This is a genomic window from Achromobacter anxifer (genome assembly GCF_903652925.1).
GTDB classification, from domain to species: Bacteria; Pseudomonadota; Gammaproteobacteria; order Burkholderiales; family Burkholderiaceae_B; genus Achromobacter; species Achromobacter anxifer.
In genome coordinates, this window is sequence record NZ_CAHLAR010000017.1 from 1 (window position 1) to 112,275 (window position 112,275).

General features: G+C 68.1%; 102 protein-coding genes, 6 tRNA genes and 1 pseudogene (1 of these 109 only partly in view). 35 read left to right on the plus strand and 74 right to left on the minus strand.

Translation table 11 applies throughout. The annotated features are described in order from the left end of the window. From HWY37_RS31945 to urtA, 8 genes are all read right to left on the minus strand, one after another. Nucleotides 1-1,024, minus strand: a 1,024-nt coding sequence (locus HWY37_RS31945; protein ID WP_176090666.1) for a PepSY domain-containing protein, incomplete at its 3' end; no start/stop codon positions are given. 11 nt (nt 1,025-1,035) lie between these two features. Then, nucleotides 1,036-3,237 (minus strand): TonB-dependent receptor, encoded by a 2,202-nt coding sequence (locus HWY37_RS31950; protein WP_176090667.1) that lies wholly within the window; start codon nt 3,235-3,237, stop codon nt 1,036-1,038. 188 nt (nt 3,238-3,425) lie between these two features. Continuing rightward, on the minus strand, nt 3,426-3,839 hold the full coding sequence (locus tag HWY37_RS31955) for a DUF2946 domain-containing protein (RefSeq protein ID WP_176090668.1): 414 nt from the start codon (nt 3,837-3,839) through the stop codon (nt 3,426-3,428). A gap of 36 nt (nt 3,840-3,875) precedes the next feature. Continuing rightward, nucleotides 3,876-4,574: an urea ABC transporter ATP-binding subunit UrtE gene (urtE, locus tag HWY37_RS31960; RefSeq protein WP_175209845.1), complete on the minus strand. Its 699-nt coding sequence runs from the start codon at nt 4,572-4,574 to the stop codon at nt 3,876-3,878. A gap of 1 nt (nt 4,575) precedes the next feature. Then, nucleotides 4,576-5,415 carry an urea ABC transporter ATP-binding protein UrtD gene (gene urtD / locus HWY37_RS31965; RefSeq protein WP_175209844.1) on the minus strand — a complete coding sequence of 280 codons (840 nt, stop codon included), beginning with the start codon at nt 5,413-5,415 and terminating at the stop codon, nt 4,576-4,578. Then, nucleotides 5,412-6,539 (minus strand): urea ABC transporter permease subunit UrtC, encoded by a 1,128-nt coding sequence (gene urtC / locus HWY37_RS31970; RefSeq protein WP_176090669.1) that lies wholly within the window; start codon nt 6,537-6,539, stop codon nt 5,412-5,414. The genes urtD and urtC overlap by 4 nt, the downstream gene beginning before the upstream one ends. After that, nucleotides 6,536-8,167: an urea ABC transporter permease subunit UrtB gene (gene urtB, locus HWY37_RS31975; RefSeq protein ID WP_176090670.1), complete on the minus strand. Its 1,632-nt coding sequence runs from the start codon at nt 8,165-8,167 to the stop codon at nt 6,536-6,538. Before urtB ends, urtC begins: the two co-directional genes overlap by 4 nt. 20 nt (nt 8,168-8,187) lie before the next feature. Continuing rightward, on the minus strand, nt 8,188-9,441 hold the full coding sequence (gene urtA / locus HWY37_RS31980; RefSeq protein ID WP_175209841.1) for an urea ABC transporter substrate-binding protein: 1,254 nt from the start codon (nt 9,439-9,441) through the stop codon (nt 8,188-8,190). A 358-nt stretch (nt 9,442-9,799) separates the two neighbouring features. Between urtA and atzF the strand changes: the two genes are divergently transcribed. From atzF to HWY37_RS31995, 3 genes are read left to right on the plus strand one after another with little or no spacing between them, the layout of a single operon-like run. Continuing rightward, nucleotides 9,800-11,629: an allophanate hydrolase gene (atzF, locus tag HWY37_RS31985; protein ID WP_176090671.1), complete on the plus strand. Its 1,830-nt coding sequence runs from the start codon at nt 9,800-9,802 to the stop codon at nt 11,627-11,629. 44 nt (nt 11,630-11,673) lie between these two features. Beyond that, on the plus strand, nt 11,674-15,324 hold the full coding sequence (uca, locus tag HWY37_RS31990) for an urea carboxylase (protein WP_176090672.1): 3,651 nt from the start codon (nt 11,674-11,676) through the stop codon (nt 15,322-15,324). A gap of 10 nt (nt 15,325-15,334) precedes the next feature. Further along, on the plus strand, nt 15,335-16,078 hold the full coding sequence (locus HWY37_RS31995; RefSeq protein WP_175209838.1) for a GntR family transcriptional regulator: 744 nt from the start codon (nt 15,335-15,337) through the stop codon (nt 16,076-16,078). A gap of 72 nt (nt 16,079-16,150) precedes the next feature. Here the strand turns inward: HWY37_RS31995 and HWY37_RS32000 are convergent, their stop codons facing one another. The 17 genes from HWY37_RS32000 to HWY37_RS32080 form a co-directional block, all read right to left on the minus strand. Next, nucleotides 16,151-16,966, minus strand: coding sequence for an anti-sigma factor family protein (locus tag HWY37_RS32000; RefSeq protein ID WP_176090673.1), 816 nt, complete (start codon nt 16,964-16,966; stop codon nt 16,151-16,153). A gap of 1 nt (nt 16,967) precedes the next feature. Further along, the gene (locus HWY37_RS32005; RefSeq protein ID WP_176090674.1) at nt 16,968-17,480 is read right to left on the minus strand and encodes an RNA polymerase sigma factor; all 513 of its coding nucleotides are present in this window, start codon (nt 17,478-17,480) and stop codon (nt 16,968-16,970) included. Nucleotides 17,481-17,509: 29 nt separating this feature from the next. Beyond that, nucleotides 17,510-17,878, minus strand: a complete 369-nt coding sequence (locus HWY37_RS32010; protein ID WP_176090675.1) for a COG4315 family predicted lipoprotein — start codon at nt 17,876-17,878, stop codon at nt 17,510-17,512. Nucleotides 17,879-17,977: 99 nt separating this feature from the next. After that, nucleotides 17,978-18,442 (minus strand): GNAT family N-acetyltransferase, encoded by a 465-nt coding sequence (locus tag HWY37_RS32015; RefSeq protein ID WP_176090676.1) that lies wholly within the window; start codon nt 18,440-18,442, stop codon nt 17,978-17,980. A 105-nt stretch (nt 18,443-18,547) separates the two neighbouring features. After that, nucleotides 18,548-19,582: a phosphotransferase gene (locus HWY37_RS32020; protein WP_175209828.1), complete on the minus strand. Its 1,035-nt coding sequence runs from the start codon at nt 19,580-19,582 to the stop codon at nt 18,548-18,550. Beyond that, on the minus strand, nt 19,579-20,802 hold the full coding sequence (locus tag HWY37_RS32025; protein WP_176090677.1) for an acyl-CoA dehydrogenase family protein: 1,224 nt from the start codon (nt 20,800-20,802) through the stop codon (nt 19,579-19,581). Before HWY37_RS32025 ends, HWY37_RS32020 begins: the two co-directional genes overlap by 4 nt. Before the next feature lie 14 nt (nt 20,803-20,816). Next, nucleotides 20,817-21,578, minus strand: a complete 762-nt coding sequence (locus tag HWY37_RS32030; RefSeq protein WP_176090678.1) for an SDR family NAD(P)-dependent oxidoreductase — start codon at nt 21,576-21,578, stop codon at nt 20,817-20,819. Between the two features lie 34 nt (nt 21,579-21,612). Then, nucleotides 21,613-22,005 (minus strand): RidA family protein, encoded by a 393-nt coding sequence (locus HWY37_RS32035; protein WP_176090679.1) that lies wholly within the window; start codon nt 22,003-22,005, stop codon nt 21,613-21,615. A 19-nt stretch (nt 22,006-22,024) separates the two neighbouring features. Continuing rightward, complete coding sequence (locus tag HWY37_RS32040; protein WP_175209820.1) at nt 22,025-22,897, minus strand: alpha/beta hydrolase; 873 nt, start codon at nt 22,895-22,897, stop codon at nt 22,025-22,027. 18 nt (nt 22,898-22,915) lie between these two features. Further along, the gene (locus HWY37_RS32045; RefSeq protein WP_175209818.1) at nt 22,916-23,629 is read right to left on the minus strand and encodes an ABC transporter ATP-binding protein; all 714 of its coding nucleotides are present in this window, start codon (nt 23,627-23,629) and stop codon (nt 22,916-22,918) included. After that, complete coding sequence (locus HWY37_RS32050; protein WP_176090680.1) at nt 23,622-24,401, minus strand: ABC transporter ATP-binding protein; 780 nt, start codon at nt 24,399-24,401, stop codon at nt 23,622-23,624. Before HWY37_RS32050 ends, HWY37_RS32045 begins: the two co-directional genes overlap by 8 nt. Next, nucleotides 24,394-25,410 carry a branched-chain amino acid ABC transporter permease gene (locus HWY37_RS32055; RefSeq protein ID WP_176090681.1) on the minus strand — a complete coding sequence of 339 codons (1,017 nt, stop codon included), beginning with the start codon at nt 25,408-25,410 and terminating at the stop codon, nt 24,394-24,396. Before HWY37_RS32055 ends, HWY37_RS32050 begins: the two co-directional genes overlap by 8 nt. A gap of 11 nt (nt 25,411-25,421) precedes the next feature. Next, on the minus strand, nt 25,422-26,306 hold the full coding sequence (locus HWY37_RS32060) for a branched-chain amino acid ABC transporter permease (RefSeq protein WP_175209812.1): 885 nt from the start codon (nt 26,304-26,306) through the stop codon (nt 25,422-25,424). Between the two features lie 20 nt (nt 26,307-26,326). Then, nucleotides 26,327-27,232: a hypothetical protein gene (locus HWY37_RS32065; protein WP_175209810.1), complete on the minus strand. Its 906-nt coding sequence runs from the start codon at nt 27,230-27,232 to the stop codon at nt 26,327-26,329. 15 nt (nt 27,233-27,247) lie between these two features. Next, nucleotides 27,248-28,177 carry a ferritin-like domain-containing protein gene (locus tag HWY37_RS32070; RefSeq protein ID WP_175209808.1) on the minus strand — a complete coding sequence of 310 codons (930 nt, stop codon included), beginning with the start codon at nt 28,175-28,177 and terminating at the stop codon, nt 27,248-27,250. Nucleotides 28,178-28,240: 63 nt separating this feature from the next. Then, on the minus strand, nt 28,241-29,422 hold the full coding sequence (locus HWY37_RS32075; protein WP_175209806.1) for an ABC transporter substrate-binding protein: 1,182 nt from the start codon (nt 29,420-29,422) through the stop codon (nt 28,241-28,243). A gap of 99 nt (nt 29,423-29,521) precedes the next feature. Further along, on the minus strand, nt 29,522-30,367 hold the full coding sequence (locus HWY37_RS32080) for a GntR family transcriptional regulator (protein ID WP_176090682.1): 846 nt from the start codon (nt 30,365-30,367) through the stop codon (nt 29,522-29,524). Nucleotides 30,368-30,468: 101 nt separating this feature from the next. Between HWY37_RS32080 and HWY37_RS32085 the strand changes: the two genes are divergently transcribed. After that, the gene (locus HWY37_RS32085) at nt 30,469-31,758 is read left to right on the plus strand and encodes a hypothetical protein (protein WP_176090683.1); all 1,290 of its coding nucleotides are present in this window, start codon (nt 30,469-30,471) and stop codon (nt 31,756-31,758) included. A gap of 36 nt (nt 31,759-31,794) precedes the next feature. After that, the gene (locus tag HWY37_RS32090) at nt 31,795-33,432 is read left to right on the plus strand and encodes an acyl-CoA synthetase (protein ID WP_175209800.1); all 1,638 of its coding nucleotides are present in this window, start codon (nt 31,795-31,797) and stop codon (nt 33,430-33,432) included. A 41-nt stretch (nt 33,433-33,473) separates the two neighbouring features. On the opposite strand, the gene HWY37_RS32095 is transcribed toward HWY37_RS32090, so the two are convergent. The 6 genes from HWY37_RS32095 to HWY37_RS32120 form a co-directional block, all read right to left on the minus strand. After that, on the minus strand, nt 33,474-34,859 hold the full coding sequence (locus tag HWY37_RS32095; protein ID WP_176090684.1) for a DUF1501 domain-containing protein: 1,386 nt from the start codon (nt 34,857-34,859) through the stop codon (nt 33,474-33,476). Continuing rightward, on the minus strand, nt 34,856-36,421 hold the full coding sequence (locus HWY37_RS32100; protein ID WP_176090685.1) for a DUF1800 domain-containing protein: 1,566 nt from the start codon (nt 36,419-36,421) through the stop codon (nt 34,856-34,858). Before HWY37_RS32100 ends, HWY37_RS32095 begins: the two co-directional genes overlap by 4 nt. Nucleotides 36,422-36,520: 99 nt before the next feature. Beyond that, nucleotides 36,521-37,225, minus strand: coding sequence for an SDR family oxidoreductase (locus tag HWY37_RS32105; protein WP_175209794.1), 705 nt, complete (start codon nt 37,223-37,225; stop codon nt 36,521-36,523). A 19-nt stretch (nt 37,226-37,244) separates the two neighbouring features. Then, nucleotides 37,245-38,579, minus strand: a complete 1,335-nt coding sequence (locus HWY37_RS32110; protein WP_175209792.1) for a PQQ-dependent sugar dehydrogenase — start codon at nt 38,577-38,579, stop codon at nt 37,245-37,247. A 63-nt stretch (nt 38,580-38,642) separates the two neighbouring features. Continuing rightward, nucleotides 38,643-39,986 (minus strand): ferredoxin reductase family protein, encoded by a 1,344-nt coding sequence (locus HWY37_RS32115; RefSeq protein ID WP_176090686.1) that lies wholly within the window; start codon nt 39,984-39,986, stop codon nt 38,643-38,645. A 77-nt stretch (nt 39,987-40,063) separates the two neighbouring features. Next, complete coding sequence (locus HWY37_RS32120; RefSeq protein ID WP_176090687.1) at nt 40,064-40,375, minus strand: PepSY domain-containing protein; 312 nt, start codon at nt 40,373-40,375, stop codon at nt 40,064-40,066. A gap of 217 nt (nt 40,376-40,592) precedes the next feature. On the opposite strand from HWY37_RS32120, the gene HWY37_RS32125 reads away from it, so the two are divergent. From HWY37_RS32125 to HWY37_RS32135, 3 genes are read left to right on the plus strand one after another with little or no spacing between them, the layout of a single operon-like run. Then, nucleotides 40,593-40,892: a PepSY domain-containing protein gene (locus tag HWY37_RS32125; RefSeq protein ID WP_420872205.1), complete on the plus strand. Its 300-nt coding sequence runs from the start codon at nt 40,593-40,595 to the stop codon at nt 40,890-40,892. Then, nucleotides 40,892-41,554, plus strand: a complete 663-nt coding sequence (locus HWY37_RS32130; RefSeq protein WP_176090689.1) for a response regulator transcription factor — start codon at nt 40,892-40,894, stop codon at nt 41,552-41,554. The genes HWY37_RS32125 and HWY37_RS32130 overlap by 1 nt, the downstream gene beginning before the upstream one ends. Continuing rightward, on the plus strand, nt 41,551-42,921 hold the full coding sequence (locus HWY37_RS32135) for an ATP-binding protein (protein WP_176090690.1): 1,371 nt from the start codon (nt 41,551-41,553) through the stop codon (nt 42,919-42,921). Before HWY37_RS32130 ends, HWY37_RS32135 begins: the two co-directional genes overlap by 4 nt. A 15-nt stretch (nt 42,922-42,936) precedes the next feature. Here HWY37_RS32135 and HWY37_RS32140 read toward each other — a convergent pair whose 3' ends face one another. From HWY37_RS32140 to HWY37_RS32155, 4 genes are all read right to left on the minus strand, one after another. Then, complete coding sequence (locus HWY37_RS32140; protein ID WP_175210790.1) at nt 42,937-43,365, minus strand: universal stress protein; 429 nt, start codon at nt 43,363-43,365, stop codon at nt 42,937-42,939. A 17-nt stretch (nt 43,366-43,382) separates the two neighbouring features. Continuing rightward, nucleotides 43,383-43,808 (minus strand): universal stress protein, encoded by a 426-nt coding sequence (locus HWY37_RS32145; RefSeq protein WP_175210788.1) that lies wholly within the window; start codon nt 43,806-43,808, stop codon nt 43,383-43,385. A gap of 188 nt (nt 43,809-43,996) precedes the next feature. Then, nucleotides 43,997-44,800, minus strand: a complete 804-nt coding sequence (gene murI, locus HWY37_RS32150; RefSeq protein ID WP_176090691.1) for a glutamate racemase — start codon at nt 44,798-44,800, stop codon at nt 43,997-43,999. A gap of 46 nt (nt 44,801-44,846) precedes the next feature. Beyond that, nucleotides 44,847-45,767: a LysR family transcriptional regulator gene (locus HWY37_RS32155; RefSeq protein ID WP_175210784.1), complete on the minus strand. Its 921-nt coding sequence runs from the start codon at nt 45,765-45,767 to the stop codon at nt 44,847-44,849. A gap of 128 nt (nt 45,768-45,895) precedes the next feature. Here HWY37_RS32155 and HWY37_RS32160 point away from each other — a divergent pair, with 128 nt between their 5' ends. From HWY37_RS32160 to HWY37_RS32170, 3 genes are read left to right on the plus strand one after another with little or no spacing between them, the layout of a single operon-like run. Then, complete coding sequence (locus tag HWY37_RS32160) at nt 45,896-46,471, plus strand: chromate transporter (protein WP_175210798.1); 576 nt, start codon at nt 45,896-45,898, stop codon at nt 46,469-46,471. Further along, on the plus strand, nt 46,468-46,992 hold the full coding sequence (locus HWY37_RS32165) for a chromate transporter (protein WP_175210782.1): 525 nt from the start codon (nt 46,468-46,470) through the stop codon (nt 46,990-46,992). Before HWY37_RS32160 ends, HWY37_RS32165 begins: the two co-directional genes overlap by 4 nt. Nucleotides 46,993-47,024: 32 nt before the next feature. Then, the gene (locus HWY37_RS32170) at nt 47,025-47,717 is read left to right on the plus strand and encodes a DUF1345 domain-containing protein (protein WP_176090692.1); all 693 of its coding nucleotides are present in this window, start codon (nt 47,025-47,027) and stop codon (nt 47,715-47,717) included. 15 nt (nt 47,718-47,732) lie between these two features. On the opposite strand, the gene HWY37_RS32175 is transcribed toward HWY37_RS32170, so the two are convergent. From HWY37_RS32175 to HWY37_RS32205, 7 genes are all read right to left on the minus strand, one after another. Further along, complete coding sequence (locus HWY37_RS32175) at nt 47,733-48,851, minus strand: methyltransferase (RefSeq protein WP_176090693.1); 1,119 nt, start codon at nt 48,849-48,851, stop codon at nt 47,733-47,735. A 151-nt stretch (nt 48,852-49,002) separates the two neighbouring features. Then, nucleotides 49,003-50,670, minus strand: a complete 1,668-nt coding sequence (locus HWY37_RS32180) for an OFA family MFS transporter (protein ID WP_176090694.1) — start codon at nt 50,668-50,670, stop codon at nt 49,003-49,005. Nucleotides 50,671-50,777: 107 nt separating this feature from the next. After that, nucleotides 50,778-51,035 (minus strand): formate dehydrogenase subunit delta, encoded by a 258-nt coding sequence (locus HWY37_RS32185; protein WP_176090695.1) that lies wholly within the window; start codon nt 51,033-51,035, stop codon nt 50,778-50,780. Nucleotides 51,036-51,053: 18 nt separating this feature from the next. Then, the gene (fdhD, locus tag HWY37_RS32190; protein WP_176090696.1) at nt 51,054-51,875 is read right to left on the minus strand and encodes a formate dehydrogenase accessory sulfurtransferase FdhD; all 822 of its coding nucleotides are present in this window, start codon (nt 51,873-51,875) and stop codon (nt 51,054-51,056) included. Nucleotides 51,876-51,904: 29 nt separating this feature from the next. Continuing rightward, nucleotides 51,905-54,781, minus strand: a complete 2,877-nt coding sequence (gene fdhF, locus HWY37_RS32195; protein WP_176090697.1) for a formate dehydrogenase subunit alpha — start codon at nt 54,779-54,781, stop codon at nt 51,905-51,907. 13 nt (nt 54,782-54,794) lie between these two features. After that, complete coding sequence (locus tag HWY37_RS32200) at nt 54,795-56,366, minus strand: formate dehydrogenase beta subunit (protein ID WP_176090698.1); 1,572 nt, start codon at nt 56,364-56,366, stop codon at nt 54,795-54,797. Then, complete coding sequence (locus HWY37_RS32205; protein WP_175210767.1) at nt 56,363-56,920, minus strand: formate dehydrogenase subunit gamma; 558 nt, start codon at nt 56,918-56,920, stop codon at nt 56,363-56,365. The genes HWY37_RS32200 and HWY37_RS32205 overlap by 4 nt, the downstream gene beginning before the upstream one ends. A 139-nt stretch (nt 56,921-57,059) precedes the next feature. On the opposite strand from HWY37_RS32205, the gene HWY37_RS32210 reads away from it, so the two are divergent. From HWY37_RS32210 to mobA, 3 genes are read left to right on the plus strand one after another with little or no spacing between them, the layout of a single operon-like run. Continuing rightward, nucleotides 57,060-58,139, plus strand: coding sequence for a substrate-binding domain-containing protein (locus HWY37_RS32210; protein WP_176090699.1), 1,080 nt, complete (start codon nt 57,060-57,062; stop codon nt 58,137-58,139). A 35-nt stretch (nt 58,140-58,174) separates the two neighbouring features. Beyond that, entirely contained in the window at nt 58,175-59,278 is a 1,104-nt protein-coding gene (moaA, locus tag HWY37_RS32215; protein ID WP_175210765.1) for a GTP 3',8-cyclase MoaA, read from the plus strand. Next, on the plus strand, nt 59,271-59,885 hold the full coding sequence (gene mobA, locus HWY37_RS32220; protein ID WP_175210764.1) for a molybdenum cofactor guanylyltransferase MobA: 615 nt from the start codon (nt 59,271-59,273) through the stop codon (nt 59,883-59,885). The genes moaA and mobA overlap by 8 nt, the downstream gene beginning before the upstream one ends. Here mobA and HWY37_RS32225 read toward each other — a convergent pair. Genes HWY37_RS32225 through moaC form a run of 5 tightly spaced genes read right to left on the minus strand, consistent with a single transcriptional unit; the run spans nt 59,870 to nt 62,807 of the window. Beyond that, nucleotides 59,870-61,075, minus strand: coding sequence for a molybdopterin molybdotransferase MoeA (locus tag HWY37_RS32225; RefSeq protein ID WP_175210763.1), 1,206 nt, complete (start codon nt 61,073-61,075; stop codon nt 59,870-59,872). The genes mobA and HWY37_RS32225 overlap by 16 nt on opposite strands. Before the next feature lie 3 nt (nt 61,076-61,078). Then, a complete protein-coding gene (gene moaB, locus HWY37_RS32230; RefSeq protein ID WP_175210762.1) occupies nt 61,079-61,600 on the minus strand; it encodes a molybdenum cofactor biosynthesis protein B in 522 nt (173 codons plus the stop codon). 13 nt (nt 61,601-61,613) lie between these two features. After that, nucleotides 61,614-62,081 carry a molybdenum cofactor biosynthesis protein MoaE gene (locus tag HWY37_RS32235; RefSeq protein WP_176090700.1) on the minus strand — a complete coding sequence of 156 codons (468 nt, stop codon included), beginning with the start codon at nt 62,079-62,081 and terminating at the stop codon, nt 61,614-61,616. Nucleotides 62,082-62,086: 5 nt separating this feature from the next. Continuing rightward, a complete protein-coding gene (locus HWY37_RS32240; RefSeq protein ID WP_054451574.1) occupies nt 62,087-62,338 on the minus strand; it encodes a MoaD/ThiS family protein in 252 nt (83 codons plus the stop codon). Continuing rightward, entirely contained in the window at nt 62,319-62,807 is a 489-nt protein-coding gene (gene moaC, locus HWY37_RS32245; protein WP_175210760.1) for a cyclic pyranopterin monophosphate synthase MoaC, read from the minus strand. Before moaC ends, HWY37_RS32240 begins: the two co-directional genes overlap by 20 nt. A 171-nt stretch (nt 62,808-62,978) precedes the next feature. On the opposite strand from moaC, the gene HWY37_RS32250 reads away from it, so the two are divergent. Both HWY37_RS32250 and HWY37_RS32255 read left to right on the plus strand, forming a co-directional pair. After that, nucleotides 62,979-66,809: a DUF748 domain-containing protein gene (locus HWY37_RS32250; RefSeq protein ID WP_176090701.1), complete on the plus strand. Its 3,831-nt coding sequence runs from the start codon at nt 62,979-62,981 to the stop codon at nt 66,807-66,809. 67 nt (nt 66,810-66,876) lie between these two features. Next, complete coding sequence (locus HWY37_RS32255; protein ID WP_176090702.1) at nt 66,877-67,755, plus strand: dienelactone hydrolase family protein; 879 nt, start codon at nt 66,877-66,879, stop codon at nt 67,753-67,755. Nucleotides 67,756-68,884: 1,129 nt separating this feature from the next. On the opposite strand, the gene HWY37_RS32260 is transcribed toward HWY37_RS32255, so the two are convergent. Further along, nucleotides 68,885-69,307, minus strand: a complete 423-nt coding sequence (locus tag HWY37_RS32260; RefSeq protein ID WP_175209616.1) for a hypothetical protein — start codon at nt 69,305-69,307, stop codon at nt 68,885-68,887. Between the two features lie 246 nt (nt 69,308-69,553). On the opposite strand from HWY37_RS32260, the gene HWY37_RS32265 reads away from it, so the two are divergent. Further along, a complete protein-coding gene (locus tag HWY37_RS32265) occupies nt 69,554-70,057 on the plus strand; it encodes a peroxiredoxin (protein WP_042797286.1) in 504 nt (167 codons plus the stop codon). Between the two features lie 85 nt (nt 70,058-70,142). Then, the gene (locus HWY37_RS32270; protein ID WP_176090703.1) at nt 70,143-71,621 is read left to right on the plus strand and encodes an MFS transporter; all 1,479 of its coding nucleotides are present in this window, start codon (nt 70,143-70,145) and stop codon (nt 71,619-71,621) included. Between the two features lie 16 nt (nt 71,622-71,637). Here HWY37_RS32270 and HWY37_RS32275 read toward each other — a convergent pair whose 3' ends face one another. The 9 genes from HWY37_RS32275 to HWY37_RS32315 form a co-directional block, all read right to left on the minus strand. Beyond that, entirely contained in the window at nt 71,638-72,504 is an 867-nt protein-coding gene (locus HWY37_RS32275; RefSeq protein WP_176090721.1) for an EamA family transporter, read from the minus strand. After that, nucleotides 72,501-73,520: a biotin synthase BioB gene (bioB, locus tag HWY37_RS32280; protein ID WP_175209618.1), complete on the minus strand. Its 1,020-nt coding sequence runs from the start codon at nt 73,518-73,520 to the stop codon at nt 72,501-72,503. Before bioB ends, HWY37_RS32275 begins: the two co-directional genes overlap by 4 nt. 243 nt (nt 73,521-73,763) lie before the next feature. Then, nucleotides 73,764-74,921, minus strand: a complete 1,158-nt coding sequence (locus HWY37_RS32285) for a LuxR C-terminal-related transcriptional regulator (protein ID WP_175209619.1) — start codon at nt 74,919-74,921, stop codon at nt 73,764-73,766. Between the two features lie 208 nt (nt 74,922-75,129). Further along, a tRNA-Asp gene (locus HWY37_RS32290) sits at nt 75,130-75,206 on the minus strand. 70 nt (nt 75,207-75,276) lie between these two features. Continuing rightward, nucleotides 75,277-75,352: transfer RNA gene (locus tag HWY37_RS32295), tRNA-Glu, on the minus strand. Between the two features lie 39 nt (nt 75,353-75,391). Further along, a tRNA-Ala gene (locus HWY37_RS32300) sits at nt 75,392-75,467 on the minus strand. Between the two features lie 103 nt (nt 75,468-75,570). Further along, a tRNA-Asp gene (locus tag HWY37_RS32305) sits at nt 75,571-75,647 on the minus strand. 63 nt (nt 75,648-75,710) lie between these two features. After that, nucleotides 75,711-75,786: transfer RNA gene (locus tag HWY37_RS32310), tRNA-Glu, on the minus strand. A gap of 42 nt (nt 75,787-75,828) precedes the next feature. Beyond that, nucleotides 75,829-75,904: transfer RNA gene (locus HWY37_RS32315), tRNA-Ala, on the minus strand. 358 nt (nt 75,905-76,262) lie between these two features. Between HWY37_RS32315 and HWY37_RS32320 the strand changes: the two genes are divergently transcribed. Beyond that, nucleotides 76,263-77,321 (plus strand): aldo/keto reductase, encoded by a 1,059-nt coding sequence (locus tag HWY37_RS32320; protein ID WP_176090704.1) that lies wholly within the window; start codon nt 76,263-76,265, stop codon nt 77,319-77,321. A 7-nt stretch (nt 77,322-77,328) separates the two neighbouring features. Here the strand turns inward: HWY37_RS32320 and lnt are convergent, their stop codons facing one another. From lnt to miaB, 5 genes are all read right to left on the minus strand, one after another. Then, nucleotides 77,329-78,957, minus strand: a complete 1,629-nt coding sequence (gene lnt / locus HWY37_RS32325; RefSeq protein WP_176090705.1) for an apolipoprotein N-acyltransferase — start codon at nt 78,955-78,957, stop codon at nt 77,329-77,331. Further along, nucleotides 78,954-79,844 (minus strand): CorC family transporter, encoded by an 891-nt coding sequence (locus tag HWY37_RS32330; RefSeq protein WP_175209622.1) that lies wholly within the window; start codon nt 79,842-79,844, stop codon nt 78,954-78,956. The genes lnt and HWY37_RS32330 overlap by 4 nt, the downstream gene beginning before the upstream one ends. Nucleotides 79,845-80,088: 244 nt before the next feature. After that, on the minus strand, nt 80,089-80,562 hold the full coding sequence (gene ybeY / locus HWY37_RS32335) for an rRNA maturation RNase YbeY (RefSeq protein WP_176090706.1): 474 nt from the start codon (nt 80,560-80,562) through the stop codon (nt 80,089-80,091). After that, nucleotides 80,552-81,577, minus strand: coding sequence for a PhoH family protein (locus tag HWY37_RS32340; protein ID WP_175209624.1), 1,026 nt, complete (start codon nt 81,575-81,577; stop codon nt 80,552-80,554). Before HWY37_RS32340 ends, ybeY begins: the two co-directional genes overlap by 11 nt. Then, on the minus strand, nt 81,574-83,004 hold the full coding sequence (gene miaB / locus HWY37_RS32345) for a tRNA (N6-isopentenyl adenosine(37)-C2)-methylthiotransferase MiaB (RefSeq protein ID WP_176090707.1): 1,431 nt from the start codon (nt 83,002-83,004) through the stop codon (nt 81,574-81,576). Before miaB ends, HWY37_RS32340 begins: the two co-directional genes overlap by 4 nt. Nucleotides 83,005-83,173: 169 nt before the next feature. On the opposite strand from miaB, the gene HWY37_RS32350 reads away from it, so the two are divergent. Further along, nucleotides 83,174-83,938: a phosphatase PAP2 family protein gene (locus HWY37_RS32350; RefSeq protein WP_176090708.1), complete on the plus strand. Its 765-nt coding sequence runs from the start codon at nt 83,174-83,176 to the stop codon at nt 83,936-83,938. Nucleotides 83,939-83,994: 56 nt separating this feature from the next. Here HWY37_RS32350 and HWY37_RS32355 read toward each other — a convergent pair whose 3' ends face one another. Together HWY37_RS32355 and HWY37_RS32360 are read right to left on the minus strand one after the other, a co-directional pair. Continuing rightward, the gene (locus tag HWY37_RS32355; protein ID WP_176090709.1) at nt 83,995-84,705 is read right to left on the minus strand and encodes an alanyl-tRNA editing protein; all 711 of its coding nucleotides are present in this window, start codon (nt 84,703-84,705) and stop codon (nt 83,995-83,997) included. Nucleotides 84,706-84,810: 105 nt separating this feature from the next. Continuing rightward, on the minus strand, nt 84,811-85,488 hold the full coding sequence (locus tag HWY37_RS32360) for a VOC family protein (protein WP_176090710.1): 678 nt from the start codon (nt 85,486-85,488) through the stop codon (nt 84,811-84,813). Nucleotides 85,489-85,621: 133 nt separating this feature from the next. On the opposite strand from HWY37_RS32360, the gene HWY37_RS32365 reads away from it, so the two are divergent. Together HWY37_RS32365 and HWY37_RS32370 are read left to right on the plus strand one after the other, a co-directional pair. After that, nucleotides 85,622-85,969 carry a hypothetical protein gene (locus HWY37_RS32365; protein ID WP_176090711.1) on the plus strand — a complete coding sequence of 116 codons (348 nt, stop codon included), beginning with the start codon at nt 85,622-85,624 and terminating at the stop codon, nt 85,967-85,969. A gap of 242 nt (nt 85,970-86,211) precedes the next feature. Then, entirely contained in the window at nt 86,212-86,709 is a 498-nt protein-coding gene (locus HWY37_RS32370; protein ID WP_176090712.1) for a hypothetical protein, read from the plus strand. Nucleotides 86,710-86,776: 67 nt separating this feature from the next. Here the strand turns inward: HWY37_RS32370 and secF are convergent, their stop codons facing one another. The 6 genes from secF to HWY37_RS32400 form a co-directional block, all read right to left on the minus strand. Then, complete coding sequence (gene secF, locus HWY37_RS32375) at nt 86,777-87,712, minus strand: protein translocase subunit SecF (RefSeq protein WP_175209631.1); 936 nt, start codon at nt 87,710-87,712, stop codon at nt 86,777-86,779. 53 nt (nt 87,713-87,765) lie between these two features. Next, nucleotides 87,766-89,646 (minus strand): protein translocase subunit SecD, encoded by a 1,881-nt coding sequence (gene secD / locus HWY37_RS32380; protein ID WP_175209632.1) that lies wholly within the window; start codon nt 89,644-89,646, stop codon nt 87,766-87,768. Between the two features lie 109 nt (nt 89,647-89,755). After that, nucleotides 89,756-90,097 carry a preprotein translocase subunit YajC gene (yajC, locus tag HWY37_RS32385; protein ID WP_013395762.1) on the minus strand — a complete coding sequence of 114 codons (342 nt, stop codon included), beginning with the start codon at nt 90,095-90,097 and terminating at the stop codon, nt 89,756-89,758. Between the two features lie 120 nt (nt 90,098-90,217). Then, nucleotides 90,218-91,354, minus strand: coding sequence for a tRNA guanosine(34) transglycosylase Tgt (gene tgt, locus HWY37_RS32390; RefSeq protein WP_175209633.1), 1,137 nt, complete (start codon nt 91,352-91,354; stop codon nt 90,218-90,220). Then, nucleotides 91,351-92,409, minus strand: a complete 1,059-nt coding sequence (gene queA, locus HWY37_RS32395) for a tRNA preQ1(34) S-adenosylmethionine ribosyltransferase-isomerase QueA (protein WP_175209634.1) — start codon at nt 92,407-92,409, stop codon at nt 91,351-91,353. The genes tgt and queA overlap by 4 nt, the downstream gene beginning before the upstream one ends. A 206-nt stretch (nt 92,410-92,615) precedes the next feature. After that, complete coding sequence (locus HWY37_RS32400; protein ID WP_175209635.1) at nt 92,616-93,431, minus strand: IclR family transcriptional regulator; 816 nt, start codon at nt 93,429-93,431, stop codon at nt 92,616-92,618. Nucleotides 93,432-93,666: 235 nt separating this feature from the next. On the opposite strand from HWY37_RS32400, the gene HWY37_RS32405 reads away from it, so the two are divergent. The 3 genes from HWY37_RS32405 to upp all read left to right on the plus strand — a co-directional run bounded on the left by HWY37_RS32405 (nt 93,667) and on the right by upp (nt 97,337). Then, complete coding sequence (locus tag HWY37_RS32405; RefSeq protein ID WP_175209636.1) at nt 93,667-94,824, plus strand: ABC transporter substrate-binding protein; 1,158 nt, start codon at nt 93,667-93,669, stop codon at nt 94,822-94,824. Nucleotides 94,825-95,084: 260 nt separating this feature from the next. Further along, the gene (dacB, locus tag HWY37_RS32410; RefSeq protein ID WP_176090722.1) at nt 95,085-96,515 is read left to right on the plus strand and encodes a D-alanyl-D-alanine carboxypeptidase/D-alanyl-D-alanine endopeptidase; all 1,431 of its coding nucleotides are present in this window, start codon (nt 95,085-95,087) and stop codon (nt 96,513-96,515) included. 183 nt (nt 96,516-96,698) lie between these two features. After that, nucleotides 96,699-97,337, plus strand: a complete 639-nt coding sequence (gene upp, locus HWY37_RS32415; protein WP_175209637.1) for a uracil phosphoribosyltransferase — start codon at nt 96,699-96,701, stop codon at nt 97,335-97,337. A gap of 89 nt (nt 97,338-97,426) precedes the next feature. Here upp and cysG read toward each other — a convergent pair whose 3' ends face one another. Further along, a complete protein-coding gene (cysG, locus tag HWY37_RS32420; RefSeq protein ID WP_175209638.1) occupies nt 97,427-98,842 on the minus strand; it encodes a siroheme synthase CysG in 1,416 nt (471 codons plus the stop codon). Nucleotides 98,843-98,945: 103 nt separating this feature from the next. Next, nucleotides 98,946-99,530 carry an ANTAR domain-containing response regulator gene (locus HWY37_RS32425; RefSeq protein WP_175209639.1) on the minus strand — a complete coding sequence of 195 codons (585 nt, stop codon included), beginning with the start codon at nt 99,528-99,530 and terminating at the stop codon, nt 98,946-98,948. 395 nt (nt 99,531-99,925) lie between these two features. On the opposite strand from HWY37_RS32425, the gene HWY37_RS32430 reads away from it, so the two are divergent. From HWY37_RS32430 to HWY37_RS32470, 9 genes and pseudogenes are all read left to right on the plus strand, one after another. Beyond that, entirely contained in the window at nt 99,926-101,227 is a 1,302-nt protein-coding gene (locus HWY37_RS32430; protein ID WP_175209640.1) for a CmpA/NrtA family ABC transporter substrate-binding protein, read from the plus strand. A gap of 55 nt (nt 101,228-101,282) precedes the next feature. Further along, nucleotides 101,283-102,074 (plus strand): nitrate ABC transporter permease, encoded by a 792-nt coding sequence (ntrB, locus tag HWY37_RS32435; protein WP_246302464.1) that lies wholly within the window; start codon nt 101,283-101,285, stop codon nt 102,072-102,074. A gap of 4 nt (nt 102,075-102,078) precedes the next feature. After that, a complete protein-coding gene (locus HWY37_RS32440; RefSeq protein WP_176090714.1) occupies nt 102,079-102,954 on the plus strand; it encodes an ABC transporter ATP-binding protein in 876 nt (291 codons plus the stop codon). 8 nt (nt 102,955-102,962) lie between these two features. Continuing rightward, nucleotides 102,963-104,171 (plus strand): annotated as a pseudogene (locus tag HWY37_RS32445) (NAD(P)/FAD-dependent oxidoreductase); the annotation flags it as partial. A 15-nt stretch (nt 104,172-104,186) separates the two neighbouring features. Next, nucleotides 104,187-106,916: a nitrate reductase gene (locus HWY37_RS32450; protein ID WP_176090716.1), complete on the plus strand. Its 2,730-nt coding sequence runs from the start codon at nt 104,187-104,189 to the stop codon at nt 106,914-106,916. 128 nt (nt 106,917-107,044) lie between these two features. After that, nucleotides 107,045-107,770 (plus strand): hypothetical protein, encoded by a 726-nt coding sequence (locus HWY37_RS32455; protein ID WP_425485063.1) that lies wholly within the window; start codon nt 107,045-107,047, stop codon nt 107,768-107,770. An 83-nt stretch (nt 107,771-107,853) separates the two neighbouring features. Continuing rightward, the gene (locus tag HWY37_RS32460; protein ID WP_013395739.1) at nt 107,854-108,171 is read left to right on the plus strand and encodes an ElaB/YgaM/YqjD family protein; all 318 of its coding nucleotides are present in this window, start codon (nt 107,854-107,856) and stop codon (nt 108,169-108,171) included. 69 nt (nt 108,172-108,240) lie between these two features. Further along, nucleotides 108,241-108,657: a phage holin family protein gene (locus HWY37_RS32465; RefSeq protein ID WP_175209646.1), complete on the plus strand. Its 417-nt coding sequence runs from the start codon at nt 108,241-108,243 to the stop codon at nt 108,655-108,657. A gap of 3 nt (nt 108,658-108,660) precedes the next feature. Then, nucleotides 108,661-109,026, plus strand: coding sequence for a hypothetical protein (locus HWY37_RS32470; protein ID WP_175209648.1), 366 nt, complete (start codon nt 108,661-108,663; stop codon nt 109,024-109,026). A gap of 71 nt (nt 109,027-109,097) precedes the next feature. Here HWY37_RS32470 and ubiD read toward each other — a convergent pair whose 3' ends face one another. Further along, nucleotides 109,098-110,642: a 4-hydroxy-3-polyprenylbenzoate decarboxylase gene (gene ubiD / locus HWY37_RS32475; protein ID WP_176090718.1), complete on the minus strand. Its 1,545-nt coding sequence runs from the start codon at nt 110,640-110,642 to the stop codon at nt 109,098-109,100. Nucleotides 110,643-110,724: 82 nt separating this feature from the next. Between ubiD and HWY37_RS32480 the strand changes: the two genes are divergently transcribed. Next, nucleotides 110,725-111,543 carry a lytic transglycosylase domain-containing protein gene (locus tag HWY37_RS32480; protein WP_176090719.1) on the plus strand — a complete coding sequence of 273 codons (819 nt, stop codon included), beginning with the start codon at nt 110,725-110,727 and terminating at the stop codon, nt 111,541-111,543. Between the two features lie 71 nt (nt 111,544-111,614). On the opposite strand, the gene HWY37_RS32485 is transcribed toward HWY37_RS32480, so the two are convergent. Continuing rightward, a protein-coding gene (locus tag HWY37_RS32485; RefSeq protein ID WP_175209653.1) for a pyridoxal phosphate-dependent aminotransferase crosses the window boundary here: on the minus strand, nt 111,615-112,275 show its 3' portion. Its footprint extends 500 nt past the window's final position; the window shows 661 of its 1,161 coding nt (coding positions 501-1,161); its start codon lies beyond the right edge, outside the window — the gene reads right to left on this strand; the stop codon is at nt 111,615-111,617.

Genomic DNA, 112,275 nt, shown 5'->3' on the forward strand with positions numbered 1-112,275 from the left:
AGCGCAGTTCGCGCGGCGCGGCTGGCAGGGCGGCGATCAGCGCCTGGGGCGCGGCCAGCGCGGTCCCCGGCGGCCCGGCGTAGGCTGCCTGGGCCAGCGGCGGCGCGCCGCTGCTGAACAGCTTCCACGGATTCATCGACATCAGCCCGCTGAAGATCCAGGTGATGGTGATGGCGGCGAACAGCAGGCCGCTGAGGTGATGCCAGCGCATCATCTTTTCACGGTAGGGCGAGCGGCTGCCGCTGGCGTAGGGCCGAGAAAAGCGCCAGCGCAGGACGCCGACGACGGTGCCGGTCAGCGCCAGCAGCACGCCGGCCACGGACAGCCAGACCACGATGTCGTGCCACCAGCCGTCCAGCGCATTGCCGCGGAACGGATACAGCCAGTGGATCCAGGCGCCCAGGTAGTTCCAGCCGCGCTCGGTGCGCGTGGCATCCAGCACCACCATGCCGGTGGCCGACGAGATGTACAGCCGGGTGCCTGCGGGGTCGTCCAGGTCCACCCGGTGCAGCGGCCGGTCCGGGGTCAGCGCGCGGGAATGGGTAAAGGCGTCCTCGTCCACCGTGCCCTGGTAACGGGCGGCGTACTGACCGCCGCTCCAGGCATGCGCGGTCGCCAGCGCGGTCGCGGCGTCGGCGGCGGGCAGCAGGACGCCGCTGGCGGCGTCCACCACCTTGGGCGCGCTGCGCGGCGCGCCGGGCACCAGATACACCGGCGCGCCGCCGCGGGCGGCGGCCAGCGCCATGCCGGCGGGGTCCGTGGCGCCGGCCGCGGCCAGCGCCTGCGACGGCGTCACGGCGATGGCCGCGGCATCCAGCGGCGGCAGATGCGCCAGCCGTTCCTGCGGCGTGAGCTTGGGATAGCCCACGTACATCATCACCATGCCGGAAATGAACCACATGGCGAAGAACAGGCACAGCACGATGCCCGCCCAGCGGTGGATCAGATACAGCCAGCGCTTGGCGCGGGAGGACAGCGGCGTTGCGGCTGGACGCCGCGATGAAGGAAGAGCGCTCGTGTTCATGACAAGTCCTGTCAGAAGCGGGCCTGCAGGCTCAGTTCCACCGAGCGCGGCGCGCCCAGGTAGTACATGGTCGGGGTCGCGTTCGCGGCGTAGACCTTGTCGGCCAGGTTGCGCACGCGCGCCGTCACGCTGAGGTTGCGGTTGACCCGGTGCGACAGGGCCGCGTCGAACACGGTGTAGGACGGCGTCCAGACCGTGTTGGCGGCGTCCGCGTACATGCGGCCCACGTAGCGCGCCGCCACGCTGGCGGTCCAGTCGGGCAGGAAGGCATAGTCCAGCCAGACGTTGGCCAGCCGGCGCGGCGTGTTGGTCGGCACGTTGCCGTTGCGCGAGACCGCCACCCCGCCTACGGATTGCGAGAAGTCGTCGTAGCGCGGATCGACAAAGGCGACGTTGCCCTGCAGGGACAGCTGGGAGGTCAGCTGCAGGCCGCCCGCCAGTTCGATGCCGCGCGCCGACTGCGCGCCCACCGGCAGGCTCACGCCTGGGTTGTTCGGGTCGGGGGTCGCCATGTTCTTGCGCTTGATCTCGTACAGCGCCACGGTCGCCGAGCCGCGCCCGTCCCAGAAGTTGAACTTGCCGCCCACTTCGGCCTGGGTGCCGGTGGTGAGCTTGTCGTTGTTCAGCACGTCGGCGAACGAGGCGGTGGCCAGCAGCCCGGACGGAGGATCCGCCGCGGTGGCGTACTGCGCGTACAACGAGGCTTCCGGGCTCAGCTCCCAGTTCAGGCCCAGCCGTCCGGTCAGGGGGGAGTAGCTGCGCTGCGCGCTGGCGGGCGAAGAGGGCGTGACGGCGCGGCGGTTGGTCAGGTCCACGTCGATGAAGTCCTTGCGCAGCGCCGACACGATGGCCACGCCGGGCAGCACCGTCCTGCGGTTTTCCAGCGTCAGCGCCAGCGTGCGGATGCGGTTGTCGCGGTCGGCGACGTGGCCGCGCTTCATGCCGGGAATGTCGTAGAAATTGCCGGGCGAGAAATCGTAGGGATCCACCGCGTCCACCTGGGCAGGCAGGCTGGTGGGATAGCGCGTGATCTTGTTCTGGCTGATGTCCACGCCGAAGGACCAGTCGCTGGGCAGGCCGGCCAGAGTCGAGCGGTACAGGCCCTCCACCCGGTTGCCGATCAGGCTTTGCTCGTGGCGCTGCAGCAGCGCGCCGGACCGCAGCACCAGGCTGTTGCCCGTGTTCAGGCGGTAATTCTCCAGGTTGCGGTAATCGCGTTCGGCGCGGTAGTAGTACAGCGTGTTCTTGAAGGTCAGGTTGGAGCCGGCGCGCCATTCCGTCAGCGACCGCGCCCACAGCACGGACTGCTCGTACAGGCCGTCGCTCACGTTGTAGTTCTTGAAGCGCGTGCCATCCAGGATGCGGCCGGCGCCCTGCACCACGCCGTTGGCGTCGGTCTTCAGCGGCGTGCCCCAGTAAGGGCGGTCCACCTGCTCGCGCTGGTATTCGAAGGCGAAGGTCTGGGTCACGTCGCTGCCCAGGTCGGACAGCAGCGAGGCGGCAATCTGGCTGGCGCGGGAATGGTTGTCGTCGACCCAGCCGCTGCTGGCGCCAGTGTTGGCGTCGATGCGCAGGTAGTGGCCGCTGCCGCCGGGCTCGCCCGCCAGCTGCTGGTTCAGGCCGACCGAAACCTGCCGGCTGTCGAACGAGCCCAGCCGCAGCTGGCCCTCGTAGAAGGTGTCGCGTTGGGGCAGCTTGGTCACGTAGTTGATGGCGCCGCCCACCGCGCCCGCGCCGAACAGGAAGGTGGAGGGGCCGCCTATCGCCTCGACCCGGTCATAGATCCAGCTGTCCACGGGGCGGGCGGCGATGGAGTCGTACTGCACCGAAATGCCGTTGAACAGCTGCGAGACCTGGCCGCCGGAGAAGCCGCGGTAGCTGACCGCGCCGGCATTGCCCGGGGGCGAGGCATTGTCCACGCCCGGGATGCCGCGGGCGATCTCCTGCGTGTTCAGCGAACCGCGCGCTTCAATCTGCTCGCGCGAGATCACGGTGACGCTGGCCGGGGTTTCGCGCAGGGTCAGCCCCAGGCGGCTGCCGGTGCTGTCGCGCGCGTCCAGGTTGATGGGGCCGTTGGGCGCGGGGTCTTCGGCGGCGGCGCCGTGCACGGTGGTGGGCGCCAGGGTTTGCACCGCGGGTTCGGTGGTCAGGGCCTGGGCGGAACCGCTGGCGAGCGCGCCCAGCAGCAGGGTGTAGGTCGTGGTTTTCTTCATGTCTGGAACCGGTGGTCCGGCCCGCGCGTCCGGCAGGCCTCCCGCGGGACGGGAGGCAGCTGGCCGGGACGCGCAAGCCTGAATGACGGCACGCAGCCGCACGCGCGGCGGGCGCGGACGGAACGTGGCGGCGAGGTGGCAGGGGGCGGACGCGCTTGGGCCGTCTTCAGGCGGCGGGGCGCGGCGGCTCAGACGGCTGGCGGCGCGCGCGGCTGGGCCGCGCTCCAGGCATGAAGAGGATGCGCCGCCAGGAAGAACAGCGGCGGATAGGTGATGGCGCGCCCGACGGGGGCGGGCACCACGGGAACGGGCGCGGGCAGGATGCCCACGTCGGCGTTGGGGTTGCGGCACAGCGGGCAGTGATGGCTGTCGCCATGGGCGTCGGCCTGCGAGCTGTCATCGCCGTTGCCTGGCACTTCCAGCGTCAGGGAGGCCCGTCCCGCGCCTTCGCTGGTGCAGAAGTCCACGCTGATGCGGTGGGCGTTGTGGCTGGTGGGAGACAGGCTCAGCGCATGGGCCAGCGACGGCGCCAACGACGCCCACAGGATCGCGACGAGCGCGATCCATATGGCGGGGCGGGTCAGGTAGGCGGCGGAGCACATGGCGCCCGATTATATCGGAGCAGATCCGCCCGCCGTCTATACGGACAAGTGCCGACGCACGTCCTCGCCGTCGATTTCGGCGCGGCCGCCGCTGGCCGCCACCGCGCCGCGCGACAGCACCACGAACTGGTCCGCCAGTTCGCGGGCGAAGTCGAAGTACTGCTCGCACAGCAGGATGGCGATGTCGCCGCGCTGGCGCAACATGTGGATGACGCGGGCGATGTCCTTGATGATGGACGGCTGTATGCCCTCGGTGGGTTCGTCCAGGATGATGAGCTTGGGTTCGGCGACCAGGGCGCGGGCGATGGCCAGCTGTTGCTGCTGCCCGCCGGACAGGTCGCCTCCGCGGCGCGACAGCATGGTCCGCAGCACCGGGAACAGTTCGTACACCTCTTCCTTGATGCGCCGGGCGCGGGCCGCCGGCTTGGCCGCCATGCCCATCAGGATGTTCTCTTCTACTGTCAGCCGGGCGAAGATGTCGCGGCCCTGCGGCACATAGGCCATGCCGCGCGCGGCGCGCTGGTGCGGCGCCAGGCGCGTGACGTCGGCGCCGTCGAAGGCGATGCCGCCGCGCGCCACCGGCAGCACGCCCATCACGCACTTGAGCAGGGTGGTCTTGCCCACGCCGTTGCGGCCCAGCAGCGCCAGGCATTCGCCCTGGCGCACGGACAACGACACTCCGCGCAGGGTGTGGCTGCCGCCGTAGTATTGGTCGATTGCGTTCACGTCCAGCATTTCAGCGCCCCAGATAGACTTCGATGACCCGCGGATCGGCCTGTACCTTGCTCATCGGCCCCTCGGCCAGCACCGAGCCTTCGTGCAGCACCGTGACCTTGCCGTCGCCCGCGATCTGGTTGACGAAGTCCATGTCGTGCTCCACCACCATCAGCGAATGGCGTCCGCGCAATTCGTTCAGCAGCTCGCCGGTGCGCTCGGTCTCGGCGTCGGTCATGCCCGCCACGGGCTCGTCCAGCAGCAGCAATTGCGGCTCCTGCATCAGCAGCATGCCGATTTCCAGCCATTGCTTCTGGCCGTGGGACAGAAGCCCGGCGGGCAACGCCGCCTCGGGCCGCAGCCGGATCAGGTCCAGCGTCTCGCCTATCTTGTCGGCCTGCTCGCCGCTCAGCCGGGCGAACAGCGTGGGCCGCACGCGCTTGTCGGTCTTCATCGCCAGCTCCAGGTTTTCGAAGACGCTGTGCTGCTCGAACACGGTGGGCCGCTGGAACTTGCGGCCGATGCCCGCATGCGCGATCTGGGCTTCGTTCAGCGTGGTCAGGTCTATGCTCTGGCCGAAGTAGGCGGTTCCCGCCGTGGGCCGGGTCTTGCCGGTGATCACGTCCATCATCGTGGTCTTGCCCGCGCCGTTGGGGCCGATGATGCAGCGCAGTTCGCCCACGCCTATGTCCAGCGTCAGGTCGTTCAGGGCCTTGAAGCCGTCGAAGCTGACGGTGATGCCTTCCAGGTAGAGGATGGCGCCGTGGCTGGTGTCCAGGCCCTTGGGGCTGACGCGGCCGTAGCCGGCATCGCCGCTGGGGCCGCCGTCCAGCGCAGAGGATTCGATGTGCGTGCTGGTCATGTCTTTTTCCCCTGGAAGCGTGCGGAAATGCGGCGCGCCAGGCCGACGATGCCGGTGGGCAGGAACAGCGTCACCAGCACGAAGATGAGGCCCAGCGCGTACAGCCAGAACTCCGGCAGCACGCTGGTGAACCAGGTCTTCAGGCCGTTGACGGCGCCCGCGCCGATGATGGGGCCGATCAGCGTGCCGCGTCCGCCGGTGGCGACCCAGATCACCATTTCGATGGAGGTCTCGGTCGACATCTCGCTGGGGTTGATGATGCCGACCTGCGGCACGTAGAGCGCGCCGGCGATGCCGCAGAGCACGGCCGACAGGGTCCAGACGAACAGCTTGAAACCCAACGGCTCGTAGCCGATGAAGCGCAGGCGGCTTTCGGCGTCGCGCACCGCGGTCAGCACGCGGCCCAGCTTGCTTTGCGTGACCGCACGCGCCAGCACCAGCGCGCCCGCCAGCGCGGCCAGCGTGACCCAGTACAGCGCGGCGCGCGTGCCGGGCGCGGTGATGTCGAAGCCCAGGATGCGCTTGAAGTCGGTGAAGCCGTTGTTGCCGCCGAAACCCGTGTCGTTGCGGAAGAACAGCAGCATGGCGGCGAAGGTCAGCGCCTGCGTGATGATGGAGAAGTACACGCCCTTGATGCGCGAACGGAACGCGAAGTAGCCGAACACGAAGGCCAGTACGCCCGGCACCAGCACGACCAGCAGCATGGCGTACCAGAAATGTTCGGTGTAGGACCAGTACCAGGGGTAGCTCTTCCAGTCCAGGAACACCATGAAGTCGGGCAGGTCGCTCTGGTAGACGCCGTCGCGGCCGATGGCGCGCATCAGGTACATGCCGTGCGCATAGCCGCCCAGCGCGAAGAACAGGCCATGGCCCAGCGACAGGATGCCGGCATAGCCCCACACCAGGTCCAGCGCCAGCGCGGCCATGGCGTAGCACATAAACTTGCCCAGCAACGCCACCGCATAGGCGGACACGTGCAGGGCATGGCCCGGCGGAAAGACCAGGTTCAGCAAGGGCAACAGCGCCAGCAGCGCCACGGCCGCGGCCAGGACAGCCCAGGTCCGGCCCGAGTACAGCGGGCGGCGGGTCAGCAGGTTCAGGTCGGTCAGCGCGTTCTGTTTCATTCGACGCTCCGGCCGCGCGGGGCGAACAGGCCTTGCGGCCGCTTCTGCACGAACAGCACGATGAGCGCCAGGATGGTGATCTTGGCCATGACGGCTCCGGCGTAGGGTTCCAGGAATTTGTTGACGCCGCCCAGGCCCAGCGCGGCGATGACGGTGCCGGCCAGCTGGCCCACGCCGCCCAGCACCACCACCATGAAGGAATCGACGATGTAGCCGCGGCCCAGGTCGGGCCCCACATTGCCCAGCTGGGACAAGGCCACGCCCGCCAGCCCGGCGATGCCGGACCCCAGGCCGAAGGCCAGCATGTCGACGCGGCCGGTGGGCACGCCCACGCAGTCGGCCATGCGGCGGTTCTGCGTGATGGCGCGCACGAACAGGCCCAGGCGGGTATGGTTCAGCAGCGCCCACACCAGGAACACCACGAAGAAGGCGAAGCCGATGATCACCAGGCGGTTGTAGCTCAGCACCAGGCCGCCCAGCACCGTGACGCCGCCGGACATCCAGCCGGGATTGCCCACCTCCACGTTCTGCGCGCCGAACAGCGTGCGCACGCCCTGCATCAGGATCAGGCTGATGCCCCAGGTCGCCAGCAGCGTTTCCAGCGGCCTGCCGTAAAGCCAGCGGATGACGGTGCGTTCCAGCGCCATGCCGACCAGCGCCGTCACCGCGAAGGCCAGCGGCAGCGCGGCCAGCACATACCAGTCCAGCCATCCCGGCAGCCAGGCGCGGAACAGCGTCTGCACCACATAGGTCACGTAGGCGCCGATCATCAGCAGTTCGCCGTGCGCCATGTTGATGACGCCCATCAGGCCGAAGGTGATGGCCAGGCCCAGCGCCGCCAGCAGCAGCACGCTGCCCAGGCTGATGCCGTAGAACAGGTTGCCGGCCCACTCGATGGTGGCCAGATGGCGGTCGATCTGCTTGAGCGCGCGCTCGGCGGCTTCGCGCACTTCGGGGTCGGGTTCCGCATACACGCCGTCGCGCTGCTGGGTCAGCGCGGCCAGCGTCGGGCGGAAGGCGGCGTTGCGGGTGCCGCCCAGCAGCTCGACCGCGTGGCGCCGCTTGGCGGGATCGCCGCTCTTCAATTCCAGATTGGCCTGCGCGATCAGCAGCGCATCGCGGACGGCGTCGTCCTTTTCGGCCGCCAATGCCTTTTCCAGCATGGGCAGGCGCGCCGGGTCGCCGGTCTGTTGCAGGCGGCGGGCGGCGGCCAGGCGCTCGGCGGGCTGTTCGGAATACAGGCGCGAGCCGGCCAGCGCTGTCTCGATGGCGCGGCGCAGGCGGTTGTTGATGGCTATCGTGCCCGCGCCCGCGGGCAATTCGGCCGCGGCGCCCGTCGCCGCGTCGGTGGCGCTCGCGCCCTTGCCGCCGATGAGCACGCGGCCATCGTCGGTAGCGTAGAGCCGGTCCTCGCCCAGCGCCTGCAGCACCGCCGCAGCGGCCGGGTCGGGCAGTTGGCCCAGCGCGGCAATCGCCTGCAGCCTGGCGTCCGTGTCGTCGCCGGCCAGCGGCGCGAGCAGGGCCGGGTCCACGCCGCTGGCCGCCGCCGGGGCGGCCGCGAGCGGCATGGCGACCAGCCAGGCCAGAAGGAAACGACGCAAGTAGAGTGCGATTGCCGCGATGCGCATGGCTGCTTGTCCCGAGAGCGTTAGAGGCCTTGCTTGCCTTCATTGCCCGGGATGTACGGGCTCCAGGGCTGGGCGCGGATCGGACCCTTGCTCTTCCACACCACGTTGAACTGGCCGTCCGCCTTGATCTCGCCGATGTAGACCGGCTTGTGCAGGTGGTGGTTGGTCGGGTCCATTTCGATGGTGTAGCCGTTGGGCGCGTTGAACTTCTGGCCGCCCATCGCCGCGATCACCTTGTCCACGTCCGTGGTCTTGGCCTGTTCGACCGCCTGCTTCCACATATGGATGCCGATGTAGGTGGCCTCCATCGGATCGTTGGTCACGACGGTGTTGGCGTTGGGCAGGTTCTTGGCCTTGGCATAGGCCTGCCACTTCTTGATGAATTCTGCGTTGACCGGGTTCTTGACCGACTCGAAGTAGTTCCACGCGGCCAGATGACCCACCAGCGGCTTGGTGTCCACGCCGCGCAGTTCCTCTTCGCCGACGGAGAACGCCACCACCGGAACGTCGGTGGCCTTCAGGCCGGCATTGCCCAGCTCCTTGTAGAAGGGCACGTTGGAATCCCCGTTGATGGTGGATATGACGGCCGTCTTGCCGCCGGTGGCGAACTTCTTGATGTTGGCCACGATGGTCTGGTAGTCGGAATGGCCGAAGGGCGTGTAGACCTCGTCGATGTCGCTGTCCTTGACGCCCTTGGAGTGCAGGAAGGCGCGCAGGATCTTGTTGGTGGTGCGCGGATAGACGTAGTCGGTGCCCAGCAGCACGAAGCGCTTGGCGCCGCCGCCGTCCTCGCTCATCAGGTATTCGACCGCGGGTATGGCCTGCTGGTTGGGCGCGGCGCCGGTGTAGAAGACGTTCTTCTCCAGTTCCTCGCCTTCGTATTGCACGGGGTAGAAGAGCAGGCCGTTCAGTTCCTTGAACACCGGCAGCACGGACTTGCGCGACACCGAGGTCCAGCAGCCGAACACCACCGCCACCTTGTCCTGGGACAGCAGCTGGCGCGACTTCTCCGCGAACAGCGGCCAGTTCGACGCGGGGTCCACCACCACGGCTTCGAGCTTCTTGCCCATCACGCCGCCGTTGGCGTTGATTTCGTCGATGGTCATCAGGGCCACGTCCTTGAGCGACGTTTCCGAGATCGCCATCGTGCCCGACAGCGAATGCAGGATGCCGACCTTGATGGTGTCTTCGGCGGCGTACACCTGCGGCATCCAGCCGGACATGGCCAACAGGCTCAGTGCGGTCAGTTGCTTGAGGGCTAGTCTGCGTTTCATGGTGACTCCTGAATGGAATGTGCCGGCCGCGCCGGCGAGAACGTTCTGAAAAACACCCGACAACGAGATCCTCAAAGCAAAAGCCGTGCCAGCCGCGGATGCGGGCGCGGGCCGCTATATGAAGGGGGAAAGGAGAGGCGCGCAGGGCGGTGCGAGGCGCGGCGGGCGCGGTGACCGATCTGGTGCCGCGTGCACAACATGGGTGCGCGCACTGCCCGCTGGCGGTGCGCGCGGGGCAGGCCGTGCGACGCCTGGCCGATGGTTTGCGCCGCGCCGCCAGAGGCGCAAGAGGCTGACGGCCGACATGGCACGCCGATTGCTTGGGAATCCGTACTTGTATACAAGAAAGGATTCCAGCATGAACGCCGCAGCAACCCAGAAGGGCCCCATCGGTTGGACGATCGCGCAATGGCAGGCCGCCTACCGCGATGAGGGCGCGACGCCTGAAACCTTGCTGGCCGCATGGGCCGAACGCGGCGGTCCGCCGGACAACGCCTGGATCAAGCGGGTGGACGGCGCGGGGCTCGCCAGCCAGCTCCAGGCGCTGCGCGGACTGCTGGAGCAAGCGGGCGGCGATCTGGCGCGGCTGCCGCTGTATGGCGTGCCCTTCGCCATCAAGGACAACATCGATGCCGCCGGCTGGCCTACCACCGCGGCCTGCCCGGAGTTCGCCTACACGCCGGACCAGGACGCCACCGTCGTCGGCCGCCTGCGCGCGGCGGGGGCCATCCTGGTGGGCAAGACCAACCTGGACCAGTTCGCCACCGGCCTGGTGGGCACGCGTTCGCCGCTGGGCGCCGTGGTCAACACCTTCAACCCGGAGTACGTCAGCGGCGGTTCCAGTTCGGGCTCCGCATCCGTGGTGGCGCGCGGCCTGGCCGCATTCTCCCTGGGCACGGACACCGCGGGATCGGGCCGCGTGCCCGCGGGCTTCAACAACATCGTCGGCCTGAAGCCGACCAAGGGCCGGCTCAGCGCGGCCGGCGTGGTGCCGGCCTGCCGCACGCAGGATTGCGTGTCGGTGTTTGCGCTGACGGTGGACGATGCCGAGCTCGTGGCCGACATCGCGGCTGGCTTCGACGAGCGCGATCCTTATTCGCGCGCGCAGCCTGCGGGCAGCGGCCATCCCTGGCCGGCGCAGCCCAGGCTGGCGGTCCCCGCGCAGCTGGAATTCTTCGGCGACGCGCAAGCGGCGGCCGCGTTCGACGAGGCGCTGTGGGTCCTGAAAGCCTCGGGCGCGGTGGTCGAAACCATAGACTTCACGCCGTTCAACGAACTGGCGGCGCTGCTCTACCAGGGGCCTTGGGTGGCCGAACGCTTTGCCGCCGTGGAAGCGTTGTGGAAACAGCATCCCGACGCCATCCATCCGGTGGTGCGCGGCATCGTCGAGCAGGCCGCGGGTTACAGCGCGCTGGACGCCTTCAAGGCCGAATACCGGCGCGCGGAACTGGCGCGGCGCATCCATCAGTCGCTGCAAGGCTTCGACGCGCTGTTCGTGCCGACCGCGCCGTCGATCTACACCATCGCGCAGCTGGAGGCCGACCCGGTAACGCTGAATTCGCAGCTGGGCGTCTACACCAACTTCGCCAACCTGGCGGACCTGTCGGCGCTGGCGTTGCCCGCCGGCATGCGCGGCGATGGGCTGCCCGCCGGCATCACGGTCATCGGACTGGCCTGGCAGGACCATGCGCTGGCGCAGTTCGGGCGGCAGTGGCAGGCGCGCTTGGGCCTCCCCTTGGGTGCCACTGGCGCGCCGCTTCCTGCCGCCAGCCAGTCCCGCGCCCCGGCGCGCGACACGGTGCGCGTGTCCGTGGTGGGCGCGCACCTGCGCGGCATGCCGCTGAACCATCAGCTGATCTCGCGCCGCGCCGTCTTCGTCGAACAGGCGCGCACGGCGGGCGACTACCGCCTGTATGCGCTGGCCAACACCACGCCGCCCAAGCCCGGCCTGGTGAAGTCCGCGGACGGCGCGCCCATCGAGGTCGAGCTCTGGGACGTGCCGCTGGCGGCCTTCGGCGCCTTCGTGGCCGAGATCCCGGCGCCGCTGGGCATAGGCACGCTGGAGCTGGAGGACGGCCGCCTGGTCAAGGGCTTCATCTGCGAGCCGCGCGGCCTGGAGGGCGCGCGCGACATCACCGTCTTCGGCGGCTGGCGCGCCTATCTGGCCAGCCTGGCCGCGCAGGCCTGATCCCCAGTTTCCGATAACCCCGCAAGACACCAGGGAGTCGCACCGTGTTCGATACCGTTCTGATTGCCAACCGCGGCGAAATCGCCGTCCGCGCCATCCGCACCCTGAAGCGGCTGGGCATACGCAGCGTGGCCGTTTACTCCGACCCGGACCGCAATGCCGCGCACGTGCGCGAGGCCGACGTGGCCGTGGCCCTGGGCGGCGCCAAGGCCGCCGACAGCTACCTGCGCATGGACCTGTTGCTGGCCGCCGCGCGCGAACACGGCGCGCAGGCGATCTATCCGGGCTATGGCTTCCTGTCCGAGAGCGCGGAGTTCGCGCAGGCCTGCGAGGACGCGGGCATCGCATTCGTCGGCCCCACGCCTTTGCAGATCCGCGAGTTCGGCCTGAAGCACCGCTCACGCGAACTGGCGGCCGCGGCCGGCGTGCCGATGACGCCGGGCACCGGCCTGCTGGGCAGCCTGGGCGAGGCGCTGTCGCAGGCCGAGCGCATCGGCTATCCGGTGATGCTCAAGAGCACGGCGGGCGGCGGCGGCATAGGCCTGTCGCGCTGCGACAACGAGGCCGAACTGACTGCGGCCTATGACAGCGTGCAGCGCATGGGCCAGCATTTCTTCAGCGACGGCGGCGCCTTCATCGAGCGCTATGTGGACAACGCCCGCCACGTCGAGGTGCAGATCTTCGGCGACGGCGCGGGCCGTGTGCTGGCGCTGGGCGAGCGCGATTGCTCGGTGCAGCGCCGCAACCAGAAGGTCATCGAGGAAACCCCCGCGCCGCTGCTGCCGGCCGCCACGCGCGAAGCGCTGCACGCCGCCGCCGTGCGGCTGGGCGAGTCGGTCGGCTACCGCTCCGCGGGCACGGTGGAATTCATCTACGATCCGGCGCGCGACAGCTTCTACTTCCTGGAAGTGAACACCCGTTTGCAGGTCGAACACCCAGTGACGGAAGCGGTCACGGGGCTGGACCTGGTGGAGTGCATGCTGCGCGTGGCCGCGGGCGAGCCGTTGGACTACGCCGCCATGTCGCGCGCGCCGCAAGGCGCGTCCATCGAGGTCCGGCTGTACGCCGAGGACCCGCTGCGCCAGTTCCAGCCCGCGCCGGGCGTGTTGACCGAGGTGCTCTTTCCGCAGGGCGTGCGGGTGGACGGCTGGGTCGAGACCGGCACCGAGGTGCCGGCCTATTACGACCCCATGCTGGCCAAGCTGATCGTGCATGCGGATACGCGCGAGGCCGCGCTGGACAAGCTGGCCGACGCCTTGGCGCGGACCCGGCTGCATGGCATCGCCACCAATCTGGATTACTTGCGGCAGATCGTCGATGACGCGCGCTTTCGCGCCGGCGAATTGTCCACGCGCTTCCTGGAGGGCTTCGTCTACCGGCCCGCGGCGATCGAGGTGCTGGCGGCGGGCACCTACACCAGCGTGCAGGACTATCCGGGGCGGGTGGGCTACTGGGACATCGGCGTGCCGCCGTCGGGGCCGATGGACGACTACGCCTTCCGCCTGGCCAACCGCATCGTCGGCAACGCGCCCGACGCGGCCGGCATCGAGACCACCCTGGTCGGTCCCAGCCTGCGCTTCCATGGCGATGCCATCGTCGCGCTGACCGGCGCGGCCTGCGCCGCCACCCTGGACGGCGAACCCATGCCCATGTGGACGCCGGTGGCCGTGCGGTCCGGCCAGGTGCTGGAGACCGGCCGCGCGCTGTCGGGCTGCCGCAGCTACCTGGCCGTGCGCAACGGCCTGGACGTGCCGGTCTATCTGGGCAGCCGTTCGACTTTTGCGCTGGGCCAGTTCGGCGGCCATGCCGGCCGCACCTTGCGCGTGGGCGACATGCTGCCGCTGGTGCGGCCCGGGCTGGCCGCGGCCACGCCGCCCGAGTCCGAGCCGCAGGCCGCGCCCGCCGAGCTGATTCCGGCCTACGGCAATACCTGGGAAATCGGCGTGCTCTACGGCCCGCACGGCGCGCCCGACTTCTTCCGGCCCGAAGCCATCGACGCCTTCTTCGCCGCGGACTGGGAGGTGCACTACAACTCCAACCGTCTGGGCGTGCGCCTGATCGGACCCAAGCCGACGTGGGCGCGCGAGGACGGCGGCGAAGCCGGCCTGCATCCGTCCAACATCCATGATTGCGAGTACGCCATCGGCAGCATCAACTTCACCGGCGACAGCCCCGTGATCCTGACGCGCGACGGCCCCAGCCTGGGCGGCTTCGTCTGCCCCGTGACCATCGCCCGCGCCGAACTGTGGAAGGTCGGCCAGGTCAAGCCGGGCGACCGCATCCGCTTCGTGCGCATCGATTACGAGCGGGCAGTGGCGCTGGAGGCGGCGCAGGACCGCTGCGTGGCGGAACTGGCCGCACCCGCGCTGGCGCAGGCCGCAGCGCCTGCGCTGACTCGGACCGCCTCGCCGCTCGACGTGACGGAACCCATCGTGGCGCTGCTGCCGGCGCAGGGGGCGCGTCCCTCCGTGTCCTACCGCCAGGCGGGCGACGGCTATCTGCTGCTGGAGTACGGCGACAACGTGCTGGACCTGGCCCTGCGCATGCGCATCCACCTGCTGATGGAGGCGCTGGCCGCCGACCCCGTCGCCGGCGTGCTGGAACTGTCGCCCGGCGTGCGCTCGCTGCAGATCCGCTATGACAGCCGTATCATCCTGCAAGGCGCGCTGATCCAGCGCCTGTTGCGGATCGAGGCCGGGCTGGCGGACGTGGCCACGCTCAAGGTGCCGACCCGGGTGGTTCATCTGCCGATGGCGTTCGAGGATACGGCCACGCTGGGCGCGGTGCAGCGCTACCAGGAGACCGTGCGCGCCAGCGCGCCCTGGCTGCCGAACAATGTGGATTTCATCCGGCGCATCAACGGCCTGGCCAGCCGCGATGACGTCCGCGACATCGTGTTCGACGCCAGCTACCTGATCATGGGCCTGGGCGACGTGTATCTGGGCGCGCCCTGCGCGGTGCCGATAGACCCGCGCCATCGCCTGCTGACGTCCAAGTACAACCCGGCGCGCACCTACACGGCCGAAGGCACGGTGGGCATAGGCGGGGTGTACATGTGCATCTACGGCATGGACTCGCCGGGCGGATATCAGCTGGTCGGCCGCACCTTGCCCATCTGGAACAAGTTCCTGAAGAACCCTGTGTTCCAGGACGGCAAGCCCTGGCTGCTGCGCTTCTTCGACCAGGTGCGCTTCTATCCCGTGACCGAGGCCGAGCTCGACGTGTTGCGCGAGGACTTCCGCGAAGGCCGGGCCACGGTGCGCATCGAGGAAGAGGTGTTCGACTTTGCCGAGCACCAGCGCTTTCTGGCGGAACACGCGGACAGCATCGCCGCGTTCCAGACGCGGCAGAAGAGCGCCTTCGACGCCGAGGTGGCCCTGTGGAAAAGCGAGGATGCCGTGGCGGAGCCGGACGCCGCCGCACCCGGGCCGGATGCGGAGCCGGCGCTGCGCGAAGGCGAACGCCTGGTCAGCGCCGATATGTGCGGCAATATCTGGAAGATCCCGGTGCAGGTGGGGCAGAGCGTGTCGGCCGGCGACACGCTGGTGGTGGTCGAGGCCATGAAGATGGAGCTGTCCGTCATCGCGCCCGCGTCCGGAACCATCGCCGCGATCCGCTGCGTGCCCGGCAAGCCCGTGAACGCGGGCGATCCGCTCATCGTGCTGGCCGAGGACGCCACCTGCCCGGTGGCCTGAGGCGATGGGCATGGACGCCTTGCGGGCCGGCCCCGCCATGCGCCAGGCGCCGGCCCTGGCCGGTTCGCTGGCCGACCAGGTCTACCAGCGCCTGAAGGACGACCTGTTTGATTTCCGCATGTTGCCGGGCGAACGCTTCACTGAGGCGGAACTGGCGGCGCGCCTGGGCGTCAGCCGCACACCGGTGCGGCTGGGCCTGGCGCGGCTGGAGCGCGAGGGCTACGTGCTGCCGCGGCCGCGCAGCGGCTGGCAGGTGCGGCCCTATGACTTCGAGCGTTTCGAGGCGCTGTACGACGTGCGCGTGGTGCTGGAGCAGGCCGCGGTCGAACGGCTGTGCGCGCGCGAGCAGATGGACGAGGCCGGCATCCTGGGCGCCTTGAAGGACGTGTGGCTGGCGCCGCCGCGGCAGCGCATCCTGGACGGCCGGCTGGTGGCGCAGCTGGACGAGGCCTTCCATTGTGCGTTGGTGGCGGCCGCCGGCAATCCGGAGATGGCGCAGATCCACCGCGACGTGACCGAGAAGATACGCATCGTGCGGCGCCTGGATTTCACCAAGGACTTCCGCGTGGACGCCACCTACGAGGAACACGCGGCCATTCTGCGGGCGGTGCTGGCGCGGCGCGCCGACGAGGCGGCGCGCATGCTGCGTTCGCATATCGGCATGAGCCGCGCCGAAGTCCGCAAGATCACGCTGCACATGCTGCATGAGGCGCGCGAGAACGCGGGCGGAGGAGCTGCCGGGCCTGCGGGCTAGTCCTGTAGGTGCCGGCCAGCCCTGCAGCTGTTGGCTAGCCCTGTAGCTGCCAGCCAGCCCTGCAACTGTCCGCTAGCCCTGCAACTGCCGGTAGACCTCTTGCGACACCCGCAGCAGCTCGTCGCGGCTGACCGCGCCGGACAGCGCATAGCCGAATTGTCCTTCGACCCAATAGAACACCCGCACCGGGCCTTCCTGGGTGAACTGGAAGGCCGTCTGTCCGCCCGCCGCCTCGCGGGTGACGTACAGCGTCAGCCGCTGTCCGTCGGCCGCGCCGTACATGAACAGCGCTACCGGACCCGCGCCGCCCGGCAGCAGGCGGCCGCCCACCAGCTCATAGCCGGCCTGCGACAGGGACGGCGGCCGCATGGTGGCGCCCATGCGCTTGGTCAGCCAGGTCACCAGGCCTTTTTCGTTGTCCGCGCCGACTTCCACGGGCCGGCCCATGTCGGGCGCGTAGACCGCGTGGGCGATGGCGGCGCGCTGGGCATAGCCTCCCGCCACGCGCTCCGGCGCAGCGGTGGCCAATGCCGCCTGCAACTGGTGGGCGTCCATCGCGCCGCGCGTGATCCAGGCGGCGCTGGCGCTGACGGCGGCGATCGCCACGCCCGCGGCCAGGGCCCGCCAGGGCCAGGGGTTGGCCGGACGCGCCAGGGGCAGGCGTAGCGGCAGGGGTTCGTCCAGCACCGGGTCCAGCAGGGCATGCAGCTGGCGCCGCTGTTCCCGCCATTCCTCGACCCGGGCCTGGTCCTGCGGGTGCGCGGCCAGGAAGGTCTCGACCTCGGCGCGGCGCGCCGGCGGCAACTGGCCGTCCGCATAGGCGTGCAGATCGGCTTCGGTAATCGGGGTGCCCTTGCCGGGCACCGCATGGAGGCGGTTCTCGTTCATGTCATTTCACGCGATGGAGCCTGCTGACGGTGTCGCGCGCCTGCATCAGCGCGCCCAGCTTCTCGCGGGCGCGCGACAGGCGCGACATGACCGTGCCCATCGGCACGTCCAGTATCCGGGCGGTTTCCTGATAGGACAGGTCCTCCACGCAGATCAGCAGCAGCACTTCGCGCTGCTCCGCGGGCAGGGCTTGCAGGCAGCGGTCCAGGTCGCGCACCTCCAGGTGGTCCGTCTGGGTGGCGCGCACCGGGGCGTCGGGCAGGTCGCCCACGGCATTCTGCTCGGCCCGCCGGCTGCTGGCGCGCACGCCGTCGATGAAATGGTTGTGCATGATGCCGAACATCCAGGCGCGCAGTTCGCCTCGTCGCTGCCATCGCGAATAGCGGCTCCATGCGCGCTCCAGCGTGTCCTGGACCAGGTCGTCGGCCCGGTGGGGGTCGCCCGTCAGCCCGCGGGCGTAGCGCCGCAGGCTGGGGATGCAGGCCAGGATCAGGGCTTCGTCTTCGGCGCGCATGGGTTGCTGCAATGGGTTGCCGGGGCGGCTCAGGGCTTGGCGGCGTGCCAGACGTCCTTGAAGTTGTCGCCGCTCTTGTCGCCGGCCTTGGCGTCCTTGGAGAAGGTGTACAGCGGCTTGCCCTTGCTGGCCCATTGCTTGCTGCCGTCGTCGCGGGTGATGACGGTCAGGTCGCCCATCGGCTTGGCGTCGGCGCTGGCCGTGACCGGCGGCCACAGCTTGGCGCACTGGTCGTTGCAGGCGCTCTTGCCGCCGGCATCCTTGTCAAAGGTGTAAAGCGTCATGCCGGCGCTGTTGACCAGAACGCCGTCCTGGGTCTTGACGGCCTGGGCCTGGGCGCCGGCCGAAAACAGGGCGGCGGCGCTGAGCGCCAGGGTTGCGGCGATGTGTTTGCGCATGGTTTGCCTCGTGCGTAGATAGGGAAAGTGGGGGACTGCCCTCTACAGACGCCGGCGGTTGCGGATTTATTCCCGTCGGGCGGAAAGAAGTTGCAAGGGTCAGCCAGCCGGCCGGACCGCGCCGGGTTCGTAACGCATTTCGTATTCCAGTTCGGTCTCCTCCACGGGGGTGAAGCCCAGCGCTTCATAGAGGCGGCGGGCGGGGTTGCCTTTCAGCACGCTCAGGGTGACGGGAATGCCTTGGGCGTCGGCCTCGTCCAGCAGGTCTGCCAGCAGGCGGCGGCCCAGGCCGCGGCCCTGGAACGCGGGGTCGATCTGGATCTGAACGACGCGCCAGCCGGCCGCGTCGCGGCCATGCTTGAACAGGCCGGCGGGCCGGCCGTCCAGCCAGACGATTCGGGCGTCCTCGAAGCGGTAATGGATGCGGGCCAGATGGTGCTCGTCGTCCAGCGGCGCGCCTGCGCGTTGCAGATGTTCCTGCATGGTGGATTTGCGCAGGGCAAGCAGGAAGGGCAGGTCGTCTTCGGTGGCGGGTTGCAGCGCCAGGGAGCAGGTCAGGGTCATGGGGCGGGAAGGTGGGTGGGGACGCCCGGCGGGCTTGCCGGCCTGATTATCAGGTTATAGAGCGGTTGCGCCCCGGGCGCCAGCGCGCCGCCGGCTTGTGGCCGGCTAGGCGTTGCGCGCGCAGGCCCATCCCAGCTCGGCCAGCGGCTCCACCTTGGCGCCCATGGCCTGGGCGTCGTCGGCGGCGGCGTTGCCGCCCGACGCGCGCGCGGCGACGCCCTGCAGGATGGCCGCCATGCGGAAGAAGCTGTAGGCCAGGTAGAAGCCCCAATCGGACACGCCCGCCAGCCCCCGGGCCCGGCAGTACGCCGCCACGACCTCCTCTTCGGCGGGAATGCCCAGGGCCGCGAGGTCGCGTCCGGCCACGCCGCGCCACAGTTCCGGCGACACGCGCCAGCACATGCAGTAGTAGGCCAGGTCCGCCAGCGGGTGCCCCAGCGTCGACAGCTCCCAATCCAGCAGGGCCAGGGCCCTGGGCTCGGTCGGATGGAAGATCAGGTTGTCCAGGCGGAAGTCGCCGTGCACCAGCCGGGTTTCGTCGCCGGCGGGAATGTTGCCGGGCAGCCAGTCGATCAGCGACTCCATGGCGGGCAGGTCGGCCGACGGCCGGCTTTCCCGGTATTGCCGCGTCCAGCGCGAGATCTGGCGCGCGTAGTAGTTGCCGGGGCGGCCATAGTTTTCCAGGCCCAGCGCCGCATAGTCCAGCTCATGCAGGGCCGCCAGCACGCGGCTGGTTTCGGCGTAGATCGCGCCGCGCTCGTCAGGGCTCATGCCAGGCAGCGCCGGGTCGACGAAGCAGCGCCCCTGCACGTAATCCATCAGATAGAACGGCGTGCCAAGCAGGCTGTCGTCGGTGCAATAGTCCAGCATGCGCGGCACGGGCACCGCGCTGCCTTGCAGCGCCCGCATGACCCGGAATTCACGGTCGATGGCGTGCGCCGAGGGCAGCAGCTTGCCCGCGGGCTGCTTGCGCAGCACGTATTGGCCGCCAGCCGTGGCCACGATGTAGGTCGGGTTCGACTGGCCGCCGGCCAGGCGGCGCAAGCTCACCTCGCCGGCCTCTTGCGCGTAGCCGCCGCGCACCAGATAGGCGGCCAGCGCCTCCTGGCCGGCCAGCCGGTCCGGCTGCGCGCCGGTCACGATTGCGCCCCGGCATGCTCCTGCTCCTGCCAATGCCAGAAGGCGTCGCCCTCGTCCATCAGGAACCGGGCCAGCACCATCTTGTGCACCTCGGAGGCGCCGTCGACTAGGCGCGCCTGGCGCGCATAGCGGTAGATCCAGGCCAGGGCCGTGTCGCGCGAGTAGCCGCGCGCGCCGGTCAGCTGGATGGCGGTGTCGACCGCCTTGTGCAGCGTTTCGGAGACGACGATCTTCGCCATCGAGACTTCCTTGCGCGCGTAGCTGCCCTGGTCCAGCGCGACCGCGGCGCGCATCGTCAGCAGGCGGCCGATCTCGATCGCCATGGCGCATTCGCCCAGCATCCACTGCACGCCTTCGCGCTCGGCCAGCGCGGTGCCGAAGCTCTGCCGCGTCGCCACGTAATCGCGCGCGATGGCCAGGGAACGGCGGGCCAGCCCCAGCCAGCGCATGCAGTGCGTCAGCCGCGCGGGCCCCAGGCGGATCTGCGTGACCTTCAGGCCATCGCCTACCCCCAGCAGCCGGTTCTCATCGGGAATCTCCAGCCCGTCGAACAGCAGTTCGCAGTGGCCGCCGTGTTCTTCCGGCCCCATGATGGGGATGCGGCGTTCGATGCGCCAGCCGGGCTGGTCCGCGTCGAAAAGAAAGGCGGTCAGGCCCTTGCGCGGATCGTCCGAGGTCTTGGCCATCAGGATGAAGTGCTGCGCCACGCCCGCGCCGGTGATGAACCACTTCTTGCCATGCACCCGCCATTTGCCGTCCTTCAGCGTGGCGGTGGTGCGCATCATCGAAGGATCAGATCCGCTGCCCGGATGCGGTTCCGTCATGGCGAACGAGGAACGCACCTTGCCGTCCACGATGGGTTGCAGCCAGCGGGCCTTCTGCGCCTCGGTGGCGACCTTCTCCAGCACCATCATGTTGCCGTCGTCGGGCGCCGCGCTGTTGAACACGACGGGCCCGAAGATCGACACGTTCATTTCCTCGTAGCAGGCCGCCATGCCGACGCGGGACAGGCCCTGGCCGCCGCGGTCGCGCGGCATCTGCAACGCCCACAAGCCGGCTTCGCGCGCACGGCGGCGCAGCGGCTGCAGGACTTCCTCGCGGATGTTCTCGTGTTCGTCGTAGGAGGCCGGATCCGCTTCCGCCGGCAGGATGTGGGTCTCGACGAAATCCTTGATGCGCAGGCGATAGCTTTCGATTTCTGGCGTGAGGCTGAAGTCCATGTTGCTTCCCTGGGTCAGAGCGTGGAAATGAGATGTCCGCCATCCACGACCAGGACGGATCCGGTCATGAAGGAAGAGGCGTCGGAGGCCAGCAGCAGCAGGGGAGCCGACAGCTCCCGGGCCTGGCCGAGGCGGCGTTGCGGCACGCGCCGGATCAGCGCCTGGCCCGCGTCGCTGGCGAAGAATTCGCGGTTCAGGTCGGTTTCGATGTAGCCGGGCGCAAGCGCATTGACGCGGATGCCATGGCGCGCCCATTCCAGCGCCAGGGCCTGGGTCAGCTGGATCAGCGCGGCCTTGGACGCGGTGTAGGCGGGCACCTGCTGCGCCACCCGCAGCCCCAGGATGGAGGCGATGTTGATGATGCTGCCGCCGCCATGCGCCTGCATGTGGCGGCCGGCGGCCTGCGCCACCCGCCAGGTGCCGTTGAGATTGACGTCGATCACGTCCATCCAGTCGGCCTCGGTGTGTTCCAGCGCCGGCCGGGTGGCGGTGATGCCGGCATTGTTGACCAGGATGTCGAGGGCGCCGTCCAGGCGCTCGGCCGCCGCATCGAACAGGCCCGCGACGCTGTCGGGGCGGGTCACGTCCAGCGCGATGGCGCAGGCGCGCCGATCCGCGGCGGCCAGCTCGGCGGCCAGCTGCTCGCCGGCCTGCAGCCTGCGTCCGGCCAGGGCGACGTGCGCGCCCGCGGCGGCCAGGGTGCGCGCGAACTCCGCGCCCAGTCCGCCGAAGGCGCCGGTCACCAGGGCCCGCTTGTTGCGTAGGTCCTCGAACATGCTCACTCTCCTTCGGGCGCTTGCGCCGCGGGGGTCATGCAGGCTTGTACGCCGACGCTTCCACTTCGATCAGCCATTCAGGCCGGGCCAGCGCCCGCACCACGACCAGCGTCGCGGCGGGGCGGGCCTCGCCCAGATAGGCCAGCCTGACCGGACCCAGCAACGGCAGCTGGCTTTCGTCCGTGATGTAGGTCACGACCTTGACCAGGTCGCCCGCGTCCATTCCGGCGGCCTCCAGCATGGCCTGGATATTGCGCCAGGCGGCGTGGGCCTGGGCCTCGAAGCCCTGGGCGAGCGCACCTTCGGACGATACTCCCACCTGGCCCGCGATGTGCAGCCAGCGTCCGGCGCCTTCGGTCAGCACGCCCTGGCTGTAGGGGCCCAGCGGCGCGCAGACGCCGGCGGGATTGAGTGGATGGCCTGCCATGGGGACTCCTTGTGAAAGATCAGGCCCGGCCCGCGCCGGGCAGCAGCAGATCGAGCGTCTTGTTGAACAGCGGATAGTCGCCGCTGGAGAAATCGGTCAGCAGATCGAAATGGTTGCGCCGCGGCACCACCAGGTTCTCGACCTGGTAGCCATGGCTGGCGCAATGGCGCGAGAAGTCCAGGCTCTGCCCGCGAAAGCCGTCGGTTTCCAGCGCGCCGGCGGCGAACACCAGGGGGACTTCGTAGAGCGCGGCGGGCCGGTACAGCCCCAGGCTGCGCGCTTCCGCGGCGCTCATGTGGAGATCGCGGTTGATCGAGGTGCGCAGCAGCGGTTCCAGGTCGAACAGGCCGCTCAGCCCGACGTAGCCCCGTATCCTGCCGGCCAGCGCCGGAACCAGGTCGCGGCACAGCGCCCTGGCCGCCATGTGCCCGCCCGCGGAATGCCCGGACAGCACGATGCGGCTGGCGTCGTAGCCATGGCGCTCGCCCTGCGCGGTAAGCCAGGAGACGGCGCCACAGGCCTCGTCCACGATGTCGGACACGCTTGCGTGCGGCGCCAGCGTGTAGTTGGGCAGCGCCACCGCCACGCCGCGCGCCAGGTACTCGTCGGCGATGAAGGAGAAGCCGTGCTTGTCCAGGGCGCGCCAGTAGCCGCCATGGATGAAGACCAGCAGCGGCGGCGCCGGCACGTGGTCGGGCACGAACAGGTCCAGCACGCTGGAAGGCCGCTCGCCGAAGCGCAGGTCCAGGCGCGCCTCGCGCCGGCCGCGCGTGTCGGCGCTGCGGCGCGCGTAGGTAAAGTAGATTTCCTCGCGTTCGGGATGCCTGGCGCGCAGGTTGTACTGCGCTTCCTGCTCCGGATCGATCGCCTGCTCCTGGGAAGAAAACGTCATCGCTTCACCTGTCTCCTGTCAGGCGCCCAGGTAGGCCGCCTGTACCCGTGTATCGTCGCGCAGCGCCTGGGCGCTGCCCGAGTACGCCACCCGGCCTTCCTGCAGCACGTAGCCGTAGTCCGCGGCGCTCAAGGTCAGCCTGGCGTTCTGCTCCGCGATGAACAGCGTCAGGCCTTCCTGCTTGAGCCGGCGCAGCGACATGAAGATGTCCTTCACCACCAGCGGCGCCAGGCCCATGGAGGGCTCGTCCAGCATCAGCAGGCGCGGGCTGCTCATCAGCGCGCGGCCTATCGCGACCATCTGCTGTTCGCCGCCGGACAGCGTGCCCGCGGGCTGGCGGGCGCGCTCGGACAGGCGCGGGAACAGGTCCAGCACGAAATCGAGGTTGCGGCGGAATTCCGTCTGGCGGCGCTGCTTCAGCAGCTTGTAGCCGCCCATCTCCAGGTTTTCGCTGACCGACAGCGGCGCGAACACGCGCCGGCCTTCCGGCACCAGGACGATGCCGCGGTCGACGATGCGGTCGGCGGACAGCGTTTCCAGCGCTTCTCCCTCGAAGCGGATGCTGCCGCGCAGCGGCCGCAGCAGGCCGCTCAGGCTGCGCATGACCGTGGTCTTGCCGGCGCCGTTCGCGCCGAGCAGGCAGCCTATCTGTCCGGCCGGGATCTCCAGGCAGGTTTCGCGCAGCACGTCGCCGGCGCCGTAGGAGGCGCACAGATTGGTGATCTCAAGCATCGGCCATGTCCTCCCCGAGATAGGCTTTCAGGACCAGGGGATCGGCGCGCACCGCGTCGGCCCGGCCCTCGGCGATCTTGCGGCCGTAGTTCAGGACCAGGATGTCGTCGCACAGCTGCATGACGAAGCTCATGTTGTGCTCCACCAGCAGCACGGTCACGCCGCTGGCGTTCACTTCGCGTATGACCTGAGCCACCTGCGCCACCTCGGCGTGGGGCACGCCCGCGACGGGTTCGTCCAGCAGCAGCAGGGCGGGGTCGGCGGCCAGGGCGCGCGCGATTTCCAGGATCTTGGCCTGGCCGAAGCTCAGGTCCGCGGCCAGCACGTCGGCCTGGCGGGCCAGATGCAGTTGTTCCAGCCGCTGCATCGCGACGTCGCGCATCTGCCGCTCGTCGCGCCGTTGCCGGGGGGTGCGCAGCATGCAGGCCCACAGGCCGGAGCCGAAGCGCGCGTGGCAGCCCACCATGACATTCTCCAGCACCGTCAGGTCCTTGAAGATCTGCAGGTTCTGGAAGGTGCGGGCGATGCCCAGGCGGACGCGCTGGTGCGGCGGCAGGCCGCGCACCGAACGGCCGCGAAAGCGCACGTCGCCGCTACCCGGAAGCAGCAGGCCCGCAACGATGTTGAACAAGGTGCTCTTGCCGGCGCCGTTGGGGCCGATCAGCCCCTTGATCTGCCCCTGCTTCAGGTCGAAGGACAGGTCGGCAAGCGCGGCCAATCCGCCGAAATTGATGCCCAGGTCCCGCACCGACAGGAAATCGTGATCAGCCATGGCGCACCTTTCCCTTCGTTGCCGCCACCGGGACTGCGGGCAGGCGTGGCGAGCGCCGGCACAGCCGCTGCGCCAGTCCCGCCAGCCCGCCCGGGAAGAACATCAGGACCAGGATCATGCCCAGCCCGAACAGCAGCAGCTCGACGTCATGGAAGGCACGCAGCAGCTCCGGCACCGCGGTGTAGACCAGCGCGCCGAACAGCGGTCCCCAGTACTTGCCCCAGCCGCCGACCGCGACCATGACCAGCAGCAGCACCGAGGCCGAGAAGCTGAAGGTCTCGGGCGAGGCGAACTGGTTGAAGTGGACGTAGAACGTGCCCGCCAGGGCCGCGACCGCGGCGCACAGCACGAAGATCGCCACCTTCAGCGCGTAGGTGTTGATGCCCAGGCTGGACGCGCCGACTTCGCTGCCGGCCACGCTGATCATGGCGCGGCCGATGCGCGAGCGGCTCAGGTTCAGGAAGCCCCACATCAGCAGCAGGCCGGCGGCCCAGGCCAGGTAGAAGAAGCGCCGGTCGGTATCGAAGGCATAACCTGCCACCGTGATGGGCTCGACGCCGGACAAGCCGTTGGGGCCTCCGGTAAAGTCCACCAGCTCGACGAACAGCACCGACAGGATGGCGTTGAAGCCGAGCGTGGCCATCGCCAGGTAGTGGCCGCGCAGCCGCAGCACGGGCAGGGCGATCAGCAGGGCCGCCGTGCTCGCGACGGCCAGCGCCGCCGGAATGCCAACGAGCGCCGGAATCCCGTATTTGGCCGACAGCGCGCCGCTGACATAGGCGCCCAGGCCGAAGAAGCCGGCCTGGCACATCGAGATCTGTCCGCAATAGCCCATCAGCAGATTGAGGCTGGCGATCAGCATCAGGTTGATGCTGAACGTCACCGCCAGGCCCACGGCATAGCTGTTTGGCGCCACGAACGGAAACAGGAGGAAGAGGCCCCATAGCGCCAGCAGGATGCGCAGGTCGAGCTGTCTGCCGTCGCCGGACGGGTGGATATCTGATTTCATCGCCACATCCTTCAGACCTTGTTGATTTCGGCTTTGCCCAGCAAGCCCTGGGGACGGTAGAACAGCACGAGCAGCAGCAGGATGAAGGACAGCGCGTCCTTGTACTGCGAGGAAATCAGGCCGCCGCCCAGCGCCTCGATCACGCCCAGCAGCAGGCCGCCGAGCAGGGCGCCTTGCAGGCTGCCCAGCCCGCCCAGCATGGCCGCGCTGAAGCCCTTGAACCCCAGCATGGTGCCGTGGTCGTAGGAGGTGAAGGTCAGCGGCGCGATGATCACGCCGGCAATGCCGCCGGCCAGCGCCGCCAGCACGAAGGCCACCGTCACCGAACGCCGCACGTTGATGCCGACCAGGGCCGCGGCGTCGCGGTCGATGGCGGTGGCGCGCAGGGTCTTGCCCAGCAGCGTGCGCTCGAAGAAGAAGTGGGTCCCCAGCATGAAGACCAGGGCCACGCCCATCACCCAGAAGCTCTGCGGCGGAATCTGCGCGCCCGCCAGCGCCACGGGCGCATCGCCCGAGAACGCGGGATAGCCCATCGGCGTCTTGCCCAGCCCCAGCATGACCAGGCTCTTGGTGCAGATGGCCAGGCCGATGCTCAGCAGCGTCACCAGCAGCGGCGCGGGTTTCTTCAGCGGATGGATGACCAGGCGTTCGGACACGCCGCCCGCCACGGCCACCAGGGCCACCGCCGCCAGACAGGACAGCCATAGCGGCAGCGCCGCGACCGCGTAGCAGGCCGCCGCAACCATGCCGCCCATCATGACCCATTCGCCCTGGGCGAAGTTGATGGCGTCGGTGCTCTTGAAAATGACGTTGAAGCCTACCGCCACGATGGCGTAGATGCTGCCGGTGGTGATCCCGGCGACTAGCAGTTGAACGATCTGCGCGGACATATCCATGGCGGGCCCCCGGTACCGGCTCAGTTGGGGCGGCGCGTGGGCAGCGCGATGCCGGGTAGCTCGACGCCGAACTCGGCCAGGCGCCGCGTCACGGTCTCCAGGTAGGACCACAGGATCTCGTGTTCCCGGTCCGCGGATACGGCGCCCAGGCCGGCTTCGGCCGTCAGGGCATTGGCCTGGGCTTCGGCGCCATCGGGCTCGGCCAGCCACGGGCAGTGGTAGCCCCGCAATTCGACCTCGTTCAGGTAGCCCGACACGGCTTGCGCCACGGCGGCGCGGTCGGCATCGGACCAGACGGCGGCGCGCTCCGCGACGTAGAGCCAGCCGAAGGTGGCATGGCGCTCCTTGGCCTGCACGCACTGTTCCAGGATGCGGCGCGCCACGGGCTCCCTGGCGTTGTCGAGGTAGGCGCGGAACAGCTCCAGCTCCAGGCCGTCCTCGACCGCGGCGTGCGCGGTGAAGAAGGCATCGGCATTGCAGGCGGCGTCCAGCACCTGGCGGTGCCGGCATTGGTTGAAGATGGCTTCCTGCCGCGGGCTGGGCGGACGGTTCAGGTAGCCGCCCAGCAGCGCCGCGTAGCGGTGGAAGCATTCGATCTGCCAGGCTTCCTCGGTATTGCGCACGGTGAGGAAATACTTGGGATCGGATTCCCGCCCGCTTTCCAGGCACAGACGCACCAGCAATGCCGGGGTTTCGCTCAGGCCGGCGTACTCCACCCAGGCGCGGCGGCTCCAGGTCAGGCGCGCGGCGTCGCGGACCCGGGCATCGAGCCCGGCGCCATCGAAGCTGCTCCAGGGGATGTCCGTTTCGGGGGCCCAGCGCTTCTGCTTGCCGGTTTCGTAGAGTTCGCGGATCGAGGTGATGGATTGCTTGAGCGTCAGCGGGAAGCGGCGTTCAACGGGGATTCTGGTGGTGGCTGCGTTCATGGCGGGTCCTCGGGTTCAGAATTCGCCGATCTTCGGGTGGTGCAGCAGGGGCAGGTGCACGCCCCAGGGCTCCATCTGGCGCCGCACGCGCTGCACGGTTTCAACGAACAGGGGCTTTTCCAGTTCCTCGACCGTGGAGCCCAGTCCGGCCTCCCAGGTGATCCGGTCCACGTCCATCTCGGCGCGCGAGGCCGGGTTGTCTGGCGCCAGCCAGGCGCTGTGGTAGCCGTTGAGCTCGACCTTCTCCATCATGTTGATCACGGCGTTTTCCACCACCTTCACTTCGGCGGGCGACATCTGCGGGATGCGGTGGTCGAGAAAGCGCCAGCCGAACGCGCAGTGCCGCACTTCGTCGCGCATGATGCGGGCGCAGATCTGCTTGGCCACGGGGTCGCGCGTGATCTCCACCAGGTGGCGGAAGACGTCGAATGCGATTTCCTCGGCGGCGCAGACCAGCGCCGCGAGGATAGCCTCGACCGAGACCTCGGGGTCCAGCGCCATCTTGCGCACGCCGTGCGTGGCGACGGAGCCTTGGTAGGCGGCCTGGGCCGGCTGTTCCATGTAGCCGCCCAGCGCCTCGGCCATGCGGTAGCAGGCTTCGGCGTGGCGGCTTTCTTCCTGCGAGCGGATGGTGAAGAACAGGCGCAGGTCGGGTTCGCACTTGTCGTGGCAGAAGCGGATCTGCAGGGCCGGGCTTTCCGAGATGGCGCCGTACTCGCTCCAGGCGCGGCGGCTCCAGTACTGGCGGGCCGCGTAGCGCTGTTCGGGCGTGTACAGCGAGGCATCGAACAGATGCCAGTCGATATCGGTGCGCGGGTCCCACTGCTTGACCGTCGCCAGGTGGTAGAGATCGCGGATCTTCGGGATCCGGGTGTCCAGATCCAGGGGGAAGATGCTTTCCGGATCGTCGAGGATCGTACGCGGCTCGGCGCTTGCTACGTTCATGACTGCACTCCCTGGTTTGCGGCGCGGCGGCGCGCGCGAATGGAGGTTGCGGAGGTGGACTGCTTACTTGTAGTCGGCCAGGCGGAACTCGCCGTCCCGGTAGCCGAGCATGACGATGTCGTCCTTGGCCAGGCCGGAGTGGCGCTGGGGCGAGAAATTGAACACGCCGCCCACGCCCTGGTAGCCGCTGATGGCGGTCAGCTGTTCGCGTGTCTTTTCCTTGTCGCCGCCGCTCTTTTCCAGGGCGGCGCGCGCCAGCATCATGGCGTCGTAGGTCTGGGCCACGAACTGGTTGGGCTTGCGCTTGTAGCGGGCCTCGAAGCGCTTGCTGAGATCCACGATGCGTGCCTTGATGGGGTCGGCGTCGGGCAGGTCCTGGCCCACCGGGAACTTGACGCTGACCAGCAGCAGGTCCTTGACCGAATCGCCGGCCAGCTTCATGTAGCGCTGGTCGACGAAGCCGTAGCTGTGCACCAGCGTGAGCTTGTCCAGGCCGAGTTGCTGCGCCTGCTTGATGAACACCACGCCGGCCGGCGTGACCGTCCAGCAGATGATGGCCTGCACGGAGGCATTCTTGATGCGCGTGAGCTGCGGGGTCAGGTCGGTGTCGGCGGGGTTGAAGGATTCGTACGTGATGTCGATCCCGCGCTTGGCGGCGAGCCGCTTCATCTGTTCGACGGCGCTCTGGCCGAAGCCGCTGTTGTCCGCCAGCAGGGCGGCGCGCTTGATGCCCTTCTTGTCGAAGTAGTCCAGCACCCGGTCGATCACCTGGTCGTCGTCCACGGTGCTCTTGAACACGTACTTGCGTTCGGCCACGGGCATCACGATCTGCATCGAGCCTTCGGTGGAAATGAAGGGCGTCGCGGCCTTGTCGACCATCGGCACCATGGCCATGGCGATGCCGCTCATGTTGCCGCCGCCGACGATGATGTCCACCTTGTCCTGCGACAGCAGGCGCTTGGTGGCGTTGATCGCCTTGGCCGTCTGGCTCTCGGCGTCATAGAACACCCATTCGACCTTCTTGCCGCCGATGCCGCCGGCGGCGTTGATGTCGTCGATCGCCATTTCCATGCCGGCCTTCATGTCTTCGCCGAGGAAGGCGGCGGGACCGGTCACGGACAGGATCGAGCCTATCCGCAGCGCGTCCTGGGCATAGGCGGCGTGCATGCCCAGCATCAGCGCGGCGGCCGGCAGCGCCATGGCTGCACGGCGCGGGAAATCCAGAAACGTCTTTATGCAAATCATGGTGCTACTCCTGTGCCTGATGCGGGATTGAGGGGTGCAGCAACTTCCACGAACAGCGAAAACGCAGGCGGGCCCGGAGGCCCTTGGGATGGACGGTGTTTAGTCCTCCGTCGCGGCTGGCGGGTTGCGGAACTCCAGCGAGTCCGAGACCTGGTCCGCCTTGCTGGCGCCGTTCTGCAGGGGCACGCGGACCGAATACCGGACCTGGTCCGCGCGATAGTGGGAATAGCCGGACATCACCGGCTGGTCCTGCTTGTCGAAATACACCAGGTGGCGCGTCAGGATCGGATCGCCGGGCAGCAGGCTGAGGTAGTCGGCGTGTTCGGCCTGCACCGCGCCGCCCTCGATCTTGAGATTGCCGTAAGCCAGTTCGACCTGGCGGCCGATCAGCTCCAGCAGCGAGCCGGCTTCGGCCTGGCTGGCGTCCATGCTGGGGATGCGGTCGACGCGGACGTAGCGGTAGTCGATAGAGATCGGCACCTGCTGGACCGTGCGCAGGCGCAGGATGCTCCAGACGGGCGTGCCCGGCGCGACGTCCAGCTGGCGCGCCACCGCGGGGGAGGCGGGCTCCTGCGCGCAATGCAGCACGCGCAGGCTCAGCGGGCGGCCGTGGGCGGACCATTGGTCGATGAAGTCCATCGCCGGGCTGAACTGTTCGTCGATCTTGGGGGCGCAGACGAAGGTTCCGGAGCCGCGGACCCGCCGCAGATAGCCCTCGTCCACCAGTTCCTGGATGGCCTGGCGGACCGTCATGCGGCTGACGTCGAATTGTTCGCTGAGCTCGTGGTCGGTGTGGAAGCGGTCGCTTTCCTGCTGCCAGTTCAGGATCATCATCAGCACGCGCCGCTTGATCTGCACATACAGCGGCAGGGGGGAATCCCGGTCCAGCGCCACGGGGCTGGTGGCGACGGGGGGCTCGCTGCGTACGTTCGTAAGGGTGGACATGACTGCTGGCTTCCGGGATATGTATATAGGATTTGTATATTTGTCTAGTTAACTAGACTTTATGATATATTGATTTCGAAAGTCAAGTACGGATAAGCGATATGAATATTTCTACGCTCGACCTGCCGTTGGCCCTTCCGCCCGACAGCCTGGATGCCGTTCTGTCCTTCGACCGGCCCGCCTCGCTGGACCGGGCGGACGTGCTCATATGGAATCCCGCCGGCCTGTACCCCTTGCTGGAAGCGGCGTGCGAACGCGCGGATCCGCCGGTGCTGGGCGTGGGCGCGTCGGAATGGCTGCTGGCCACCAGCCGCCACTGGCGCGAACAATTCAAGCGGTTGCTGGCCGCGGGCGGCACGCTCGTCGTGCTGGTGCCGGCGCCGCGCACGGTGGGCGTGCATACCCTGCAGGACATCCTGCCCTACGATTGGTCTGAGCCGTTGCTGCCGCGGATGGCGCGCAGCCAGCCGCTGGCGGGCGACGCCCGGCCGCGGCTCGCGGGCGAGCCTTTCCGCACGCTGTTCACCGAAGCCGCGGCGTGCTTCCAGCCTTGCGCCGCGCTGGATCCGGCGCCCGGCGCCAGCATCCTGGAGAGCGGCGGCGGCCTGACCTTGGCAAGCTACGCCAGCGAGCCGCCGGGTCGCCTGCTGCTGCTGCCGGCGCTGGCGCCGGGACTGGCGCAGGACGGCGCGGGCGCGGCGCTGTTCCTGCGCGAGTTGCGGCGCTGCATAGACCGCCTGGGCCAGCGCAGCGGCGTGCGCCTTGCGCCATGGCTGGACGTGCAGCGCAGCCCGGTCGACGAACAACTGCATGCCCGCCGCGCGCAATGCCTGCGCGAACGCCATGCGCTGGACCTGGAGCTGCAGGAGCTCGACCGCGCCATGGCGGAGCGGGACTTCTTCAAGCAGCTGCTTGCCGGCGAAGGTCCGGGCGCCGGCGTGGCCGCAGCGGAAGTCTTCCGCCGCAAGGGCGCGCCGGTCCATGCGGACTGGGTGGAGAAAGACCTGCACATCGTCGAACTCGACCAGCGCAACGTGCTGCTCAAGGCGCGCCTGGCCGGCGAGGCGCTGGACGCCGCGGCCCTGCGCCGCCTGGAAGACGCCCGCTTGCGGGTGGCCGATTATTTTTCCCGGCCCACGCGCATACTGTTGGTGGACTGCGCCGACAACGCCTTGCCGCCCGCCGAACGGGACCAGCGTCCGCCCGCCGCACTGGGAGAGCTGGAGGACGCCTATGTGCTGAGCGGCCTGCACCTGTACGGCTGGCATCTGGAAACCCGAGGCGACAGTCCTGCCCGCCTGTTGCAGCGCCTGATGCAGGCCGATGACGGCCTGCGCGATTCCCTGCTGCGCGCCACGCTGCGCGGCCTGTCCCCGCTAGCCGCCGCCTGATCGGCGCGGCTAGCGTTCCGCCTCTGCGAGACTCCGATGCCCGCCGACACTCCTGACCATCATGCCCCGGATATCGAACGCAATTCCGCCAACCATCTGGCGCTTTCGCCGCTGACGTTCATAGAACGCGCGGCCAAGGTCTATCCGGAGCGCATCGCCATCGTCCATGGCGCGCTGCGCCAGACCTGGCGGCAGACCTACGCGCGTTGCCGCCAGCTGGCGAGCGGACTGGCGCGCCTGGGCGTGCGTCCGGGCGACACGGTGGCGGTGATGGCGCCCAACATTCCGGCGCTCTACGAGGCGCACTTCGGCGTGGCCATGGCCGGCGCGGTGCTCAATGCCCTGAACACGCGGCTGGACGCGGATACGCTGGCCTTCATCCTGGAGCACGGCGAGGCCGCCGTGCTGCTGGTGGACCGCGAATACGCTTGCGTCATGGCGCAGGCGCTGGCCAGGACCGGCCGCCGGATCCGCGTGGTGGACATCGACGATCCCGAGTACGGCGGGCCGGGAGATCCGATAGGGGAGATGAACTACGAGGCGCTGCTGGAACTGGGCGACGCCAGGGCCGCGGTTGAATGGCCCGGGGACGAGTGGCAATCGCTGTGCCTGAACTACACGTCCGGCACCACCGGCCGGCCCAAGGGCGTGCTGTACCACCATCGCGGCGCCTATCTGAACGCCATGGGCAACGTCCTGGCCTGCGACATGCGCCAGCATGCCGTCTATCTCTGGACCTTGCCGATGTTCCACTGCAATGGCTGGAGCTTTCCCTGGACCATCGCGCTGCTGGCGGGTACCAACATCTGCCTGCGGCGGGTCGAGGCCGGCGCCATTTTCGATGCCATCCAGGAGCACGGCGTGGATTATTTCTGCGCCGCGCCGGTGGTGCTGGGCATGCTCATCAACAGCGCGCCCGAGGTCCGGCGGCGCGCCGCAAGCCAGGTGCAGGCGCTGACGGGCGGCTCGCCGCCGCCGGCCGCAGTCATCGCCGCAATGGACGAACTGGGCATTGAAGTCGCGCACCTGTATGGCCTGACCGAGACCTATGGCCCGTCGATCAGCTGCGCCTGGCACGAGGCCTGGAGCGATCTGCCGCTGGCGGAGCAGGCCGCGCTGAAGGCCCGCATCGGCGTGCGCAAGCACACGATGGAACAGGTCAGGGTGCTGGACCCCGCCACCCTGGCCCCCGTGCCACCGGACGGCGTCACCATGGGCGAAATCATGATGCGCGGCAATACGCTCATGAAGGGCTATCTGAAGAATCCCGAGGCCACGGCGGAGGCCTTTGCCGGCGGCTGGTTCCACACCGGCGACCTGGGCGTGGTGCATCCCGACGGCTACATACAGATCAAGGACCGCGCCAAGGACATCGTCATTTCCGGCGGCGAGAACATATCCACGGTGGAGGTGGAGGAGGCGCTGTACGCGCATCCCGCGGTGCTGGAAGCGGCGGTGGTGGCGCGGCCAGATGCGAAATGGGGCGAGACGCCTTGCGCCTTTGTCGCGTTGAAGGACGGCTGCGGCGCCAGCGCGGAGGAGCTGACCGATTTTTGCAGGGGCCGGCTGGCAGGCTACAAGGTGCCGCGCAGCTTCGTGTTCGGACCGCTGCCCAAGACCGCCACGGGCAAGATCCAGAAATACCTGCTGCGCGAACAGGCCCGCAGGCTATGAATGCGATGGCGGCGTGGCGCCGTCATCGCCATCCGCCAGGCTCAGGCCAGCAGATCCAGCGCGTGGGCGTCAAAGCGCCGCAGATTCGGGAACACCAGTCCCAGGTCCTGGCGGCTGGCGCCGAACCAGCTGCCTAGCGAGGCGCCGAGCTGGTCCACCGCCAAAGTCGGCAGCAGGCGGCCGTTGTCGACGAAGCCGGGGCCGTCCAGGGCGATTTCCGGGTGGCTGCCGTAGTAGCGTCCGCCCTTGACCGCGCCGCCCAGCACGAAATGGTGCGAGCCCCAGCCGTGGTCGGAGCCGTTGCCGTTGGAGCCCAGGGTGCGGCCGAACTCGGACGCGGTGAAGGTGGTCACCTGGTCCGCCACGCCTATTGCCGACAGGGCCTGCTGGAATGCGGCCAGGGCCTGGCCCAGCTCCTTCAGCAAGGCCGGATGGGTGTCGTTCAGCCCGGAATGGTTGTCGTAGCCGTTCTGCGACACGAAGAAGACCTGGCGGCGCGCGCCCAGCGTCTGCCTGGCGGCGATGATGCGGGCCACGATCTTCAGCTGCTGCGCCAGGGGCGATGAAAAATCGCCCGGCACCGCCACGTCGGCCAGCGCGGCGCGCAGGCGCGCGTCGGCGTCGATGGACTGCGCGGCGATGCGCGACATCTCGCGTTCCATCAGGTGCTCGCGCGGCTGCGTGATCAGCTGCCGCAACAGGGCGGTGCAGGCGCTGGAGCCATACATGTCGCGGGTCAGCAGGTCCATGCGCGTCGACCCGTGGATGCCGACGCGGTAGCCGGCGATCTTGCGTCCGGCCAGCAGCACATTGGTGCCGCCCGCGGTAATGCCCGTGAAGGTGCGCTGCGCGTTGTCGTCGGCAAACAGGTCCGTCAGCCTGCCGGCCCAGCCCGATGCGGCGCCTTCGGGCGCCAGCGCCTGCCAGTAGGATTGCTGGTCGTTGTGCGAGAACAGCTTGGGCGGCAGCGGCACGCGCGCGCCGATGTAGTCCTGCTTGGAGGTGGGCACGACCAGCGGACCTATGTTCAGCAGCACCGCCATGTCGCCGCTTTCGTACAGAGGCTTGAGCGGCGCCAGCGACGGCGCCAGCGCGAACTGCGCGCCGCCGGGCGCGGACTCCTTGCCGCGCAGCGCGGTGGCCTGCAGCGCGTCGCGCGGCAGGGCGATGTCGCTGCGCGCCTGGGCATAGGCCTTGTATGCGGCGGCGTCATACGGGACCAGCGAGTTGTAGGGATCGTTGCCGCCATACAGGAACACGCAGACCAGCGCCTTGTAGGAGCTGGCCGGCGCCGACTGCGCCGCCGCCGCGCCCAGGGCCGCCAGGTTCAAGGCCATGGGCGCCGCCGCGCCGGTGGCCCCCAGCGCGCAGGCGCGCAGCAGGAATTCGCGGCGGCTGGCCTGCGCGTCGTGGCGTAGCTTCTTCATTTCTGCACCAGGTATTCGGGGCTGGCGGCCACCAGCGTGATGGCGGCGCGCACACGGTCGCGCGGCCGGCCGGCGGGTATCGTCGCCACCGCGGTCGTGATGGCGTTGGCGGTCGCGGCGGAATAGGCGTCGCCGGCCAGCAGCAGCACCACCCGCGCCACCAGCGCGGCCGGGTCGGGAGCCAGCGCGATCTCCGCGGTGTAGGGCGTTTGCAGGTCTTCCCAGCCGCGGTCCACGTAGATGGCCAGGAAATTCAGGTAGCCGGCGATGCTGGTTTCGTCGGTGATCTGCAGCTCCGGCGCCACCAGGTGCTGGCGCGCCAGTTCCGTGACCGGCGGCACGTAGCGCGGCCGGAAGAAATTGAACACGGTGGCCGAGCGCATCGGGCTCTGCGCCAGCCGGATCGTGTTGTCGGTGGTGTCGGGCATGGCCCAGGCGCCATTGGTGGAGGTGGCGCCGAAGGCGCGCGCCCATGCCGAAAAGCGCAGGATGGGTTCGCGCACCTTGCCCCAGCCGGGCGCAGCCAGGTCCGGCTGGCGCGCCTCGGGGTCGAGCAGGATGGCGCGCACCACGGCCTTCAGGTTGCCGCGCGCGCCCGTGCCGTCATCGTCGAAGGCGGCGGACACCCGCGCAATGTAGGCGTGGCTGGGGTTGCTGGTCACCAGCCGCTGGATCAGCTGGGTGCCGATGAAGGGTCCCACGTTGGGATGGGCGCTGATGACCTCCATGGCGCGCTTGAGCGACAGGTGGCCGTCGGTGCCGGCGGGCACCACCGCGCCCAGGAAGCGCTTTTCGGCCAGGGAGTGCAGCGCGTTGTTCAGGGCCATGGGGCGGCGGTGGAACTCCACGTCGGTCTCCGGCCCGTTGATGTCCCAGCCGGTGAACACCTTGGCCAGTCCCTGCACGTCGGCGTTGGTGTAGGTTTCGACGGGCGCGCCGTTGACCATCCGGACGGAGCCGTCCGCTTCCAGTTCCAGCAGGCCGATGCTGAACAATTGCATGACCTCGCGGGCGTAGTTCTCGTCCGGATGGCGGCCGGTCTTGGGATCTTCCTTGCGGTTGCCGCGATAGGTCAGCATGCAGCCCATCGACAGGTTCTGGGTGACGGCCGTCAGCAGCTGCTGGTAATTGCCCAGGGCGTGCTGCGCCAGCAGGTCCATGAAGCCCGCGGCGCCGAATAGCGGCCAGGACGCGGTGATGGACGACACGCCCACCACGAAGATCTCGGACAGCGCGAACGCCACCCGCGTGCGCACCTGGTCGGGGGCCGAGATGAACTTGCGCCACAGCGTGGACTCCAGGGGCGCGTTGATGCCGTTGCCCTTGAACTCCTCGGTGTTCTTGCGCTGCTGCAGCAGCCAGTCGAAATGGGTTTGCGATGGAGGCAGCGCCAGTTGCGCGTCCAGCCAGGCCGCGTAGCCGTCGCGCACTACCGCGTCGATGTCGGCTGGGGTAGGGCCGAAGGTCGCCTGCGCCAGGAAGCGCGAAGCCTGGCCCGGCGTGGGCTTTTCCAGTGGGGGAACAGCGGACTGCGGCGCAGCCGCTGACGGCGTAGCGGACATGCGCGGCACCTCGTCGAATGCGAAAACCTACGGTACTGAAGCCCCGGGCGGGCTTCAATACCGTCATTCGGCCGAGAGACTAGTCCGAAAGCATGAGTTTCAGACCGAACGGGTAATGCCGCCGTCGATGCGGATGTTCTGGCCCGTGATGTAGGAGGACGCGTCGGACGCCAGGAACGCGATCAGGTCCGCGACTTCCTCGGCGGTGCCGTAGCGACCCATGGGAATGCGGGAGCGGCGGTCTTCCTTTTCGGGCAGGCTGTCGATGAAGCCGGGCAGCACGTTGTTCATGCGGACGTTGTGCTCGGCGTATTCATCGGAGAAGACCTTGGTGAAGGCGGCCAGCCCGGCGCGGAACACGCCCGAGGTCGGAAACAGCGCTTCCGGCTCGAAGGTGGCGTAGGTCGAAATATTGACGATGGCGCCGGATTTCTGGCGCTTCATCACGGGGGCGACCAGGCGCGCGATGCGCACCACGTTCAGCAGGTAGAACTCCATGCCCAGGTGCCAGTCGTCGTCGCTGATCTCCAGCAGCGGACCCTTGGGGCCGTGGCCGGCGCTGTTGACCACCGCATCGATCCTGCCCCATTTCTGCTGGGTCGCGTCCACCAGTCTTGCCAGGTCCTCGGGCGAGCGGTTGGAGCCCGTGACGCCCAGGCCGCCCAGTTCCTGCGCCAGGGCCTCGCCCTTGCCGGAGGAAGACAGTATGGCCACGCGCCAGCCATCTGCCGCCAGTTTGCGCGCCGCCGCCGCGCCCATGCCGCTGCCGCCGGCGGTGACGATCGCCACTTTTTCCGTGCTCATGCTCACTCCTGGTCTTGAATTATTGGGGAGCGGCCATTGTAGAAGCGGGCGCGACGCGCCACACCGCATTTCCCACGTCGTCGGCCACCAGCAGGCCGCCCTGGCGGTCTATGGCCACGCCGACCGGCCGGCCCTGGGCCTCGCCGCTTTCGTTGAGGAATCCTGTCAGTACGTCGCGCGCCGGCCCGTCGGGCATGTTGCCGCGGAAGGGCACGAAGATGACCTTGTAGCCGCTGGGCGGATTGCGGTTCCAGGAACCATGCTGGCCCACGAACATGCCGTCGATGAAGGGCGCGGGTAGCCTCGCGCCGCCGGACCAGGCCAGGCCCAGCGAGGCGGTGTGCGGACCCAGAGCGTAGTCGGGCGCGATGGCGCTCGCCACCAGGTCCGGACGCGGCGGCTGGACCCGGGTGTCGACGTGCTGGCCGAAGTAGCTGTAGGGCCAGCCATAGAAGCCGCCGTCGCGCACCGAGGTCATGTAGTCGGGCACCAGGTCGCTGCCCAGCTCGTCGCGTTCATTCACCGCGGTCCACAGCGTCTTGCCGTCCGGCGCCCAGGCCATGCCCACCGGGTTGCGCAGTCCCGACGCATACAGGCGCTTGGCGCCGCTGGCCACGTCGATCTCCCAGATGGCGGCGCGGCCGGCTTCGATTTCCATGCCGTTTTCGCCAACGTTGCTGTTGGAGCCGACGGAAACGTACAGCTTGCTGCCGTCCGGGCTGGCCAGCAGGTTCTTGGTCCAGTGATGGTTGAGGCCCGCCGGCAGGTCGGTGACCTTCACGCCGGGGGCGCTGATGCGCAGCTGCCCGGTTTCGTAGGGGAACCGGACCACGGCGTCGGCGTTCGCCACGTACAGCTGATTGCCGATCAAGGCCATGCCGAACGGTGAATTCAGGCCTTCCAGCAGCACGCTGCGGGTATCGGCGACGCCAGCGTGCCGGGTGTCGCGCAGCAGGGTGATGCGGTTCGCGCTGTCGGTGCGGGCGCCGGCGCGTTTCATGACCAGGCCGGCGGCCCAGGCCTTGAAGCCGCCGGAGGCCTCCGCCGGCTTGGGCGGCGCATTGGTCTCGGCCACCAGCACGTCGCCGTTGGGCAGCACGTACAGCCAGCGCGGGTGGTCCAGGCCGCGGGCGAACTCGGTCACGGCCAGGCCGCTCGCGGGCAAGGGATGGGCGCCGGCAGGCCAGCCCACGGCCTTGGCCGTCTTCACAGTGGGGATCAGGGTGGTGTTGGGTGCCGGCAACTGGGGCGAGGGGCCCATGCCGGCTTCGACCGGCAGCGTGGCCATTTCGCCGCAGGCGTTGAGGGTGGCGGCGGCGAGTACCGCCGCCAGCAGGAGGCGTGGGGTGGACATGATGCCGCTCCAGGGGCTGTGAGTTTCATCATACGCCTCGCCCGCAGCCGCCCGGGCGCGCGATCAACGCATCTCGAATGCCTCCTGATGCCAGCGCACGCGCTGGCTGCCCAGCTTGCGCAGGCCGCGCCTGAGCGCGTCCGACAGGCCAGAGGGGCCGCAGAACCACACATCGGAGACCCGGCCGGCGGCGACCTCGCCCTGGGCCAGCGAGCCGGCCGTCAGCGGCTTGCCGTCGCTCGCGCCGTGGACCGTCAGCGTCACCGATGGCAGCGCGGCGCAACGCTCGCGCAGCAGGGGCACGAAGGGATCCGTGGCGGCGTCGCGCACGCAGTAGTGCAGCCATACGCGCGGCGCCAGCGCCTGGCCGGCCTGCAAAGCTTCCAGCCACGCCAGGAACGGCGTGATGCCGATGCCGCCCGCGATCCAGACCTGCGATGCGCTGGCCTCGTCGGGCGCCAGCTGGAAGCGGCCATAGGGGCCTTCGACGCTTACCTGCTGGCCGACGCGCAGCGAGCTGGCCAGGGTACGCGTGTAGTCGCCCAGGGCCTTGATCTGGAACGTCACGCGGCGCTCACCGGGCACGGCGGCGCTGGCGATGGTGAACGGATGCGCGCCTTCGCGGCGGTCGAACGTGACGAAGGCGAACTGCCCCGCCTGATGCGATTGCCAATTGCCGTCCAGTTCGCAGCTGACCTCCATGATGCCGCCGGGTTGCTGCGCCAGCGAGACGACCCGGCCTTGCGCGCGGCGGCCGCGGCCCACGCGTCCCAGCAGCGCCGCCAGCGCGGCATAGGCGCCCGCCGCCAGCAGCGGAACCAGCAGCAGGCCCACGGGACCGCTCCAGTAGCGCGCCGGGGCCAGCGCCACGGTGTGGAACGCAAGAACCAGGAACAGCGCGGGCATGGCGCGGTGAAGCAGGCGCCAGGCGCGATAGGGAAAGCGTCGCCACAGGGTGAGAACCAGCATCGCCAGCAGCAGGTAGATGGACCATTCGCCCAGGTCCTTGGCCACGCCGCGCGAGCCCTCGAACAGCGCCAGCACGATATCCCGCGTTGGCCGGTTGCCCGCGTCGGCCAGGCCCTTCAGCGGGCCGCTGGCCAGTTTCAGCAGCCAGTGCGCCGCGCCGGCGCCTACCGCGAGGATGCCGGCCCATTTGTGCAGCCGGTAGATCTTGTCCATGCCGCCCAGCGGACTTTCCAGCCACGCGGGCCGCAACGCAAGCAGCATGATCAGGGCCATCAGCCCGATGGACCAGACGCCCGTCAGATACAGGCCCTGCTGCCGCGCCACCCAGTACCAGGCGCCCGCGGCCGGCGGCTGCAGGACAAAGACGTCCAGGCCCCAGGCCAGGGTGAGAGCTGACAGGAAGCCGCCGATGGCGGCGCCGGTTCCTATGGTTTTCATGATGACATCCGTGAGGGGGCGTCCGGCCCGCCGGACGCGGGCCGGACGTGGGTTGGCGCGTGCGCGCCGGTGCGGCTTCAGTCCTTGATGCGGCTGCGCAGGACGGCGCCGGTCTGGGCGTCGACGCGCAGCTTGACGCGCTGGCCTTGGGCGTTGTCGGCCTTGACGTCGTAGCGGCCGTGCTCGAGCTCGATCTCGGTGATGTTGCTGTAGCCTGCGGCGGTCAGCGTGTCGTAAATCTGGCGCACGGTCAGGGTGGCAGCGGCGGCGGGCGCGGCGGCGGCTGGCTGGGCCGGCGCGGGCGCGGCGGTCTGGGCGTACGCGGCGGCGCCGGTCAGGGTTGCGGCGCCAAGCGCCAGGGCGGCCAGGGTGTTGCGGATTGCGGTCATGGAGTGGCTCCTAGGTTGTGGAAGGTTGCCGAAGTGGCGACCATGACCGCATTATTCGATTGTGCGGATGAACCATTTCTGAAGCATCCGTTCACGTGCCGTTCATTTTCCCGGCGCTATAACTGAGCGGAAAATCGCCCTTATTTGCGGGCTTTGTGCGAAAGGAACCATGACCTCAGGAACCCGTACCCGAATCTGGCTGTCCTGCTGCGCGCTGATGCTGGCGCTGGCCGCAGGCCCCGGCGCGGGCCTGGCCGACGAAAGCGACCATGAACAGGCGCGCCAGGCCCTGCAGGCCGGCAAGGTGCTGCCGCTGCGCTCGGTGCTCGACATCGTCGAACGCGACTATCCAGGGCAGGTGGTCAAGGTCGAATTCGAGGAAGACGACGGCCAGTTCATCTACGAGATCCGCTTGCTGCAGAGCGGCGGCCGGCTGGTCAAGCTGAAGATCGATGCGCGCGACGGCAAGGTGCTGGGCGTGAAGGGCCGCGACATCCAATTCCGGGACAAGCACTGATGCGCATACTCGTAGTCGAAGACGAACCCACGCTGGCCGCGCAACTGGCCGATGCCTTGCGCCAGGCGGGCTATACCGTGGACACGGCGGCGGACGGCGGGACGGCCCAATACATGGGCGCGGTCGAGACCTACGACGTGGTGGTGCTGGACCTGGGCCTGCCGGTCATGGACGGCCTCACGGTGCTCAAGCAATGGCGCGCGGGCGGCCAGGGCATGCCGGTGCTGATCCTGACGGCGCGCGACAACTGGCACGAGAAGGTCGCCGGCATCGACGCCGGCGCCGACGATTACCTGACCAAGCCCTTCCACATGGAAGAGCTGCTGGCGCGGGTGCGGGCGCTGCTGCGCCGCGCCAGCAGCCACGCCAGCGCGCAATGGCGCTGCGGGCCGTTGATGCTGGACACGCGGCTGGCCAAGGTCACGGTGGACGGCCAGGCGCTGTCCCTGACCAGCCACGAATTCAAGGTGCTGGCGGTGCTGATGCAGCGCGCGGGCGAAGTCATTTCGCGCAGCGAACTGACGGAGCATGTCTACGCCCAGGACCATGACCGCGACTCCAATACCATCGACGTGTTCATCGCCCGGCTGCGCAAGAAGCTGCCGCCCGACAGCATCGAAACCGTGCGTGGCCTGGGCTACCGGCTGGCGTGCGCCGCATGATGCCCGCACGCGCGCCGGGCTCGCTGCGCTGGCGCCTGCTGGCCGGCACCCTGGCCTGGATCCTGGTAACGGTGGTGCTGGCGGGCTGGGGCCTGAGCAGCCTGTTCCGCCAGCACATCACCGAGCAATTGCGCGCCGAACTGACCCTGCACCTGAACCAGCTGACGGCTGCGGTGAACACCGGCCCGGACGGCCGCCTGGTGGTCGCGCCGCCGCTGAGCGATCCGCGGCTGGAGCAGCCCTTGTCGGGCCTGTACTGGCAGATCGACCGGCTCGGCGAGCAGGGCCGGCCGGGGGCCGCCGGCGTGGCGCGCTCGCGTTCGCTGTGGGACCAGGTGCTGGCGCTGCCCGCCGCGGATGGCGCCGACGGGGTCTATGAAATCGCGGGACCGGAGAAGCATCGCCTGACGGCCATGACGCGCATGCTGGAGCCTGCCGAGACGGAGGCCGCGCCGCTGCGCCTGATCGTGGCCGCCGACAGCAAGGTGCTGGCCGAGCCGATAGAGCGCTTCAACCACATGCTGCTCATCTCGCTGGGCGCGCTGGCGGCCGGCCTGACGCTGGCGGCCGTGGTCCAGGTGGTGGTCGGGCTGCGGCCGCTTGTCCGGCTGAGACGGCAGCTGGCCAAGCAGCATGCCGGCCCCAGCGTGCGCATCGAGGGCCGCTTTCCCAGTGAAATCCAGCCCCTGGTCGATGATTTCAACCGCGTCCTCGATGTCAACGCGGACATGGTGCAGCGCGCGCGCACGCAGGCCGGCAATCTGGCGCACGCGGTGAAGACGCCGCTGACGATCCTGGCCAATGCGGCGGCGCGCGAGGAAGGTCCGCTGGCGGCGCTGGTGCAGGAGCAGGTCGGCATGGCGCGGCGGCAGATCGACTATCACCTGGCGCGAGCCCGCGCCGCCGCGGCTTCGGGCGCGGCCGACAGCCGCACGCCGCTGCGCAAGCCCGTCGAAGGCCTGCTGCGCGTCATGCAGAAGCTGTACGCGGCGCGCGGGCTGCTGCTGGAAATGCCTTCGTTCGCCGAGGGACTGGTGTTCCGCGGCGAAGAGCAGGACCTGCAGGAGATGGTCGGGAACCTGCTGGACAACGCCTGCAAGTGGGCCGAGCGCCAGGTGCAAATCAGCGCGCAGCCCGCCGGCCCCGGCCAGCTGCTCATCCAGATCGACGATGACGGCCCAGGCATCGCCGACGAGGAACGCGAACGCATTTTCCTGCGCGGCGTGCGGGTGGACGAACAGCGCCCAGGGTCGGGCCTGGGATTGGATATCGTGCGCGACCTGGCCGGCACCTATGGCGGCCAGGTGCGCGCGGAACGCTCGCCGCTGGGCGGCTTGCGGGTGTCGTTGTGGCTGCCGGCCGCCTGAGGCCGGCGCCGCGCCTTACTTCACCAGCGTGACCGGCGCTTCGGCCAGTTGCAGCACCTGGTTGGCGACCGAGCCGATCAGGATGTTGGTCAGCGTGCCGTTGCCGCGCGTGCCCATCACGATGCGCGCGCAGCCGTGGTCTTTCGCGTAACCGGCGATTTCCGTCGCCGCGTGGCCGAACGCCACGTGACTTGTGTAGTCGGTGCCGGTCACGTCCAGCAGCTTGCGGGCCTCGTCCGTGGCCTCCTGGCCTTCGCGCAGGTAGAACTCGTCGATCATGTCCTGGGTGATCAGGCGCGAAAGGCCGGCGCGGCCTTGCACGGGCGTCTGGACGTTGAGCAGGTGGACGCGCGCCTCGCCCGCGCCCTGGGCGAGCTCGCGGGCGTACAGGACGGCGCGGTTGGCGTTGTCGGAGCCGTCTACGGGGACCAGGATGTTCAGCATGGATGCTCCTTGACGGCTTACTTGACCAGGGTGACGGGCAATTCCGCCAGATGCAGGACCCGGGTCGCGACCGAACCCAGGAACCAGGACGAGACCGAGCCCAGCCCGCGCGAACCCATGAAGATTTCGTCGGCGCCGGACTCGCCGGCCACGCGCACGATGGTCTCGGCCGCCGCGCCCACTTCGATGTGCGTCTGGAAGGGCACGCCGGCCCGGGTCAGCAGCTCGCTGGCCGCGGCCAGCGCGTGGCGGCCTTCTTCCTCGTGGTAGGCGTCGATCTCGGCTTGCGACAGGCCGCGGCCGATCTTGCCCGCCTTCAGGGGAATCTGGACCGTGAGGAGCTCCACACGTTCCACCGGGTCGTAGCTGCGGGCGTCGAGCAGGGCTTGGACCGCATGGACGGCGGGCTGCGAGCCGTCCACGGGGATCAGGATGCGTTTCATGAGCGTCTCCTTGTGCGCGCCGCGGGCGGCGGTGTAGTCCACTTTATCCGAATTATTGGCCGAATCGGACGGGCGCGACATGAGCGGGATCAAACCGGGCGCAATCAGCGTCTGCGGGCGCCGGGCGTGAAGCGCCTGCCGCCAGGCATTCCACGCCCGTCGTCCGTCGTCCTGGGGGGGGGGGCGGCTCAGCGCCAGCGCGGCTCCAGCGTGTGCGCAGCAGGAGCCTGCCCGATCAGGCGCGGAGCCAGCGCGCTCAGCGCCTCGACCGCGCCGCTGGTTTCCAGGCGCAGTTCGCCGGGGCCGTCGGTGCGCAGCAGGCCGCGTTCCTGCAGTTGGTGGCGCAGCCGGCGTGCCACGGGCGCGCCCGTTTCCAACAGAGGCACGCCGGGACCGGCGGCCGCCTGGATGGCGTCGCGCAGGAAGGGGAAGTGGGTGCAGCCCAGCACCAGCACGTCGGCGCCGGCTGCGCGCAGCTCGGCCACCGGCGCGCGCACGGCGGCCTCGGCCTCGGGGCCGCTGAGCACGCCCTGTTCCACCAGTCGCACCCATTCCGGGCAGGGCCGGAACAGGATGCGGACTTCGGGGGCCTCGCGCTGGATCAGCGCCGCGAACTTGGCGCTGGCCAGGGTGCCGGTGGTGGCGAACACGCCGACCACGCCGCTGGCAGTCAGGTGCGCGGCGGGCTTGATGGCGGGCTCCACGCCGATGACGATCAGTCCGGGGTGGCGCTGGCGCAGCGCGACGATGGCGGCCGCGGTCGCGGTGTTGCACGCCACCACCATGGCCTTGGCCTGGCGCGACACGAAGTAATCGGCGATCGTGCTGGCGCGCTGCTCGACGTAGTCGCGCGACTTCTCGCCGTAGGGGACGTGGGCCGAGTCGGCGACGTAAAGCAGGGACTCGTGGGGCAGGGCGTCGCGGATGGCGCGCAGCACGCTCAGGCCGCCGACGCCGGAGTCGTAAATGCCTATGGGTGAGTCTGGGGACATGGCTGCAATGCGGAATGCGGGTGCCCGGCAGTGTAGCGCCGCGCGCTCAGGCCAGGAATTCCTCGCGCTGGCGCCGCGCCTCGTCGATCAGCTTGCGGGTCGCGCCGGACAGGGAATCGTCGCGCCAGATCAGGTTCAGCGGGGCGCGCAGTTCCGCGGGATGGGCCAGGTTGACGTAGACCACGCCCTCGATGTTCACGCGGCGCAGCGACGCCGGCACCAGCGACACGCCCAGCCCGGCGGCCACCAGGCTCAGGGTGGACAGCATGCGCGGCGCTTCCTGGGCGACGCGCGGACTGAAGCCGGCCGCGCCGCAGGCCGCGATGATGGCGTCGTACAGGCCGGGGCCGCTATGGCGGCGGTAGAGGATCAGGGATTCGTCGGCCAGCTCCGACAGCGCGATGCGCTTGCGCGAGCGGCCCTTGACGGCCGGGTGGTCGGCGGGGAACGCGGCCAGCATGGGTTCTTCCAGCACCGTTTCCACCACCACGCCGCGGTCCAGGCCGTAGGGACCGCGGATGAAGGCCGCGTCCACGCGGCCCGCGCCGACGGCGTCCATCAGTTCGCCGGTGCTGCTTTCCTCCAGCACCAGCCGCACCTGGGGCGCGGCCTCGCGGAACCGGCGGATGACGGACGGCACGAAGGGATGGAACGCGGCCGAGCCGGTGAAGCCCACGGTCAGGCGTCCGGCTTCGCCCTGCGACACGCGGCGCACGCCTTCCACCGCCTGGTCGACCAGGGCCACGATGTTGCGCGCGTCGTCCAGCAGCGCGCGGCCGCTTTCGGTCAGCTCCATGCCGCGCGGCAGGCGGTGGAACAAGGTGACGCCCAGTTCCTGTTCCAGCACGCGGATCTGCTGGCTGAGTGGCGGCTGGCGGATGCCCAGCCGGGCGGCGGCCTTGGTCAGGTGGGATTCCTCGGCCACGGCCAGGAAGTAGCGCAGCAGCCTCAAGTCTACGGATGCCATATTCAGCCGATATGAATATATAGATAGTCATATATTAGACATTATCCAAGGCGAAGAGTAGGCTGCAATCTCGTTGTCTCCCCCCTGTTCCACCCCGCGCCCGTTCCGTGGCGTCGGCAAAAAAAATGATGAACGCAGCACCTTCCATCCCCGAGGCCGAAATCCGGCCCGCGCCCACTTGCGGGCAATTGTTCTATGGCTTCCTGATGCTCGGCCTGACGGCCTTCGGCGGCGCGCTGCCGCTGGCGCGCCGCATGGTGGTCGAAAAGCACGGCTGGCTCAGCGGCGCCGAATTCACCGACCTGCTGGGCCTGTGCCAGTTCCTGCCCGGCGGCAACATCATCAACCTGTCGGTGGCGCTGGGCATGAAGTTCCGCGGCCCGCGCGGCGCCTTCGCGGCGCTGATGGGCCTGATCCTGGCGCCGTCCGCCATCGTGGTCATGCTGGGCATGGTGTACGACCGCTTCCAGAACGACCCGCACATCCAGCACCTGTTCGCCGGGCTGGCGGCCGCCGCCGCGGGCCTCCTGATCTCGATGGCGGTGAAGATCGGGCTGCCGGTGATCAAGCGCCGCGACTGGCTGGCCGGCGTGGTGGCCACGGCCTGTTTCATCGCCATCGCCGTGCTGCGCATTCCGCTGCTGCCCACCATGGCGGTGCTGACGCCGCTGAGCATCCTGATGGTCTGGAGGCAACGTCGATGATCCACACGCTGATCGCCCTGGCCCTGATCTTTTCCGAGCTGTCCGTGCTGGCGTTCGGCGGGGGCAACACCATCCTGCCCGAGATGCAGCGCCAGGTGGTGGAAGTGCATGGCTGGATGACGGCGGCGGATTTCTCCGCGCTGTTCGCCCTGGGCCAGGCCGCCCCGGGCCCCAACCTGATGGTGGTCACCCTGGTCGGCTGGCACGTGGCTGGCGGCCTGGGCATGCTGGTCACCACCATCGCCAAGTTCGGCCCGTCCTCCATCATCACCGTGATCGCGTTGGGGCTGTGGGAACGGTTCAAGGACCGACCGTGGCGCGGCGTGATCCAGGCGGGCATCTTCCCCATGACGGTGGGCCTGGTGGCCGCAAGCGCGGCGCTCATCACCGAAGCCTCGGCGCATACCTGGCTGCTGGGGGCCATCACCGCCGCGGTGGCGCTGCTGGGCAGCTTCACCCGCATCCACCCGCTGTGGCTGCTGTTCGGCGGCGCGCTGGTCGGTTTGCTCGGCATCGGTTAGCGTAAGGGCTCCTGCCTCGAAGGGAGCCCGATATGACCGATCCGCTCAAGGATCCCGACGCCGATCCCGACAACGTTGCCGGCCTGCCGTTCTTCCATGCGCACCGACGCCTGGTGATGTGCGGCCTGCTGTTCGCGGTGGTGGCAGGCGGCCTTTACGAGGCGGGACTGCCGCCCAGCCGCGCCGTGCTGCTGGGTTTCGACGCCGCGGCGCTGGTGTTCCTGATCCTGACCGTCTGGGCCTTCGGCAAGGCCACGCCCGCGTCCATGCGCGTGCGCGCGCAGCAGCAGGACGTGGGGCGCACCGGCGTGCTGTGGAGCAGCGTGGCGCTGTCCTGCCTGGTGATGCTGGCCTTGTGGGTGGAACTGCGCCCCGGCGCGGGGCCGGGCGGCGCGATGGGCGTGGTGGACATGCTGGCCGCCGCCGTCAGTATCGTGCTGTCGTGGCTCTACATGAACATGATTTTTGCCCTGCATTACGCGCACGGCTACTGCAGCCGCCGCAACGCCATGCACAAGGGCCTGGATTTTCCCGGCACCCAGGATCCGGACTACTGGGACTTCGCCTATTTCGCCCTGGTGCTGGGCATGACGTTCCAGGTGTCCGACGTGCAGATCGTCAACCGGCGCCTGCGGCGCACCGCGTTGATGCACAGCGTGATCGCGTTCTTCTTCAACGTCTTCATCATCGCGATCAGCGTCAACGTGGCGGCCGGCAAGATCTGAACGGCGGGGCGGGACTCAGGCCGCCGCCAGCCGCCACAGCGAGGTCGTTTCCTTCGAGCGCGCCGCGTGCAGCGGGTCGTTCGGGTCCTGGGCGCGGCCGTGCGTGGGGCGGGTGTCGATGCGCTCCACCACGCGCAAGCCGGCTGCGCTGATCATCTCCAGCAATTGCTCGCGGCTGCGCAGGCCCAGATGTTCGGCCAGGTCCGACAGGATCAGCCAGCCTTCGCCGGTGGGCGTCAGATGCGCCGCCAGCCCGTTCAGGAAACCGCGCAGCATGCGGCTGTCGGGGTCGTACACCGCATGCTCGACGGGCGAGCTGGGACGCGCCGGCAGCCACGGTGGGTTGCAGACGATCAGCGATACCCGGCCTTCGGGGAACAGATCGGTCTGCTCGACGTCGACCTGCTTGGACAGGCCTAGCCGTTCCAGGTTTTCGCGCGCGCAGGCCAGGGCGCGGGGATCCATGTCGGTGGCGATCACGCGCTTGCCGCCGCGGCGCGCCAGCACGGCGGCCAGCACGCCCGTGCCGGTGCCGATATCGAAGGCCACGCTGCCGCGCGGCATCGGCGTGCGCGCCACCAGGTCGATGTATTCGCCGCGCAGCGGCGAGAACACGCCGTAATGCGGATGGATGCGGGCGTTCAGCGCGGGAATCTCCACGCCTTTCTTGCGCCATTCGAAGGCGCCGATCAGGCCCAGCAATTCGCGCAGCGAGGCGACGTAGGGTTCGGCCGCCGGCCCGTGGGCTTCCTCGCAGGCTTGCCGCGCGTCGGGCGCGCGGCGCAGCGGAATGCCGTGGCCGGCGTCGAACGGAATCAGCAGCATGCCCAGGATGCGCGCGCGTTGCGACTGGATCTGGCGATGCTGGTTGAAGGCGTCCAGCGGGGTGTCCACCGGTTTGCGCGGCCGCTTGTCGACGCGTCGCGTGATGGCCTGTAGCAACTGCCGCGCATTCTGGAAATCGCCGCGCCACAGCAGGCCGACGCCTTCGCAGGCCTGGCGGTAGGCCATGTCCGCGGTCATGGTGTCGTCCGCGACCACCACGCGCTTGGGCGGCGCGGCGCCGGATTCTGAGCGCCAGCGGGCGGAGTGCGGGGTCTGGTTTTCTTCCCAGTGGATTTCAGGGACGGTCAACGTGTCGCTCCAGCAAGGCGGGGCGCGCGGGGCAGGGAGATCATGGGGAAGCAAAAAAGAAAGGGCGCGGGCTGCCAATGTAGCAGCTTCGCGCCCTGTCGCGGCGTCCCGTGGCGGCAGGCGCCGCCTGCCGCGATGTCCGATGACGGCCTTAGTGGAACAGCACCACCGCCTTCTGCAGGGTGATCCAGATGCCCCAGGCCAGCGGGATGCCCACGCAGGCCCAGGCGAACAGCACCAGCGCCGCCGGCGTGCGGAACGTGGACGTGCCGACCCCATGCGTTTCCGTCGAGATCGCGCGCTCATGGGCCAGCGCCTTTTCGCGCGCCAGCTCCTCGTCGTTCATGAAGTACTTGGGGTTCACGGGTCGGATCGCCAGGTTGCACAGGAAACCCAGCGCCAGCATGCCCGCCAGGATGTACATGGTGATGTCGTACACCTGGGCGCGCGGCACGCCGATGGACAGCTGGTATTCGCGGATGTAGTTCACCAGCACCGGTCCGAAGATGCCCGCCGCCGACCAGGCCGTGAGCAGCCGGCCATGGATGGCGCCCACCATCTGCGTGCCGAACAGGTCAGCCAGATAGGCCGGCACGGTGGAAAAGCCGCCGCCGTACATGGACAGGATGATGCAGAAGGCGGCCACGAACAGGGCCAGCGCGCCGATGTGCGCGGTCCACGGAATGGCCGAGTACAGCGCGAAGCCCAGCACGAAGAACACGAAGTAGGTGGTCTTGCGGCCCAGCTTGTCGGACAGGCTGGCCCAGAAGAAGCGGCCGCCGATGTTGAACAGGCTCAGCAGGCCGGTGAAGCCGGCGGCGATGGCGGCGATAGCCGCCAGCTGGTTCTTGTCCAGCTGCACGTAGCCCAGCTCGGGCTGGTTGATCAGGCCGCCGCCGAACACTTCCTGCAGCAGCGGCGAGGCCATGCCCAGGATGCCGATGCCGGCCGTGACGTTCAGGCACAGTGCCCACCACACCAGCCAGAACTGCGGCACGCCCCAGACGCGCTGCACATGGACGTGGCCCTTGGTGATCATGGCGTTGCCGGCATGCTTGGCCGGGGCGGTCCAGCCTTCGGGCTTCCAGCCGGTGGGCGGCACGCGGTAGCCCAGCGCGCCCGACATCATGAAGACGAAGTACACCGCCGCCATGGTCAGGAAGGTCTGCCAGACGCCCGGCGAGTCGGGGGTGGCGAAATGGCGCATCAGCAGGTCGGCTAGCGGCGCGCCTATCATCGCGCCGCCGCCGAAGCCCATGATGGCCATGCCCGTGGCCATGCCGCGGCGGTCCGGGAACCACTTGATCAGCGTGCTGACGGGCGATATGTAGCCCAGCCCCAGGCCGATGCCGCCGATGACGCCGGAGCCCAGCCACAGCATCCACATCTGGTGCAGGTACACGCCGATGGCCGAAATGACCAGGCCGCCGCACCAGCACAGGGCCGATACCACGCCCGCCTTGCGCGGACCGGCTCGTTCCAGCCAGCCGCCCCACAGCGCCGCCGAGCAGCCCAGCAGCACGAAGAACAGGGTGTACATCCACCCCATGGTCGAGATTTTCCAGTCGCAATTGGTGGCGAACAGCTCGGCGGCGAGGCTCATGTCCGCGGGGCAGGCCAGCGGCTTGGCGCCGCCCACCACCTTGGACAACGGCAGCCAGAACACCGAGAAGCCGTAGGCCATGCCGATGCACAGGTGGATGGCCAGGGCGGCCGGGGGGACCAGCCAGCGCGAAAATCCCGGGCCGGCTATGGTGCGTTCCTTGTCGAAAAAGCCTGGCTTCGAACCGGGCAGGTCCAGCGTCGCAGTGCTCTGCATGTTGTCTCCTCTTGGGGGGCTGCCTTATGGCGTGCGTAGTCCGGCAACCGGCCGGTTCCGCCGCTCTCTTTTTATGGTGTTCTTGGCGCCTGGCAGGCGCCGCCGCGCTAAGCCACGCGGGCGATCGGCGTGAGGCGCTGGCGGTTTTGCGTGACGGCGTCCAGCACCAGCGGGTGCAGGCGTTCCGTTCCGGCGTCGCCGTCGGGGCTTTGATCCAGGAAGCCCAGGAGCTCGTTGCGCATGCGCGGTTCCCAGAACTTGTGGATATGGTTGGCCACGCCTTCCAGCGCTTCCTGGCGGTCGGGCATGGCTTCAAAGAATTGGCCGATGCGGTTGGCCATGCGGATCAGGTTGCCGATTTCCATGCTTGGGTGAGGTCCGGTTCAGGGGATGATGCGTGATGGATGGGTGTACAGCGTGGCGTCGTCGCCGCGCAGAAAGCCCAGCAGGCTGACGTTGGCGTCATGGGCCAGGCGGATCGCCAGCGCCGTGGGCGCGGACACCGAGGCCAGCACGGCGACGCCGGCCGCCGCGGTTTTCTGCACCATTTCGAAACTGGCGCGGCTGGACACCACCACGATGCCGTCGCCCGCATGCATGGCCTGGCGCGCCAGCGCGCCGACCAGCTTGTCCAGGGCGTTGTGGCGGCCCACGTCCTCGCGCACCAGCGCCACGGCGCCGTCGGCGCCGGCCCAGCCCGCGGCGTGGGTGGCGCCGGTGATGTCGTGCAGCGCCTGGCGCGTCCGCATGTCGCGCATGGCGGCCAGTACCGCCTGGATGCGCACGGGCGAACCATTGGTGACGGGTGCCACCGGCCGCAGCACTTCCGGCAACGTTTCCACGCCGCACAGGCCGCAGCCCGTGCGTCCGGCCATGGCGCGCCGGCGCGACTTCAGCCGCACTTCACAGGCGGTGGAGATTTCCAGCTGCACCACGATGCCGTCGCATTGCGGCAGCAGGTCGATGCCGCGCACGTCGCTGACGCCGTCGATGATGCCTTCGGACAGCGCGAAGCCCACGGCGAAGTCTTCCAGGTCGGCCGGGGTGGCCAGCATGGTGGCGTGGCTGATGCCGTTGAACTCCAGCGCCACCGGCGTTTCCTCGGCCACGGAATCGGCTTCGCCGCCGGGGACGAGGGCGCCGCCCCGCACGCGGGTGACCTGGACCTGCGTGCAGTCGGGGCGGGAGGGCGGTGGCGTGGGCATGGTTGCGTCCTGGCGGTTCGGGCTGGGGGTCATTTCCCCGTCAGCGCCGCCTCGCCTTCGCGCGTGCGCTCGCGCAGCAGCTTGTGCTGGATGTCCGCGAAGCGCGACCACTGGCGTTGCCATTCCGAAGGCTGGGACACGCGCGTGACCTGCACGGCCGTGACCTTGTATTCGGGGCAGTTGGTGGCCCAGTCGGAGCTGTCCGTGGTGACCACGTTGGCGCCGGACTCGGGGAAATGGAAGGTCGTGTATACCACGCCCGGTTGCACCCTGTCGGTCAGCGTGGCCCGCAGCACGGTCTCGCCGGCGCGGCTCTGGATGCCGACCCAGTCGCCTTCCTTCACGCCGCGGTCCTCGGCGTCCTGCGGATGCAGTTCCAGCACGTCCTCGCCATGCCACATGACGTTGGGCGTGCGGCGGGTTTGCGCGCCCACGTTGTACTGCGACAGGATGCGGCCCGTGGTCAGCAGCAGCGGGAAGCGGCGCGTGCTGCGTTCGTCCGTGGGCACGTACTTGGTGATCATGAACTTGCCCTTGCCGCGCACGAATTCGTCGATGTGCATGATGGGCGTGCCGTCGGGCGCTTCTTCGTTGCAGGGCCATTGCAGGCTGCCCAGCTTGTCCAGCTTTTCGTAGCTGACGCCGGCGAACGTGGGCGTCAGGCGCGCGATCTCGTCCATGATCTCGCGCGGGTGCTTGTAGTCCATGGGATAGCCCAGCGCATTGGACAGCGCCACCGTCACTTCCCAGTCGGACTTGCCGTTCTTCGGTTCCATCACCTTGCGCACGCGCGAGATGCGGCGTTCGGCGTTGGTGAAGGTGCCGTCCTTTTCCAGGAACGAGGAGCCGGGCAGGAACACGTGGGCATACTTGGCGGTTTCGTTCAGGAACAGGTCCTGCACCACGATGCACTCCATGGCCGCGAGCGAGGCCGCCACGTGCTGGGTGTTGGGATCCGACTGCACGATGTCCTCGCCCTGGCAGTACAGGCCCTTGAACGAACCGCCCAGCGCGGCCTCGAACATGTTGGGGATGCGCAGGCCGGGTTCGGAATGCAGGGTCACGCCCCAGTCCTTTTCGAACTGGGCGCGCACCGTGTCATCGGAAATGTGGCGGTAGCCCGGCAGTTCGTGCGGGAACGAGCCCATGTCGCACGAGCCCTGCACGTTGTTCTGCCCGCGCAGCGGATTCACGCCCACGCCTTCGCGGCCGATGTTGCCGGTGGCCATGGCCAGGTTGGCGATGGCCATGACGGTGGTGGAGCCCTGGCTGTGCTCGGTCACGCCCAGGCCGTAGTAGATGGAGCCGTTGCCGCCCGTGGCATACAGGCGCGCCGCGCCGCGTACGGCCTGCGCCGGTACCCCGGTGATTTCCTCCATCGCTTCCGGCGAGTTTTCCGGCAGCGAGACGAAGTCGCGCCATTCCTTGAAGGCCTTAGCTTCGCAGCGCTCGGCCACGAAGGCGTCGTCTATCAGGTTTTCGGTGGCGATCACGTGCGCCAGCGAGGACAGCAGCGCGGTGTTGGTGCCGGGGCGCACCTGCAGGTGGAAGTCGGCCTTGATGTGCGGCGAACTCACCAGCTCGATGCGGCGCGGGTCGATCACGATCAGGCGGGCGCCCTGGCGCAGGCGGCGCTTCAGGCGCGAGGCGAACACCGGATGGCCGCTGCTGGGGTTGGCGCCCATCACGATGACCACGTCGGTGTGCATGACGGAATCGAAGGTCTGGGTGCCGGCGGATTCGCCCAGCGTCTGCTTCAGGCCGTAGCCCGTGGGCGAGTGGCAGACCCGCGCGCAGGTGTCGACGTTGTTGGTGCCGAAGGCCGCGCGCACCAGCTTCTGCACCAGCCAGGTCTCTTCGTTGGTGCAGCGCGAGGAGGTGATGCCGCCGACCGCGTCGCGGCCGTATTGGCCCTGGATGCGACGGAATTCGGAGGCCGCGTAGTTGATCGCCTCTTCCCAGGACACTTCCTTCCAGGAGTCGGTGATGTGCTTGCGGATCATGGGCTTGAGCACGCGCTCCTTGTGCGTGGCGTAGCCCCAGGCGAAGCGGCCCTTGACGCAGGAATGGCCGCGGTTGGCCTGGCCGTCCTTCCAGGGCACCATGCGCACCACTTCCTGGCCCTTCATCTCGGCCTTGAAGCCGCAGCCCACGCCGCAATAGGCGCAGGTGGTCACGACCGAATGTTCGGCCTGGCCCATCATGATGACCGTCTTTTCCTGCAGGGTGGAGGTCGGACAGGCCTGCACGCAGGCACCGCAGGACACGCATTCGCTGTCCAGGAAGGGCTGGTCCTGGCCCGGCGACACGCGCGATTCGAAGCCCTTGCCGGAGATCGTCAGGGCGAAGGTGCCCTGGGTTTCCTCGCAGGCGCGCACGCAGCGGTTGCAGACGATGCACTTGGACGCGTCGTAGGTGAAGTACGGATTGGACTCGTCCTTTTCGCTCTTCAGGTGGTTGGCGCCGTCATAGCCATAGCGCACGTTGCGCAGGCCCACCACGCCGGCCATGTCCTGCAGCTCGCAGTCGCCGTTGGCAGGGCAGGTCAGGCAGTCCAGCGGGTGGTCGGAGATGTACAGCTCCATCACGCCGCGCCGCAGATCGTGCAGCTTGGGCGTTTCGGTGTAGACCACCATGCCGTTCTCGGCGGGGGTGGTGCATGAAGCCGGATAGCCGCGGCGGCCTTCGATCTGCACCAGGCACAGCCGGCACGAGCCGAAGGGCTCCAGGCTGTCGGTGGCGCAGAGCTTGGGGATGTTGATGCCGGCCTCGGCGGCCGCGCGCATCAGCGAGGTGCCTTCGGGCACCGTGATTTCCTGGCCATCTATGGTCAGGGTGACGGTTACGGCGGACTCGCGCGCCGGCGTGCCCAGGTCGCGATCGCGCTTGATGACGGTTTCTAGCATGTCGGTCTCGGGTTCAGGCCGCGTGCGCGGCAGACTGGGAGGACTCGATGCCGAAGTCCTGCGGAAAATGGTTCAACGCCGACAGCACCGGGTAGGGCGCCATGCCCCCCAGGGCACACAGCGAACCGCCCAGCATCGTGTCGCACAGGTCGCGCAGCAGATGCACCTGCTGCTCGTGGCCAGGGCCGCCCGCGACAATCTTGTCTATGGTTTCCACGCCGCGGGTGGAGCCGATGCGGCAAGGCGTGCACTTGCCGCAGGACTCGATGGCGCAGAATTCCATCGCGTAGCGAGCCATGCGCGCCATGTCGACGGTGTCGTCGAAGGCCACCAGGCCGCCGTGGCCGACCATGGCGGAGATCTGGATGTAGGCCTCGTAGTCGAGCGGCACGTCCCATTGCGATTCGGGCAGGTAGGCGCCCAGCGGGCCGCCCACCTGCACCGCGCGCAGCGGCCGCCCGGAGGCGCTGCCGCCGCCGAAGCCGTACAGCAGGTCGCGCAGGCTCAGGCCGAAGGCTTTCTCGACCAGCCCGCCGTGCTTCAGGTTGCCGGCCAGCTGGAACGGCAGCGTGCCGTGCGAGCGGCCCACGCCATAGTCGCGGTAATAGGCCGCGCCCTTGGCCAGGATGATGGGCACGGTGGCCAGCGAAATCACGTTGTTGATCACCGTGGGCTTGCCGAACAGGCCCGAGATCGCGGGCAGCGGCGGCTTGGCGCGAACCACGCCGCGCTTGCCCTCGATGCTTTCCAGCAACGAGGTTTCCTCGCCGCAGATATAGGCGCCCGCGCCCTTGCGCACTTCCAGGTCGAAGCGGCGGCCGCTGCCGTGCACGTCGTCGCCCAGCCAGCCCACGCTGCGGGCCCGCGCGATGGCGGCTTCCAGCGTCTCGATGGCTTGCGGATACTCGGAACGCACGTAGATGTAGCCGTAGGTCGCGCCCACTGCCAGGCCGGCGATGGTCATGCCTTCGATCAGCACATAGGGGTCGCCTTCCATCAGCAGACGGTCGGCGAAGGTGCCGGAGTCGCCTTCGTCGGCGTTGCAGACGATGTATTTCTGGTCGCCGGGCGTGCCGGCCACTGTCTTCCATTTAATTCCGGTCGGAAACGCCGCGCCGCCACGGCCGCGCAGGCCCGAGGCCACCATCTCGTCGATGATCTGGCCCGGCTCCATGGCCAGGGCGCGTTGCAGCCCCTGCAGGCCGCCGTGCGCGGCGTAGTCCTGCAGCGACAGCGGGTCGGTCACGCCGACGCGGGCGAAGGTCAGGCGTTCCTGGTGCTTCAGGTAGGGGATTTCCTCGGTCAGGCCCAGGCGCAGCGGGTGCTCGCCGCCCGTCAGCCAGCCGGCCTCGAACAGGGCGGCCACGTCCTCGGGCTGCACCGGACCGTAGGCGATGCGGCCTTCCGGCGTAGCGATCTCGACCAGCGGTTCCAGCCACAGCAGGCCGCGCGACCCGTTGCGCACGATCTGCACCGACAGGCCGCGGGCCTCGGCCGCGAGTTCGATGTCGCGCGCGACCCTGTCGGCGTCCATGGCCAGCGCCGCAGCGTCGCGCGGCACGTAGATGACGATGGGGGCGCTCATGATTGGGCCTCCACCGTGCGGGCCAGCAGCCGGTCGAGTTTTTCCGGCGTGACGCGGGCATGGGGCCGGCCGTCGATCATCACCGCCGGCGATTGGGCGCACAGGCCCAGGCAGTAGACCGGCTCCAGGGTGAAGTCGCCGTTCTTGCTGCTGGCATGGAAGTCGCAGCCTAGCGCAGTGCGCGCATGGGCGGCCAGGTGCTCGCCGCCCATGGCCTGGCAGGCTTCGGCGCGGCAGACCTCCAGGGTGTGGCGCGCCGCCGGTTCGCTGCGGAAATGGGGGTAGAAGGTGATGACGCCGTGGACTTCGGCGCGGGACAGGTTCAGGGCCTCGGCGATGGTCTGCACCGCCGGGGCCGGAATACAGCCCAGTTCATGCTGGACGGCATGCAGCACAGGCAGCAGCGGGCCGGGCTGGTCTTTCAGCCGGGCGAGTATGCGGGCGGTGGCCGCAATGGCCGGGGTGGGGGACGCCTGGGCCGCGTCCAGGGCCATCTGGCCGCCGCGGGCGCCGCCGCTGGACGCCAGATCGGATGTTGCCTCGCGCTGGTGCACGTCGGTCTCCTCCTGTGTTGCTGTTGTGCTGGGCCGGTCTTTGTCTGGATTTATATGTTTTAAAAAGCATATAAAAACCCGCCGGCGGCGTTATTTGTGTACTCTAACGGGGTAAGCGACCCTCTTCAATAAGAAATAAATGACATATAAGTTCCGTATCGGCCTGCGGCCGCAATGGACCCTGGGCGGAGACGACGACCCCGCGCCCGTGCCGCTGCAGGACATGCTGGCTCTGCTTGCCGCCATCGACGCCACGGGCAACATCGCCGGTGCCTGCCGCGCCTGCGGGCTGTCGTACCGGCACGCCTGGGGCGTGCTGCGCCGTTTCGAGGCCATCTTCGGCGCGCAATTGCTCATCACCAACCGCCGCCAGGGCACGCAGCTGGCGCCTTTTGCCCAGCGCCTGCTGTGGGCCAACCGCCGCATCGAGGCGCGCCTGATGCCGACGCTGGACAGCATGGCCTCGGAACTGCAGGAAGAACTGGAGCGTCTGCTGCCCGAAAGCGGCCCGCATCTGCGGCTGCACGCCAGCCATGGTTTCGCGGTGGAATCGCTGATGCAGCACATGGGCAACCGCAAGCCGGGCCTGGAGCTGCGCTACCGCACCGCCATCGAGGCGCTGGCCTCGCTGGAGCGGCACGAGTGCGACCTGGCGGGCTTTCAAGTGCCGCTGGGCGACTTCGAGGCGCCCATCATGGAACGTTACGCGCAATGGCTGCACGCGGACGAGTACATGCTCATCCACTTGGCGGTGCGCAACGCCGGCTTGTTCGTCACCGCCGGCAATCCCAAGCGGATCCAGGGCATGGCCGACCTGGCGCGCCCCGACGTGCGCTTCGTCAACCGCCAGATCGGTTCCAGCACACGCTACCTGGTGGGCCTGATGCTGGAGCGCGCGGGGGTCTCGATCGGCGATGTGCAAGGCTACGAAACCAATGAATTCACCCACATGGCCATCGCCGCGCATATCGCCAGCGGCATGGCCGATACGGGTGTGGGGGTGGAGACGGCGGCCTCCCGCTTCGGACTGGACTTCATTCCGCTGGTGCGCGAGCGCTATTTCTTCGCCATCCGCAAGTCGTCGCTCGAAACGCCCGCCATGCGCGATCTGCTGTCCATCATGCGCAGCCCCGACTATGTCGGCTACGTTAGCCAGCTGGCGGGCTACGACACCCGCGACACCGGGCGGCTGCAGTCGCTGGCGGAGGCCTTTCCATGAGCGCCAAAGCCGATGCGCCGGGATATGATGCTCCCATGAGCAAAGTGATTTTCCTTGCCGATCGCCGCAGCGGCCCGCTGGCCCCGCTGGCGCCTGGCGAACTGCCGCAGCCCGGACAGCCCGCGCTGGACCAGCGCGCGCGGCCCCTGCGCGACCTGCGGATCTCGGTCACCGACCGCTGCAACTTCCGCTGCACCTACTGCATGCCGCGCGAAGTCTTCGATAGCAGCTACACCTTCATGCCGCATTCGGCGCTGCTGTCGTTCGAGGAAATCAGCCGCCTGGCGGGGATATTCACGCAGCTGGGCGTCGAGAAGATCCGCCTGACCGGCGGCGAACCGCTGCTGCGCAAGCACATCGAAAATCTGGTGACCCAGCTGGCGGAACTGCGCACGCCCGCCGGCCGGCCGCTGGACCTGACCCTGACCACCAACGGCAGCATGCTGGCGCGCAAGGCCGCGGCCCTCAAGAGCGCCGGGCTCACGCGCGTCACCGTCAGCCTGGACGCGCTGGACCCGGCCATGTTCCAGGGCATGAGCGACAGCGGTTTCACGCCCGACGACGTGCTGCGCGGCGTCGACGCCGCGGCCGAGGCCGGCCTGGCGCCGGTCAAGGTCAACATGGTGGTGCGGCGCGGCCTGAACGACGGGCAGATCCTGCCCATGGCCGAGCGCTTCCGGAATTCCGGCCATATCCTGCGCTTCATCGAATACATGGACGTGGGCAACACCAACGGCTGGAATCTGGCCGAGGTGGTGCCCAGCCAGGAAGTGCTGGACCGTATTAGTGCGGTCTATCCGCTGGAGCCGGTGGCCAGCGGCGACATGGGCCGCGTGGCCGAACGCTGGCGCTATGTGGATGGCGGCGGCGAGGTCGGCGTCATTTCCAGCGTCACGCACGCCTTCTGCGGCGGCTGTACGCGCGCGCGCCTGTCGCCGGAAGGCAAGCTCTTCCTGTGCCTGTTCGCGCATGACGGCTACGACCTGCGCGCGCCGCTGCGCGACGGAGCCAGCGATGCCGAGCTCGCCGGCATCATCGCGGGCATCTGGGCGGGACGCGGCGACAACTATTCCGAACTGCGTGGCCGCAACATGGCCGATCCGGCACGCAAGATCGAGATGAGCTACATCGGTGGCTGAAGCGCCCGTCCGCGCCGGCATCGCCGGCCTGATCCTGGCCGGCGGCCAGGGCATGCGCATGAACCAGCAGGACAAAGGCCTGGTGACGCTGGGCGGCGAACCCATGGTGGCGCACGTCGCGCGCCGCCTGGCGCCGCAGGTGTCGCGCCTGATCGTCAGCGCCAACCGTCACCTGGATGTCTATGCCCGCTACGGCGAGGTGGTGCAGGACGGAGAGACTGAACTGGGCGCCTGGCAAGGGCCGCTGCTGGGCATCGCCGCGGGCCTGGCGGCGGCGCGGGGGCATGCCTGGATGGTGGTGGCGCCTTGCGACACGCCATTCCTGCCCGCCGACCTGGCCGCCAGGCTGATCGGCGCGGCCGAAGCCACCGGGGCGCCGCTGGCCTATGTAGTGGCGGGCGGACAGCGGCATTCGGCCTGCATGGCCTTGCGCACTTCGCTGTTGTCCGATCTGCTTGAGTACCTGCGGGGCGGCGACCGCAAGGTCGGGTTGTGGCAGGCGAGGGCGGGCGCGGTCGAAGCCCGCTTCGACGACGCGCCCGATGCCTTCATGAACGTCAATACGCCAGAAGAACTGGCGGCGGCTGAGCGCTACGCCAGCCAGTGACGCAGGTCGTAATAGGCGACCCGGTCCTTGTCCTGTACCCGCACTTCGGCCGGCAGGCGCGCCAGGCCGGTAGCCCATGGCAACGAGCTGATCACGCCCGAACCCTGATGGCCGTAAGGCACGAGCTCCGCGCTGCCGTCGTCCGCCAGGCGGCGCTGCACGCGCAGGAATTCCTCGCGGCTGTCCTGGCGCGGGTGTTCGGTGCGCAGCGGCAGTTGGCTGAGCGGCGGGAACAGCGTGTCGCGGCCCTGCATGCGGCGGATCAGCGGCGTCACCAGCAGGGTGAACACGGCGTAGGCAGACACGGGATTGCCAGGCAGGCCGACCACGGGCTTGCCGTCGATCTGCGCCAGCGCCACCGGCTTGCCCGGCTTCATGCGCACCTTCCATAGTGACAGTTCGCCGCCCAGTGAGGCCAGCGCGGGCTTGACCAGGTCGCGTTCGCCCACCGACACGCCGCCCACGCTCAGCACCAGGTCGCAATCGGCCAGCAGCGTCTTGAAGGCGGCCTGCAGGTCGGCCTCGGTATCGCGGGCATGCAGCACGTGCACGGGCAGGGCGCCCATGCCGCGCGCCAGCGCGGCCAGCATCGGTCCGTTGGAGTTGTAGATCTGCTCGGTGGCGCGCGGCCGGCCGGGCAGGACCAGTTCATCTCCCGTGGTCAGGATACCCACGCGCAGCTGGCCGACGACGCGCACGCTGGCCAGGCCTTGAGAAGCGATCAATGCCACGTGGGCCGCTTCCAGCACGGTGCCGGCGGCTAGCAGCGGCGCGCCGGCCATGGTGTCCTCGCCGCGGCGGCGGATGTGCTGACCAGGCGCGGGGGCGCGCGAGATCTCCACGTGGCCGTCGGCTTCGGTGGTGTCTTCCTGCATCACCACCGTATCGGCGCCTTCCGGAATCAGGCTGCCGGTGAACAGGCGGATGGCCTGGCCCGGCTTGAGCGGTTCGGGCATTTCGCCCGCGTAGCAGCGCTGCTGGACGGGCAGGTGCACGCCGGCGCCCCAGTCGGCGACGCGCAGGGCGTAGCCGTCCATGGCGCTGTTGTCGGCGGGCGGGATGTCCACGGTGGCGGTCAGATCGGCGGCCAGCACGCGGCCGGCGGCCTCGGCCAGGCTCACTTCTTCGCTGCGTTGCAGCGGACCCGCGGCATTGGCCAGCAGGGTCTGGGCTTGGTCAAAATCCAGCATGGGTCAGTTGTCTTCTTCGCGTTGCTTGAATTGGGTGGCGAAATTGCAGGGACGCTGGCTGCTGTCCAGCTGTTCGCGGATGATCTTCGCCCAGGCGGTCTCGCAGGCGTTGTTGGAGCCGGGCAGGCAGAAGATCAGCGTCTGGTTGGCCGAGCCGGCGAAGGCGCGCGACTGGATGGTGGAGCTGCCGATCTCGGTGTACGAAATCTGGCGGAACAGTTCGCCGAAGCCGGGGATCTCGCGGTCCAACAGCGGCCGAATGGCCTCCGGCGTGTGGTCGCGATGCGAGAAGCCCGTGCCGCCCGTGGTCAGGATGATCTGGACCTCGGGGTCGGCGATCCAGTCGCTGATGACGCGGCGGATCTGGTAGATGTCGTCCTTGACGATGTCGCGGCGCACGCACTGGTGGCCCGCATGCGCCAGGCTGTGGGCCAGCAGATTGCCGGAGGTGTCGTCGCCCGCGCTGCGGGTGTCGCTGACCGTCAGTACGGCGCAGGCCAGCGAAACAAGGCTTTCGTCGCTCATGGATTCTCCTCTTCTAGGCGGTGGTGTCTTCATCCCAGGACTGCGTGCGGTCCTGGTCGGATTGGCGTTGCTCCACCCAGAAGCTGCTGCCGCCCGCCAGGGTTTCGCGCTTCCAGAAGGGCGCGCGGGTCTTGAGCGCGTCGATGATGTATTCGCAGCCGCGGAAGGCGTCGCCGCGGTGGGCGCTGGCGGCGGCCACGAACACGATCTGGGCATTGCGCGGCAACGCGCCCACCCGGTGCACGATGACCGTGCCGTCCAGGTTCCAGCGGGCGCGGGCGGTCGCGGCGATTTCCTCCAGCTCGCGTTCGCACATGCCCGGGTAGTGTTCGAGAAAGAGCGTGTCGGTGGGCGTGTCGGGCGCGTAGTCGCGCACATAGCCCACGAAGGTGACGATGCCGCCCACGCCCGGGCCGGCGCTCTCACGCAGCGCGGCCGTGAGCGCGGCGCCGTCGAAATCGGCTTCCTGGACGCTGATCATGGCGTTCAACCTCCGGTGACGGGTTCGAATACCGCGACCTCGTCGCCCGCCCGGATGGGCGCGGACGGCTTGGAGTGGGTCTGGTTGATGGCCAGCTTCAGGCGCGCGGAGGGCGCCAGCTGGGGATAGCGTTCGCCCAGCGCGGCAAGCAGCTGCGCGCCGGTGGACTCGCCTTCCAGGGGCCAGGCTTCGGAGCGCTTGCCGACCAGTTCGGCCACGCGCGCGAAGTAGAGAAGATTAATCGTTGCGCCATTCACCGCTTTTTCCTCCTGCCTTGTACTTAAGGCGAACTTGCTCGATGACGATGCCCTTGTCGGCAGCCTTGCACATGTCGTAGATGGTCAGCGCGGCGACGCTGCAGGCCATCATCGCTTCCATTTCCACGCCGGTCTTGTAGCTGGTGCGGCAGGTGGCCAGCACGTCGATGCGATGCTCGGCGTCGTCCAGCGCGAACTCGACGCCGACGAAGGCCAGCGGCAGGCTGTGGCACAGCGGGATGGTGTCGGCGCAGCGCTTGGCTGCCAGGATGGCGGCGACGCGGGCGGTATTGAGGACCTCGCCCTTGCCCTGGCCCGGCTGGGTCAGGAGGCCATAGGCGACGGCGTTCATGCGCACGCTGGCGGTGGCGATGGCCACGCGTTCGGTGTCCGTCTTGGCGATGACGTCGACCATGCGGACCTGTCCGGCTTCATCCAGGTGGCTCAAGGTGGGGGCGGGCGTGGACATGGGAATCGGGAGCGATAATTGTTAATGATTGAAAAGGGCGGTCCCGGCTGGCCGGGTTGGGGCCGCTGATACGCCTATGATAGACGAGCGGTGCAGGGGGCGCGATAATCGCGCCTGTAGTCATTAGAAGGACGGAAACGCAAGTCCTTCACACGTATCAGGAGACGCGCAATGCCCTTGCGGATGCCCAAGCTTCGGTTAACCCGCCGGGTCGGCAAGATTCTTCTGGGTATCGTGGCATTCGTACTTATCCTTTTCGGGGTTGCCGCCTGGCAAGTCCCCAAAGTGCTGCACAACGTCCTGGTGCAGGACGTCTCCAAGATGATCGGGCGGGAAGTCTCCGTCGGCGACATCAGCTTCAATCCCTTCACGCTGACCGTCCGGGCGCGAGACTTGGCCGTGGCCCAGCCCGATTCGCAGACGCCGCTGCTGAAGCTGGCCGAGCTGGACGTCAGCGCGGCCTGGAGTTCCCTCTTCTGGTTTGCGCCGGTCGTGGACCGACTGACGCTGCGCGAGCCTAACATCGCCATCGTCCGCGAGGACGTCACGCGCTTCAATTTCTCTGATATTCAGCAACGAGTGGCCGAATTGTCGGCTGCCCAGCCCGAGGAACCGCCCAAGAAGCCCGACGAGGGGCTGCCGCGCTTCTCGCTGAACAACATGGTGATCGAGAACGGCACCATCACCCTGGACGACAAGGTCACCGGCCGCAAGCAGGTGGTGGACGAGCTGGGCGTGGGCGTGCCGTTCATCTCCACCTTCGGCTATGCCACCGACATCGACGTGCAGCCGCGCGTGCACCTGCGCATCAACGGCAGTCCCTTCGACCTGAACGGCGTGGCCCGGCCCTTCGACGTGGTGCCGTCGTCCACGCTGCGCGTGGCCTTCAACGGCCTGCAACTGGAAAAATGGGCGGACGTCTGGCCCATGCCGCTGCCCTTCAAGGTCGAGAGCGCGCTGCTGGATTCGAACCTGCAGGTCGTGTTCGAGCAGCCCAAGGACGCGCCACCCAAGATCCGGGTGGTGGGCGACCTGGGCCTGCGCCGGCTGGACCTGCGCGACACCACGGGCGAGAACCTCGCCGCCTGGAGCGCGCTGACCGTTACCCGCCTGGAACTGGAGCCCATCGCGCGCCACGTCTACGTGGGCGAAGTCGGCCTGTGGGCGCCGCAGATCCACGTGCGGCGCTACGCCAATGAACACCTGAACTGGCTGGACGTGGTGGCCGGGCTGAAGCGCCTGGGTGGTGTCGAACCGACCGCCACGCCCGTCGCCGACAAGCTGCGCAAGGCCAGCGGGCTCGATCCTGCCGCCAAGGCGGGGGACAAGACCGTTGCGGCTGCGGCGGCGCCGGGGGCTGCGGCCAAGGCGGCGGCGCCAGCAGCGGGCAAGGCGGCTGCGCCTGCGGCGACGAACGCGGCAGGCAAGGCAACAGCTGCCGAGTCTGCGTCCGCAGCAGCGAACGCAACAGGCAAGGCCGCGGCGTCCGCAGTGGCGGATGCAGCAGACAAGACGTCTACGCCTGCGCCCGTAGCGGCGAATGCAAGCGCGAGCGCGGAATCCGGCGCCAAGGCCGCCGCGCCGGCCGCAGGCCCTGCAACGGGCGCCGCTCCTGCCGCTTCGGCTTCCTCCGCCGCGCCGGCCACGTCATCCGCCGCAACGCCCGCGCCCCGCGCCGCTCCTGCCGGCACCGCTCCCGCGGCCCCCGCGACCGCCGACGCCGCACCCAAGCCCGAGGCGGCTCCCACGGAATGGAAGGTCGAGCTGGATGCCTTCAACCTGCACGAAGGCGAGGTCTACGTCACGGACGCGGTCAGCAAGCTGGACTATGTGATGACCGGCCTGGCCGCTACGGTAGAGGGCGTGGCTCTGCCGCAGGTGCCGGACCAGCCCATCAATCTGTGGCTGACCATGGACAACAGCACCGACGGCGGCTGGCTGCGCGCCAAGGGGCCGCTGGTCATACAGCCCTTGTCGCTGGAACTGGGCGTGCGTCTGGGCAATATCGCGCTGGCGCCGCTGGCACCGGCCGTGCGCAATGCCTCGCCGATGACGCTGCTGGACGGCCGCCTGGCCGCGGATGCGCAGATCCATGTGAAGGAAAAGAATGGCGCGGTGGACGCGTCGGCGACGGCCGTGCAGGCCGACCTGACGCAATTCAAGGCCCGCGACGAATCCCTCAAGCCCGCCCTGGACATCGCGCTGCAAAGCCTGCATGTGACCGCGGACCGCCTTGCCATGGGACCCGGCCAGAGCAACTTCACCCTGGCGGCGGCCGGCATCCAGGGCAACGGCAAGCTGGACCTGAAGGGGGCCTTCACGCCCCAGCCGCTGACGCTGAAAACCTCGGTGGATCTGTCCGAACTGAACGTCGCGTCCTTCGCGCCGTACGCGGCCTCCAGCCTGAATGCCACGGTGCGCGCCATCACGCTGGGCGCCAAGGGCAACGCGGAGTTCGCGGCGGCGGCCGGTTCGGCGCCGATGAAGGCCAGTTGGAAGGGCGGAGTCGAAGTCACGGGCGTGGACCTGCAAGACCGCGTCAACAACGACGACTTCCTCAACTGGAAGCGCCTGGGCTTCACCGGCATGGACATCTCGGTGGCGGGCGACAAGATCGGCGCCAAGCTGGGCGACATCGCGCTGGAGGACTTCTACGGCCGCGTGCTGCTCAATGCGCAGGGCCGCCTGAACGTCATGGACCTTGTGGCGGCGCCCGGCCAGGCCGGTGGCTCCATCACCCAGGATACGCAGACGCCCGGCCGCAGCGCCGCGCCGGCGCCGGCGGCGGCTCCGGGCAAGGCGTCCGCCATGCCGGACATCTCGGTCAACAGCGTCACCCTGACGCGCGGCCGCATGACTTTCACGGACCGCTTCGTCAAGCCCAACTACGTGGCCGAGCTGTCCAGCGTCGAAGGCTCGATCACGGCGGTGTCGTCCACCAACCCGCAGCCCGCCAAGGTCAAGGTCACCGGCCGGGTCTACACCACTGCGCCGCTGTCTATCAGCGGCGTGGTGCAGCCTTTCGCCAAGTACCTGTCACTGGACTTGAAGGCCTCGGCCAAGGGCGTGGACCTGCCGCGCTTCAATACCTATTCCGCCAAGTACGTGGGCTATCCCATCAAGCGCGGCAAGCTGTCGGTGGACCTGGAATACAAGATCAAGGACCGCGCGCTGCAGGCCACCAACCACGTGGTGCTGAACCAGCTGACCTTCGGCGACAAGACCAACAGCCCCGACGCGACCAAGCTGCCGGTGCTGTTGGCCGTGGCCCTGCTGAAGGATTCGCGCGGCAACATCGACATCAACCTGCCGATTTCGGGCTCGCTGGACGATCCGGAGTTCTCGGTGGGCGGCATCGTGGTGCGGGTGCTGATGAACCTGGTGGTCAAGGCCGTCACCTCGCCCTTCAGCCTGCTGGCCTCGGCCTTCGGCGGCGGCGAGGAGCTGTCCTACGTGGAGTTCGCGCCCGGCAGCGCCGCGCTGACCGAGGACAGCCAGCAGCGCATCGACACGCTGATCAAGGCGCTGGTCGACCGTCCGGCCCTGAAGATGGATATCAGCGGCCGCGCCGATCCCAAGACCGACGTGGAAGGCCTGCGCCAGGCCTGGGTCGACGCCAAGATCCGCGCCGCCAAGGCTGCCGCCACCACGCCGCACGGCAAGAAGCCGAATCCCGCGGGCGTCGAGGTATCGGGCGCCGAGCGCGCCAAGTACCTGGAAGAGGTCTACGACGACACGGACCTCAAGGACAAGCCGCGCAATTTCATCGGCATGGCCAAGTCCGTGCCGCCCGAGCAGATGGAGGAGATGCTGCGCGCCGCGGCGCCGGTCGGCGATGAGCAATTGCGCCAACTGGCCGATGCGCGCGCGCAGGCGGTTTATGAGAAGCTGCAAGCCCAGGAAGGACTCGCGGATCGCGTGTTCATCGTTGCGCCGCAACTGGACACGGATGGCATCAAGGATGAGGGGCTGCCCTCGCGCGTGGACTTCTCCCTGAAGTAAACCAGGCTGGTCCTTTTGGGGCGGCGCAAGGCCGCCCTGGTCCGGCTTTTTTGCCAGGAGATTCTCGATGAATGACCAGGACGCGCACTTCGACAGCCTGCTTCCGCCCCTGAGGCTGGACCGGCGGGGCTTCATCGCCACCACGGTGGCGACCGGATTTTCGCTGGCGGCCGGCCAGGCCGTGGCGCAGACTGCGATCGCCACGGACGCCAATGGCCTCGTGGCCGGCAAGATCAGCATTCCGGTGCAGGACGGCAAGATGCCCGCGTATCGCGCGGCGCCGCAGGGCAAGAAGGACTTGCCCACCGTGCTGGTGGTGTCGGAGATTTTCGGTGTGCACGAGTACATCCAGGACGTGTGCCGCCGGCTGGCCCACCAGGGCTACCTGGCCATCGCGCCGGAGCTGTTCGCGCGCCAGGGCGATCCCTCCAAGTACACCGACATCCCCAAGCTGCAGGCGGAAATCATCGGCAAGGTGCCGGATGCGCAGGTGACGTCCGACCTGGACGCGACCGCGGCCTGGGCCGCGTCCAACGGCGGCAATCCGGACCGGCTGGGCATCGTGGGCTTCTGCTGGGGCGGCCGCCAGGTCTGGCTGTACGCCGCCCACAACCCGAAGCTGAGGGCGGGCGCGGCCTGGTACGGCCAACTGGGAGGGCAGCCGTCCGAGTTGAAACCCAAGTCCGTGCTGAGCCAGGTCAACCAGTTGAAGGCGAAGGTGCTGGGCGCCTATGGCGGCAAGGACGCGGGGATACCGATGACGGACGTGGACAAGATGCGACTGGAGCTGGCCGAGGGGCCGGCGGCGGCAAAGGGTTCGCGGATCGACGTGTATCCGGACGCGCCGCATGCGTTCCATGCGGATTACCGGCCGTCTTATCGGAAGGCGGAGGCGGAGCAGGCTTGGACGCGGATGTTGGATTGGTTCAAGCAGAATGGGCTTTGAGGGGGTTTAGATTACGTAGGTAGTAGTTGATCTACGTAGGTGATTCTTTGCTTCGTTGATCTGAGCGAGTGTTGGTAGGTAGGTGCAGGTCTTCGTCGGCCATGCCCTGGTCTTCGTGGGGCCAGGGTCTTCGTAGGTCGCCCATCGCCGCGGGCGGCGTGGCGGTGAGCGCCCACGATTGCGGTCCGGCGCGCCGGCGCCGGACTTCCCCTTCGTCATCCTCGTCCAGGCCTTCGGCCTTCCCTTCGGATTCCCTCGGGCGCATCGAGGTTGCTCACCGCCACGCCGCCCGCGACGACGGGCTGCCGCTATCTTGGCTTGTGGCGCTGCTGGAGCCGTGGTCGGGGGGGAGGCTTGGGCTGCCCGTACTTTTCGGCCGCGCGGGCGGCCGAAAAGTACATACGTGATTTATTTGAGCGTGATGGTGGTCGCTGGCGCGATCGCATCGATTGGTTTTCTGGCGTCGCCGTTCAGGGGGGAGGGGCGGTGGTTTGGAAGTGGAACGGTCCAGCGTGGGATGGAGGTAGCGCGGGAGCCTGGAGTAAAAATGTGATTGCGCGAACGCGCTTCGCCTATCCAGCATAGGAGCGCAGCATTCGACGCAAAACGGCGCGTAAGCCCCCAAAGGCCGCCCGCGCGGCCGGCGGGGGGCGGGCCCCGCAAGATCTTCTGCCGCACCACCACCGGCGGCAAGAATCCCAAGTCGACAACTCGCCAAACGCGCGCAGCGTCATCACCAACCGCAAGACCCAGCGTAAGCCCCCAAAGGCCGCCCGCGCGGCCGGCCGGGGGCGGGCCCCGCAAGATCCTTCGCCACTCCTCAACCGGCGGCAAGAGCCCTAAGCACGCGACTCGCCCCAGCACCCGAAAAGATTCAACCATCAGAGCCTGTCGCGGCGGCGGCCGGGGTGGCGCGGGGCGTCGATAAGCCCGAGGGAATCCGAAGGCAGCCGCCGCAGGCGGCAACGAGGATGACGACGGGGAAGTCCGGAGCGAAGGCTCCGGACCGCAATCGTTGCCCCGCGCCACCCCGGCCGCCGCCGCGACAGGCGTCTTAAGAACTGAAATCGTCCCTGAACCAAATCAGACACGTCCCAGAACCCGAACCTGCCCCAAACCACAGAAACCCCTATTGCGCCGCCTCCCCCGGCAACCCATCACTAACCTCCGCCAACGCATTCTTCATATCCTCATACCCCATCACCCGCTCATTCTGAAAGCTGCCCAGCACCCCCCGGCAGCCATCCACCCCCGAGCGCTTCATGTCTTCCATCATCGTCTTCCCCTGCGCCTGCCCCTTCTGGAACTGCGCGTCATACCCGGCGGCGGAGAATTCGTATTCCTGGGCGTACTTCAGCAGGTTCTTGCGGGAGTTGGCCTGGTGTTCGGCCAGGTCGGGTTCGGAGGCGCCGCAGGCGCGGGCGGCGCCGTTGGAGGCGCCAGCGGCCTCGACGAAGGAATCGTATTGGGCCTGTTCCGCGGCATCCGGAGCCGCCCAGGCCGTGGCGGCCGAGGCCAGCGTCAGGGCCAGGCCGGTCAAGATCTTGCGCATCGGTCTATCTCCATATGGAGCCCGCCAGCGCCAGGAAAACTGCGCGCGCGGGCGATGATTGCTATCACCACATTATGGCAATCAGCCATTTCGGACCAGTGTAGGCGCGGTATGGAGTCGTTTCAGACTGTGCGTCTTTCTTTCCCGCGCCCCTGCCGGCCAGCACGGCGGCCGCGCAGGAACTATGATGGAGGCTGTGGGGCGCTCCTGCCCCAGTGCATTGCCCCTATATCCCTGGAGATCTACATGACGATCAAAGTCGGCGACCGCGTGCCGGATGGCACCCTGACCGAATTCATCGAAACCGAAACCGCCGGCTGCTCGCTGGGCCCCAACGCGTTCCAGGTCGCCGATCTGACCCGCGGCAAGACCATTGCGCTGTTCGCCGTGCCCGGCGCGTTCACGCCCACCTGCTCGGCCAAGCATCTGCCCGGCTATGTGGAACAAGCTGCGGCGCTGAAGGCCAAGGGCGTCGATGAAATCTGGTGCGTGTCGGTCAACGACGCGTTCGTCATGGGCGCCTGGGGCCGCGAGCAGAAGACCGAAGGCAAGGTCCGCATGCTGGCCGACGGTTCCGCCCTGTGGACCAAGGAACTCGGCTTGGAGCTGGACCTGGTCCAGCGCGGCATGGGCGTGCGCTCGCAGCGCTATTCGGCCCTGATCGTCGATGGCGTGGTCAAGCAGCTGAACGTGGAAGCCGCCGGCAAGTTCGAAGTCAGCGACGCCGCCACGATGCTGTCGCAAGTCTGATCCAACGCAGTTCCTGTTTTACCGCTTAGCGCGGCGGCCGTTTTGACGGCCCGCCGCGCTGCCGCCAGCAGCGGTTGCCGACGCCATGCTCGCCACCATCTCCTCTTTCTCGTCGCTCTACTTCGCGACCTTGCTGATGCTTATCGGCACGGGTCTGTTCAATACCTACATGGGGCTCAGGCTGACTGCGCAGTCCGTCAGCGAGGTGTGGATCGGCGCCTTGATCGCCGGCTACTACCTGGGCCTGGTGTGCGGCGCCCGCCTGGGGCACAAACTCATCATCCGCGTGGGCCACATCCGCGCGTTCGTGGCCTGTGCGGCCATCGCCACCAGCATGATCCTGGCCCAGACGCTGGTCGAATCCATGCCGCTGTGGCTGGTGTTCCGCGTCATTTCGGGCATCGTGATGGTGACCGAATTCATGGTCATCGAAAGCTGGCTCAACGAGCAGACCGAAAATCACCAGCGCGGACGGGTCTTCTCCGTCTATATGGTCGTATCCGGCCTGGGCACCGTGTTGGGACAACTGGCCTTGACAGCCTATGCCACGCTGGATCTGCGGCCGCTGACGCTGGTGGCCATGTGCCTGGTGCTGTGCCTGGTGCCGATCGCCGTCACGGCGCGTTCGCACCCGCCCACGCCGCTGCCAGCGCCGCTGGACATCCGTTTCTTCATGCGGCGCGTGCCGCTGTCGATGACGGTGCTGTTCGTGGCGGGCAATCTTTCCGGCGCCTTCTATGGGCTGGCGGCTGTCTACGGCGCCAAGCACGGCCTGTCCACTTCGCAGGCAGCCATCTTCGTGGCCGCCGCAGTGACGGCGGGCCTGCTGTCGCAATGGCCCATGGGCTGGCTGTCCGACCGCATCAATCGCGCGGGCCTGATCCGCTTCAATGCGTTGCTGCTGGTGCTGCTGCCGGCGGTCATGTGGGGCTGGATCGTCCTGCCGTATTGGGCGCTGGTGGCCATGTCCTGTGTCTTCGGCGTGCTGCAGTTCACCCTGTACCCGCTGGGCGCGGCCTTCGCCAACGATCACGTGGAGTCCGAGCGCCGGGTCAGCCTGTCGGCCGTGCTGCTCATGACCTATGGGGTGGGGGCCTGCGTCGGTCCGATGATCGCCGGGGTGCTGATGTCCGTGGCTGGCCCCAGCATGTACTACGTGTTCATCTCCGCCTGCGCCCTGATCCTGGTGTGGCAGGTGCGTCCGACCCGCGTCACCGGCGCGCATCAGGTGCAGGAGGCTCCCACGCATTTCGTGCCCATGCCGGACACGCTGCAGAGCTCGCCCGCCGCGGCGGTGCTGGATCCGCGGGTGGATCCGGCGAACGACATCGCCATGGAAATGGTGCAGCCCGATGCGGTTCCGGTGGCCGCGGTGGTCGAGCCGGCTCCGGCCGATCCCGCAGGTCCGGCAGCGCAATCCGGCGCGAATTCCGCCGTGGATTCCACCGCGAATTCAGCTGCGAATTCGACTGCGGGTTCTGCCACGGATTCCGCCCTGGGCTCGGCCGCAGACTCCGCGGCAGATTCGGCCGAGGACGGCCGCCAGGCGCGCACGGGCACCTGAGGCCGGGGTGGCGCTCCTACCAGGGCGCCATCAGCACGATGGCGGCCAGGGCCAGGGCGATGCCCGCCAGGTTCAGCCGGGTCAGGGGCTCGCGGAACGCCAGCGCGCCGACCAGCGTGCCCAGGGTGATCACCCCCATGTTCATCGACGCGAACACCAGCGCGGGGTGCTCGGGCAGCGACTGGTGGGCGCGGATGTAGGTGATGATGTTGCCGAAGTTCGCCAGGCCCAGCGCCGCGCCGGCGGCCAGGTGGCGGACCTCGCAACGCACCCGGCGCCACAGCAGATAAGCGAGCATCAGCAGGCCGGCGATGACGAAGGCCAGCAGCAGCCCACCGGCGAAGGCCGTGCCGGCACGCGCCATCTGCTTGAACAGGATGTCGATCACGCCATAACCGACCCAGACCACCAGCGGCCACAGCCACATGGCGCGGCCGTCGCCGGGCGCAGCAGCGTCCGCTCGCGCCGGACGGCGCAGCAGGCAGTACAGGGCGCTGGCGGCCAGCAGGGTCGCCGCCAGCTTGCGGCCGCTTACCGGTTCGCCGAACAGCAGGAAGGCCGCCAGCAGCGGAATGAACAGCGACAGGCGCAGGGCGGCGTCGCTGCGCACGATGCCGGCGTGGCGCACCGCCGCCGCCATGGCCAGGAACACGCTGGGCAGCAGCACGCCCAGCGCGGCCAGCACCAGCCAGGGCGTCTGCGGTGTCAGCAGCGCGGCGGGATCGGGGCGCAGCACGGCGAAGCAGAGCAGGGCGGCCACCGCGTAGTTCATGGCGATGGCCTGGCGCACGTCGACCTGGTAGCGCCGCGCCAGCTTCAGCAGCACGGCCACGGTCACGCTGCAGGCGACGCTGGCCAGCAGATAGAGCAGGCCCGGGGTCAGCGGCATGCCGGCGCTTCGTGGTGCTGGTGTTGCGCGGCGTCGATCCGCATGCCCAGGCGCTGCAGCAGGCGCTGGTCGGCTTCCATTTGCGGATTGGCGGTGGTCAGCAAGGCGTCGCCATAGAACATGGAGTTGGCGCCGGCCATGAAGCACAGCGCCTGCAGCGCGTCGTCCATGGCTTCGCGGCCGGCCGACAGGCGCACCGCCGCGCGCGGCATGGCGATGCGCGCGACCGCGATGGTGCGCACGAACTCGAACGGGTCCAGGGCTTCCACACCGGCCAGCGGCGTGCCTTCCACCTGCACCAGGTTGTTGATCGGCACGGACTCGGGATAGGGCTCCATGCTGGCCAGCTGGGCGATCAGGCCGGCGCGTTCGCGCCGCGATTCGCCCATGCCCACGATGCCGCCGCAGCATACGTTGATGCCGGCGTCGCGCACCCGGTCCAGCGTGTCCAGGCGGTCCTGGTAGGTGCGGGTGGAAATGATCTTGCCGTAGAACTCGGGCGAGGTGTCCAGGTTGTGGTTGTAGTAGTCCAGGCCGGCGCTTTTGAGCTGTTCGGCCTGGCCGTCACGCAGCATGCCCAGGGTGACGCAGGTCTCCAGGCCCAGCGCCTTGACCGCGCTGACCATTTCGGCCACGGCGTCCAGGTGGTGCGGCTTGGGGCTGCGCCAGGCGGCGCCCATGCAGAAGCGCTGCGCGCCGCCTTCCTGGGCCTTGCGGGCCGCGGCCACCACGTCGGCCAGCGGCATCAGCTTGTCGGCGTCCAGGCCGGTGTCGTAGTGCGAGGACTGCGGGCAGTAGGCGCAGTCCTCGGGACAGCCGCCGGTCTTGATCGAAAGCAGGCTGGACAGCTGGATGGCGTTCGGATCGAAATGGGCGCGGTGCGTCTGCTGGGCCCGGAACACCAGATCCATGAAGGGCAGCTCGTAGAGCGCCATGATGTCGGCGGCGCTCCAGGCGGGAGCGGCGGCCGGTTTGGCGACGGTCGGGACGGGGATGTAGGCGGTCTGCATGGATGGGCTCCTGTCGGTCTTGCGGGATCGCGCCGCTTGCAGGGCAAGGGCGGGATCGGCGGATCGTAAGAAGCTGCGCAGGGTTTGCGCAATGCATGTCAAGACGCCGGAATTGAATACGTATTACGGTTATTTTTGCGGGAAATGGATGATTTTAGAAGCCGCTGACTTCTAACTGGAGCTCATCTTCGGAGACGGCCCGGTCTCGTTTATTTTGCATCAAATTGTAATTTTGACGAGATTTCAGCCCTTGGGCGGCTTGTCCCGCATCCGTGCGCGCTCATGGCCGGTGATGCCCCGGTCACGCGCCCACACGATGGCCGCGCTGCGGCGGTGCACGCCGATCTTGCTGTAGATCGTGGCCACGTGATTGCGCACCGTATTGCGCGACAGCTTCAGGTTCTGGGCGATGCCATCGTCGTCGTGGCCCTGGCACATCAGCGCCAGCACTTCGCGTTCGCGCGAGGTCAGCTGCGCCAGCTCGGCCACGTCGCGCGTGGCGGGCGCCGGCGCGCGCAACTGCGCCAGCTTTTCGATGACGCTGCGGCTGAACCACGAGGTGTCCTGCATGACCGCCTCGATCGCCGTCAGCAGCTCCGTCTCGGAACGCTTGCGCTCGGTGATGTCCTGTATCGCCAGCAGCACGCGCTGCTGGCCGCCGATCATGACGGGCTCCGCCGACATCAGGCAATCCAGCTGGCCGCCGTCCCTTGCCGCCAGCGTCACTTCGCGGTTGCGGGCGCTTTCGCCGCGCTTGAGACTGGCCTCCATGTCTTCGTACGGCTGCAGGCCCAGCTCGGTCAGCGCGCGGCCAATGCCGTCTTGCGCCGAGGCGCCCGTGGCCGCCGCGAAAGCGTCGTTCAGGTCCAGCGCCAGCAGCGTGTCGCCCTCGCACACGGCCATGGGCACGGGCGCCAGTCGGAAGGCCTGCGCGCGGCGTTCCTCAATTTCGCGCAAGGCCTGCTCGGCGCTCCTGTGCGCTTCAGCGTTGATCTGCTCGGTCTGGTCGTGCAGGATCAGCACGCGGTAGTCCGCGCCGTCGCCGCCGTCCAGGTTCAGGCCGCTGGCGCGTACGTTGCGCAGGAACTCCTCGTCGTCCTTGCGTTCCAGGTCCAGCAGCAGCTCGTCGAATGGTTCGGCCGCGGCCAGCCGGTCAAGCGGATATTGGCGTGCCGGCACGCGGTGCTGGTTGCGGTAGGTCAGCGTGTAGCGCTTGCGATAACCGGACGGCGTGCCGCCCAGCTCGTCCAGCGTGTCGGTGCCATGCAGCCTGAGCGCGCTGGCATTGGCCCAGGCAATGGCGCCGTCGGATTCGAGCAGGATGATGCCCTCGTTCAGACCCGTGATGATGCGTTGCAGGTGTTGGCGGTGCGGATGGGGAGCGGCGGCGTTCGCGGTCACGTAGTCCTCTTCTTTTCGCAGGGCACGACGCAAAGAGAATGACGGCGCATTGAAAGGCTGTCCAGATGGCGAAATGGACGAGTCTGAGGGTAGGGGGGATGGCAGGGAGGATGGCTGCCGAAGGCGCGGGCAGAAATGCAAAAAGCTCCGGAAACCGGAGCTTTTGATGGCTGCAAGGCTGAAGAGCCTGCGAACTGCGCGATGTGCTTGGCGGAGCGGACGGGGCTCGAACCCGCGACCCCCGGCGTGACAGGCCGGTATTCTAACCAACTGAACTACCGCTCCGCAGCGGTTTACTCTGACTACTCGATGCACTGCGGTGTCAAGGCAGTTTGGTACCACATGCCAGAAGAACTGGCGTCCCCTAGGGGATTCGAACCCCTGTACTCACCGTGAAAGGGTGATGTCCTAGGCCTCTAGACGAAGGGGACCTGAACAAAACAGAACAACTTTACTACCGTACTGCTTACTGGTGGAGGTAAGCGGGATCGAACCGCTGACCTCTTGCATGCCATGCAAGCGCTCTCCCAGCTGAGCTATACCCCCCAGGAACCTTGGCTATCCAAACTGCGGACAACTAGGTCTTACACTATATAAAGCAAAAAAGCTCCGAAGACGGAGCTCTTGAAAGACTCTGAGCGAGAGCTTTTGGCGGAGCGGACGGGGCTCGAACCCGCGACCCCCGGCGTGACAGGCCGGTATTCTAACCAACTGAACTACCGCTCCGCAGCGGCGTACTCAAAACATAGTCACTTCAACTGCATCACTACTTACTGCTGCCAGAAGAACTGGCGTCCCCTAGGGGATTCGAACCCCTGTACTCACCGTGAAAGGGTGATGTCCTAGGCCTCTAGACGAAGGGGACTTGGACTTGCTAACTCTGTACTGCAATCTTCGCTGTTGACTGTGGTGGAGGTAAGCGGGATCGAACCGCTGACCTCTTGCATGCCATGCAAGCGCTCTCCCAGCTGAGCTATACCCCCGTCTTGCTAATCAGCCCGTTCAACGTTTTACGAAATCGAACACACGTTTTACTGCGTGCTTTTTCGTAGTTCGTTGCCGGTTTTGTTTAGTGCCGTTGGCGAAGAAACGAGATTATGCACGAACTAAATTTGGCGTGCAAGTCGCTTGGCGGTAAAAACCCAAAAAGTTGTGAAAAAAACAGGGTTGGAAGGGCTTTTCAGCCAGTTTTTGCTCTTTTTTTGCTCAAGGCTTGCGTGGGGGATTGATGCAGAATTCAAGTAAATCAAAGGCTTGTGAGAGTACTATCGTGATCGGAAATTTTTTTCGCCAAACCGGAAATTTTTTTGCGCCGGGCATGGCATCACGGACATGAGCGCTATGAACAGCAAGACTTCGTTCCCGACGCGCCCGCTCGGCCAGACCGGCATGCGCATTACCCGCATCGGGCTGGGCGCCTGGGCCATCGGCGGCAACGGCTGGGCGGTGGGCTGGGGCCCGCAGGACGACGCCGATTCGGTGGCCGCGATCCGGCGCGCGGTGGAGCGCGGCATCAACTGGATCGATACCGCGGCGGTGTACGGCCTGGGGCACTCCGAAGAGATCGTGCGCCGGGCGCTGGGGCAGATGGCGCCGGACGCGCGGCCCTATGTCTTCACCAAATGCGGGCTAACCTGGTCGGCGGAACAGCCGCAAGCGATGCCGCGGCGCACCGGGGCGCCCGCCAGCATCCGCCGCGAACTCGAAGACTCGTTGCGGCGCCTGGGCGTGGAACGCATCGATCTCTACCAGATGCATTGGCCGGCCGGCGACGGCACGCCGCTGGAGACTTACTGGCAGGAATTGCTGGACCTGAAACGGGAAGGCAAGGTCAGGGCGGTCGGCCTGTCCAACCACAACCTCGCGCAATTGCAGCTGGCGGAGTCCCTGGGCCACGTGGATACGCTGCAGCCGCCTTTCTCGGCCATCCAGCGCGGGGCGGGCGCGGACCTGATTCCGTGGTGCGCCGGGAACGGCACGGGGGTGATCGTCTACAGCCCGATGCAGTCGGGCCTGCTGACCGGCGGCTTCAGCGTGGCGCGCGCCCGTTCCTTGCCGGCCGATGATTGGCGCGCCCGCAATGCCGAATTCACTTCGCCCGGCATCGAGCGCAACCTGGCGCTGGCCGATGCATTCAAGCCCATTGCCGAACGCCACGGCACCACGGTGGCGGCCGTGGCGGCGGGTTGGACGCTGGCTTGGCCGGGCGTGACGGGCGCCATCGTGGGCGCGCGCAACGCGGCTCAGGTGGATGGCTTGCTGGGCGCGGCGGCGCTCGAGCTGGACGGCGAGGACATGGATTTCATCGCCGACGCGATCGAGCGCACGGGCGCGGGGACCGGGCCGTTGCGCCCGCCCGAGGAAGAGAGCGACGCGCTGCCCGCCAACCTGTTTGCCTGACGGCTTCTCAGGCGCGGCGGGTCTTGCGGCCGCTGCCAACCGCGGCGATCAGCGCCAGGCCGATCAGGGCCAGCGCGGTCTTGTCGCCGAAGCGCGCATAGGGCGTGAGCCCCGTCATACCCTGCACCGCGACCGGCAGCACGCCGGCCTGCAACGGCGCCAGTTGCGCCGCGACGTGGCCCTTGGCGTCGATGGCGGCGGTGATGCCGGTATTGGTGGCCGTCAGCATGGGGCGGGCCGTTTCCATGGCGCGCAGGCGGCCGATCTGCAAATGCTGGCGCAAGGCCCAGGAATCGCCGAACCAGCCCAGGTTGCTGACGTTGACCAGTATGGTCGCTCCCGGTTCGCCGTTGGGGCCGGGCAGCAGGGCGGGCAGCAGGTCCGGTCCGAACAGGTCTTCGTAGCAGATGTTGAAGGCGATGTGCTGGCCGCCGACCGCGAAGGGCGTCTGGCGCTCCGCGCCGCGGTCGAAGTCGCCCAGCGGAATGTTCAGCATCTCGACGAACCAGTGGAAGCCGGGCGGCACGTATTCGCCCCAGGGCACCAGATGGCGCTTGTCGTAGCGCATGGCGGTGGAACCGGCCACAAGCTGCTCGACCGGCGTGTTGCCGTCGAAGCCCATGACGCTGTTGGTGTAGCGGTCGCGTCCGTTGACGCGGTCGTGCAGCGGCACACCCATCGCGATCACGGTGTTGCGTTGCGCCGCGAGGCCGCGCCAGACTTCCCAGACGCGCGGATCGAGCTGGTCCTGGAAGATCGGCAGCACGGTTTCCGGCAGGATGGTCAGTTGCGGAGCGGGCACGCCCGGCGCCGGCGGCATGGACGCCAGGTCCAGGTGGCGCACCAGGCTCTGGTCGAGCAGGGCCGGGTCGAATTTCTGGGACTGTTCGATATTGCCCTGGACCAGCCGCACGTTCAGCGGATCGCCGCTGGGCGCGGACCAGTCGATGCGGGACAGCGGCCAGCCGGCGGCCGCCAGGGCCAAGGCGATGCCGGCGGCCAGCGCGTGGCGCGAGCCGGTTCCGCTCTTGCGCGAGGGCTGCCACAGGCTGGCGAGGGCCGCCGCGACGAAGGCGGCCAGGAAGGCCATGCCGTGCACGCCCAGCAGCGGCGCCCAGCCGGAGATGGGGCCGTCGATCTGCGCGTAGCCGATATTGAGCCAGGGAAAGCCTGTCAGCAGCACGGCCCGCAGCCATTCGAACGCTGCCCACATCGCGGCCCAGGCCAGCGTCGCGGACAGGATGCGGGCGGGCGGGGAGCCGGGATCCAGCGGCGCGTAACGGCGCGCCAATGCGCCGGCGGTGGCCGGGAACAGGGCCAGGAAGGCGGACAGCGCCAGCACCGCGGCCACGGCCAGCGGCGCGGCCAGGTCGCCATAGCGGTGCAGGCTGATGAAGATCCAGTACAGCCCCAGCGCGTAGGTGGCGAAGCTGAACAACCAGCCGCGCAGCCAGGCCTGTTTCGCCGAGGGCGCATACAGGGTGACGCGGGCGGCGATGGCCAGCATCAGGACCTGGGTGGCCGCCAGCGCCCAGTCCGGCAAGGGGCCGGGCGAGAAAGTCAGGGCGTGCACGGCGCCCGCCAGCACCAGGCCGGCGGCGCCGCGCAGTTTATGGCTGCGCGGGGACTGGGTCATGCTTCTTCGGAGGAGCGGGGGGCTTGGGGTGCGGCGTTGCGCTTGACGCGCAGCCAGATGGCGCGGCGCGCGTCGCCGCGGGCCACTTCCAGGCGCAGGCCGTCGAACTCGGCGGTGTCGCCGCGGCGCGGGATGCGGCCCAGCTGTCCGCCCATCCAGCCGCCGACGCTGTCGTACTCGTCGTCGGGCAGTTGGCAGCCGAACACTTCATTGAAATGCGAGATGTCGGTGGCCGCCAGGACGCGCCACTGGTTCTCGCCCTCGGGGAAGATCGAGTCTTCCTCGGTTTCGTCGAATTCGTCTTCGATGTCGCCAACGATCTGTTCCAGCACGTCTTCCATCGTGACCAGGCCGGAAATGCCGCCATGCTCATCGATGACGATGGCCTGGTGGTTGCGGCTGGCGCGGAACTCGTGCAGCAGCACGTTCAGGCGCTTGGATTCGGGAATGAAGACGGCGGGCCGCACCAGGGTGCGCACTTCGATGCCGGGTTCCAGCATGCAGCGCAGCAGGTCCTTGGCCAGCAGGATGCCGATGATGTTGTCGCGGTCGCCTTCGTAGACGGGAAAGCGCGAGTGCGCGGTTTCGATGACGGAAGCGACCAGGTAGGGGATGGGCTGCGTGACGTCGAGCAGGTCCATGCGCGAACGCGGGACCATGATGTCGCCCACGGTGCCTTCGGACACGGCGAGCGCGCCCTTGATCATCTTGTAGGACTCCGCGTCGAGCAGCTGGCGTTCGTGCGCGGCTTCCAGAACGGCCTTGATGCCTTCGCGGTCCTCGGGCTCGCGGCGCACGAGGGAAAGCAGGCGGTCTAGAAGGGATTTGGTGGCGGGTTTGGAGGAGCGAGCGGGAGTCGCTTCGGGAGCAGGGTAAGGGTCAGACATCGTCCGGGAGGACAAGTTATGGAGGAGCCAGCATAACCGATACTGGCCTGCAAATTGTAACGGCGGCCCCCAAAATGAGGGGAACCGCCGCCATCTGTGCCTTGCTGTACGTCATTTTCCGGCAATTTTTGCCGCCGGGCCGCCCCAAGGCAAAAAAGCGCCCCCGCGGGGGGCAGCAAGCGCCTAAGGCGCGCAGCGTGGGGGCCTATTTCTCAGGGTTGAGCCGGGGGCGCAAGCCGCGAATTCAGGCTGCCACGTACGGATCGGCGATGCGCATGGCCGCCAGCGTGGCGGTCTCCAGAGCTTCCATGCGCTTGGCGTCGCGGGCCTTGATGTGGTCGTAGCCCAGCGCGTGCAGCACGCCATGGATGGTGAGGTGGGCGGCGTGGTCCAGCAGCGCCTTGCGCTGTTCGCGGGCCTCGCGCACCAACACCGGCACGCACATGACGATGTCGCCGCGCGCCACGCCCAGCGGATCCACGCCGTATTCGAAGGTCAGCACGTTAGTGGCGTAGTCGCGGCCGCGGAAATCGCGGTTCAGGCGCCGGCCCTCGGCCGCGCCCACCAGTCGCAGGCTGAGTTCCGCGGCCGAGAACGTGACCAGCCCGTCCTCGGCGGCGCCGGCCAGCGCGCGTTCTGCCCAGCGGCGCAGGCGCCAGCGGGGGAGGCGGGCTTCCTCGACGCCGTACTGCACGGACAGGGACAGTTCAGGCTTCATCTTCGGCCGCGCGGTCGTAGGCGTCGACGATGCGGGCCACCAGGGGATGGCGCACAACGTCTCGGCTGGTGAATCGGGTGGTGGCGATGCCCTGCACGTCATGCAGCACCTTCACCGCATGCGCCAGGCCGCTGTCCTGGCCGCGCGGCAGGTCCACCTGCGACGGGTCGCCGGTGATGACGGCCTTGCTGCCGAAGCCGATCCGCGTCAGGAACATCTTCATCTGTTCCGGCGTGGTGTTCTGCGCTTCATCCAGGATGACGAAGGCGTGGTTGAGCGTGCGGCCGCGCATATAGGCCAGCGGCGCGATTTCGATGGTCTGCTTTTCGAACAGGCGCTGCACCTTCTCGAAGCCCATCAGGTCGTACAGCGCGTCGTAGAGCGGGCGCAGGTACGGGTCCACCTTCTGCGCCAGGTCGCCGGGCAGGAAGCCCAGGCGCTCGCCGGCCTCGACCGCGGGGCGCGTCAGCACCAGGCGCTGCACAGTGTCGCGCTCCATCGCGTCGATGGCGCAGGCCACGGCCAGCCAGGTCTTGCCGGTGCCGGCGGGACCCACGCCAAAGGTGATGTCGTGCTTGAGGATGTTGTTCAGGTAGTCGCGCTGGCGCGGTGTGCGCGGGCGCAGGTCGCTGCGCTTGGTGCGCAGGGCGATGCTGTCGCTTTCGTCGTCCAGGGGCGGCAGCGGGTCCGGCTCGCGGGCCTGCTCTTCCTTCAATTCCTGTTCCTGCCGGCCGACGCCGATCTCGACCAGGCCGAGCTGGATGTCGTCGACCGACAGGGCGCGATGCACGGCCTGTTCATGGAAGCGGCGCAGCGCGCGGCCGGCCAGCTCGGCCAGTTCGCCTTCGATGGTGATGCGGCTGCCGCGGCGCGAGAGCTTGACGTTCATGCCGTCGGCCAGCTGCCGCAGGTTTTCGTCCAGCGGGCCGCAGAGATTGGCCAGATGGGTGTTGTCGCCGTCCAGCGTGACGACGATGGGCATGCTGCGACGGGCGCGGGAGCGGGGAGTGGTCATTCGGCCTCTTGGGGTGCGCGGTCCACGTCGGCGACCCGGGCGCGCAGCGAGTTGGTGTGCGCTTCGGTGATGATGACGTCGACCATTTGTCCGATGAGCCGCGCGGGCGCGGCGAAGTTCACGATGCGGTTGTTCTCGGTGCGGCCCATCAGTTCGTTGGGGTCGCGGCGCGAGGGGCCTTCCACCAGCAGGCGCTGGCGCGTGCCGACCATGTTGCGGGCGATCGTGGCCGCCTGCTCGTTGATCAGCGCCTGCAGGCGTTGCAGGCGGCGCAGCTTCACGTCCTGCGGCGTGTCGTCGTGCAGGTCGGCGGCGGGCGTGCCCGGGCGGCGCGAATAGACGAACGAGAACGAGGTGTCGAAGCCGACGTCCTCGATCAGCTTCATGGTCTTTTCGAAATCTTCCTCGGTCTCGCCGGGGAAGCCCACGATGAAGTCGGAGGACAGCGTCAGGTCGGGGCGCGCGGCGCGCAGGCGGCGCACCACGGACTTGAATTCCAGGGTGGTGTAGCCGCGCTTCATGGCGGCCAGCACGCGGTCGCTGCCGGCCTGCACCGGCAGGTGCAGGAAGGACACCAGCTTGGGCAGGCGGGCGTAGGCGTCCACCATGCGCTGGGTCATTTCCTTGGGGTGCGAGGTGGTGTAGCGGATGCGCTCGATGCCCGGGATCTCGTGCACGTATTCCAGCAGCATGGCGAAGTCGGCGATCTCGTCGCTGTCCGTCATGCGGCCGCGGTAGGCGTTGACGTTCTGGCCCAGCAGCGTCACTTCCTTCACGCCCTGGTCGGCCAGGTCGGCGACTTCGATCAGCACGTCCTCGAAGGGGCGCGAGACTTCCTCGCCGCGCGTGTAGGGCACGACGCAGAAGCTGCAGTACTTGCTACAGCCTTCCATGATGGAAACGAACGCCGTGGCGCCGTCCACGCGCGGCGGCGGCATGTTGTCGAACTTTTCGATCTCGGGGAAGCTGATGTCCACCTGCGAACGGCCTTCGTCGCGGCGGCGCTTGATCAGTTCCGGCAGGCGGTGCAGGGTCTGCGGGCCGAACACCACGTCCACGTAGGGCGCGCGCTTGACGATGGCCTCGCCTTCCTGGCTGGCCACGCAGCCGCCCACGCCGATCACCAGGTTGGGATTGGTCTTCTTCAGGTGCTGCACGCGGCCCAGGTCCGAGAACACCTTCTCCTGCGCCTTTTCGCGCACCGAACAGGTGTTGAACAGGATGACGTCGGCGTCCTCGGGGTTGTCGGTCAGCTCCAGGCCCTGGTCGCCGCGTAGCACGTCGGCCATCTTGTCCGAGTCGTACTCGTTCATCTGGCAGCCGAAGGTGCGGATGTACAGCTTGCGGGGGGAGCCGGCTTCGGCGGAGAGGGCGGCGCTGGCGCCGTCGTGCGCGGCGTCGGCGCGCTTGAGGGTGGTTTCTTGCATGATGGTCGCCGTGACGGGTGTAGATCCCGGGGGCAGAAAGGTAGGAAAGGCCGAATTTTAACCCTTGCCCGAATTTGCTTCTTGGTCTGGCGCGCCTGGGCCGTTACGATAGCGTGCTGGCCTGCTTCCAGAGGCCAGGAACCCTTCTCATTCCCCCGTAGCGGTACCGATGAACACCAATCCCCTGACGCCCTCGGCGGCCGCTCCTGTCAATGACGCCGCGGCGGGCCATGCCGAGACCGAACAGTTCCGCAACCCGTTTTCGCCGCTGACCTGGGTGCTGCTGGGTTGCGCCCTGGCCCTGGCCGCCGGCGCCTGCGCGCTGTGGGTGGACCTGCCGCTGGCGGTGTGGATCAAGCAGTCGGTGTCCGAAGGCGTGAACGAATCCTTTGAATGGATCGGCGAACTCGGCGAAAGCGGCCCCTATATCGGCGTGGCGCTGGCCTTCTACGTGATAGGGCTGGTCGGCCTGGCGCGCGGCTGGCGCAACCCCGTGCGCATGAGCTACGCCAGCATGGCGCGCGGCAGCTTGCTGATGCTCTCGACCATGGCGGTCGGCGGGCTGGTGGTGCTGCTGCTCAAGCGCTCGGTGGCGCGGGCGCGTCCCGAACTGTTCTTCGAAAAAGGCATCTACGGGCTGGGCGAGAGCTTCTCCCGGGTGCAGCTCTACAACTCGTTCCCGTCCAGCCACACCTACGCCGCCTTCTCGGTGGCGGTGGTGCTGGGCATCCTGGCGCCGCGCTGGCGCTGCGTCTTCCTGCTGCTGGCAGCGTTGGTGGCCATGAGCCGGCTGGTCAACCTGGACCACTACCTGTCCGACGTGATGACGGCCGCGGGCATCGCGGTGCTGGTCGGCCACGTGCTGGCGCCGCGCGTGCTCGGCAGCGGCTACCAATGGCCCCTGTGCGCCCCGTGGCGCTGGTGGAAGAAGTAGGCTTGCCGCCAGCAGGGCGCGCGCCGCGCCCGGCATGAGCGGCCGCCGCACGGGCCTTACGCGAAGTTCACGACCACGCGCCGGTTGGTGCGGCTCTTCTTTTCGATCTTGGTGACGGCCACCGCGCCGATCTCGCCCGTGTTGGCCACATGCGTGCCGCCGCAGGGCTGGCGGTCCACGCCCGGGATTTCGACGATGCGTATGCTGGCCGTGCCCGCGGGAGGCGCGGCCCCGATGGTGCGCACCAGGTCGGGTTCCGCCGCCAGTTGTTCGGGCGTGATGCAGTTGATGCTGACATCCGTGCGGGCGTCGATCAGCGCGTTCAGCCGTTCGCTCAGGTCGGCCTTGTCCAGCGTGGACTCGGGCAGGTCGAAGTCGATGCGGGCGGAGTCCGGCGAGATATTGCAACCCGTCACCGGCGCGGGCACCAGCGAACCCAGCAGGTGCAGACAGGTGTGCAGGCGCATGAGCCGGTGACGGCGCGGCCAGTCTATGGCCACCGAGACGCGCTCGCCCACCTGCGGAGCGGTCTCGCCTTCCAGCACGTGCAGGATGCGTTGGCGGTCGTCGGCGTAGACGGTGTCGGCCAGCACCAACTGGCGGCCGTCGGCCAGCGTCAGCGTGCCGCTGTCGCCCGCCTGTCTGCCGCTGCGGGCGTAGCAGACGGTCTCGTCCAGTTCGACGCCCTCGGGGCCGACTGCGATCACGGTGGCATCGCACCGGTCCAGGTAGGGGTCTTCGTCGAAGCGCTTGCGGGTGGAAGGCATGTAAGGGTCTCCGGATGTTCTGGTGTTTTCTTGGTTTGTTCCTGGCCAGTTCTGGCAGGACGGCGGGGGCAGGCCAGGATCTTCAGGCCGCCGGCCGTTTCCATCTCAGGCCAGGGTCTTCAGGCCGTTGGCCGTTTCCATCAGCGCGCTCAGGCGCGGCGGACCGTCGGCCTGCTCCAGCTGGATCAGGTGGTCGGCGCCCAGCCATGCCAGGCCCTGGCGCAGCAGCCCGGCCTGGGAATGGCTGCCCGACAGTTGCTTGAGGACGAGGTCCTGGCGCGGCAGGCTGACGCCGGGATAGTCCGCCACGTCCCACTGGATCAGCGTGGGCAGCAGCCCGTCGCCGGCGGCGTGGCCGGCCTCGCGCCAGGCGGGCAGGCTGCCGTCGTCCGGCACCGTCAGCCGCCAGCGCAGGCTGCCGCGCTCCATGGGGATGGCGGGAGGGATGCGGGCAGGATGCTCGGCCTGCATGCGGGTAAGGTCCAGCGGCGCCTCGACCCGGGCTGCCCAATGGGCCAGGTAGGGCCCTTGGGCCAGCCGCTCGCGCACCGCTTCCTGATCCAGCCCAAACCAGCGCGGCCGCGCTGGCGCAGGGGCTTGCGGATCGATGGCGATGACTTCCAGGTAGATGCCGCCGGCCATGCCAAGCACGCGGTTGTGCGTGCCCATGCGGGGATGGACGCCGCCGCCCGCGGGCGCGATGCCGAGCATCCTGGCGACGTACTCAGTGCCGCTGTCCAGATCGGCGGCGGCGATGACGAGGTGATCGATGGCGAGTTTCATGGTGGGACTATGGTAGCGAATCCGCGGGGATCCGTACCCGTACACCGCAACGGCGGCATGCTGTACAGTGCCCGCGCCCGGCCTTGCATGCCGGCGCATCGGCCCGAGCGGCCCACGCAGGGGATATCGTCACATGGCTTTTTATCTTTTCGCAGCGCTGTTCGCAGTCAGCTTGACGGCCGTACTGGCGGCCAGCGCCGTGTATTGGCTGCGATCGGGTCTGGCGGCCAGGGAAACCAGGCGCTGGCTCTACGCCACAGCCTGCGTCCTGCTTTCATACTTGATCGGGCTTGGGCTGATCTGCCATGACCCGTATTTCGACGACAACGGGCTGCCGGAATTCATCCCGTGGCGGTTCCGCTGGGCATGGGCCTGGATCTACGCGGGCTTGCTGCAGTTCGCCGTTGTACCCTGCGGGTTCGCACTGCGCGCGGCGCTGCGGTTCCTGGCCGCACTGAAGGCGGCCAGCGCCGCGCAATGAAATGGCAGGCGTGAAACCTTGTAGCAAGACGGCGCCGGCGCTGGAGATCACCTCGGGAAGAAGCCGCGTGGCCGAGCCCCTATGGTTTCATCCTGCGCTTTGAAGTCTGCTTTCTTGCGGTTTGCCAAATCCGGAAGGCTTCGACTATCGTGCAAGCCAGCAAATGCACTAGGGATGGCGGCGCTGCGCCAGTGAATATGATGAATTCAACTCGGTGTAGAGGCCTGCTGGCGTTGCGCATCATGCCTTCTGCTTTGTTGGCCGCCGCGTGCCTGCTTCCGTCACACGTCCTGGCCCAGACGAACCGCTCTGGCGGACATGCCTGGCAGGGGCAGATGCACTGCGGTGTCGGCTGGTCCGATCCTGCGGACCATTCCCGCACGTGGACCTTTGAAGTCGCGAGCGACACCACGAACCTGAGGCTCCGAATCGTCGATCAACGTGCCCAGGGCGACCCGGCTCCTCTGGCCGATGGCGAAACGCGCACGCTGACGCCACGCAGGGCAAGGCTGGAAATCGCCGGATTGGGCGCGAGCGACATCGAGGTGGATAGCCTGCCGATGAGCGGCGGCAAGGTTCTGCACGAGGCCGTTCTAGGCCATGTCGAGGCGCTTGATGCCTTGCCAGATCGGTTCACGATCTCCCTGGCAATCGATGGGGCGGCGTCACGCAGACTGGAATTCGCCGATTTCGTCGCAGCGCGCGCTTACCTCAAGCGTTGCCTCTCTCCTGGCAGCTGAACGAAGCTCGCGCTGGAATAAAAAAACCCGCCGCGATGCGACGGGTTTTTTACGTGAAGGGCAACGATCAGGCGGCTTCGCCTTCCTCGCCTTCCTTCTTGACCGGCTTGATCAGGTCTTCGCGCTTGACGCCCATCCACATGGCCAGCGCGGCGGCAACGAACACCGACGAATAGATGCCGAACCAGATGCCGATGGTCAGGGCCATGGCGAAGTAGTGCAGGGTGGGGCCGCCGAAGAACAGCATGGCCAGCACCATCATCTGCGTGGAACCGTGGGTGATGATGGTCCGCGAAATGGTCTGCGTGATGGCGCTGTTGATGACTTCGTGCACATCCGCCTTGCGGTACTTGCGGAAGTTCTCGCGGATCCGGTCCATGATGACCACGGATTCGTTCACGGAGTAGCCCAGCACGGCCAGCACGCCCGCCAGCACCGACAGCGAGAATTCCCACTGGAAGAAGGCGAAGAAGCCCAGGATGATCACCACGTCGTGCAGGTTGGCGATCACGCCGGCGACGGCGAACTTCCATTCGAAGCGGAAGCCCAGGTACACCATGATGCCGATGACCACGACCAGCAGGGCCATCAGGCCGTTGTGCAGCAGTTCCTGGCCCACTTGCGGGCCCACGAATTCCACGCGGCGCAGTTCGACGCCGGAATCGGCGGTCTTGAGCGCGGCCATGACGGTTTCGCTCTGGGTGGCCGAGGTCTGGCCTTCCTGCAGCGGCAGGCGGATCATGACGTCGTGCGAGGTGCCGAAGTTCTGCACCTGGAAGTCGGTGTAGCCCAGCTTGGAGACCACGCCGCGCACGTTTTCAAGCTGCGCCGTCTGGGCGTAGTTGACTTCCATGACCGTGCCGCCGGTGAATTCGATCGACAGGTGGAAGCCGCGCGTGAGGATGAAGAAGACAGCCGCCACGAAGGTGACGAGGCTGATGATGTTCAGCACCAGCGCGTGGCGCATGAACGGGATGGTGCGGTGAATACGGAAAAATTCCATTTTTCGCCTTAGGCTTTATCTGTGGCGGGCGGCCGGGCCGCCCGCGCTCAAGTTCAGTTGGTCTTCGGTTTCCAGACTTCACCGATGGAGATCGACGTGAGCTTCTTCTTGCGGCCGTACCAGAGGTTGGCCAGCGCGCGCACGCCCACCACCGACGAGAACATCGAGGTCAGGATGCCCAGGCAGTGCACCACGGCGAAGCCGCGGATCGGACCGGAGCCGAAGGCCAGCAGCGCCAGGCCCACGATCAGCGTGGTCAGGTTGGAGTCCAGGATGGTGCCCCAGGCGCGCTCGAAGCCATGATGGATGGCCTGCTGCGGACTGGCGCCCGCGCGCAGTTCCTCGCGTATCCGCTCGTTGATCAGCACGTTCGAGTCGATGGCCATGCCCAGCGTCAGCGCGATGGCCGCGATGCCTGGCAGCGTCAGCGTGGCCTGCAGCATGGACAGCAGCGCCAGCAGCAGCAGGACGTTGAACGTCAGGCCGATGGTGGAGAACACGCCGAACAGGTGGTAGTACAGGATGATGAACGCGGCGATGGCCAGGAAGCCGTACAGCGTCGAATAGAAGCCCTTGGCGATGTTGTCCGCGCCCAGGCTCGGGCCGATGGTGCGTTCCTCGATGATGGACATGGGCGCGGCGAGGGCGCCGGCGCGCAGCAGCAGCGCGGTGTCGGCGGCTTCCTCGGAGCTCATGCTGCCCGAGATCTGCACCTGGCCGCCGGCGATTTCGCTGCGGATGACCGGCGCCGTGACTACTTCGCCCTTGCCGTTCTCGAACAGCAGGATGGCCATGCGCTTGCCGACGTTGTCACGGGTGACGTCGCGGAAGATGCGGGCGCCCTTGGAGTCCAGCGTCAGGTGGACGGCGGCCTGCTGGGTCTGCGAGTCGCGGCCGGGCTGGGCGTCCTGCAGGTTTTCGCCGGTCAGGATGACCTGGCGGCGGACCAGGATGGGACGGCCGTCGCGATCGTTGTAGCGTTCAAGGCCGAAGGGCACGCTGCCGCCCAGCAGCGCGGCTTGCGCGGCGGGGGAGTCGTCGACCATGCGGATTTCCAGCGTGGCGGTGCGGCCCAGCAGTTCCTTGGCCTTGGCCACGTCCTGCACGCCAGGCAGCTGCACCACGATGCGGTCGGCGCCCTGTTGCTGGATGACCGGTTCGGCCACGCCCAGCTCGTTGATGCGGTTGTGCAGGGTGTTGATGTTCTGCTTCAGCGCGGAATCCTGCACGCGGGTGACGGCGGCGGGGTTCAGGGAGGCCATCAGCAGCTGCTTGCCGTTTTCTTCGCGTTCGGTGAATTCCAGGTCGGGCAGGCGGCTGCGCAGGGTGGAGATGGCGCGGTCGCGGTCGTCGGAATTGGCGAAGGTGGCGGCGATGGCCATGCCCGAACGTTCGACGCCGGCCACGTTGACCTTCTGGTCGCGCAGCACCGAGCGCACGTCGGCGGCCAGGGAGTCATAGCGGGCGGTCAGGGCGCCCTGCATGTCCACTTGCAGCAGGAAGTGCACGCCGCCGCGCAGGTCCAGGCCCAGGTACATCGGCTTGGGCGCGAACCAGCCCATGGCGCGCATCCAGGGGGGCGAGGCGGGCAGCAGGTTCAGCGCGACCGTGTAGTGGGGGTCGCCGGCGACGGTGTTAAGGGATTTGTCGATGAGGTCGCGCGCCTGCAGTTGCAGGTCGGTCGACGCGAAGCGGGCGCGCACGGTGCCGAGCGTGCCGTTCAGTTCGTAGTAGGCCCCGTCGTTGGGGATCTTGGCGTCGGTCAGGATCTGATCGACCCGGCTCAGCAGGGCGGGATCGACCTTGATCGTGGCCTTGGCGCTGGAAACCTGGACGGCAGGCGATTCGCCGTAGAAGTTGGGAAGCGTGTACAGCAGGCCGATGATGACCGCGACCAGGACCGTAATGTACTTCCAGAGGGGATAGCGGTTCATTGCCGGCTACTTCATGTAAAAGTGATGAAAGGGCCGCCCGGGCGGCGAGCGCGGCGGGCGGCGGCAGGGCCATCAAGCACAAGAGCCCGATGGGGCTCCTGTGGGACGCTTACAGGGCCTTGATGGTTCCCTTGGGCAGCACGGTCGAGACCGACGACTTCTGCATGATCACTTCGACGGGCTTGTCGGCCAGTTCGGAAACTTCGACGGTAACGTAGCTGTCGTTGACCTTGGTGACCTTGCCGAGCATGCCGCCGGCGGTGACCACTTCGTCGCCCTTGGCCAGGGCGGCGATCAGGTTGCGGTGTTCCTTCTGGCGCTTCATCTGGGGACGGATCATCAGGAAATAGAGGATCACGAACATCAGGATGATGGGCAGCATGCCCATCAGCGCGTTGCCCTCGGGGGCAGCCTGAGCCACGACGAGGCTGGCGGTATCGATAACGGACATTGAATTCTCCTGCGTTTGATCTGTTTGGGTGTTTGTGTCTATGTTTTTATGCGCCCATCCCCGCGCGAGCCATGGATAGGGCAAGCCGACTATTGTATATAGGTTCTGATTCCTGAAATTCTAATCCACCCCGCGCGCCCGATCGGCCGCGAACTGCGCGCGCCAGGCGTCGAAGCGGCCTGCGGCGATGGCTTCCCGCATTTCCTTCATGATGGTCAGGTAGAAGTGCAGGTTGTGCAGGGTGTTCAGGCGCGCGCCGGTGATTTCGTTGGCGCGCTGCAGGTGGTGCAGGTACGCCCGCGAGAAATTCGCGCAGGTGTGGCAGCTGCAGCTGGGATCCAGCGGGCGGGTGTCGTCGCGGTACTTGGCGTTGCGGATCTTGACGTCGCCGAAGCGGGTGAACAGCCAGCCGTTGCGGGCATTGCGGGTCGGCATGACGCAGTCGAACATGTCCACGCCGCGGCTCACGCCCTCGACCAGGTCTTCCGGCGTGCCCACGCCCATCAGGTAGCGCGGCGCCTGGGCCGGCAGCTTGGGCGTCACGTGCGCCAGGATGCGCATCATGTCTTCCTTGGGCTCGCCGACCGACAGGCCGCCGATGGCGTAGCCATGGAAGCCGATCTCCTGCAGCCCGGCCAGGGATTCGTCGCGCAGGGCTTCGTACATGCCGCCCTGGACGATGCCGAAGAGGGCGTTTGGGTTCTGCAGGCGGTCGAATTCCTCGCGCGAGCGGCGCGCCCAGCGCAGGGACATGCGCATGGAGCGGGCGGCTTCCTCGACGGTGGCGGGCCGGCCGTCGATTTCATAGGGCGTGCACTCGTCGAACACCATCACGATGTCGGAATTCAGCGAGCGCTGGATGCGCATGGATTCTTCCGGCGTCAGGAACAGGCGGGCGCCGTCGATGGGGGAGGCGAACTTCACGCCTTCCTCGGTGATCTTGCGCATGCCTTGCAGGCTGAACACCTGGAAGCCGCCGGAGTCCGTCAGGATGGGCTTGTCCCATTGCATGAAGCCATGCAGGCCGCCGTGCTTTTCCATGATTTCCGTGCCCGGGCGCAGCCACAGGTGGAAGGTATTGCCCAGCACGATCTGCGAGCCGATCTCTTTCAGTTCGTGGGGCAGCATGGCCTTCACGCTGCCGTAGGTGCCGACAGGCATGAAGATGGGCGTCTCGACCACGCCATGGTTCAGCGTGACGCGGCCGCGGCGGGCGCCGCCGTCGGTGGCTAGCAGTTCGAAATTCAGTCCGGTCATAGGGCGGGGGACTCGATAAACATGGCGTCGCCATAGCTGAAGAAGCGGTAGCGCTCGGAGACGGCGTGGGCGTAGGCGCGGCGTATCGGTTCGACGCCGGCCAGCGCCGACACCAGCATCAGCAGGGTCGACTGGGGCAGGTGGAAGTTGGTGACCAGGGCGTCGATGACGCGGTACCGGTAACCGGGGGTGATGAAGAGGCGCGTGTCGCCCTGGGCGGCGGCCAGCGGCAGGCCGGGGGCCGTGCGCCCCTCGGTCTGGGCGGCGGCGGATTCCAGGGCGCGCACGCTGGTCGTGCCGACGGCGATGACCCGGCCGCCGCGGCTGCGGGCGGTGGCGATCGCGTCGACCGTGGCCTGCGGCACGGTGAACCATTCGGAGTGCATGACGTGGTCGGCCAGATTGTCCACGCGCACCGGCTGGAAGGTGCCCGCGCCCACGTGCAGCGTGACGAAGGCGCGCTCCACGCCCAGGGCGGCCAGGCGGTCCAGCGTGGGCTGGTCGAAGTGCAGGCCGGCGGTCGGGGCCGCCACGGCGCCGGGTTCGCGGGCGTAGACGGTCTGGTAGCGCTCGTCGTCGCCGCTGTCGGCGTCGTGCGTGATATAGGGCGGCAGCGGCGTCGCGCCGTGGGCGTCCAGCAGGTCCAGCACCGGGCCGGGGAAGCGGATGTCGAAGAGTTCGCCCTCGCGGCCCAGCACGGTGGCGTCGAAGGCATCGGCCAGGCGCAGCACCATGCCCGCTCCGGGCGACTTGCTGGCGCGCACGTGGGCCAGGACGCGGTCGGGTTCGGTGATGCGGTCGACCAGCACCTCGATCTTGCCGCCGGTGATCTTGTGGCCGTTCAGGCGCGCCTTGATGACGCGGGTGTCGTTGAAGACCAGCAGGTCATGCGGGCGCAGGAGCGCGGCCAGGTCGGCGAATTGCCGGTCATGCAGCTGGCTGGCGCCGTCCAGGTGCAGCAGGCGGCTGCCCGTGCGTTCGGCGGCGGGCGTCTGCGCGATGAGCTCGGGCGGCAGTTCGTAGTTGAAATCGGCAACGGTGAGGGATTGGGTCACGCGGCTATCCGTCCGGAGAGGGCGGCAAAAAAGAAGGCGGGAGCGGGCCGGAACGGCCCGGGACAACCCTGCATTGTAAAGCGGCCGCAAGACGAGGCCAGCGGTCCCGGGGCTGGCGGACGTCCGGCTGAGTGTCTGGCAGCGTGTTTGGCAGCGTGTCTGGCTGGGGGCGCGGTTGGGTATTCGGCTGCCTGCCCGGCTGCGTGTCAGCGCGCCGGGTTCCAGCCCAGCCGGCGCGAGCAATCGGCCGCCGCCGCGCTCAGCGCCCGCACGGGTTCGCCGTCCGGCGACAGGTCGAAGCCGCCATGCAGCCCCAGACTGGTGATGGCGCCGGCCAGATGGCCTTGCGCGTCCAGCACCGGCACCGCGGCCGAGTCGATGCCATGCAGCAGATGGCCGCTGACGCTGGCGTAGCCGCGCTGGCGGGTCGCCTGCCATTGGCGGCGCAGCGCGGCGGCGGGATCGGCCGGCGGCGCGGATTCGTCCAGTACCCGGGCGGCCTCGGCATCGTGGCCGCGCAGCGCATCCCATTCGGACAGCGCCCGGGGCAGGGCCAGGGATTCGGGCAGCCAGGCGGCGAAGACCCGGCCGGTGGCGCTGTTGAGCAGCGGCAGCACCGAGCCCACCCGCACGTTGACGGTCACCGGCAGCCGCGCGTCGCGCCATTGCACGATGGTGGGGCCGTGCTGGCCCCAGACCGAGATGAACACGGTCTGGCCGATGGCGGCGCTCAGGCCGTCCAGGCTGCCGGCCGCCAATTTCACGAAATCCACATCGGCCAGGGCCGCGAGTCCGGTATGCAGAGCCTGGGGCCCCAGCCGGTAGCGCGCGCTGGCCGCGTCCTGCTCCACATAGCCGCGCCGTTCCAGCGACACCAGGTAGCGGTGCACCTTGGCGCGCGGCATGTCCAGGCTGCGGCCCAGTTCCGATACCGACAGGGCGCCGCCCAGTTCGGCCAAGCGGGTCAGCACGTCCAGTGCGATTTCCGCCGATTGAATCCCCGTACTGTTATCTGTTGACATCAAATTGTCTCTTATTAGAATACGTGTATCACTAAAAAATACAGCGCTTGCCAGCCACTGGCAACGTGGAGACAAGCAACGACGCAGCCGGGCCGCGCTGCGAACCTGTGCGGACAAACCCGCAGCAGGCCCCCGATGTGCCCGCCTGGCGGGTTGCCCGCCGTATAAACAGAGTTCCACGCCGTAGCGGATCGGCGCAAAGCATAAGACATCCGCATACCCAAGGAGACTGCGCATGACCCCTCGTCGTACCCTCATGGCCGCCGCGCTGGCCGCTCTGCTGGCAGCGGGCGCCGCGCCCGCGCTGGCCCAGGTGAAAATCGGCGCCACCCTGTCCACCACCGGCCCGCAGGCCTCGCTGGGCATACCCGAACGCAACACCATCAGCCTGCTGCCCACCGAGATCGGCGGCGTCAAGGTCGAATACGTGGTGCTGGACGACGCGTCCGACACCACCCGGGCCGTCAGCAATTCGCACAAGCTGATTTCCGAGAACAAGGTGGACCTGATCGTCGGGTCCACCACCACGCCCAACACCATGGCCATGCTGGACACGGTGGCCAGCGGCGCCACGCCGGTGATCACGCTGGCCTCGTCGGCGCGGCTGATCGAGCCGGTGGACGACAAGCGCCGCTGGGTCTTCAAGACGCCGCACTCCGATTCGCTGATGGCCGAGGGCATCGCGCGCCACGCCGCGGCCAACGGCGTGAAGAAGCTGGCGTTCATCGGCTTCAACAACGCGCTGGGCGAGACCTTCTGGGTGGAAATCGAAAAGGCGGCCAAGAAGCACGGCATCGAAGTGGTGGGCAAGGAAAGCTTCGCGCCTACCGACACGTCCGCCGTGGCCCAAACCCTGAAGCTGATCGGCTCGGCGCCGGACGCCGTGGTGGTCGGCGCTTCGGGCACGCCCGCCGCCATGCCGGCCCGCGCGCTGCGCGAGCGCGGCTTCAAGGGCAAGATCTACTTCAACCACGGGGTCGCGAACAACGACTTCCTGCGGGTGTGCGGCGATGCCTGCGATGGCGCCTGGGTGCCGGTAGGGCCGGTGATGGTCGCCGACCTGCTGCCCGACGACAACCCGGTCAAGGCCACCGCCCAGGCTTTCGCCAAGAAGTACGAGGCCGCCAACGGCGCGGGGTCCGTGTCCCTGTTTGCCGCCTATACCTGGGACATCGGCCTCCTGCTGCAGCAGGCCATCCCGGTGGCGCTGAAGACGGCCAAGCCCGGCACGCCCGAATTCAGGGCGGCACTGCGCGATGCGCTGGAAAACGTCAAGAACCTGCCTACCGCGACCGGGGTGGTCAATATGAGTCCCACCGATCACAACGGGCTGGACGAGCGGGCGCTGGTCATGGCGACCGTGGCGTCGGGCAAGTGGCGCCTGCAAAAGTAAAAAAGGAAGGAGCCCCCACGCCGCGCACGCTGCGCGTGCTTGCTGCCCCCCGAGGGGGCGCTTTCCCCTTGGGGCGGCCCTGCGGGGAAAGGGGCCCCCACGCCGCGCACGCTGTGAGTGCTGCCCCGAGGGGTCCCTTTCCCCTCGGTACGGCCCTGCAGGGAAAGGGACCTCCACTCCGCAATCGCCTCAGGTTTTGTATGCTCTCGGTTTTGCTGGACGAGCAACCGGGTGGGCGTGGCATGACGGGACGAATGAAGATGCGTATGAGCGGGCTGAAGCGATGGCTGGCCGGCGGGCTGCTGGCCGCGGTTGCGGGCGCGGCCGGCGCGCAGGTTCCCGGCCTGCCGCCCAATGTGGTGAACGCCTGGAAGGCCACCAAGCTGCCCGATAGCGCCCTGTCGCTGGTGGTGCAGGAAGTGGGCGGTCCGCGCCTGGTGACGCTGAACGCCAAGGAAGCGCGCAATCCCGCCTCGGTGATGAAGCTGGTCACGACCTGGGCGGCGCTGTCCGAGCTGGGCCCCAACTACGTCTGGCGCACCGAATTCATGACGGCGCCGGGCGCGCGGCCCGACGCCAAGGGCGTGCTCGCCGGCCCGCTGTACCTGCGGGCCGGGGGCGATCCGCAATTCCTGTTGCAGGACTTGTGGGTGCTGCTGCGCGAACTGCGCTTGCGTGGCGTCAAGCAGATCAACGACCTGGTCATCGACCGCAGCATTTTCGGCCAGGTGGCGACCGACCCCGGCGCCTTCGACGGTGCACCCGACCGGGCCTACAACGCCAGCCCGGATGCCCTGATGGTGGGCTTTGGTGCGCTGCGCCTGCTGTTCACGCCGGACCCCGCTGCCAACAAATGGGTGCCGCTGATCGACCCGCCGCTGCCCGGCCTGAAGATCGAAGGCCGCGTCGAATGGAGCGAAGCCCGCTGCCCAGGCGCCCCGGTGGTGACGACCGAACCAGTGATCACCCAGCAGGGCGTGACCATCCGCGTGAACGGCAAGGTCGCCGGATCCTGCGGCGAATTCAGCCTGTACCGGTTGGCGCTGTCGCAGCCCGACTACGCCACCGAAGTGTTCCGTATGCTCTGGAAGGAGCTGGGCGGCACGTTCAAGGGCCAGGTCCGTTCCGGCATGGTTCCGCCCGACGCGGTGGTGCTGGCCTCGCACGAGTCGCCCACGCTGGCCGAGGCGATCCGCCAGATCAACAAGCGCAGCAACAACGTCATGGCGCGCACCCTCTTGCTGACCCTGGGCGCCGAGCGCGGCCGGCGGCCGTCCACCGTGGCCAGCAGCGATGCCGTGGCCAAGGAACTGCTGGCCAGGCAAGGCCTGGACATGCCCGAACTGGTCATCGACAACGGCGCAGGCCTGTCCCGCGAGGCCCGGGTGTCGGCCGACAGCCTGGCCTCGATGCTGACGGTGGCCTGGAACTCGCCGGTCATGCCCGAGTACATTTCCTCCTTCGCGATCGCCGGGGTGGATGGCACGGTCCGCCGCCGCTTGAAGGGCGACGGCACGGCGGGCATGGCGCACCTGAAGACAGGCTCGCTGCGCGACGTGCGTTCCATCGCGGGTTACGTGCTGGGCGCCAGCGGCAAGCGCTACGTGGTGGTCAGCATCGTCAACCATGAACAGGCGGGCGCCGTGCGGGCCTTCGACGACGCCCTGATCGCCTGGCTCACCGAACAATAGGCCCGTCATCCGCCGCGCCGGCAGGTTTCTTCCCATGATCCTGCCGGCGGTCAATAACAATTCCCGTCCAAACCGATTACGATCCTCAGATGTGGCTCGACGACGGGCGACGCAAGCGCGCCGCCGTCTTGGTTCCGCCTGAGGCGAAAACCCTGTCTATCAATATTCTGGAGAGTTACGCACATGCCCGTGCACGAAATCCGCCATCCGCTGATCCGCCACAAGCTCGGGATCATGCGCCGCGCCGACCTCAGCACCAAGAGCTTCCGTGAGCTGTCGCAGGAAGTGGGCGCGCTGCTCACTTACGAGGCGTCCAAGGACCTGCCGCTGGCGCCCGCCACGGTCGAAGGCTGGTGTGGGTCGGTGCAGGTCGAGAAGATCGCCGGCAAGAAAGTCACCGTGGTGCCCATCCTGCGCGCCGGTATCGGCATGCTGGACGGCGTGCTCAGCCTGATCCCCGGCGCCAAGGTCAGCGTGGTGGGCGTGGCCCGCAACGAAGAGACCCTGGAAGCCCATACCTACCTGGAGCGCCTGGTGGGCGAACTGGACCAGCGCCTGGCCCTGATCGTCGATCCCATGCTGGCCACCGGCGGCTCCATGGTCGCCGCCATCGACCTGCTCAAGCGCGCCGGCTGCAAGGAAATCCGCGCCCTGGTGCTGGTCGCGGCGCCGGTCGGCATCGACACCGTGCTGGCCAAGCACCCGGACGTGCACATCTACACCGCGTCCATCGATGACGGCCTGAACGAAAACGGCTACATCATGCCTGGGCTGGGTGACGCGGGCGACCGCATTTTCGGCACCACGCAGAAGACCGAATAGCGCTTCGGACGCCCGACAAAAAAACGCCAGCCCGGATTCCGGCTGGCGTTTTTTCATTTGTGCAGGCCACGGCCTGCTGGGGCAAACCTTCAGGCCGCCATTCTTTCCACCCGGCCGTCCAGGTGCTCCCCGAACCATTGCAACTGCGGCGCCAGCCCCGCCACCTCGCCCACGATCAGCAGCGCGGGGGAGCGGATGGCGTGCTCGGCGGCCAGGGCCGGCAGCTGTTCCAGCGTGCCGGACAGCACGCGTTGTTCGGGCCGGCTGCCGTTCTCGATCAGCGCGAAGGGCGTGTGCGGCGAGCGGCCGTGGTCCAGCAGGCGGGCGGTCAGCAAATCCAGCTGGCCCACGCCCATATAGAAGGCCAGGGTCTGTTTTTCTCGCGCCAGCGCGGGCCAATCCAGGTTGTCCTCGTCCTCGCGGCAGTGCGCGGTGACCAGGCGGACGGACTGGGCGTGTTCCCGGTGCGTCAGCGGAATTCCGGCGTAGGCCGCACAGGCCAGCGCGGCGGTGATGCCCGGCACCACTTCATAGCGCACGCCGTGCGCGCGAAGGTATTCCAGTTCTTCGCCGCCCCGGCCGAAGATGAAGGCGTCGCCGCCTTTCAGCCGCACGACCCGGCGGCCGGCGCGGGCGTGCTCGACCATCAGCCGGTGGATGCGCGCCTGGGTGGCGTTATGGTCTTCGCCGGGCAGCTTGCCGACCGGCACGCGCTCGGCATCGCGGCGCGCCAGCGACATGACGTCGCCGCTGACCAGCCGGTCATGGAGTATCACGTCGGCCTCGTTCAGCGCGCGCAACGCCTTCAGCGTCAGCAGGCCGGGATCGCCCGGGCCGGCGCCCACCAGCGCCACGCTGCCGGCGGCCGGCGCGGCCGGATCGGCCAGGGCGGCCGCCAGCGCGGCCTCGGCCTGGGCCGGTTGCTGCTGGCGCAGGAAGCCGGCTACTGGGCCGTCCAGCAGCCAGTCATAGAAGCGGCGGCGCGCGCCCAGGTCGGGGTGGCTGGCGCGGATGCGCTTGCGGTAGCTGGCGGCCAGCCCGGCCAGCTGGCCCAGGGTGTGGTCGAACAGGGATTCGATGCGTTCCCGGATGCGCCGCGCCAGCACCGGCGCCACGCCGGACGAGGAAATGGCGACGATGACCGGTGAGCGGTCGACGATGGACGGCACCTGGAAGGAGGACAGTTCCGGGTCGTCCACCACGTTGCTGAATATGCGCCGGCTGCCGGCCGCCGCGGAAACCGCGGCGTTCGTGTCGCGGTCGTCGGTGGCGGCGACCACCAGCCAGACCTCGTCGAGCCAGGCGGGGTCGAAGCGTCCTGCCAGGTGGCGGATGCGGCCTTCGGCGACCAGGGCTGCCAGGGCGGGGGTCAGTTCCGGCGCGCCCACAAGCACATCGGCCGAGGCTTCCAGCAGCGACAGCGTCTTGCGCTCGGCGACGGCGCCGCCGCCTACCACCAGGACCAGCCTGTCTTTCAGATCGGCAAAAATCGGGAAAAGCTTCATGAATGCCCGCCTCGGGCGTACCCGGCATAGTGTCGTTGGATCATAGGAAGGGGGCTTCATCCCCACAACTTTTGATTTCTTTGTTTCATATAACCAAAGCTTATTAAGCGGATTTACCCAGCCAGGCGTTCATCTCCACCACTTCGCGGGCGACCTCGCCCAGCCGTTTCTGGTTTTGCATGGCGCGCTGGCGCAACAAGCCGTGGGCCTCGTCCTCGGAAATCGAACGCGCCTTCATCAGGATGCCCTTGGCTTTTTCCACCCACTGGCGGTCGGCCAGGCGCAATTGCGCTTCGCGCAGTTCCTCGCGCCGTGACTTCTCCATGGCGAAGCGCTCGATCGCCACCGTCAGCAGCGGCTCGATGCGTCCGGCAGGTACGTCGCCCACCACGTAGGCCGCGACTCCGGCGCGCAAGGCGCCGCGTATGGTTTCTCGATTGCCGTTATCGGTGAACATCACCACCGGGCGATCACTGTGCTCGCTGGCCACACAGACGTTTTCCAGCGTGTCGCGGCCGGGCGCATCGCTGTCTATCAACACCACGTCGGGCGCGGCCTGAGCGATGGCGGCGGCCAGGTCCATGCCCGGCGCCATTTCGGCCACGACGTGCACGCCTGCCGCGGCCAGCGTCTGCCGCAGCGAAGCCGCGCGTCCTTCGCCATCGTTGAGCAGCATGACCTTGAGCATGAGATTCCCCTCTGATGCTTCCGATCACGCAAGTTCCATGCCATCGCATTTCGCGGCGCGGGCCGTCAGTCGCGCACAGCCGCAGCGCTCGGGCCGCACGCCGATGGTGCGCTGCTGCAACCGGTCACGCACCAAGTTGGTTCGCGCCCTGTTTTCCGACCGTGAGGGCCACGCTCGGGTTCGCGGAGCAGCGCCAGCGCAGGCGCGGCCTGGCGGGCATTCTGACCATGTTTTTTTCTTTCTGGCACAGCGTTTGCTTCAGTGGAATCGGGCTGCCAACGAAGGTTGCCCGACGCAACGCGCCGCGACTTGCGGCAAGGGACAACGACGTTCCGCAGCGCCTTCGGATGGGAATCCCGGGCGCGCGGGACGTTTTTTTTTGCCAGGAGCCATGCATGACGCCACCGACCCGTAGCCCCTCCACCGAAGCCGCAACGGCCGGGGACCCCAGCGCCAATGCCGCACGCCGCAAATGGCTCTGCGGCACGGCGCGCGCGGTGGCCGGCGCCAGCCTGCTGTCCCTGGTCGATCCGCTGGTGCGCGCCGGCGCCTGGGCCGCCGGCACCGACGCGCCCGAGAAGACCGAGGTCAAGATCGGCTTCATTCCGCTGACCGACTGCGCCTCGGTCGTGATGGCCTCGGTGCTGGGCCTGGACAAGAAGCACGGCGTGACGATCACGCCCTCCAAGGAAGCGTCCTGGGCCGCCGTGCGCGATAAGCTCATGAACGGCGAACTGGACATGGCGCACGTGCTCTACGGCCTGATCTACGGCGTGCACCTGGGCATAGGCGGACCGAAGAAGGACATGGCCGTGCTGATGAGCCTGAACCAGAACGGCCAGGCCATCACACTGTCGAACAAGCTGCTGGAGGCGGGCGTGCGCGACGGCGAATCGTTGGCCAGGCTGATGGCGTCCGACAAGCGCGAGTACACCTTTGCCCAGACCTTCCCTACCGGCACGCACGCGATGTGGCTGTACTACTGGCTGGCGACCTACGGCATCCATCCCATGAAGGACGCCAAGGTCATCACCGTGCCGCCGCCGCAGATGGTCGCCAACATGCGCGTGGGCAATATGGACGGCTACTGCGTGGGCGAGCCCTGGGGCGCGCGCGCCATCCTGGACAAGATCGGCTACACCGCCGTCGCCTCGCAAGGCATCTGGACGGATCACCCCGAGAAGGTGCTGGGCACCAGCGCGGACTTCGTGTCGCGCCATCCGAACACGGCCCGTGCGGTGACGGCCGCCATACTCGAAGCCGGCAAGTGGATCGATGCCTCGCCCGCCAACCGCCAGAAGGCCGCCGAGACCATTGCGGCCAAGTCCTACGTCAATACGGACGCCAGCGGCATCGTCGACCGCATGCTAGGCCGCTACGACGACGGGCTGGGGAAAAGCTGGACGGACGAGCACGCCATGCGCTTTTACGCCGATGGCGCCGCCAACTTCCCGTACCTGAGCGACGGTATGTGGTTCCTGACGCAGCACAAGCGCTGGGGGCTGCTGAAGGAACATCCCGATTATCTGGCGATGGCGAAACAGATCAACCGGATCGATCTCTACAAGCAGGCCGCGCAGGCCGCCGGCGTGGCGCTGCCGGCCAGCGAGATGCGCACTTCGAAACTCATCGACGGCGTGGTCTGGGACGGCAGCAACCCTGCCGCCTACGCCGACGGATTCAAGGTCAAGGCCTGAAAAAGAGGGGCACGCAATGTCTAACGCAACGAGTATGAGCCGCGGCGATGAACTCATGGCCCTTTGGCGCGAACGCCTGGAGTCCGCGCTGCGGGCCGTGGTGGGGCCCGTGGCGGGCTTCGCGCTGTTTGTGCTGGTATGGCAGGTGGTGGCGATGCGGATACCGGAAATTCCCACGCCGGGCGTCACCTGGCGGGCCGCCGTCGAACTTTTTTCCGATCCGTTCTATGACAACGGTCCCAATGACAAGGGCATAGGCTGGAACCTGCTGGCATCGCTGCAGCGCGTGGCTATCGGTTTCGGCCTGGCCGCGCTGGTCGGCATACCCGCAGGCTTTGCCATCGGCCGCTATGCGGCGGTGCGGGCGATGTTCTCGCCCATCGTCAGCCTGCTGCGGCCGGTGTCGCCGCTGGCCTGGCTGCCGTTGGGGCTGCTGCTGTTCAAGGCAGCCAATCCGGCCGCCGTATGGGCCATCTTCATCTGTTCGATCTGGCCGATGATCATCAATACCGCGGTCGGCGTGGCGCGCGTGCCGCAGGACTACCTGAACGTGGCGCGGGTGCTGAACCTGTCCGAATGGAAGGTGACCACCAAGGTGCTGCTGCCCGCCGTGCTGCCCTACATGCTGACCGGCGTGCGCCTGTCCATCGGCACCGCGTGGCTGGTGATCGTGGCGGCTGAAATGCTGACCGGCGGCACGGGCATCGGCTTCTGGCTCTGGGACGAATGGAACAACCTGAAGGTAGAGCACATCGTCATCGCCATTTTCGTGATCGGCATCGTCGGGCTGCTGCTGGAAACCCTATTGGTTGCCCTGGCCCGCCGCTACACCTACACCGAGGAATAGCGCCATGAAGAAACATGTACGCATCGAGCGCGTGGGCCAGACGTTCAACACCCGCAAGGGCGCATTCGTGGCGCTGCGCGACATCGACCTGACCGTGGAGCAGGGCGAGTTCATCACGCTGATCGGCCATTCCGGCTGCGGCAAATCGACCTTGCTCAATCTCATCGCGGGCCTGACCCGTCCCACCAGCGGCGTGCTGCTGTGCGCCGAGCGCGAGATCACAGGCCCCGGGCCCGACCGCGCGGTGGTGTTCCAAAACCATTCGCTGCTGCCCTGGTTGAGCTGCTTCCAGAACGTGTACCTGGCGGTGGAGCGCGTGTTCGGCGCTAGCGAAAAACGGCCGCAGCTGGCCGAGCGCACAAGCGCCGCGCTGGACCTGGTGGGGCTCTTGCCGGCGCAACACAAGCTGCCGCGCGAAATCTCCGGCGGCATGAAGCAGCGGGTGGGCATTGCGCGGGCGCTGGCGATCGAGCCGGACGTGCTGCTGATGGACGAACCCTTCGGCGCGCTCGATGCGCTGACCCGGGCGCATCTGCAGGACGAGCTGTTGAAGATCGTCGCCAAGACGCGCACCACCACCGTCATGGTCACGCACGACGTCGACGAGGCGGTGCTGCTGTCCGACCGCATCGTGATGCTGACCAACGGCCCGGCCGCGACCATCGGCGAGATCCTGGCCGTGCCCCTGCCGCGTCCGCGCGACCGCGTGCGTCTGGCCAATGACGCCATCTATCTGGCGTGCCGCGCGGCGGTGGTGGACTTCCTGCATCGCCGCCATGGCAATCCCGAACGCTCGCAAACGGCAATCCAGGCAAACGCCGCGCTGGATGCGGAGCCGCAGCCGCTGGCCGAGGCCGGCGCATCGCGCGCGGTCGCCTAGAGACAGCCATGGATGCGAAGCAGAAGCTGGTGGTGGTCGGCAATGGCATGGCGGGCATACGCACGCTGGAAGAACTGCTGAAGCTGACGCCCGATCTGTACGAGATCACGGTGTTCGGCGCCGAGCCGTACCCCAACTACAACCGCATCCTGCTGTCGCCGGTGCTGACGGGCGAGCAGAGCTTGCGGGACATCGTGCTCAATGACGAGGACTGGTATGCCCGCCACGGCATCCGCCTGCTGCTGAACCGCAAGGTCGCGGGCGTGAACCGCGCCCGGCGTACCGTGCTGGCGGACGATGGCTCCGAGACGCCTTATGACAGGCTGCTGCTGGCCACCGGCTCGAATCCCTTCATCCTGCCGGTGCCGGGCCGCGAGCTGGATGGCGTGGTCGCCTTTCGCGATATCCGCGACGTGAACCGCATGATAGAAGCGTCTGCGCGCTACCGGCACGCGGTGGTGATAGGCGGCGGCCTGCTGGGTCTGGAGGCTGCCAACGGCCTGGCCGCGCGCGGCATGGACGTGGCCGTGGTGCATCTGGGGGAAGCGCTGCTGGACCGGCAGCTGGACAGCGGCGCCGCAGCCATGCTGCGCCGCGGCCTGGAGGCGCGCGGCTTGAAGTTCCTGCTGGGGCGCCAGACCCGCGAGATTCTGGCCGGTGCCGACGGGCGGGTGCGCGCGCTGCGCTTCGCGGACGGGGAAGAGATTCTGGCGGACCTGGTGGTGATGGCGGTGGGTGTCAGGCCCAACACTGAACTGGCCGAGCGCTGCGGCCTGCATGTGAACCGCGGCGTGGTGGTCAGCGACACCTTGCAGACCTACGACCCGCGCATCTACGCGGTGGGCGAATGCGTGAGCCATCGCGGCACCGCCTATGGGCTGGTCGCGCCCTTGTACGAACAGGCGAAGGTGGCGGCCAACCACCTGGCGCTACATGGCATCAGCCGCTACGAAGGCAGCGTGGCTTCAACGCGCCTCAAGGTCACCGGCATCGACCTGTTTTCCGCCGGCGATTTCGCCGGAGGCCAGCAGACCGAGTCGATCACGCTGGCCGACACGCCGGGTGGCGTCTACAAGAAGCTGGTGATCCGCGACGACAGACTGGTGGGCGCCTGCCTGTATGGCGATACGGCGGACAGCACCTGGTATGTGCGCCTGATCCGCGAAGGCCGGCGCATCGGCGCTTTGCGCGAACGGCTCATGCACGGCGAAGCGGCGGGGGAAAATTAAGGAATGGACGCGCCCATGGCCCGCCGGATCGATATCGTGGACGCGACGCAGCAAGGCGTGCGCGAAGTGGCTTCGGTGTGCTGCTATTGCGGCACCGGCTGTGGCGTGCGGGTGGAAGCGCGCGACGGCGCCGTGGTGCGCGTGCGCGGCGACGAGCGCCACCCAGCCAACCATGGCAGGCTCTGCAGCAAGGGCCTGGCGCTGGCGGACACGGTGCGGCGCGACGGCGCGCGCGTGCTATCGGCGCAATGGCGCGAGACGCGCGCCGAGTCCATGCGCGCCATCGCGCTGGACCAGGCGCTGGACATCGTGGCGTCGAGGTTGGCCGACACCATTGCGCAACATGGTCCGGACGCCTTGGGCTTCTACCTGTCGGGACAGTTGCTGACCGAGGACTACGCGGTCTTCAACAAGCTGGCCCGCGCGCTGGCCGGCACCAACAACATCGACACCAATTCGCGCCTGTGCATGTCCAGCGCGGTCTCGGGCTACAAGCGCACGCTGGGCGCGGATGCGCCGCCGGCCTGCTACGAAGACCTGGACCTGGCTGACACGGTGCTGATCGCCGGTTCCAACATGGCCTATGCGCATCCCGTGCTGTTCCGGCGGCTGGAGGCCGCGCGGGCGCGGCGTCCGGGCATGAAGATCATCGTCGCGGACCCGCGGCGTACCGACACCGCGGCATTCGCCGATCTGCACCTGCAACTGGCGCCGGGCACGGATGTGGCCTTGTTCCACGCCATGCTCAATGTCCTGGAGCAGGAGGGGCTGCTGGACCACGGCTACATCCAGCGGCATACGGAAGGTTTCGAACCCCTGATGGCGCGCGCGCGGCGGTACACGCCGCAAGCGGCGCAGGCGATCTGCGGCGTGCCGGCGCAGGACATTGTCCGGGCGGCGCGCTGGTTCGGCTCGTCGGGCGCGGCGCTCTCGCTCTACACCATGGGCTTGAACCAGTCGGCCAGCGGCACCGACAAGAACGCCGCGCTGATACATCTGCATCTGGCGACCGGACAGATCGGCAAACCTGGCGCCGGGCCGTTCTCGCTGACGGGTCAGCCCAATGCCATGGGCGGGCGGGAGGCCGGCGGCATGGCCACGCTGCTGCCGGGTCACCGCGATCCCGCGTCGGCCGCCGACCGCGAGGCAAGCGCCGCGCTGTGGGGCGTGGATGCCTTGCCGCAGGCGCCGGGCGCCAGCGCGCTGGAGATGTTCGACGCGGCGCTGGAAGGGCGCATCAAGGTGCTGTGGATCGCGGCCACCAACCCGGCGCAGTCCCTGCCGGACCAGGCGCGGGTGCGCGCGGCGCTGGAACGCGCCGAATTCGTCATCGTGCAGGAGGCCTACGCGGGCACCGAGACCCTGGCCTACGCAGACCTGGTGCTGCCGGCCGCGACCTGGCCCGAGAAGTCCGGCACCGTGACCAATTCGGAACGCTGCATCAGCCGGGTGCGCGCAGCCATCGATCCGCCCGGCGACGCGCAGCCGGACTGGCGTCTGGCGCAGGCGGTCGCGCTGCGCCTGGCCGCCCGCATGGCCCCGCACAAAGCGGCGCTGTTCGCCTACCGGGATGAAAGCGAGGTCTTCGCCGAGCATGCCCGCACGACGGCGGGCCGGGACCTGGACTACAGCGGCCTGGATTACGCGACGCTGCATGCACACGGACCGCAGCAATGGCCGTACCGGCAGGGGCAGGGCACGGCGCGCCTGTATGCCGATGGCATGTTTCCCACGGCCAGCGGACGCGCCCGCTTCTGCGACGTGGATTACCGTCCCGTCGCGGAAGCCGCTACGTCGGAATACCCGCTACGGCTCACCACAGGCCGCCTGCGCGACCATTGGCACACCCTGGCGCGCACATCCCTGGCCCGCGCCCTGACGCAGCATGTCGAGGAACCGTGGGTGTCCATGAATCCCGAGGACATGCGCCGGCTCAAGCTGGAACCCGGCGCGCTGGTCAGGCTGGCATCGCGCCGGGGTAGTGTGGTGCTACCGGTGCAGGCGGACGATTCGCTGGCAGCGGGACAGGCGTTCCTGCCCATGCACTGGGGCAGCGCCTACATGGCCGGGTTGGGGGTGAACGCGTTGACCAATCCGGCCGCCGACCCCATTTCGCGCCAGCCGGAACTCAAGCACAGCGCCGTGTCCGCCGTACCGGCGGGCCTGCCATGGCAGGCCGCGGGCTGGTTGCAGGGCGATGGCGCCGTGCTGCGCGCGCGCCTGGCGCCGTGGTTGCGGCGCTTTGATTACGCGGTCGTCCTGCCCGTGGGCGCGGGCGGGGTGCGGATGCGTCTGGCGGCCCCCGCCGCGCCGCCGGTTGAGATGCTGGAAGCGATGGCGGATGCGCTCGGCCTGCTCCGACCCGACGTGGCTTTCGACGACCCCGCGCGTGGCCAGATGCGCAGGGTGCGACTGGAGCAGGGCGTGTTGCATGGCTTTTTGCTGGCAGGCGATCTGCGGGCGCAGGATGCACTGTTGTCCTGGGCCGGCGGCGGCGAGGCGCCAGCCAGCGTGGCGGCGCTGCTGACGGGGCGGATCGCGGGCGCGGTCCGCTCGCGCGCGGTCTGCGTTTGCAGTGGCGTGAGCGAGGCTGCGATCTTGGCCGGTATCGCCCGGGGCTGCGATCTGGCGGCCTTGAAAGCCACGCTGGGCTGCGGCACGGGTTGCGGCTCCTGCGTACCGGAGATCCAGGCACTGGTCGGCCGAGCCGCGCGCGCCGCCGTTCCCGCGTAGCCGCTGCTGGCGTGGCCGTGGCCGACACGTTCCGACACGCGCCGGGCCGCGCAACCGGTGTAGTATCAAGCCAGCCTTGCGCCAGGCGCGGGCGGTTTCTATCCGGATTCATGGAGTGGCTTGTGACGATGCGAAAAATGGCATCCCTGATTTTTACGGCGGGCGCGCTGGGGGCTGCCGCTGCGGCGCAGGCCGGCGTGTGCGACGCGCAATTCATGCATGACGGCGGCGCCGTGCAACTGACCGGCACCGGCAACCTGGCGCTGGGCGCCGACCTGACCTTCGCCGAAGTTACAAAAAGCAATGGAGACAATTGCCGCGCGCGAGTGCAGGGCGTGGCCACGTTCAGCTACGCGGGCCTGCCTCCGGGCAAATCCAAGCTGGACTACCTCATGACCGTCAAGGGCGGCCAGGCCACCTTCGTGCGCTACGCCAACGCGGGCGAGGCGCCGCAACCGTCGGAAGGCCAGTTCGACCTGCGCATGCTGGGGCTCTTCGCCTATGACGGCAACCTCAGCAGCGGGCAGAAGCTGCCGGGTTCATCCTTCCGGCTGAAGATCGGCAAGGAAGCGCCGGTGGGCGGACAGCCCAGCACGACGGTGCGCATCGGCGAAAAAACCGTGGGCCAGAAGGCCTCGGTGCATACCGCCTTGGGCGCGCAATCCTGCCATCCGATTTCGTACACGCGCAATTCGGATCCCACCATGGCCACTTTCCAGGGCCTGACCATTCCCATCCCCGGCATGAACACCAAGGTGACGGACTGGTACTGCCCGGCGCTCAACCTGGTGATGAAGCAGGACATCGACCAGGGCGGCGTCAAGTCCGCGGTTGAGATTACGCAAATCAAGTAGCACACCGTAGCAAGCCCGCCATGCGGCCTGCATGGCGGCTGGTATGATGGTTCCGTCATTGACACACAACAGGAGCTCAAATAATGGCCACGAGAAAATCCGAAGAAGTCGCAAAAGAAAAACTCATCGACAGTGTCAAGTCCAGCCTGAATGACGCCGAAAGCCTGCTGCGCGAAGCCGCCAGCAGCACGGGCGACAAGGCCAATGAATTGCGCGACCGCGCGCTGACGTCCCTGAAGCGCACGCGCGAAGCCTTGTACGAAGCGCAGGACGCCGTGCTGGAGCGCGGCCGCAAGGCAGCCCGTGCGACGGACGACTACGTGCATGACAATCCCTGGCAAGCCATCGGCATCGCAGGCGTGACCGGCCTGCTGCTCGGTTTGCTGATCAGCCGCCGCTGATAGGGCAGGACATCCGGGCGGGCGGCGCGGGCGTTTGGCCGCGCTTCCCGCCCGGCGTCCTTTTCAGCCATGGGTCTACGAAAATCTGTTTTCGGCGTTGCCTCCAGCGTGGTCGGGCTGTTGCGCACGCGCCTGGAACTGCTGGCGCTCGAAGCGGCCGATGAAAAGGCACGCCTGCTCAAACTGCTGGGCATGGCGTTTGCTGCGCTGCTGTTCCTGACATTGGCTGTGCTGGTCTTCACGGTCACCGTTGCAGTGGCGTTCTGGCCTACCGAAGACCGCTATCTGGCCTTGGGCCTGCTGGCGGGCTTCTATGGCCTGGTCGGCGTGATCCTGCTGGCGATGGTCCGGCATGGGTTGGTCTACGGCGCCCCGCCGTTCGCCGCCACGCTCGAGGAACTCGGGCGCGACGCCGAACTGCTGGAACGGGTGCGCGACGCGCAAGACGATGACGAGGCGCAGGCGCGCCGGCGCGAGGAGGGCTGAAGCATGACGAAAAGGTCTCCCACCGTCGACCGCGCCGTGCGCATCGAGCTGCTGCGCGCCCGCGCCGCCATCGAACGCGAATCGCTGGCGCAGAGCATCGCGTCCACCGGCCGCAAGCTGGAACCCGCCGCGCTGCTCAAGAGCTTGCTGCCCGGAATGGCGTCGGGCGGCGCATCGCGCTGGGCCTTGCAGGCGATCAGTCTGGCGAAGCGCTATCCCATCGTCAGCTCGTCGCTGTCCGCCATGATCATGCGCGGCGGCAAGCGCTCGAAGCTCTTGAAGATCGCCGGCGTCGGACTGATCGGCTGGCAGTTGTTCAAGGCGTGGCAGAGCTCGCGCCATGACGGCGATGCGGAAGCCGGGCGCTGACGCCGCGGTGCCGATCGCGAAAATAAAAACCCGCCGGTACGGCGGGTTTTTTCATGGCGGAGCGCCGTGGGTCAAAGCCCCAACTGCCCCCACATCTCATCCACCCGCTTCTTGACCTCGGCGTCCATGGTGATGGGAGTGCCCCATTCGCGGTTGGTCTCGCCGGGCCATTTGTTGGTGGCGTCCAGGCCCATCTTGCCGCCCAGGCCGGACACCGGTGAGGCGAAGTCCAGGTAGTCGATGGGCGTGTTCTCGACCAGCAGGGTGTCGCGCACAGGGTCCATGCGGGTGGTCATCGCCCACACCACTTCCTTCCAGTCGCGCGGGTTGATGTCCTCGTCCACCACCACGATGAACTTGGTGTACATGAACTGGCGCAGGATGCTCCATAGGCCGAACATGACGCGCTTGGCGTGGCCGGCGTACTGCTTGCGGATCGAGACCACCGCCAGGCGGTAGCTGCAGCCTTCCGGCGGCAGGTAGAAGTCGACGATCTCGGGCAGCTGGCGGCGCAGCAGCGGGACGAAGACCTCGTTGAGCGCCACGCCCAGCACGGCGGGCTCGTCGGGCGGCTTGCCGGTATAGGTGGAGTGGTAGATGGGATTGCGCCGCATCGTGATCCGTTCCACCGTGAAGACCGGGAACCAGTCCTGCTCGTTGTAGTAGCCGGTATGGTCGCCGTAGGGACCTTCCAGCGCCATTTCATAGTCGGTGTTCGGCGGCGGGTTGACGCCTTCGGGCACGACGGGCGCGATGGCGCGCGGGTCGGACGACGGTAGCAGGTGCCCCTCCAGCACGATCTCGGCCCAGGCGGGCACCGACAGGTCGCTGCCCAGGGCTTTGGCGACTTCGGTGCGGGAGCCGCGCAAGAGGCCCGCGAACTGGTATTCGGACAGGCTGTCGGGCACCGGCGTGACGGCGCCCAGCGTGGTGGCCGGATCGGCGCCCAGGGCGACGGCGATGGGGAAGGGCGTGCCGGGGTGGGCCAGCGCGTGGTCACGGAAATCCAGCGCGCCGCCGCGGTGCGACAGCCAGCGCATGATCAGCTTGTTGGGACCCAGCAGTTGCTGGCGGTAGATGCCCAGGTTCTGGCGGCGGGCATTGGGGCCGCGCGTGATCACCAGGCCCCAGGTCAGCAGCGGCGCCACGTCGCCGGGCCAGCAGGTCTGGATCGGCAGGCGCGTCAGGTCCACGTCCTTGCCTTCCCAGACGATTTCCTGGCAGGCGGGGCTCTTGACGTTCTTGGGGCTCATGTCCCACAAGGCGGCCTTCAGCATCGAGACCTTGGCCAACGCGTCGCGCAGGCCCTTGGGCGCTTCGGGCTCGCGCAGCGAGGCGAGCAGCTCGCCGATGTCGCGCAGGGCGCTGACGTCGTCGGCGCCCATGCCGCGGGCCACGCGCGAGGGAGTGCCGAACAGGTTGGCCAGCACCGGCATCTGCGCGGGCTGGTCGTTGTGCCGGGCGTTTTCAAACAGCAGGGCGGGGCCTTCCGCACGCAGGACGCGGTCGGATATTTCAGTCATTTCCAGCCGGGTGGACACCGGCGCAGCGATGCGTCTGAGCTCGCCCATGCGTTCAAGTTGAGCGAGGAAGTCTCTAAGGTCGCGGTATTTCACTACAGATCCCAGCTATTTGGTTACATATTGGGTAGACAGAGAGGTTAACATTGACTCCCTCTTTTTTAACGCAGGAGGTTTTATGCCCGATGCGTCAGTGGCCAGTGTGTTCCGTAGCCTGGCCCAAGGAGTGCACCAATATCTTGCCGAATCCCTGCGCATCTGCTCCGTTTATCTGGGCATTGCGGTCATTGTGACGGTAAGCATGGGATTCGCCCTGCCCGGTTTGCGCGACCAGGCATTGCAAGTGCACAAAGCCTTGTTGACCGCCCTAGCGCCTTCATCCATGCAAGCCAGCTCCGAATCCGAAGCGGGTTCCGAACTGGGTTCCGACATGTCGTCGGCAATTGCCATGGCCGTTCCCACCGCTCCCGCCAGCAATGCCACCGGCATGCTGGGGCCCGCCCGTGTCGCCCCGCCGGCGCCCAAGCCCGTCGCGCTGACCGCCACCGGTCCGCAGGCGGAAGCCTTGCGCAACTATATTTCGCGCAAGTACAAGGTCGCCTATGACGCCACCGGCCCGCTCTTGAACACCGTGTACAAGGTCAGCCGCGAGAAACAGCTGGATCCGCTGCTGGTCCTGGCCGTCATCGCCATCGAGTCCCGTTACAACCCCCTGGCTGAAAGCCATGTGGGCGCCCAGGGACTGATGCAGGTGATGACCAGCGTGCACCAGGACAAGTTCGACGCGGTCGGCAAGACCGCGCTGGACCCCGCCGCCAACATCGGCGTGGGCGCCACGATCCTGCGCGACTGTATCAACCGCCGCGGCTCGGTCGATGGCGGGCTGGCCTGCTACGTCGGCGCCACGGGGCCCGACGACAACGGCTACGGCGCCAAGGTGCAGGCGGAACGCCGCCGCCTGGCGCTGGCCTCCGGGATCGCGCTGGCGCGCGATTGATTCCCGTCCTGGCCTGAATGCAAAGCGCGTCCCTCGGGACGCGCTTTGTTTTTGTGGGTTTGCCGCCGGACTCAGCCCTGCAGCAGCCGGCCGATGCGGGCGACGGCCTCTTCCAGGCGATCCAGACCGGTGGCGTAGGAAAAGCGCATGGTGTGCTTGCCATGGGCCGGCCCGAAGTCCAGCCCCGGCACCGCGGCCACGCCGGCCTCCAACAGCAGGCGCTGGGAGAAGGCGGCGCTGTCCATGCCCAGGTTGGCGATGTCGGCATAAATATAGAAGGCGCCGTCGGGCTTGACCGGCACCTGGATCCCCAGGCGCTCGAATTCTGGCAGCAGGTAGTCGCGGCGCTGCTTGAAGGCTTCGCGGCGGTGCTCGAAGGTCTTCATCGCCCCGGCCGAGAAGCAGGCCAGCGCGGCATGCTGGGCCAGGGTGGGCGCGCAGATCGCCAGGCTGGCGGCGATTTTCTCCACCGGCGCCACCATGTCCTCGGGCACGATCATCCAGCCCAGGCGCCAGCCGGTCATGTGGAAGTACTTGGAGAAGCTGTTGATGACGATGACATCGTCGTCCAGGGTCAGCGCCGAGCGCGGCTGGCCTTCATAGGACAGGCCCAGGTAGATTTCGTCGACGATGGCGAAGCCGTCGCGGGCGCGGACCTGCGCCAGCAGCTCGGCCAGTTCGGCGTGGTCGATGGAAGTGCCGGTGGGATTGCTAGGCGAGGCGACCAGCACG

Excerpts from the sequence above, each read along its gene's own strand:
- HWY37_RS32120 (WP_176090687.1), bottom strand. The coding sequence starts at position 40,375 with ATGACCGCAATCCGCAACACCCTGGCCGCCCTGGCGCTTGGCGCCGCA.
- murI (WP_176090691.1), bottom strand. The coding sequence starts at position 44,800 with ATGTCCCCAGACTCACCCATAGGCATTTACGACTCCGGCGTCGGCGGC.
- HWY37_RS32090 (WP_175209800.1), top strand. The coding sequence starts at position 31,795 with ATGCCCGCCGACACTCCTGACCATCATGCCCCGGATATCGAACGCAAT.
- HWY37_RS32460 (WP_013395739.1), top strand. The coding sequence starts at position 107,854 with ATGGCCACGAGAAAATCCGAAGAAGTCGCAAAAGAAAAACTCATCGAC.
- HWY37_RS32210 (WP_176090699.1), top strand. The coding sequence starts at position 57,060 with ATGACATATAAGTTCCGTATCGGCCTGCGGCCGCAATGGACCCTGGGC.
- HWY37_RS32025 (WP_176090677.1), bottom strand. The coding sequence starts at position 20,802 with ATGGACTTCAGCCTCACGCCAGAAATCGAAAGCTATCGCCTGCGCATC.
- HWY37_RS32145 (WP_175210788.1), bottom strand. The coding sequence starts at position 43,808 with ATGAAACGCATCCTGATCCCCGTGGACGGCTCGCAGCCCGCCGTCCAT.
- HWY37_RS32125 (WP_420872205.1), top strand. The coding sequence starts at position 40,593 with ATGCTGGCGCTGGCCGCAGGCCCCGGCGCGGGCCTGGCCGACGAAAGC.
- urtC (WP_176090669.1), bottom strand. The coding sequence starts at position 6,539 with ATGAAACAGAACGCGCTGACCGACCTGAACCTGCTGACCCGCCGCCCG.
- HWY37_RS32135 (WP_176090690.1), top strand. The coding sequence starts at position 41,551 with ATGATGCCCGCACGCGCGCCGGGCTCGCTGCGCTGGCGCCTGCTGGCC.
- HWY37_RS32010 (WP_176090675.1), bottom strand. The coding sequence starts at position 17,878 with ATGCGCAAACACATCGCCGCAACCCTGGCGCTCAGCGCCGCCGCCCTG.
- moaA (WP_175210765.1), top strand. The coding sequence starts at position 58,175 with ATGAGCAAAGTGATTTTCCTTGCCGATCGCCGCAGCGGCCCGCTGGCC.
- urtB (WP_176090670.1), bottom strand. The coding sequence starts at position 8,167 with ATGCGCATCGCGGCAATCGCACTCTACTTGCGTCGTTTCCTTCTGGCC.
- HWY37_RS32115 (WP_176090686.1), bottom strand. The coding sequence starts at position 39,986 with ATGAAAACCATAGGAACCGGCGCCGCCATCGGCGGCTTCCTGTCAGCT.
- miaB (WP_176090707.1), bottom strand. The coding sequence starts at position 83,004 with ATGCAAGAAACCACCCTCAAGCGCGCCGACGCCGCGCACGACGGCGCC.
- HWY37_RS32470 (WP_175209648.1), top strand. The coding sequence starts at position 108,661 with ATGACGAAAAGGTCTCCCACCGTCGACCGCGCCGTGCGCATCGAGCTG.
- HWY37_RS32065 (WP_175209810.1), bottom strand. The coding sequence starts at position 27,232 with ATGAACGCAGCCACCACCAGAATCCCCGTTGAACGCCGCTTCCCGCTG.
- HWY37_RS32400 (WP_175209635.1), bottom strand. The coding sequence starts at position 93,431 with ATGTCAACAGATAACAGTACGGGGATTCAATCGGCGGAAATCGCACTG.
- HWY37_RS32045 (WP_175209818.1), bottom strand. The coding sequence starts at position 23,629 with ATGCTTGAGATCACCAATCTGTGCGCCTCCTACGGCGCCGGCGACGTG.
- HWY37_RS32130 (WP_176090689.1), top strand. The coding sequence starts at position 40,892 with ATGCGCATACTCGTAGTCGAAGACGAACCCACGCTGGCCGCGCAACTG.
- urtD (WP_175209844.1), bottom strand. The coding sequence starts at position 5,415 with ATGACCAGCACGCACATCGAATCCTCTGCGCTGGACGGCGGCCCCAGC.
- HWY37_RS32455 (WP_425485063.1), top strand. The coding sequence starts at position 107,045 with ATGCGAAAAATGGCATCCCTGATTTTTACGGCGGGCGCGCTGGGGGCT.
- HWY37_RS32320 (WP_176090704.1), top strand. The coding sequence starts at position 76,263 with ATGAACAGCAAGACTTCGTTCCCGACGCGCCCGCTCGGCCAGACCGGC.
- HWY37_RS32270 (WP_176090703.1), top strand. The coding sequence starts at position 70,143 with ATGCTCGCCACCATCTCCTCTTTCTCGTCGCTCTACTTCGCGACCTTG.
- HWY37_RS32040 (WP_175209820.1), bottom strand. The coding sequence starts at position 22,897 with ATGACGTTTTCTTCCCAGGAGCAGGCGATCGATCCGGAGCAGGAAGCG.
- HWY37_RS32085 (WP_176090683.1), top strand. The coding sequence starts at position 30,469 with ATGAATATTTCTACGCTCGACCTGCCGTTGGCCCTTCCGCCCGACAGC.
- secF (WP_175209631.1), bottom strand. The coding sequence starts at position 87,712 with ATGGAATTTTTCCGTATTCACCGCACCATCCCGTTCATGCGCCACGCG.
- atzF (WP_176090671.1), top strand. The coding sequence starts at position 9,800 with ATGAACGCCGCAGCAACCCAGAAGGGCCCCATCGGTTGGACGATCGCG.
- HWY37_RS32430 (WP_175209640.1), top strand. The coding sequence starts at position 99,926 with ATGACGCCACCGACCCGTAGCCCCTCCACCGAAGCCGCAACGGCCGGG.
- HWY37_RS32160 (WP_175210798.1), top strand. The coding sequence starts at position 45,896 with ATGAACGCAGCACCTTCCATCCCCGAGGCCGAAATCCGGCCCGCGCCC.
- dacB (WP_176090722.1), top strand. The coding sequence starts at position 95,085 with ATGCGTATGAGCGGGCTGAAGCGATGGCTGGCCGGCGGGCTGCTGGCC.
- HWY37_RS31950 (WP_176090667.1), bottom strand. The coding sequence starts at position 3,237 with ATGAAGAAAACCACGACCTACACCCTGCTGCTGGGCGCGCTCGCCAGC.
- HWY37_RS32355 (WP_176090709.1), bottom strand. The coding sequence starts at position 84,705 with ATGCCTTCCACCCGCAAGCGCTTCGACGAAGACCCCTACCTGGACCGG.
- HWY37_RS32360 (WP_176090710.1), bottom strand. The coding sequence starts at position 85,488 with ATGAAACTCGCCATCGATCACCTCGTCATCGCCGCCGCCGATCTGGAC.
- HWY37_RS32030 (WP_176090678.1), bottom strand. The coding sequence starts at position 21,578 with ATGTTCGAGGACCTACGCAACAAGCGGGCCCTGGTGACCGGCGCCTTC.
- HWY37_RS32350 (WP_176090708.1), top strand. The coding sequence starts at position 83,174 with ATGAACACCAATCCCCTGACGCCCTCGGCGGCCGCTCCTGTCAATGAC.
- tgt (WP_175209633.1), bottom strand. The coding sequence starts at position 91,354 with ATGACCGGACTGAATTTCGAACTGCTAGCCACCGACGGCGGCGCCCGC.
- HWY37_RS32055 (WP_176090681.1), bottom strand. The coding sequence starts at position 25,410 with ATGAAATCAGATATCCACCCGTCCGGCGACGGCAGACAGCTCGACCTG.
- HWY37_RS32180 (WP_176090694.1), bottom strand. The coding sequence starts at position 50,670 with ATGCAGAGCACTGCGACGCTGGACCTGCCCGGTTCGAAGCCAGGCTTT.
- HWY37_RS32155 (WP_175210784.1), bottom strand. The coding sequence starts at position 45,767 with ATGGCATCCGTAGACTTGAGGCTGCTGCGCTACTTCCTGGCCGTGGCC.
- HWY37_RS32405 (WP_175209636.1), top strand. The coding sequence starts at position 93,667 with ATGACCCCTCGTCGTACCCTCATGGCCGCCGCGCTGGCCGCTCTGCTG.
- HWY37_RS31955 (WP_176090668.1), bottom strand. The coding sequence starts at position 3,839 with ATGTGCTCCGCCGCCTACCTGACCCGCCCCGCCATATGGATCGCGCTC.
- ntrB (WP_246302464.1), top strand. The coding sequence starts at position 101,283 with ATGGCCCTTTGGCGCGAACGCCTGGAGTCCGCGCTGCGGGCCGTGGTG.
- HWY37_RS32170 (WP_176090692.1), top strand. The coding sequence starts at position 47,025 with ATGACCGATCCGCTCAAGGATCCCGACGCCGATCCCGACAACGTTGCC.
- upp (WP_175209637.1), top strand. The coding sequence starts at position 96,699 with ATGCCCGTGCACGAAATCCGCCATCCGCTGATCCGCCACAAGCTCGGG.
- HWY37_RS32255 (WP_176090702.1), top strand. The coding sequence starts at position 66,877 with ATGAATGACCAGGACGCGCACTTCGACAGCCTGCTTCCGCCCCTGAGG.
- HWY37_RS32235 (WP_176090700.1), bottom strand. The coding sequence starts at position 62,081 with ATGATCAGCGTCCAGGAAGCCGATTTCGACGGCGCCGCGCTCACGGCC.
- secD (WP_175209632.1), bottom strand. The coding sequence starts at position 89,646 with ATGAACCGCTATCCCCTCTGGAAGTACATTACGGTCCTGGTCGCGGTC.
- urtA (WP_175209841.1), bottom strand. The coding sequence starts at position 9,441 with ATGAAACGCAGACTAGCCCTCAAGCAACTGACCGCACTGAGCCTGTTG.
- HWY37_RS32450 (WP_176090716.1), top strand. The coding sequence starts at position 104,187 with ATGGACGCGCCCATGGCCCGCCGGATCGATATCGTGGACGCGACGCAG.
- HWY37_RS32340 (WP_175209624.1), bottom strand. The coding sequence starts at position 81,577 with ATGACCACTCCCCGCTCCCGCGCCCGTCGCAGCATGCCCATCGTCGTC.
- HWY37_RS32015 (WP_176090676.1), bottom strand. The coding sequence starts at position 18,442 with ATGACCCTGACCTGCTCCCTGGCGCTGCAACCCGCCACCGAAGACGAC.
- urtE (WP_175209845.1), bottom strand. The coding sequence starts at position 4,574 with ATGCTGGACGTGAACGCAATCGACCAATACTACGGCGGCAGCCACACC.
- moaB (WP_175210762.1), bottom strand. The coding sequence starts at position 61,600 with ATGAGCGACGAAAGCCTTGTTTCGCTGGCCTGCGCCGTACTGACGGTC.
- bioB (WP_175209618.1), bottom strand. The coding sequence starts at position 73,520 with ATGCAGACCGCCTACATCCCCGTCCCGACCGTCGCCAAACCGGCCGCC.
- HWY37_RS32080 (WP_176090682.1), bottom strand. The coding sequence starts at position 30,367 with ATGTCCACCCTTACGAACGTACGCAGCGAGCCCCCCGTCGCCACCAGC.
- HWY37_RS32250 (WP_176090701.1), top strand. The coding sequence starts at position 62,979 with ATGCCCTTGCGGATGCCCAAGCTTCGGTTAACCCGCCGGGTCGGCAAG.
- HWY37_RS32440 (WP_176090714.1), top strand. The coding sequence starts at position 102,079 with ATGAAGAAACATGTACGCATCGAGCGCGTGGGCCAGACGTTCAACACC.
- fdhF (WP_176090697.1), bottom strand. The coding sequence starts at position 54,781 with ATGCTAGAAACCGTCATCAAGCGCGATCGCGACCTGGGCACGCCGGCG.
- HWY37_RS32365 (WP_176090711.1), top strand. The coding sequence starts at position 85,622 with ATGGCTTTTTATCTTTTCGCAGCGCTGTTCGCAGTCAGCTTGACGGCC.
- HWY37_RS32060 (WP_175209812.1), bottom strand. The coding sequence starts at position 26,306 with ATGGATATGTCCGCGCAGATCGTTCAACTGCTAGTCGCCGGGATCACC.
- HWY37_RS32110 (WP_175209792.1), bottom strand. The coding sequence starts at position 38,579 with ATGTCCACCCCACGCCTCCTGCTGGCGGCGGTACTCGCCGCCGCCACC.
- HWY37_RS32165 (WP_175210782.1), top strand. The coding sequence starts at position 46,468 with ATGATCCACACGCTGATCGCCCTGGCCCTGATCTTTTCCGAGCTGTCC.
- HWY37_RS32265 (WP_042797286.1), top strand. The coding sequence starts at position 69,554 with ATGACGATCAAAGTCGGCGACCGCGTGCCGGATGGCACCCTGACCGAA.
- moaC (WP_175210760.1), bottom strand. The coding sequence starts at position 62,807 with ATGTCCACGCCCGCCCCCACCTTGAGCCACCTGGATGAAGCCGGACAG.
- HWY37_RS32185 (WP_176090695.1), bottom strand. The coding sequence starts at position 51,035 with ATGGAAATCGGCAACCTGATCCGCATGGCCAACCGCATCGGCCAATTC.
- ybeY (WP_176090706.1), bottom strand. The coding sequence starts at position 80,562 with ATGAAGCCTGAACTGTCCCTGTCCGTGCAGTACGGCGTCGAGGAAGCC.
- lnt (WP_176090705.1), bottom strand. The coding sequence starts at position 78,957 with ATGACCCAGTCCCCGCGCAGCCATAAACTGCGCGGCGCCGCCGGCCTG.
- HWY37_RS32225 (WP_175210763.1), bottom strand. The coding sequence starts at position 61,075 with ATGCTGGATTTTGACCAAGCCCAGACCCTGCTGGCCAATGCCGCGGGT.
- HWY37_RS32425 (WP_175209639.1), bottom strand. The coding sequence starts at position 99,530 with ATGCTCAAGGTCATGCTGCTCAACGATGGCGAAGGACGCGCGGCTTCG.
- HWY37_RS31995 (WP_175209838.1), top strand. The coding sequence starts at position 15,335 with ATGGACGCCTTGCGGGCCGGCCCCGCCATGCGCCAGGCGCCGGCCCTG.
- HWY37_RS32070 (WP_175209808.1), bottom strand. The coding sequence starts at position 28,177 with ATGAACGTAGCAAGCGCCGAGCCGCGTACGATCCTCGACGATCCGGAA.
- HWY37_RS32000 (WP_176090673.1), bottom strand. The coding sequence starts at position 16,966 with ATGAACGAGAACCGCCTCCATGCGGTGCCCGGCAAGGGCACCCCGATT.
- HWY37_RS32095 (WP_176090684.1), bottom strand. The coding sequence starts at position 34,859 with ATGAAGAAGCTACGCCACGACGCGCAGGCCAGCCGCCGCGAATTCCTG.
- HWY37_RS32035 (WP_176090679.1), bottom strand. The coding sequence starts at position 22,005 with ATGGCAGGCCATCCACTCAATCCCGCCGGCGTCTGCGCGCCGCTGGGC.
- cysG (WP_175209638.1), bottom strand. The coding sequence starts at position 98,842 with ATGAAGCTTTTCCCGATTTTTGCCGATCTGAAAGACAGGCTGGTCCTG.
- HWY37_RS32140 (WP_175210790.1), bottom strand. The coding sequence starts at position 43,365 with ATGCTGAACATCCTGGTCCCCGTAGACGGCTCCGACAACGCCAACCGC.
- HWY37_RS32465 (WP_175209646.1), top strand. The coding sequence starts at position 108,241 with ATGGGTCTACGAAAATCTGTTTTCGGCGTTGCCTCCAGCGTGGTCGGG.
- HWY37_RS32370 (WP_176090712.1), top strand. The coding sequence starts at position 86,212 with ATGCCTTCTGCTTTGTTGGCCGCCGCGTGCCTGCTTCCGTCACACGTC.
- yajC (WP_013395762.1), bottom strand. The coding sequence starts at position 90,097 with ATGTCCGTTATCGATACCGCCAGCCTCGTCGTGGCTCAGGCTGCCCCC.
- HWY37_RS32005 (WP_176090674.1), bottom strand. The coding sequence starts at position 17,480 with ATGCGCGCCGAAGACGAAGCCCTGATCCTGGCCTGCATCCCCAGCCTG.
- HWY37_RS32330 (WP_175209622.1), bottom strand. The coding sequence starts at position 79,844 with ATGTCTGACCCTTACCCTGCTCCCGAAGCGACTCCCGCTCGCTCCTCC.
- fdhD (WP_176090696.1), bottom strand. The coding sequence starts at position 51,875 with ATGCCCACGCCACCGCCCTCCCGCCCCGACTGCACGCAGGTCCAGGTC.
- HWY37_RS32105 (WP_175209794.1), bottom strand. The coding sequence starts at position 37,225 with ATGAGCACGGAAAAAGTGGCGATCGTCACCGCCGGCGGCAGCGGCATG.
- HWY37_RS32075 (WP_175209806.1), bottom strand. The coding sequence starts at position 29,422 with ATGATTTGCATAAAGACGTTTCTGGATTTCCCGCGCCGTGCAGCCATG.
- HWY37_RS32260 (WP_175209616.1), bottom strand. The coding sequence starts at position 69,307 with ATGCGCAAGATCTTGACCGGCCTGGCCCTGACGCTGGCCTCGGCCGCC.
- HWY37_RS32100 (WP_176090685.1), bottom strand. The coding sequence starts at position 36,421 with ATGTCCGCTACGCCGTCAGCGGCTGCGCCGCAGTCCGCTGTTCCCCCA.
- HWY37_RS32480 (WP_176090719.1), top strand. The coding sequence starts at position 110,725 with ATGCCCGATGCGTCAGTGGCCAGTGTGTTCCGTAGCCTGGCCCAAGGA.
- HWY37_RS32200 (WP_176090698.1), bottom strand. The coding sequence starts at position 56,366 with ATGAGCGCCCCCATCGTCATCTACGTGCCGCGCGACGCTGCGGCGCTG.
- HWY37_RS32050 (WP_176090680.1), bottom strand. The coding sequence starts at position 24,401 with ATGGCTGATCACGATTTCCTGTCGGTGCGGGACCTGGGCATCAATTTC.